Below are 112599 nucleotides of genomic sequence, written 5' to 3'. Positions count from 1 at the left end.
CGTTCGAATACGAGGGCCGCGAAGTTGTGGCCCGCTTCTGCCGGTCTCTCTTCCGTGCGGGCCGCAGGTTCGACCTCGTGGCGACCCGCGCCAATGGTCAGCCGGCATTCGGCGCCTATCTGCGCACGCCCACCGGCGTCAGCCACGGGGTCGGCCTGTATGTCCTCGACCTCAGTGGCGACCGCATCTGCGCCATGACCCGCTTCGACAACAGCGTGCTGTCGTGGTTCGGGCTCCCACGGTCGCTGGCGCCCGGCTAGATCGGGATGAGCCCGTGCTTGCGGGCCGTGCGGAACCACAACTGCTTGTCCCGCAACAGCTTCATCGACTTGCGCAGCAGCAGCCTGGTCTGGTGCGGGTCGATGACCGCGTCGATGAAGCCGCGTTCGGCGGCGGTCCACGGGATCGCCATGTTGAGGTTGTAGCCCTCGATGAAGTCCTTCTTGATCTGCTGCGCCTCGGGGGTGGTCGGGTCGGGGAACCGCTTCATCAGCAGCTGCGCGGCCCCTTCGGCGCCGATCACCGCGATCCGCGCGGTGGGCCAGGCGAAGTTGAAGTCGGCGGTCAGCTGCCGCGAGCCCATCACCGCGTAGGCGCCGCCGTAGGACTTGCGCACGGTGATCGTCACCTTGGGCACGTCGGCCTCGACCACGGAGTAGAGGAATCGCCCGCCGCGCTTGATGATTCCCCGCTTCTCCTCCTCGGCGCCCGGGAGGAACCCGGGGGTGTCCACCACGAAAACCAGCGGGATGTTGAACGCGTCGCAGAACCGGATGAACCGCGCCGCCTTGTCGGAGGCCTCGTTGTCGATCGACCCGGACATGTACATGGGCTGGTTGGCGATCACGCCCACGGGGTGGCCGTCGACCCGGGCGTAGCCGGTGATGATGGCCGGCCCGTGCTGCGCGGCGACGTCGAGGAAGTCGCCGTCGTCGAAGATCCGCAGCAGGATCTCGTGCATGTCGTAGGCCATGTTGTCCGAGTCGGGCACGATCGAGTCGAGCTCGAGGTCGGTCGGGGTGATCTCCGGCTCCAGGCCGGGGTTGACCACCGGCGGCTTGCCGAAGGTGCTCGACGGCAGGAACGACAGGAAGTCGCGCACGTACTGAAACGCCTCGGCCTCGGAGTTCACCACCTGGTGGATGTTGCCGTAGCGGGCCTGCGCGTCGGAGCCACCCAGCTCGTCGAGGGTGACCTCCTCGCCGGTGACCTCGCGGATCACGTCGGGGCCGGTGACGAAGAAGTAGCCCTGGTCGCGCACCGAGACCAGCAGGTCGTCCTGGATCGGCGAATACACCGCTCCCCCAGCGCATTTGCCGAAGATCAGGGAGATCTGGGGCACCAGGCCGCTCAAAGCCTCGTGCCGGCGGCCCAGCTCGGCGTACCACGCCAGCGAGGTGACCGCGTCCTGGATCCGGGCGCCACCGGAGTCCTGGATGCCGATGATCGGGCACCCGATCATCGCGCACCACTCCATCAACCGGGCGACCTTGCGGCCGAACATCTCGCCGACGGTGCCCTGGAAGACCGTCTGGTCGTGGGAGAACACCCCGACCGGGCGGCCGTCGATCATGGCGTGCCCGGTGACGCACCCGTCGCCGTAGAGCGCGTTCGGGTCGTTCGGCGTCTTGGCCAGCGCCCCGGTCTCCAGGAAGGTGCCCGGGTCGACCAGCGCGTGCACGCGGGCGCGGGCGCTGGGGATGCCCTTCTTGTCGCGCTTGGCGACGGCCTTCTCACCGCCGGGCTCCTGGGCCAGTTCCAGGCGGCGATGGAGCTCGGCCAGCTTCTCGGCGGTGGTGTGCTGGATGGGGGCCGGCGCCATCTCCGTCACTACTTGCCTACCTCACTTGTCTGGGTGCTTTCCGCGTCCACCTTATTCAGCACCTCGGTCAGGTGTGCGCCTACCTTGCCGATGATCGGCTCGTCGATGGCCTGGATGTGCTCGCCGCCGATGGGGACCACCTCCAGGTCCGCCACGTACTCACCCCAGCCGCCGTCGGGCTGGCGGATCGCATAGCGCGGCTCGAACTCGATGACGTCGTCGTGGTAGCGATCGGCCATGTAGAGGGTCACGTGGCCGTCGTAGGGCTCGATCACGACGGTCTCGAGCGCCCGGTTGTCCAGGTACGAGGTCCGCTGGTGCTCGACGATGCCGCCCGGGATCTGCACGCCGCTCTGCTGGACGATGTCGAGGACGAACTTGACCTGCCCCTCGTCGTCGAGCTCTTCGAGCTGCTCGTAGGGGATCGCGGGGATCTCGACGTTGAAGGTGCGCTCCGCGAATCTGGCGTAGCGGTCCCAGCGCTTGCGGGTCTCCTCCTTGGTCTGGGGGATCTCCTCGCCGGGGCGCACCGTGTCGATCATCCCGACGAACCGCACGTCGGCGCCGGCCCGCTTCAGCCCGATCGCGCACGCGTACGCCAGGGCGCCGCCGAGCGACCAGCCGGCCAGGATGAACGGCTTGCCGTCGTTCATCTCCAGCAGCTTGGGCACATACTGGGCGGCCCGCTCCTGGATGGTGCCCTCCACGCGCTCGAGCCCGTACATCGGGGTGCCCGCCGGCAGCCGGTTGAGCAGCGGCTCGTAGACCACGGTCGACCCGCCGGCCGGGTGGAACACGAACACCGGTATCTGCGAGTCGTTCTCCGGGGCCCGGATGGTGCGGACGAAGCCGTCGATCTGACCGGCCTCCAGGTACTGGCGGACCTTTTCGGCCAGCTCCTCAATGGTCTCCGACGTCAGCACGTCCTCGGCGGTGATCGTGCCGTCGGCACGCTCCGAGAGGCGCTGCGCCATCTTGGCCGCGGTGTCCTCGTCGAGCTTGGGCAGCGGGTTGAAGATGCCGCCCGGCGACTTGCCGGTGACGATCGCCCAGGTGGCGAAGGTGACCCGCTCGGCGGCGTCACGCGGGGGCACATCGGAATTGAGCGCCTTGGACACCGCTTCCTGGCTGAGCGCTCCCGCCAGGTTCGCCGTGGCGCCGTTGCCCGAAGGTCCCGACGGATCCGTCGGCGGCGGCGGAATCGGCGCGTCCGACGACGGCGGTGCCGGCTGGGTCTGCGGCTCGGCCTGCGGGTCGGGCGCCGGCGCGGTCACCGAGTCGACCGTCGCGCCGCTGAGCAACCGCGCCTGTTCCTGCGCGATCTCGTCGGCGGTCAGCGTCTTCTGGTGCTCGTGCAGCTGCTCGACCTCGTCGCGGTGCTCTACCGCGTACTGGATCAGCGTCTCGATGTTGTACAGGTTGGCGTCGCGCACCGCGGTCAACTGGATGGGCGGCAGGTCGAAGTCGTATTCGACGCGGTTCTTGATCCGCACCGCCATCAGCGAGTCCAGGCCGAGCTCGATCAGCGGCACCTCCCACGGCAGGTCCTCGGGCTCGTAGCCCATGGCCGCCGAGACGATCAGGCCCAGCCGCTCGCCGATGGTCTCGCCGGAGTCCGGCGACCACCTGCCGACGCTCGACGGCAGGTAGCGGTTGGTCAGGCTGTCCGACAGCGTCTCGGCGTCGGTCTCCTCGGCGGGGGCTTCCGCCACCGGCCCGTCGGTCACCGGGGCCGCAATCGCCGCGCCGGCGCCCACCGCGGTCGGCAGCGCGGCCACGCTCTGGCCGGCCCGCGACACCAGCGCGTCGTAGACCAGGGTGAAGGACTCGTCGATGCGGGCGTGCACCTGAACCGAGGCGCCACCCGGGTGCCGGGTCATGGTCGTCACCAACCGGGCGCCGGCGCCGGGCACCGCACGCTGCTCGGACGCCACCAACTGGGCATCCGAAAGCACCTGTGTCGCGGCCGATCTCACCAACGCGGCCAGGTCGGTCTCGCCGTTGCGCGGCGCGTACTCCCAGACGTGCCGGCCGTCCGGCAGTGCGACGTGGGTGCCGGGCATGATCACCGAGCCGTCGCCGGAGAAGTGCACGTCCAGCCAGTGCTCTTTGCGCTTGAACCTCGTCGGCGGGATGTTCGCGTAGTCCTCGGGGCCTTGCGCGCGGGTGAACAGCGTCCGGATGTCCAGCTCGTGGCCGTGCACGTAGAGCTGGGCCATCGCCGAGATCATCGACTCGACGTCGTCCTGCTTTTTGGCCAGCGTCGGAATCAGTTGGGCGTCATGCAAACCCGCGGCCGCGGTGGTCAAACCGATCTGCATCAGCGCCACCGGGTTGGGCGCCAGCTCCAGGAACGTGGTGTGGCCGCTGTCGACGGCGTTGCGCACGCCGTGGGTGAAGTAGACCGAATGCCGCATTCCCTTGACCCAGTAAGCGACGTCGTGGATCGGCTCGCCGCCGGGCTTGATGTAGCTGCCCTCGTGCACCGTCGAGAAGATCCCGACGGTGGGGCTCATCGGCTTGATGCCCTGCAGTTCCGCGGAGAACTCACCGAGCAGCGGATCCATCTGCGAGGTGTGGCCGGCGCCCTTGGTCTGCAGCTTTCGAGCGAAGCGACCCTCGGACTCGGCGCGGGCGACGATGGCGTCGATCTGCTCGGGCGGACCGCCGATCACGGTCTGGCTGGGCGCGGCGTAGACGCACACCTCCAGGCCGGGGAAGTCGGCGAACACCGTCTTGAGCTCGTCGGCGGAGTACTCGACGAGCGCCATGAACCGGATGTACTCGCCGAACAGCATGGCCTCGCCCTCACCCATCAGGTGCGAGCGCGAGGCGATCACGCGGGCGGCGTCGCGCAGCGACAGCCCGCCGGCGAAGTACGCCGACGCGGGCTCACCCAGCGACTGACCCACCACCGCAGCGGGTTTCGCGCCGTGATGCTTGAGCAGCTCGCCCAGCGCGATCTGGATGGCGAAGATGACGACGTTGGAGGTTTCGATGCCGTACTCGTGGGAGTCGTCGAGGATCAGCTCGAGCACCGAGTAGCCGCGCTCGTCCTGAATCAGCGCGTCGACCTTCTCGATCCACTCGGCGAAGACCGCGTTGCGCAGGTACAGGTTTTTGCCCATCTTGCGGTGCTGCGCACCGAAACCGGCCATCGCCCAGACCGGGCCGCTGGTCACCGGGCCGTCGACGCTGAACACGTTCGGCCGCTGCTTGCCCTCGGCGACCGCCCGCAGGCCCTTGACGGCCTCCTCGTGATCGTGGGCCAGCACCACCGCGCGCGAGCGGCCGTGGTTGCGCCGCGACAGCGCCCGGCCGATCGATTCCAGCGACGACGCCTGCCCCTCCGGGCTTTCCATCCAGTCCGCGAGCTCGGCGGCCGCGGCCTTCTTGCGCGAGGTCAAAAAGCCCGACACCGCGAGCGGGATCAGCGGCCTGGTCGGCTCCGCCTCCTCTTGCGCGGCAAGCTCTTCCAGCGCGATCGCCTTGAGGCGCAGCGCCTCTTCGGTCACGCCCGGCAGCTCGTAGTCTTCCTCTTCGTCCGGCGCCTCGGCGTCGGGGATGATGTTGCCGAAGTCATCGAACCGCAGCGAGTGGGCCTCGAGCGTGGGGGCCTCGGCGGCTGCGGCGGCCTCTGCTTGGGGGGCGGGCTCGGGCTCGCGCTCCACCACGTCGCGCGGCAAGACCTCGCGCACCACCAGGTGCGCGTTGGCCCCGCCGAAGCCAAAGCTGGACACCCCGGCCAGCGCGTAACCGCCGTAGCGCGGCCAATCAGTCGCGCTGTCAACGACTTTCAGGCGCATGCCGTCGAAGTCGATGTAGGGGCTGGGGCCGGCGAAGTTGATCGACGGCGGCAGCTTGTCGTGCTGCAGCGCCAGCACCACCTTGGCCAGGCTCGCCGCGCCGGCGGCCGACTCCAGGTGTCCCACATTGGTTTTCACCGCACCCAGCAGCGCAGGGCGGTCGGCGGGGCGGCCGCGGCCGACGATGCGGCCCAGCGCCTCGGCCTCGATCGGGTCACCCAGGACGGTGCCGGTGCCGTGCGCCTCGATGTAGTCCACGGTGCGCGGGTCGATCCCGGCGTCCTTGTAGGCCCGTCGCAACACCTCGGCCTGGGCGTCCTGGTTGGGGGCGATCAAGCCGTTGGAGCGGCCGTCGTGGTTGACCGCGCTGCCGGCGATCACGGCCAGGATCTGGTCGCCGTCGCGGCGGGCATCGTCGACCCGCTTGAGCACGAACATGCCGCCACCCTCGGAGCGGGTGTAGCCGTCGGCGTCCGACGAGAACGACTTGATCCGGCCGTCGGGGGAAAGCACCTGACCGATCTCGTCGAAACCGAGTGTGACCAACGGCGTCAGCAGCGCGTTGACGCCACCGGCGACCGCGACGTCGCACTCGCCGTTGCGCAGCGCCTGCACCGCCTGGTGCGTCGCCACCAGCGAGCTCGAGCAGGCGGTGTCCAGCGCGACCGACGGGCCGCGGAAGTCGTAGAAGTAGGACACCCGGTTGGCGATGATCGAGCTGGCGGTGCCGGTGATCGCGTACGGGTGGGCGACGGTCGGGTCGGAGACCGCCAGGAATTGGTAGTCGTTGTTGGAGAAGCCGACGTACACGCCGACGGCCTCGCCGCGCAGGCTCGACGCCGGGATGCGAGCGTGCTCGAGCGCCTCCCAGGTCAGCTCCAGCGCCATCCGCTGCTGCGGGTCGATGTTGTCGGCCTCGGTCTTGGCGACCGCGAAGAACTCCGAGTCGAAGCCCTTGATGTCCTTCAGGTAGCCGCCGCGGGTGCGGGCGGCGCCGACGCGCGCCGCGATGCGCGGTTCGTCGAGGAACTCCGACCAGCGGCCCTCGGGCAGGTCGGTGATGGCGTCGCGGCCCTCCATGAGCGCTTGCCAGGTTTCGTCGGGGCTGTTCATGTCGCCGGGTAGCCGGGTGGACAGCCCCACGATCGCGATGTCGACGCGCTCGGCCGGGCCGGTGCGGGTCCAGTCCATAGCGTCGTCGGCGGCGGTGTCTATTTCGGGCTCGCCCTCGACGATGCGGGTGGCCAGCGACTCGATCGTCGGATGCTGGAAGGCCACCGCGACCGACAGCGTGACTCCGGTCATGTCCTCGATGTCGGCGGCCATCGCCACCGCGTCGCGCGACGACAGGCCCAGCTCGACCATCGGCACCGACTCGTCGATGTCGTCCGGTGACCGGCCGACCGCCTTGCCCACCCAATTGCGCAGCCACTGGCGCATCTCGGGGACGGTCATGTCGGTCCCCTTGGCGGCGGGCGGGTGATCGGTGCTTTCGGGGTGCTCGGTGTCAGCCATGGTCCTGTAGCTCAGTCGGTGGAATTGGCGAACGCGGTCGGGGATCCGACGCCGCTTCGCAGACTGCCGTCGAGGTAGGCGGCGCGGCACGCGCGGTGCCCGATCTTGCCGCTGGAGGTCCGCGGGATCGTGCCCGACTGCACCAGCAGCAGGTCGCGGACCGTGACGCCGTGGCGCACGGCGATCGCCGCCCGGATGTCGTCGGCGATGGGCTGGTAGTCCAGCTTGTGCGAGCCCGCGGCCCGCTCGGCGACGATCACCAGCTGCTCGGAGCTGTCATCCGGGTCGTACTTGAGGCCGGTGTGCGGGTTGTCGAACACTTCCTTCGGCAGCTGGTTCGCCGGCACCGAGAAGGCGGCGACGTAGCCGGTGCGCAGCGCCTTGCTGGCTTCCTGCGCCGAGTACTCGAGGTCCTGCGGGTAGTGGTTGCGGCCGTCGATGATGACCAGGTCCTTGATGCGGCCCGCGATATAGAGGTGGCCCTTGTAGTAGGTGCCGTAGTCGCCGGTCTTGACCCACATGCCGTCGTCGGGGGCGCCCTCGGCGTGCGACTGGCTGATCCGCGACTTGAGGATGTTGCGGAAGATGTCGTTGGTCTCCTGCTCGCGGCCCCAGTAGCCGGTGCCCAGGTTGTTGCCGTGCAGCCAGATCTCGCCGATCTGACCGTCCGGCAGCTCGCTCGCCGTCTCGGGATCGACGATGACGGCCCACTCGTCGACACCGATGGTGCCGGCCGAGACCTGCGGAACGGCCTTCGGCGAATCGGCGGGCACCTCGACGAAGCGCTGCTTGTTCAGCTCGTCACGGTCGACGTGGATGACCGTGGGCGCCTGGTCCATCGGCGTGGTGGAGACGAACAGCGTCGCCTCGGCCAGGCCGTAGGACGGCTTGATCGCGGTCTCCCGCAGACCGTAGGGCGAAAACGCCTCGTAGAACTTGCGCATCGACGCCGGGGACACCGGTTCGCTGCCGTTGAGGATCGCCTTGACGTTGCTCAGGTCCAGCGGCGGCTCACCCTCCTTGGGCACCCCGCGTACCGCCGCGTGCTCGAAGGCGAAGTTCGGGGCGACGGTGAAGACCTCGCTGTCGGGAGCGTCCTCGGGCTTGCGCGCCATCTCGCGGATCCACCGGCCCGGCCGGCGTACGAAGGCGGCCGGCGTCATGAAGGTGAAGTTGTGGCCGAGCACCGGCGACAGCAGCGCCGTGATCAGCCCCATGTCGTGGAAGAACGGCAACCAGCTCAGCCCGCGGTCGCCCTCCTTGCCCTCCAGGCCGTTGAGCACCTGCAGCACGTTGGTGGGCAGGTTGAGGTGGGTGATCTGCACGCCCGTCGGGGTCCGGGTGGAGCCGGACGTGTACTGCAGGTAGGCGATGGTGTTCTCGTCGGCCTCGGGCGGCTCCCAGGTGGACGCGACCTCGTTGGGGACCGCGTCGACGGCGATGACGCGGGGCCGCTCCTTGGCCGAACGGGCGCGGATGAACTTGCGGACGCCTTCGGCGGCGTCGGTGGTGGTCAGGATCGTCGAGGGGGAGCAGTCGTCGAGGACGGCGTGCAGGCGGCCGACGTGACCCGGCTCGGCCGGGTCGAACAGCGGCACCGCGATCCGGCCGGCGTACAGCGCGCCGAAGAACGCGATGAGGTAGTCGAGGTTCTGCGGGCACAGCACGGCGATGCGGTCGCCCGGCTGGGTGACCTGCTGCAGGCGGGCGCCCACGGCCCGGTTGCGGGCGCTGAAGTCGCTCCACACGATGTCGCGGTACTCGCCGTCGCGTTCGGTGGAGAAGTCGACAAACCGGTAGGCGAGCTTGTCGCCACGCACCCGCGCCCACTTCTCAACGTGCTTGACCAAGTTCGTGTTGTCGGGGAACTTGATCTTTCCATTCACGATGAACGGGTTGTGGTACGCCATGCCGCTCTCCTGTCACACCTGTATCTAGGTCGGCTCCGCCGACGTTTGTTATCTCGGTCGGCTCCGCCGACGTCTCGGTCCTAGCTCTGGCCGGCTACCGCCGACCGTTACATGTCTACGCGCGGGCCAGAACGGCGGTCACGTGCCAGTCCCAGCCGGCATCGACCCCGACCCGGGTCCGCGACAAAGTCTGGTAGCTCTTAAATTCCTCTTAATGTTACGGGCCTGCCCACGGCAGACCAAATCACAAGGTACCGCTGATAGCCACCGGCAACCGCTACCTAAAGCCTGTGTCCCACCGCCCCGGTCATCCGTGTTTCGGTTGTGGCGCATTTGCAATCAGCCCGTGAGCCCAGTTCAACGTCCAGTCGGTCGCCGGGGCCCCGTCGACGCTCCAGCACTGGGTCGTCGCGTACAACGCGTGGACCGGTTGGGCGGCCCCGCCGGCCAACGTGTTCAGCGTGCTCGGCAGGTTGGCGATGCTGAAGGCCTCTTCCGGTGCGGCGCAGATGAGGTCGCCCGGGGCGCAGATCTCGTTGGTCCTGCCGTTGAGGTCACCGAAGCCGCCCGGGCGGGCGCCGGTCATGGTGAGACCCAGCCCGGACAAGATCGGCACCTCGTGCAGCGTGACCTCGGCGCCCTGGCCCGGCGGGTTGGGCCCGATGTCATTACCCACCCCGAGCTGACGACGCCCGTCGGCGATCAACGTCACACCCAGCACCAGGTCTTCGTCGACGGGCCCGCGGCCGTTGCCGATATCGCTGGCGATGTCGCCCATGATCACCGCGCCCTGCGAAAAGCCCATCAGCACATAGCTGGTCAGCGGGCACTTGGTGTTCATGTCGGTCATCGCCGCCACGGTGGCGCGGGTGCCTTCGGCGCGGCTGGCGTTGTAGGACATCTGCGTGTCGCCGCTCAGCGGATTGTGGAACTGAGCGGTGTACGGGGTGGTGTACGCCTGCACCCGCGACGCGGGGAAGTCCTGGGTGAGGCTCGCGGTCACCTTGTGCAGCAACGCGTTCGGGAACTGCAGCGGGTTGGCGGGGTCGTCCTGGGGGGCGGACTCCCACGTGCCGGGAACGTTGACCAGCAGCACGTCGGGACACGAGGCGTCCTGGGATGCGGGTCGCGGCTTGTGCGGGTGCGATGTCGTCGACGACGGCGGCAAGACCCCGGGCGGCACCGCGCTGGGCTGCGACTCGCGCCCGCGCAGCACGGTGACGACGGCCACGATGACCAACAGGACGACACCGGCGACCGAAAGGGCGGCAACCCAGGCGAGGGTGCGGCGACGCTTACGCCGGGCGCTGTTAGCCATGTTCTCCTGCCAGCAGAGTCGGTGGATTCGCAGCTCGGATCCGGGCAAGCGGCCCTCGCGACCCCTGCTGCACTCCTACACGGTACCGGCTCTGCGGCTAGGCGAATCCGGGCCGCGACCCGCCGCGGCTGCTAGCGGATGGCGCCGACGATGTCGCCCGACATGGCCCCCAGTTGCCCCGACCACGAGCCCCAGCCGTTGTCGCCGCCGCCCGGGAAGTCGAAGTGGCCGTTGTGCCCGCCGTTGCTGCGGTACTGCTGGTAGAACTCCCGGGAACTGCCCATCGCCGCGGACGCCTGGCCGATCATGGCCGCGTCGTCGCCGCCCATATTGGTCGGGCTGTAGACCCAGACCCGCGTGTTGTTCTGCGCCAGCAGCGCCGAGTGCACGTACGGGTCGTGCCACTTCCACCGGCCCAGCTGCGGCGCACCCCACATGCCGTTGCCGTCCACGCCGCCGAACTGCTGCAGCCCGGCCAGGATCGCGCCGTTGTAGTTGGTGCTCGACGGGTACAGGAAGCCCGACAGCGAGCCGGCGAAGCCGAAGCGGTCGGGGTGGAAGGCGGCCAGCGCCATCGCGCCGTAGCCGCCCTGGGAGGCGCCGACGGCGGCGTGGCCACCGGGCGCGAGGCCCTTGTTGGCGGCCAGCCAATCGGGCAGCTCGCTGGACAGGAACGTGTCCCACTGCTTGCTGCCGTCCTGCTCCCAGTTGGTGTACATGCTCCACGCGCCGCCGGCCGGGGCCACCACCGAGATGCCCTTGCCGCTCAGCGTGTTCATCGCGTTGCCGGCGGTGACCCAGTTGCTCACGTCGGGCGCCGCGTTGAAGGCGTCCAACAGGTACACCGCGTGCGGGCCGCCGGCGAGGAAGGCCACCGGGATGTCCCGGCCCATGGCCGCCGACGGAACCATCAGGCTTTCGTAGCCCGCGGCCCTGGCCTTGCCGACGGCCCCGACCGCCGGTGAGACAAAGGCCAGCCCGACCGCTAGCGCGGCCAGGCAGAACGCCCGAAGAAGCGCTGGCACACCCCGCACGACCGTCATGTCCACCCTCCATCGTCTAGTCGCTGAATGCACATTAGCCAGCGGGCCGGCCCCCGCGCTCGCCGGGTAGTGAAACACGTCACACGTGCCGCGAACGACTAACGGCGGAAACCCCGAAGGGTTCCCGCCGCGAGTCGTGGTGCTTGGCGTGTTTTAGGTGCCCTGGCCGGTTCCGTTACCGGCAGCCGAGGCCGTGGCCGGGCCCGCGCCCGGGGTGGCGCCCAGAACCGACTGCATGTCAGGCTTCATCGCCTGCAGCTGCGCGCCCCAGTAGGGCCAGTCGTGGGTGCCGTTGGCGTCGAAGTTCCAGAACGCGTTGTGGCCACCGGCGGCGTTGTAGGCGTCTTGGAACTTCAGGTTGCTGGTCCGCACGAAGCCCTCGAGGAACTTCGCGGGCAGGTTGTCGCCACCGAGGTCGGACGGCTTGCCGTTACCGCAGTACACCCAGATGCGGGTGTTGTTGGCGACGAGCTTGCCCACCTGAAGCGACGGGTCGTTGCGCGCCCAGGCCGGGTCTTCCTTCGGGCCCCACATGTCGGCGGCCTTGTAGCCACCGGCGTCACCCATGGCCAGACCGATCAGCGACGGGCCCATGCCCTGAGACGGGTCCAGCAGCGCCGACAGCGATCCGGCGTAGACGAACTGCTCGGGGTGGTAGGCGGCCAGGATCAGCGCCGACGATCCGGCCATCGACAGGCCGACGACGGCGCTGCCGGTCGGCTTGACCTGCCTCTGGCTCTGCAGGTACGCGGGGAGCTCGCTGGTCAGGAAGGTCTCCCACTTGTAGGTGGTGCAGCCGGCCTTGCCGCAGGCGGGCTTGTACCAGTCGGAGTAGAAGCTGGACTGGCCACCCACCGGCATGGCGACCGAGATGCCCGACTGGTTGTACCACTCGAACGCCGGGGTATTGATGTCCCAGCCGTTGAAGTCGTCCTGCGCACGCATGCCGTCGAGCAGGTACAGAGCCGGCGAGTTCGCGCCGCCGCTTTGGAACTGAACCTTGATGTCGCGGCCCATCCCGGCGGACGGAACCTGCAGGTACTCCACCGGCAGACCCGGGCGCGAGAAGGCACCGGCGGTCGCCGAGCCCCCGACGGCGCCAATCAGGCCCGTCAGCAGCGCCGCACTGGCGGCCCCCACCACGAGCCGGCGCGGCATACTCGCCACGGCGCCGCGCAATCTGTCGACAAGCGTCATCCTTGCTTCCTCATCCTTCTTGCGGCCTCCCGGCGCATTCGTCCGTTTGGGCGCTTTCCTGATTGGGTCGAACTGCCTGCGCGTACCCACTTGCACGGCTCCTCGTCGAACCGGTCGGCCCGCATCGTCACCGCGCGAAGCGCAGGAGTGCCCGTGTAGTCAACCACACCTTGCCCCATTCGTTCGCATCGAGGCGGGCCCCCGAACCGGCGAGCGGCCCACCTACCCAGCGGTTTTCATGTCAAACACGTGTAGAAAAGGCGAGTATTGCGCATGTGCTTGACCGCCATTGCCAGCTGGTGAGAGGCCAAATGTGATGTTGCTGCCATTTTTTCGTGACGGGCCGGCCGTAATCGTGGTGAAATCTGCCGAAATTTCTTCTGCGCAGCGCTTACTCGCGAGGCGGCGGGGGCGATTGTTCGGGTATCGGAAGCCCGCACCGCGCCAGCTCGTAGAGCGGGACCCGGTCGATGCGGTACTTGGTGAACTGGAAGGAGTGCAGCACGTTGGACAGGAACCGATGCGGGTTCATCGGCGCGCGCACCGAGCCGAGCACCGCCTGGGTGTCGGGGCATTTCAGCGCCGCGACCGCGTCGGCGACCCACTGCGCGTCCAGGTAGCCCGGGATTCCCGGGTACACCTTCACCCAGGGGCCGTCGGCGATCACCCAGTCCGGGAAGAGGTTCTTGTCATGCCCGATGCGGCCGTGCTTGAGCCGCTCGGTGTGTTGCGCCAGTGGATTCGCCAGCCCGATCTGGTCGATGACCCGGACGTCGAGCCCGACGTTCATGCCGACCATGCCGAGGTTGGTGAAAAACACCGCGTGCTGCGGCTTTTGCGGTTTGTCGCCCGGCGCGGGCTGGGCCTGCGGCACCAGGTCCCATTGGATGTAGTTGCCCGACGGCAGCAGCAGCGCGCCGTCGGGGGTGTCGTTCAGGGCCGTCAGGATGGCGGCCATCCGCGGGTAGCCCAGGTAGTCCGCGGCGGTCAGCGGATGTGCGTGACCGGTGGCCTGGGCGTAGAAGCGCCGTTCGTCGACGATGCCGGAGTACGTGACGTGGGTGGCGTCGTCGCCCATGCCGGGTGAATTCGCGGCCCACAGCGACCAGCCGGCCACCCCCAGCCACAGCGCGGCGGCCGCGCCGGCCACCCAGTTACCGGTCTCGCGCGAATAGTCCTGGCCGTCGGGGATGGCGACCGGGACGACGGCCACGGGGGCCAGCAGGCAGAACACGGGCGCCAGCAGCACCCGCGCGTGCATGAAGTCGCCGCCCTGCCGAATCCAGTACAGGGCCTGCAGCAGGCCGCTGATCAGGACCCACGCGACCACCGCCGGCGGGCTGTGCACGGCCCGGGCCACCCGCCCGTAGTCGGGCGCCAGCGCGGGCCGCAGGAACGAGGGCCGGCGCCGGGCTGCGAACAGCAGCACGCCCAGCGGCACGAGCAGGACCACGGGTATCCACACCGCGTACGGGGCGTCGAAGTTCGAGAGGTAGATCATGCCCTGGGACCACTTGTCCCCGGCCGCATCCTTGGCCAGGGCGGTGCCCGGCACCAGCAGGCCGTAGTAGCCCATCCGGAAGATCTCGTAGCCGACCGGCAGGAGACCGCCGGCCGCCACGATCAGCGCGCGGCGCCGCCAGGTCCGGGCGGCGATCATCATCATGATCAGCGCCAGCCCACCCATGAGCGCCAGCTCGGGCCGGACCAGGACGCTGAACCCGGCGACGAACGCCAGCGCGCCGACGAACACGTTCTTGTCCGGGCGGTTGCGAACGGGCTGCGCCCAGCAGACCATCATCCACCACAGCAGCCCGAGGTAGGCCAGCGCCAAACCGCTTTCCAGGCCCGAGGTGGCGAAGTCGCGCGCCGGCGGCAGCGCGATGTACACCAGTGCGCCGGCGGGCAACATGATCGCTTTGCGCCCGCGCAGGCTGGGCGCGTACAGCCGCGCGGCGCCCAGCATCAGCAGCGCCACACCGAGCACCGAAAGCACCAGCGCCAGAGCCAAAGCCACGTACTCCATGCGCAGCGGGCCGCCGACCCAGCTGCCGGCGTACATCAGGTACGTCCAGGCGGTGGAGGTGTTGGCCTCCACCCGCTCGCCCTGGTTGAAGACCGGCCCGTTGCCGGCGAGCAGGTTGCGCACGGTGCGCAACACGATGAGCCCGTCGTCGGCGATCCACCGCCGCTGCCAGGCGCCCCAACCGAACAGGACGGCGACGACCGCGACGCCGATCCACAGGCTGGTCCGCACCATGGTCGTGTATGGGAACACCGGCCAGCCGGGCCGCCTGATCACCGGCCGGCTGCGCATCATGCGCGCCTTGAGCGCCTGCAGCTCGGGGCTAACCGAAGGCAACGGCGGCTCCAATGGTCGCGATCCACGCCACCGCCAGCAGCTGCAACACCCGGTCCCGCAACGCGATGTCTTCGGGCTCCCCGGCCAGACCGCCGTCCACGTCGACCGCGTAGCGCAGGATCGCGATGGTGAACGGGACCATGGAGACCGCGAACCAGGACCCCGAATGGTGGTCGCGCTCGAACGCCCACAAGCCGTAACAGACCACCACCGCGGTGGCGGACATGGTCCAGACGAACCTCAGGTACGTGCTGGTGTAGCTCTCCAGCGACTTGCGGATCTTGGCGCCGGTGCGTTCGGCCAATTGCAGTTCGGCGTAACGCTTGCCGGCCACCATGAACAGCGACGCGAACGCCGCCGAGAGCAAAAACCATTGTGACAGCGGGATTTCGGTGGCCACGCCGCCGGCGATGGCGCGCAGCAGGTACGCCGATGACACGATGCAGATGTCAAGCACCGCTTGGTGTTTGAGTCCGAAGCAGTACGCCAGCTGCATGCCGAGGTAGACGGCCATCACCAAGGCCAGGTTCGGCGTCACCATCCAGGCGATGCCCAGCGAGGCCGCACCCAGCAGCACCGCCAGGGCGTAGGCCAGCCACTCGGGCACGACGCCCGCCGCGATCGGGCGGAACCTCTTGGTGGGGTGTTCGCGGTCGGCCTCGACGTCGCGCACGTCGTTGACCAGATAGATCGACGACGCCGCCAGGCTGAACACCACGAACGCCAACCCGACCTGAGTGAGCATCTGCCCGTAGTCGTATCGAATCCCGCTGCCCAGCCCGGCCACCGGCGCGGCCAGCACCAAGACGTTCTTCACCCACTGGCGCGGGCGGAGCGCCTTGATCACCCCGGCGACCAGGTTGCTGGGCGGCCCGGCCACCACTTCCTCGGTTTCCTCGGTCATGCGTTACCTCTTACAACCTCTTGCACCTGTCCGGCGCGGCGCGCGATCGCCGCGATGACGGCACCCAGGGCGATGCCGCAGGCCACGTCGCTGGGGTAGTGCACGCCCAGCAACATTCGCGACAACGCCATCGGCGGCACCAGGACCGCGGGTAGCGGCAGGCCGGTGGTCCGGCCCATCAGGATGGCGGCGGCGGTGGTGGAAGTGGCATGCGCGGAGGGAAAACTCAACTGGCTGGGCGTGCCGACGTTCACCACGACGGCGGGATCGTGCGGCCGCTTGCGCCGCACGATCCGCTTGACGACCACGGCGGCGGCGTGGGCGACGAAGGCGCCGGCCCCGGCGATCAGCCAGTCCCCGCGCCGCTTCGGCGACAGGACCGCGCCGAGCAGGGCGACGGCCACCCACCCGACGCTGTGCTCGCCGAAGTGGGACAGCGCGCGCGCCACCGATAGCACCCCGGGCCGACCGCCCAGCGCCGCCTGGACGGCGACCAGCGCGGCCACCTCACCGCGCGGGGCCTGCGCAGCAGAGGCCTCAGGCATGTTCCGCAGCTGGCAGCAACGCCGTCTCCCACTTCTGCTTGCTGGACAACACCGGCAGTGCGTCGCGATAGACCCTGCGCATCTCGTCGAACCGGCTGAGCAGCTGACGCTGCCGGCGCAACGATTTGAACAACAGCGAGAACATCTTTCGGCGGTCCCGCTGTCGGTAGACCACGCCGCATCCGTCGGCCGTCGTGACCGTCACGCCGTCGACGGTGCACAAGCGGAACCAGCGCGCGTCCTGGGTCGGCACGTTGTACTCCGGGGTCCGGTGCGCCTCGGTGTCGGCCTTGGTCGCGTTGTGCAGGATCCCGCGGGCCAGCCGGTAACCGATCGACACCGGGTTGACCGGCGGGTTCATCACCCTGCTCTGGTAGCGCGGTTGCGGTAGCTCGCTGGCCGCCGGCAGCACCACCGCGTCCGGGTATTCCTTGCGCAGGCGATGCACCTCCGGCAGCGCGGATTCCAGGATCGAGAAGATGTGCTCGGGCCCGGCGAGGAAGTCGTCGATGGCCCTGTTCTGGATCGCCACCGTCGAATACTCAAGGCAGGCAAGGTGTTTCAGCGTCGCCTTGAGGTGGCTGCGGACCAGCCCGGTGATGTCACCGTCCCAGTGCAGCGCCGCGACCACCAGCCGGTTGCGCAGGTGGAAGTAGGCCTGCCAGTCGATGGCGTCGTCCTTGTCGCTCCAGGCCATGTGCCAGATGGCGGCGCCGGGCAGGGTGACGGTCGGATAGCCGTGCTCGCCGGCGCGCAGGCCGTATTCGGCGTCGTCCCATTTGATGAACAGCGGCAGCGGCTGGCCCAGTTCCTCGGCGACCTGCCGGGGGATCATGCACGTCCACCAGCCGTTGAAGTCGACGTCGATGCGCCGGTGCAGCAGTGCGCTGCGAGGGTTCTTGTCGTTCAACGGAAATTGCGCGAAGTCGTGGTCGTATTCGGCGTGCGGCGCGGCGGTCCACATGAAGTTCGACTGGTCGACGACCTCGCCCATGATGTGCAGGTGGGACGGCTCCTGCAGGTTCAGCATCTGGCCGCCGATGAGCATCGGTGTCTTGGCGAAGCGGTGCAGAGCCAGCACCCGCAGGATCGTGTCCGGCTCGATGCGGATGTCGTCGTCCATGAACAGGATCTGTTGGCAGTCGGTGTTTTTCAGCGCCTCGTACATCACCCGGCTGTAGCCGCCGGAGCCGCCGAGGTTGGGCTGGTCGTGGATGGACAACCGATCGCCCAGGCCGGCGGCCGCCGCCGGGAAGTCCGGGTGTTCGCGCACCTTGCGGGTGCCCTGGTCCGGAACGATCACCGCGCCGATCACCTTGTCCACCAACGGGTCTGCGGTGAGGTCGGCCAGCGCGTTGACGCAGTCGGCGGGGCGGTTGAAGGTGGGGATGCCGACGGCGATGTTGGCCGTGCCCGGGGCCGGCTCGGTCGCATACCAGCCGCCGCTGATCAGGTTGACCTCGGTGTCGGTGGTGATGTCGAACCAGATCCAGCCGCCGTCCTCGAACGGCCGCAGGGCCACCTCGATCTCGACGACGGCCGGCTGCTCGTCGGTGCCGACGAATTGGCGGCCCTCCACCGAGATTCGCACCCCGGTGGCCTTGGTCCGGTAGACGTCGACGCGTCCGGTCCCGGTCAGCTCGACGCGCAACACGACCGAACTGCAGATCGACCAGCGCCGCCAGTAGCTCGCGGGGAACGCGTTGAAGTAGGTGGCGAACGACACCTCGGACTCTTTGCCGATCTCCAGCGAGGTGCGGCTGGTGGCATGCGCACGCCGGGCGTTGGTCGTCGACTCCTCCAGGTACAGCTTGCGCACGTCGAGCGGCTCGCCGGGACGCGGCAGGATGATTCGGGACAACAGGCTTACGGCAGTCATCAGGCGCCACTCCTCCTCATCGCTTCGCTCTGCATCGTCGTAGCACGCATCAGGCGCCACTCCTCCTCATCGCTTCGCTCTGCATCGTCGTGGCACGCATCAGTCGCTCTCCCCCACTAGAGCTTTGCCGTCGCGCAGGTGCGGCGCGAGGACGTTGTCGTACATGTTCAGTGCGCTGGCGATGGCCATGTGCATGTCCAGATACTGGTAGGTGCCCAACCGCCCGCCGAAAAGCACCTTCGCCGAAGCGGTTTCGGACTTCGCCCTGGCCCGGTAGGCGGCCAGCACGGCGCGGTCGGCCTCGGTGTTGATCGGGTAGTAGGGCTCGTCGTCGTCCTCGGCGAACCGCGAATATTCGCGCATGATCACGGTCTTGTCGGCCGGATAGTCGCGCTCGGTGTGGAAGTGCCGGAACTCGTGGATGCGGGTGTAGGGCACGTCGGCGTCGTTGTAGTTCATCACCGGTGTGCCCTGGAAATCCCCGATCGGAAGCACTTCCAGCTCGAAGTCCAGCGTGCGCCAGCCCAGCCGGCCCTCGGCGTAGTCGAAGTAGCGGTCCAGCGGGCCGGTGTAGACGACCGGCGCGTCGGGGCTGTCCGCGCGCAGTTGGTCGCGCACGTCGAACCAGTCGGTGTCCAGCCGGACCTCGATGCGGTCGTCGGCGGCCATGTTCTGCAGCCACGCCGTGTACCCGTCGACCGGCAGGCCCTCGTAGGTGTCGGAAAAGTAGCGGTTGTCGAACGTGTAGCGCACCGGCAGCCGGGTGATGTTCGACGCCGGCAGCTCCTTGGGGTCGGTCTGCCACTGCTTGGCGGTGTAGTTCTTGAGGAAGGCCTCATAGAGCGGCCGGCCGACCAGGGAGATGGCCTTCTCCTCGAAGTTCTGCGCGTCCTCGGTTTTGATCTCGGCGGCCTGCTCGGCGATGAGCTTGCGCGCCTCGTCGGGGGTGAAGTACTTGCCGAAGAACTGCGACACCAGGCCCAGCCCCATCGGGAACTGGTAGGCCTGCCCGTTGTGCATGGCGAAGACCCGGTGCCGGTAGTCGGTGAACTCGGTGAACTGCCGCACGTAGTCCCAGACCCTCTTGTTAGAGGTGTGGAACAGGTGGGCGCCGTACTTGTGCACCTCGATGCCGGTGTGCGGCTCGGCTTCCGAATAGGCGTTGCCACCGATGTGCGGACGGCGGTCCACCACGAGTACACGCTTCTGAAGCTGGGTAGCCACGCGCTCGGCAATGGTCAGTCCGAAGAATCCAGAGCCGACGACGAAAAGATCGAAACGAGCTGTCATCGGTTGCTTAGGGTATCCGACCGCGGGGCCCTAACCCATTTGGCGAGGCCACGGAGAGGGCCGGCCGTTTGACGGGCGCCGCCGCGGGGGCCTTCGCGGCGGCCGGTGGGAGGTCCCGGGCTCGCGATCACAGTCCTGGTCGCAATTGCCTCACGATTCAATATCACCACTCTAGTAACAGGGTCCCCACTCGTACCATCGACTGTGTGTGATTCCAGCCAGATAGGACCGGCGGGACCGCCAACACAACACATAGTCAGATAGAGGAGACTTCCGTGCCGAACCGACGCCGACGCAAGCTCTCGACAGCCATGAGCGCGGTTGCCGCCCTGGCAGTGGCGAGTCCGTGCGCATACTTCCTTGTTTACGAATCGACGGCCGACCACAAGGCGCCCGAGCATCACGAGTTCAAGCAGGCCGCGGTGATGAGCGACCTGCCCGGCGAGCTGATGGGCGCGCTGTCCCAGGGGCTGTCGCAATTCGGGATCAACATGCCTCCGGTTCCCGCCCTGAGCGGGGGCGCGACCACACCCGGTCTCGCCAGTCCCGGCCTGGGCACTCCGGGCCTCGGGACCCCCGGGCTGGGGACGCCGGGCCTGACCAATCCCGGCCTGACGAGCCCCGGTTTGACCAGCCCCGGCCTGACGAGCCCCGGTTTGACCAGCCCCGGGCTGGCGAGCCCGGGCCTCACGAACCCCGGCGCGGCTCCTACGACGCCCGGGCTCACCGCGCCCGGTGCGCTGCCGGCCACCCCGGGCGCGGGGATCGCGACCCCGGGCGCCGGGCTCAACCCCGCGCTGTCCAACCCCGGGCTGACCAGCCCGGCCGGGGTGGCGCCGGGGCTCGGCAGCCCGACCCTGTCGCCGAGCGAGGTACCCATCGACTCCGGGGCCGGCCTGGACCCGGGCGTCGGCGGCACCTACCCGATCCTCGGCGACCCGTCGACGTTCGGTAACGCTTCGCCCATCGGTGGCGGCACCGGCCTGGGCGGTGGCTCCGGATCCGGCGCCAGCGGCGGCCTGGTCAACGACGTCATGCAGGCGGCCAACCAGTTGGGCGCCGGTCAGGCGATCGACCTGCTCAAGGGCTTGGTGATGCCGGCCATCACGCAGGGCATGCAGGGCGGCGGGGCCGCGGGCGCCCTCCCGGGTGCCGCCGCGGGCGCTCTGCCGGGCGCCGCGGGTGCCTTGCCGGGCGCCGCGGGCGCCCTGCCCGGTGCCGCGGCGGGAGCACTCCCGGCCGCCGCGGGTGCCGCCGGTGCGCTTCCGGCGGCCGCGGGCGCGGTGCCGGCACTGCCCCCGGTCTGACCTTTACCCGAACCCTCCACCAGACGGCACCGCAGAATCATCTGCGGTGCCGTCGATTTTGGTCGAGATTCGGCCACGCCCAACCTCGTGTCGTCTCATAGATAACATTAGAAACACACGTAACATCGGCTGGTGTCTCGCAGTCGCGCGCCGACGATGATGCTCACCGCCATCGCGGCGACCGTCGTCATCGTCTCGTGGGTGGGGGACGCGACGCGCGGTCGCGTTGCCGCCGGCCCAGCGCCGGCGCGCGGCACCCAACTCGTCGAGCAACCGCTCATCGGACTGGGCGCCGGAGTCACGGTTCGCGAAATCGGTCAGGACACTCCGTTCTCGTTGGTGGCGCTGACCGGCGACCTGGCCGGCACGTCGACCCGGGTGCGCGCCAGACACCCCGACGGCTCGTGGGGCCCCTGGTATCAGACGGAGTACGAAACCGCGGCGCCCGACCCCGCGGGGGCCGCCCATCCGGCCGGCGTTGCGGAGGGGCCGCGCGGCACGGACCCGGTCTTCGTCGGCACCACGACCACCGTCCAGATCGCGGTGACCCGGCCGCTCGACGCGAAGGCGACCCAGCCGCCCCCGGCGTCCCCGACTGAAGCGAAGGATCTGGGGTACAAACCGGCGTCGAGGGAACAGCCCTTCGGGCAGAACATCTCCGCCGTCCTCATCTCCCCGCCCCAAGCGCCGACCCAAACCCAGTGGACACCTCCGTCCGGGGTGGTGATGCCCGGGCAGGCGCCCCCCATCATCAGCCGCGCGGAATGGGGTGCCGACGAATCGCTGCGATGCGGTAGCCCGCAGTACGACAACGGGATTCGCGCCGCGGTCATCCACCACACCGCGGGCAGTAACGACTATTCGCCGCTGGAATCGGCCGGGATCGTCAAGGCCATTTACACCTACCACAGCAAGACGCTGGGCTGGTGCGACATCGCCTACAACGCGCTGGTCGACAAGTACGGACAGGTGTTCGAGGGCAGCGCAGGCGGGCTCACCAAGGCGGTCGAGGCCTTCCACACCGGCGGGTTCAACCGCAACACCTGGGGCGTGTCGATGATCGGCAACTTCGACGACGTGCCCCCGACACCGATCCAACTGCGCACCGTCGGCCGCCTGCTCGGTTGGCGGCTGGGCATCGACGGCGTCGACCCCAAGGGCACGGTGCAACTGGAGTCGGCCGGCAGCCACTACACCACCTTCCCGGCGGGTTCGGTCGCGACGCTGCCGACCATCTTCACCCACCGTGACGTCGGCAACACCGACTGCCCGGGCAACGCCGCCTACGCGCTGATGGACGAGATACGGGACATCGCAGCGCATTTCAACGACCCACCGGAGGAACTTATCAAGGCGCTGCAGGGCGGCGCGATCTACGATCACTGGCAGGCGATCGGCGGGATGAACAGCGTGCTGGGTGCGCCGACCGCGCCCGAGGACAGCGCGGCCGGTGACGCCCGCTTTGTCACCTTCGCCCGGGGCGCCATGTATTGGTCACCCGAGACCGGCCCCCAGCCGGTCACCGGCGCCATCTACGACGCCTGGGGATCGCAGAGCTACGAGCGCGGCCCACTCGGGTTGCCGACCAGCGCGGAAATACAAGAGCCGCTGCAGATTACGCAGAACTTCCAGCACGGGACGCTGAACTTCGAGCGGCTGACCGGAAACGTCACCGAGGTGGTGGACGGCATCACGACGCCGCTGGCCACCCAATTGCCAAGCGGCCCAACGGTGCCCGCCGAACACTTCTCGCTACCGGCGCACCCCGGCGCCACCTGAGGCGCGTTAAAGCCACCAACGTTCCAGCACCCGCCCCACGCCGTCGTCGTTGTTGGCGGCGGTCACCTCGTCGGCGGCGGCCTGCACGTCGGGATGGGCGTTGCCCATCGCCACGCCATGGCCCGCCCAGCGCAGGATCGGCAGGTCGTTGGGCATGTCGCCGAACGCCACCACCTCCTCACGGGCGATCTGCAGCGGCCTGGCGATCTCGTCCACCCCGGTGGCCTTGCTGATCCCCAGCGGCACGATCTCGACCAGGCCGTTGTCGGTGGAGTAGGTGATGTCGCCCTCGATGCCGACGTGCTTGGCCAGCTCGGCGGCCATGTCGGAGCTACGGGCCCCGGCCCGGCGAATGAGCAGCTTGATCGCCGGGGCGCTGAGCAGGTCCTCGATCGACACCTCGGTGTTGTCGGGGTTGAGCCAGGCATGCTCGTAGCCCGGCGAGCTGATGAACTGCGGGGTCGCCGTGTCGTGGGCGCGTTCGCCGATCCGCTCGACGGCCAGACCCGCGCCGGGTATGACGCGAGTCGCCAGCTCCGCCAACTCGGCCAGGGTGTCGACGGACAGCGTGCGCGTCGACATCACCCGGTCGGTGGCGGAGTCATAGATCACGGCGCCGTTGGCGCACACCGCAATTGGGGCGAAGCCCAGCGCGTCGACGACGGGACGTATCCACCGGGGCGGGCGCCCGGTCGCCACGACGAACTGCGCACCGGAGTCCACCGCGGCGCGAATGGCGTCGCGGGTGCGCGGGGTGATCTTTTCGTCGTCGTCGAACAGGGTGCCGTCGACGTCGCAGGCGATGAGCGTCGGCTTCATCGTCCTCGGGCCCGACCGCTCAATGCAATCCGCTTTGCGTCTGCCCCGGGCGCGTGACGCCGTCGGTCCCGTACTTCTGCATCCGCTCCTGCAATTCCGACAACCGGATGGCCCGGGAATCCTCCTGGGTGGGCGCGCCGCCCCCCAATCGGCGCGGCACCCAGAATTCGTCCTTCGGGTGCGGATATTCCTCCTGCACCCGATACAGCAGGGCATTCATCGCCTCACGCAACACCGCGTTGAGCTGCTCGGGCGTGCCCCGCGGTGGCAGCGGGCGCCCGGCGACCACGGTGATCGGAACCTTGTTGCGCAGCACCTTTTTCGGATGGTCCTTGGGCCAGATCCGGTGGGCGCCCCACACGATCACCGGGACGATCGGCACCTGCGCTTCCAGCGCCATGCGCGCGGCCCCGGTCTTGAATTCCCGCAGCTCGAAACTGCGGCTGATGGTGGCCTCGGGGTGCGTCCCGATCAGCTCGCCCTCGCGCATGCGTTGCACCGCCGCGTCGAAGGCGTCGTGACCCGACCTGCGATCCACCGGGATCAGCCGGGCGTGCTTGATGACGTAGTTGACCGCCTTCACGTCGGCCATCTCGGCCTTGATCATGAAATACGCGCGCCGCCGGCGCTCCCGGACGGCCATCAGCGTGGGAAGCCAGTCCAAGTAACTGGTGTGGTTTTGGGCCAGCAGGGCGCCGCCGCGCTCGGGGATGTTCTCGAGGCCCTCATAGGTGAACTTGGTTCCCTGCATGGCGACCATCGGCGGGACGATCCACTCCGCCAGCCGGTAGAACCCCTCGGGCATGTTGTCTCCTTCGCCTACTGCGACGGGCGGTCGGCCCGGTTGGCCGCCTTCTTGGCCGATCGGGCCGCCGCCTCGTCGGCCTCGATGCGCGCGGCCTCCGCGCGGGTCGGGGCCGTCCCGCCCAGCCGGTGCGGCACCCAGTACGCCCCGGGCTCGTGCGGATAGTCCCGTTGCGCCTCGTGCAGCAACGTCGTCATCGAGTCGCGCAGGGCAGCGTCGGTCTGCGCAATGTCTTCGCGCACCTGCAACGGCGCGCCCACCTGCACGGTGACAGGAATTTTGGCCCGACCCAGTTTACGCGGGTGGTCCTTGGTCCAGATGCGCTGCGCCCCCCACACGATCACCGGGACGATCGGGACGTTCGCCTCCAGCGCCATCCGCGCGGCGCCCGTCTTGAACTCCTTGAGCTCGAAGCTGCGACTGATCGTCGCTTCGGGGTACACGCCCACCAGCTCACCCTCACGGAGCCGCTGCACGGCCACCGCGTAGGCGCCCGCGCCGGCGCCCCGGTCCACCGGGATCGTGCGGGTGTGCTTGATCAGGAAGTTGACCACCCTGACCTGCTGCATCTCCGCCTTGATCATGAACCGCAGGCGCCGCCCCCGGCGGTACACGGCCAGGCCAGCGGGCAAAAAGTCGACGTAGCTGGTGTGGTTGATCGCCACCACGGCCCCACCCCGCTCAGGGATGTGCTGCTCGCCGCGATAGGTGATTTTGGTGCCGGTGGCCGCCACCGCCAGTTGGGCCAGGAGCTCCAGCGCGCGGAAGGTCGGCTCCACCATCGATCACTGCTCCGGCGCCCCTGCGGGGCGCGCCCGGCGCGCCGCCCGGGCGGCCGCCTCCTCGGCTTCCAGCCGGGCCGCTTCCGCCAGCGACGGGGCGCCCCCGCCCAACCGGTGCGGCACCCAGAACTCCCCGGCGGGATGGGCGCCGTAGAGTTCCTGCGCGCGTTCGAGCAGGTGCTGCATCCGGGAATGCAGGAGGCCCTTCAATTCCTCGATGCCCAGCGTCGGCTCGATCGGTTCCCCGACCACGACGACGATCGGCACCTTCGGCCGCCAGAGCTTCTTCGGGTGGTCCTTGGTCCAGATGCGCTGGGCGCCCCAGACGATGTGCGGGACGATCGGCACCCCGGCCTCGACCGCCATGCGGGCCGCGCCCGATTTGAACTCCTTGATCTCGAAGCTGCGGCTGATGGTGGCCTCGGGGTAAACCCCGACCAGCTCACCGTCTTTCAGGTGCCGGACGGCGGCCTCGTAGGAGGCGGCGCCGTCCTGCCGATTCACCGAGATGTGGCGCAGGCTGCGCATGATGGGCCCGGTGACCTTGTGGTCGAAGACCTCCTGCTTGGCCATGAACCGCACCTTGCGGCCCAGGCCCTGCTTGTAGGCGGGCAACCCCGCGAACGTGAAGTCCAAATAGCCGGTGTGGTTGATCGCGATGACCGCACCGCCGCTCGTCGGGAGGTTCTCCACACCCGTGACCGTGATCTTCAGCCCCTGCGCGCGCCATACCAAGCGGGCTAGCTGGATGACAGTCCCGTAAACCGGTTCCACAGCTCATCAGCCTAGTGCTCCGGGCTGCGCGGCGCCCCCGGATGGCGCCTCGCGCTAAGCTCGGGGGCGCAAAAACCGTCACCGCCGGCCGACCCCGACTCGGTCCCCCAGCGCCCCCCGGAAAGGTATTAGTGCAGGTCACCAGCGTAGGCCACGCCGGATTTCTGATCGAGACCCAAGCGGGCAGCATCCTTTGCGACCCCTGGGTCAATCCGGCCTACTTCGCCTCCTGGTTCCCGTTCCCGGACAACAGCACGCTGGACTGGGACAAGCTGGGCGCCTGCGACTACCTGTACGTGTCGCACCTGCACAAGGACCACTTCGACGCGAAGAACCTGGCCGAGCACGTCAACAAGGACGCGACGGTCCTGCTGCCGGACTTTCCCGTGCCTGACCTGCGAAACGCGTTGCAGGAGTTGGGCTTTCACCGATTCTTCGAGACCAGCGATTCGGTGAAGCATCGGATCGACGGTCCCCGTGGCGGTCTGGACGTCATGATCATCGCCCTGCGGGCGCCCGCCGACGGCCCGATCGGCGATTCGGCGCTGCTGGTCTCCGACGGCGCCACAACGGTTTTCAACATGAACGACGCCCGGCCCGTCGACCTGGACGTGCTGGCCGCCGAGTTCGGGCACATCGATGTGCACCTGCTGCAGTACTCCGGGGCGATCTGGTACCCGATGGTCTACGACATGCCGGCGCGCGCCAAGGAGTCCTTCGGCGTCCAGAAGCGGCAACGGCAGATGGACCGCGCCCGCCAGTACCTCGCCCAGGTCGGGGCTACGTGGGTGGTCCCGTCCGCGGGGCCGCCGTGCTTCCTGGATCCCGAGCTGCGCCACCTCAACGACGACCACGCGGATCCGGCCAACATCTTTCCGGACCAGATGGTGTTCCTGGACCAGATGCGCACGCACGGCCACGACGGCGGCCTGCTGATGATGCCCGGGTCGACCGCCGACTTCACCGGGTCCACCCTGAATTCGCTGCGCCACCCGCTGCCCACCGACGAGGTCGAGGCCATCTTCACCACGGGCAAGGCCGACTACATCGCCGCGTACGCCGAGCGGATGGCGCCCGTCGTCGCCGCCGAGCGGGCGAGCTGGGCCCCCGCGGCCGGGGAACCCCTCCTGGAATCGCTGCGCGCGTTGTTCGAGCCGATCATGTCCCAAAGCGACGAGATCTGCGACGGGATCGGCTACCCCGTCGAACTGGTGCTCGGTCCCGAGACGGTGATCCTGGACTTCCCGAAACGCGCCGTGCGGGAACGGATTCCGGACGAGAAAGTCCGCTACGGATTCGAGATCGCACCGGAGCTGGTGCGCACCGTGCTGCGCGACCGCGAACCCGACTGGGTCAACACCATCTTCTTGTCCACCCGCTTTCGGGCGTGGCGGGTCGGCGGCTACAACGAGTACCTCTACACCTTCTTCAAGTGCCTGACCGACGAACGCATCGCCTACGCCGACGGCTGGTTCGCCGAAACCCACGACGACTCGGCGTCGGTCACGCTGGACGGCTGGGAGATCCAGCGCCGCTGTCCCCACCTCAAGGCCGATCTGTCGAAATTCGGTGTGGTAGAAGGGAACACGTTGACCTGCAACCTGCACGGGTGGCAGTGGCGATTGGACGACGGGCGGTGCCTGACCGCGCGGGGCCACCAGCTGCGGAGTCGCCGCGCGTGAACGACTCCCACCGCTCCTACGACTCCTACGACGATGGGCTGGTTCAGCTGGATCGCGCGGCGATCACGTTGCGCCGCTACCACTTTCCGTCGGGCACATCGAAGGTCATCGCGCTCGGCTCGATCCGCGGTTACAAAGCCGAAAGCCTGGGCCTGTTCACGCAGCGGCTCCGAATCTGGGGCAGCTCCGATTTCCGCCGCTGGCTTCCCCTGGACATCCGACGGCCGCTGCGGTCGACGCTGATCACCCTGGACGTACCAGGCACCTGGCCCAGCCCCGCGTTCACGCCGGCGCGTCCCGACGAGTTCACCGCGCTGCTCGACGAACTGCTGGCCGCCCGCGGCTAGCGTCCCCGGCCGGCGAGCGCCCGGCGTCGGGCCGCTGAACGTGCACTGATGGCGAATTCCGGCGTGATTTCTCGCACTGGTTACACGCTGGGTGAGGGTCAGCGCGCATCCAATGCCGCACGCGCCGCGTTGTAGCCGGGGATGAACGTGATGCCGGGTCCGCCGTGGCATCCCGCGCTGCCCAGGTACAGCCCCTCGATCGGGATCGGCTGGCCCAGAAACCCCCTGGGGCCCGGCCGGTTGGGGCCGACCTGATTCGCGTTCAACAGACCGTGGCAGTAGTCGCCGCCCGGGGCGCCGAACATCACCCCCATGTGCTTGGGCGTGAAGGTGGTGTGCCGGATGATGCTGCGTTCGAAATTCGGCGCGAGCCGGGTGATCTTGTCGATCACCCGCTGACCCATTTCGACCTTCGCCTGCCCATAATCCACGTCCCCCTCGATCGGGAAGAACAACGCGAACGCCGACGCGGCGTGCTTGCCCGCCGGAGCGAGGTCCGGGTCGTTCTGCGAGGGGATCTGCAGCACCACCGTGGGATCGGCCGGAACGACCCCGCGCCGCGCGTCCTCCCACTGCTGCTGGACCTCTTCCGGCGTGCAGAACAGGCCGATGGAGGCCTGCATGGCCGGTGCGTTGAGGGCCTCATACGGCGCGGCGAAGGCGGGGGCCTCGTCCAGCGCGAAGTGCATCTGCAGGTAGCTGCCGCGGTGGTCGATGCGCGCGTAGCGCGCCCGGATGTCGGCGGGCAGCGCGGCGGGATCGATCAGGTCGTTGAGCGTGGTGTCCGGGGCGATGCCCGAAACGACGATCGGGGCGTGCAGCGTCTCCCCCGCCTCGGTGCGCACGCCGGTCACCCGCCCGTCCGCGACGAGGATCTCGGTCACCTTGGTGCGCAGCCGAACCTCGCCGCCGTGGCTTTCCAGCACGTCGCACAGGTGCGAGGTGAGCGCGCCGATGCCGCCGCGCAGCTTCTTCATCTGCATCGTGTCGCCCTCGGGAACGCCGAGGCCGAAGGCGAGCGCGGCCGCGCTGCCGGGGGTGGCCGGGCCCCGGTACAGCGTGTTGACGGCCAGCACGGTCATCGAACCGCGCAGCGCGCCGTGTTTCTCGCGGTCGGGCAGGTAGCGGTCCAGCACGTCGGTGACCGAGCCGAACAGCATGTCGTCGATGGCCGCGCGCTCGAATTCGTTTGTGGCGCAGGCATACATCTCGTCGATGCTCTTGGGCGGGGTGCCGGCTTCGAAGCGGCCCAGCGCGCGGGTCGGGCCCTGGCTCCACGCCATCAGCCCCGCCATCCCGTTGACGGCGTCGGCCCCGTGCACCTCGTTGAGGTGGGTGAACAGCTTGACCGGGTCGCTGTATTGAACCAGCGGATCGTCGCCGACCCCGCGCACCGCCACCGACATCACGTCCAGGTCGATCGTCGGCAGGGTGTCCAGGCCCAGCTCGTCGACCACCACCTGTGATGTCGGGAACTGCACCGAGCCGGCGATCTCGAACTGATACCCGTCGAAAAGCTCGACGGTGGAAGCCATCCCGCCGGCGTAGAGCTTGGGATCCAGGCACACCGTCCGCAGCCCGGCCTTGGCCAGCAGCACCGCCGCGGTCAGACCGTTGTGCCCCGCACCGATGACGATCGCGTCATATCCAGTCATGTTCTTGCCCTCCGCAAAGGAGGCTCGCACGGCCCCAAAGTTTTGTCAATTATGACGAAACTTGCCCGGAGGTCGCGGTGAGCCAGGAGTCGGTGATCCCCGCCCGCAGCGACTCCAACGCCGCGTGGCACAGCCGCGCGAGTTCGCCCAAAGACCGCTCGTCGCCGACCATCCAGACCTCCATCGCGCCGAAGACGGCCGCCGCGATGCACCGCGCGGTCACCGCGGTGCGCACCCGCTGGTCGGCCGTCGGCTCCGCGTTACCGCGGCCACGCCGTTGCAGCTGTGCCGCAATGGCGTCGGCGAAGTCGGCCTGGACCTCCCGGATGTGGCGGACGATGCGGCCGGGGTCGAGCTCGTCCTGGCGCAGCGCGGCGATCTTGGTGACGGCGTCGACGTCGTACGGGAACGAGAAGATGGCCGACTGCACCGAGTCGATGATCGGTTCGTCGGCCGGCCTGGCGTCCAGGGCCGCGCGAAACCAGTGCAGCCCCGTGTAATCGGCGAACAACAGGTCGTGCTTCGAGCTGAAGTGGCGATAGAACGTCCTCAGCGACACCCCGGCGTCGGCGGCGATCTGTTCGGCCGACGTGTCCTCGACACCCTGGGCGAGGAAGCGCACCAGGGCGGCCTGGCGCAACGCTTCGCGGGTGCGCTCGCTGCGCGCCGTCTGAGCGGGCCTGACCATTGCAGCAAGATACCAACACTTCGGTTTGGCCATTCGGTTTGTTGTGTCAATATTGACAAAACTTTGCGGCGCGGGTGAGACTGCGCCCATGGTCTCGCTACTCACTCACGCGGTGCTCGGACTGGCGGTCATCGGTTGGATCGTCACGTCGAACTCGAAGGTCTTCGCCCGGCCGGCCAACGGCCCACTGTTTTCGCCGATGGAAATCGTCTACTACGTCGTCGGCATCGCGTCCGTGGCGCTCGGCTGGTATTTCAACATCACGTTCGTGCACGAGTACTCGCAGGGCTCCACCAATCCCCTGTGGGGCGAACACGGGAGCTGGGCCGAATACATCAAGCTGATGTTCACCAACCCCGCCGCGAGCTCGGCCAGCCAGGACTACACGATCGCGAATGTGATTCTGCTGCCGATCTTTACGATCGTGGACGGCTACCGGCGCGGGCTGCGCCACCCCTGGCTGTACTTCGTGTCCAGCCTGTTCACCAGCTTCGCGTTCGCGTTCGCCTTCTACTTCGCGACGATGGAACGGCAGCGCCGGCACGCGCAGGTCACCGGCGAGGCCGCGCCGAAGATCAGCGCCTAGCCCGGTTTGGTGGCCCGCCATCGCTGCCGGCCACGCTTGACCTCGGTGTCGATGTCGGTGAATCCCGCGGCGCGAAGCCGGCCGGGCAGGTCCTTCGGCGCGATGGGGTTGTAGGTGTCGGCAACGTGGATCAGTCGGAACGCCAGCGACGGGACGCCGTCGCTACCGGCGAACACCCCGCCGGGCCGCAGCAGCCTGAACGCCTCGGCGAAGAGCTGATCCTGCAACGCGGCGGTGGGAACGTGGTGCAGCATCGTGAAGCACACCACCGACGTGAAAACGGCTGCGGGCAGGCCGGTTTCGGTGCCGCTCGCCTGGATGATCCGGGCCCGCTCGCCGTAGCGGCGCTGCAGGCGATCGGCCATCGCGCCGTCGAGTTCAACGGCCGTGAGTGATTCCGTGCGATCGAGCAGGGCGCGCAGCGTCGCGCCGTATCCGGGGCCGATTTCCACAGTGCGCGTGCCCAGTTCGACGCCGTGGAGCGCCCACGGCAGCAGCTGATCGGCCACCGCCCTTTCCCATGACGGGGAGCTGCAGCGCCGTCGGTGGATCAGATTCATCGCCATACCGCCCACGCTAGGCCGCGACGGCGGGTGCGTGCTTCCGATATCCTGCCGAGATATGTCGGAAATCAGCCACCACGGACTGGTCACGTCGGCGCAGACGCTGCCGCCGGGCGCGCGGATCGAACGGCACCGCCATCCGCAACACCAGATCGTGTACCCGTCCTCGGGCGCGGTGTCGGTGACCACCCCGGCCGGAACGTGGATCACGCCGGCCAATCGCGCCATCTGGATACCGGCCGGATGCTGGCACGAGCACAAGTTCCACGGCACGACGCAATTTCACGGCGTCGCACTGGATCCCGGCCGCTACCGCCGCGGCCCGCGGGCGCCGGCCGTGCTGGCGGTCAGCCCGCTGATGCGCGAACTGATCATCGCGTGTTCGCAGGCCGACGGCACCGAGACCGCCGAGCATCACCGGATGCTGGCCGTCCTGCACGACCAGGTGCGGGCGACCGGCGTCGCGGAGCCGCTGTGGATCCCCACGCCCGTCGACCCCCGGCTGCGCCGGGCGTGCGCACTGATCGCCGACAACCTGCGCGAGCCGTTGACGCTGCAGCAGATCGGCGATCGGGTCGGCGTCGGACAACGCACGCTGAGCCGATTGTTCAGCGACGAGCTGGCCATGACGTTCCCGCAATGGCGCACCCAGGTCCGGCTGCAGCATGCCCTCGTGTTGCTCGCCGATCGGCGCGATGTCACGTCGGTGGCGGCCGAATGTGGTTGGGCCACGGCGAGTGCGTTCATCGACACCTACCGGCGGGCGTTCGGCCACACCCCGGGGCAGCTGGCCGGCGGGCGCTAGCTACCCACCCGGCTCGAGCACCTCGGCGCCGACGAACGGCACCAGCGCCTCGGGAACCCGCACACTGCCATCGGGCCGCTGGTGGTTCTCCAGGATCGCCACCAGCCAGCGGGTGGTGCCCAGCGTGCCGTTGAGCGTGGCCGCGGTCTGGGGCTTGCCGTTCTCGTCGCGGTAGCGGGTCGACAGCCGGCGCGCCTGGAACGTGGTGCAGTTCGACGTCGACGTCAGCTCGCGATAGGTGCCCTGCGTGGGAACCCACGCCTCGCAGTCGAACTTGCGGGCGGCCGACGAGCCGAGATCGCCTGCGGCCACGTCGATCACCCGATACGGCACCTCGATGCGGGCCAGCATCTCGCGCTGCCAACCCAGCAGCCGCTGGTGTTCGGCCTCGGCGTCGGCGGGCGTGCAGTAGACGAAGCCTTCGACCTTGTCGAACTGATGCACCCGGATGATGCCGCGGGTGTCCTTGCCGTGGCTGCCGGCCTCGCGCCGGAAGCACGACGACCAGCCCGCATAGCGCAGCGGTCCGCCGGACAGGTCGAGGATCTCGTTGGCGTGGTAGCCGGCAAGCGGCACCTCGGACGTGCCGACGAGGTAAAGATCATCGGCGTCGAGGTGATACACCTCTTCTGCGTGGGCGCCGAGGAATCCGGTGCCCGACATCACTTCTGGGCGCACCAGCACCGGCGGGATGATCAGGGTGAAACCGTTGCTGACTGCCAGCTGCGCCGCCAGCTGCAGCAGGCCGAGCTGCAGCAGCGCGCCCTGGCCGGTCAAAAAGTAGAACCGCGAGCCGGACACCTTGGCGCCGCGCTGCATGTCGATCAGGCCCAGCGACTCGCCCAGCTCGAGGTGGTCCTTGGGGTCGTCGAGCGCGGGGGGTTCGCCGACGGTGTCGAGGACGGCGAAGTCGTCCTCCCCGCCGGCCGGGACGCCGTCGATGACGACGTTCGAGATGGCCATGTGCGCCGCGGTGAACGCCGCCTCCGCCTCGGCCTGGGCGGCCTCGGCGGCCTTCACCTGCTCGGCCAGTTCCTTGGCGCGCGCGAGCAACGCGGGCCGCTCGTCGGGCGACGCGGCGCCGACGCTCTTGCTCGCGGACTTCTGGTCTGCGCGCAGCGCGTCGGCGGAGGAGATGGCGGCCCGGCGTGCGGCGTCGGCCGACAGCAGCGTGTCCACCAGCGTCGGGTCTTCACCGCGGCTGAGCTGGGAGCGGCGCACGGCGTCGGGGTCTTCCCGGAGCAGCTTCAGGTCGATCACGGCCCTGACACTACTTTCACCGGCACCGCCCGACCGGCACAGCGTCCCCGCCGGCCCGGCTCAGGACTCACATCAGTAACTTTTGTCACGCGCCTCAGGTCGTCCTGTCAGAATGGACCCGATGTCGCAAGCGCCCGAGAAGCAACGTTCGGAAGGCCCCGCCGTCGAGACGCCCGCCGCCTCGACCGGTGAGCCGTCCGGACAGCAGCCGTCGGCCTTCTTGTGGCCGCGCAGCCTGCAGGCCCGGGCCACCCGGCGGGCGCTGCTGCTGACCGCGCTCGGCGGCCTCTTGATCGCCGGGCTGGTGACCGCGATCCCGGTCAGCACCGAATCCGGGCGACTCCTCGACAGCAGCCCCGTGCGCAGCACCGGGGCCAAGAGCGACGCCGCCCTCAACCGCGCCTCTCGCGGCGAATGCCTGATGTGGCCCGACGCCACGCCGGAGTCGGCGAAGATCGTCAACTGCGGCGACGACCACAAGTTCGAAGTGGCCGAATCCATTGACATGCGGACGTTCCCGGGCTCGGAGTACGGCCCCAACGCCGCGCCCCCGACGCCCGCCCGCATCCAGCAGATCACCCAGGAGCAGTGCGAGGCGTCCGTCCGTAACTACCTCGGACTCAAGTTCGATCCGAACAGCAAGTTCACCGTCAGCCTGCTGTGGCCCGGCGACCGCGCGTGGCGTCAGTCCGGCGATCGCCGCATGCTGTGCGGCCTGCAACTGCCCGCCACGAACAACCAGCAGCAGGCGTTCAAGGGCAAGGTCGCCGACGTCGACCAGTCCAAGATCTGGCCGGCCGGCACCTGCCTGGGCATCGATCCGGCGACCAACCAGCCGACCGATGTGCCGGTGGACTGCACGGCCCCGCACGCGATGGAGGTCACCGGCACGGTCAACCTGGCCGAGAGGTTCCCCGACGCCCTGCCCGCCGAGCCGGACCAGGACAGCTTCATCAAGGATTCGTGCACCAAGATGACCGACGCCTACCTGGCGCCGGTCAAGCTGCGCACCACCACGCTGACCCTGATCTACCCCACGGTGCCGCTGGCGAGCTGGACGGCCGGCAGCCGCGAGGTGGCCTGCAGCATCGGCGCGACGCTGGGCAACGGGGGCTGGGCCACCCTGCTGAACAGCGCCAAGGGTCAGCTGCTGATCAACGGCCAGCCCCCGGTGCCGCCGCCCGACATCCCCGAAGAGCGCCTGACCATGCCGCCGATTCCGCTGCAGGTCCCGGCGCAGGCGCCGTCCAACCAGTCCACCACGGCGCCGGAGATGCCGCCGAACAATCAGCACCTGCCCGGCCAGCAACCCGTGGTGACACAGCCCCAGCAGCCACCGCAACCCCAGCAGGCCCCCCAGCAGCAGCCTCCCGCGCCGCAAGCACCGCCCCCGCCGGCGGACAACGGCGCACCGCCCGCGAACCCGGCACCCGAGGCGCCCCCGCCGCCGCCGGCCCCGCCCGCCGAGCCCCCACCGGGGGGCTAGCCGGGTGCCCGTGCGGATGGACCCGCGGCGCTTCGACGAACTGGTCTCCGACGCGCTCGATCTGATACCGCCCGAGCTGGCCGCCGCGATGGACAACGTCGTCGTGCTGGTCGAGGACCGCCATCCCGAGGACGACGAACTGCTCGGGCTGTACGAAGGAGTGGCGCTGACCGAGCGCGACTCCGACTACGCCGGCGCGCTGCCCGACGCCATCACCATCTACCGCGAGGCGCTGCTGGACGTGTGCGAGTCCGAGGCCGAGGTCGTCGAGGAGGTGGCCATCACGGTGATCCACGAAATCGCGCACCACTTCGGCATCGACGACGACCGGCTGCACGAACTGGGCTGGGCCTGACTGGCGCGGCGTCCCGGATTTGTCCCCCGCGGGTGCTATGAACGCGTTATGAGCACTGACTGCCGCGACTGCCGGGCAGGCTTAGATCACTGTCACGGCACCATCATTCACCACGCGCTGCACCGGTCGGAGTGCACCGAGCCGGACTGCTTCAGCCCGGAACTGTTGCCGCACGCCTTCGTCATCGACTGCGACGCCGTGGGCTGTGCCTGCACCGAAGTGATCGCGCTGGCCGTCTGATCGACGTCTCAACCCATCGGGTCGGTGCTTGACCGCACCGCGTCCGCGACCGGGGTGGCCTCGGCCTCCGGATAAAACGGCGGGGTCAACGTCCCCCAGCGCACGCAACTCCACCGGCCGTCGGTGATCGGGGTCAGGGCCACCGATTGGGCGTTCTCGAGATGGTTGTCGAGCGCGAAGTCGGCCTCCACGCCGGCCAGGACCGCGGCGGCCAGCCGGATCGCGGCGCCGTGGCTGACGACCACGATGTCGCCGTGGAAGTCGTGGTTGTCGAGGTAGCGCAGGCGCAGGTCGGTGAGCACCGGCACGTAGCGGTCCAGCACGTCGTTGCCGGTCTCGCCGCCGGGCAGCGGCACGTCGAGCTCGCCGCGATGCCAGCGGTCGTAGATGGCGTTGAACTCCGCGACCGCCTCGTCGTCGTTGCGGTCTTCGAGCCGGCCGACCTGCACCTCGTGGATGCCGGGCACCTCGATGGCCGACATGGCGAGCTGGTCCGCGATCACCGCCGCGGTCTGCGATGCCCGGGTGGCGACCGAGTGCGCGAGCATCGCCGGGCGGCCCGAGCCGCGGGCGAACGCCCGGGCCTGGTCGCGGCCCAAGGGCGTCAGCTCCGCCCCGGGCGGGCGGGTGTCGAGCCGGCGCTCGACGTTGCCGTAGGACTGGCCGTGGCGCACCAGGATCAAGCGACCGCTCACCGCTGCGACCCCCCGGCAGGGTCTTCGGGCTTTCCGTCGCGGACCCGCGCCAGCCAGCGCAACGCCTCGTCGGCGGACGGCGGCAGGGCCCCGGCGGGCGAACCGGTGGGCCAAGATCCGAGATATCGCACATCGGCACAACGACGGTGCAGCGCCTTGAGTGCCTCGGCCACGGCGTCGTCGTCGATGTGTCCGACGCAATCGGCGAAAAACCGGTAGGTGCCGAGTCCGGTTCTGGTCGGCCGGGATTCGATCCGGGTCAGATCGATGCCGCGGACGGCGAACTCGGCGAGCGCCGCCAGCAGGGCGCCCGGCGCGTTGTCGATGCGCAGCACCACCGAGGTCCGATCGGCTCCGGTGCGGGCCGGCGGGCGGCCCGGCAGTCCGACCAAAACGAAGCGGGTGCGGGCGTTGGGCTCGTCGACCACGCCGTCGGCCAGGGTGTCCAGGCCCCAGTGGGTGGCCGCCAGCGGCGAGGTCACCGCGGCGTCGACCCGCCCCTCGGCGACCTGCTGGGCGGCGTCGGCGTTGGAGTACGCCGGCCGCAGTTCGGCATCGGCCAGGTTCGCGGCCACCCACTGCCGCACCTGTGCCGCGGCCACCCCGAAGGCGGCCAACGTGCGCACGTCGGCGGCGCGGCATCCCCGTTTGACGACGATGCTGAACGCGACGTCCAGCGTCGTCTCGGCGAAGACCTGCAGCGGTGAGCCCATGGCCAAGCTGTCCAGGGTCGGCGTCACCGAACCGTCGATCGAGTTCTCGATCGGGACGCACGCGTAGTCCGCGGCGCCGTCGCGCACCGCGGCCAACGCCGCGGAGGTGCTGTCGAACGGCACCGACTGCACCCCGTCGGAGTGCGGGGCGGGAACCATGCCGGCGGCCGTGATCTGCCGCAGCGCCGCCTCGGTGAAGGTCCCTTCCGGACCGAGGTAAGCGATGCGGGCCACGTCCCAACCCTAGCGGCGCGCCGCACAGAAAACCCTTGCGACGCCAACCCCCGTAAGTTAACTTAGGCTTACCTAAGCATAAGGATGAGAATGGTATTACCGCTGAGCTGCCACGCCCCGACCACCGCCGAACGGATCCGCAGCGCGTGCGTGCGCGCCGGCGGCGCGCTCCTGGCGATCGAGCACGACGACCCGGTCCCCACGCCCGTGCACCACCTGATGGACGACGGCTCCTTCGCGCTGGCGCTGCCCGTCGAACAGCAACGCGGGCGGCCCATCGCGGGATCGCAAGCGCTGCTGGAGCTGACCGATTACGCGCCGCTTCCCCTGCGCGAACCGGTCCGTTCGCTGGTGTGGGTGCGCGGGCGCCTGCAGCAGGTGCCCCCGGCGGAGATCCTCTCCACGCTCGACGTGATCGCCGCCGAATGCCCGAATCCGGCGTTGCTCGGCGTCGACACGCCGAGGTGTGCGCCCCCCGGCGGGCAGGAGCAGCGATACACGCTGCTGCGGCTCGAGATCGCCTCGGTTGTGGTCACCGACGCGACCGGCGCGGAGCCGGTGGCGGTCGACGACCTTCTCGCCGCCCGGCCCGACCCGTTCTGCGCGCTCGAGTCGAGCCTGCTGCGGCACCTGGACGCCGCCCACGGCGACGTCCTGGCGCGGTTGGTGTCCCGCCTGCCGGCTCCCCTGCGCCGCGGGCACGTGCGACCGCTGGGGCTCGACCGCTACGGCGTGCGGTTCCGCGTCGAGGGCACCGACCAGGACCACGACGTCCGGCTTCCGTTCCACAAACCGGTGGACGACATGACCGGCCTGCGCCAGGCCATTCGGGTGCTGATGGGGTGCCCGTTCATCAATGGGCTGCGGGCGCGCGGCTAGCCAGTCCTGATCGCGGTGCGCCGCCGGGCACGTACGTTAGCCAGGTGAACCGCGACCGCGCACCGCAGCGTCGGCGGCCCGCACGGCCTGGCCCGCCCGTCCCGCCGCGCCCCGAGCCGCCGCAGGTGATCCCCCGCGAGGGCGCCCCGCCGCCGTCGCCGACCGCGGAGACCCAACCCTTGCACCGCCCGGCGCCACCGGCTCCGGCGGCCGTCGCCCCGGCGCAGCGACCGCGCCCGCCCCGACCACGCGCGCCCCGCAAGCGGCGCCGCTGGATCCGAACCATGGTGTCGTTCTTGGTCGTGACCGTGCTGCTGATCGGCGCGGGCCTGGTCGCCGGCGCCGTGTGGTTCGACACCAAACTGCACCGCGAGCAGGTGCTCGCCGACTATCCCGAACGCCCCGCGCCCGGCCGCGGCACCAACTGGCTCATCGTTGGCTCGGACAGCCGCCAGAGCCTGAGCGCCGCGCAGCAACAGGACTTGGCCACCGGCGGCGACATCGGGGACGGCCGCACCGACACGATCCTGCTGGTTCACGTGCCGGGCGTCGGGTCCAGCGTTCCGACGGCGCTGGTGTCGATACCCCGCGATTCTTTGGTGCCGATCCCGGATCACGGGAAGGACAAGGTCAACGCGGCGTTCTCGATGGGTGGCGCGCGGTTGCTGGTCCGCACCCTGGAACAGGCGACCGGATTGCGCATCGATCACTATGCCGAGATCGGATTCGGCGGGTTCGCCGCGCTGGTCGACGCGCTCGGCGGGGTGACGGTGTGCCCGACGACCCCGATCGATGACCCGCTGGCCGGCATCGACCTGCCGGCCGGCTGCCAGAGGCTCGACGGCCGGCAGGCACTCGGATACGTCCGGACGCGCGACACCCCGCGGGCCGATCTGGACCGTATGGTCAATCAGCGTCAGTTCGTGGCCGAACTGCTGCATCGCGCCGGCAGCCCGGCGGTGTGGCTCGATCCCCGGCGCTGGTATTCGGTCCCGCGCGCGGCCGCCGACGCCCTGACCGTCGACCAGGACGACCACGCCTGGGACCTGGCCCGGCTGGGCTGGGCGTTGCACGGGCCCACCGCCACCATGACCGTCCCGATCGGGGAGTTCACCAGCGGTGACGCCGGCGCGGTGGTGGTGTGGAACCACGACGCGGCCGGCCGGTTGTTCGACGCGTTGGCCGCCGACGCGCCGCTGCCGCCCACCACGGCGGAGGGCCAGCAGTAGCGGACCGACCTAGATGCTGACCTGGCCGGCGGGATTGCCGCGGAGCCACGCCTTGGTGCGGCCCGGGTGGTGGGTGGCCAGCCACGCCACGCCGACGTCGCGGCAGAAGTCGATGTCGTCGTACTCGTCGACGTTCCAGCAGTAGACCGCCCTGCCCTGGGCGATGGCGCGGTCCGCCAGTTGGGGATATTCCTTCAACGTCAGCAGCGAGGGCCCGACGGCGGTGGCGCCGACGGCGGTGGGCGCGCCGCTGGTCAGGTAGCGCGCCGTTTTGCCCAGCAGCACGGTGGGCAGCAGCGGCGCCGCCCGCCGGATCCGCCAGATCGCGGACGCCGAGAACGACATCACCACGGCGCGGGACCGATCGGCCGAGGCGGGCGCGGCGATGCCGAAACGGTGCAGCAACGCCAGGAGCTTGGTCTCCACCAGCGAGCCGTACCGGACGGGGTGCTTGGTTTCGATGAAGAGCTTCACCGGCCGATGCCAATCCAGCACCAGCGAAACCAGCGCGTCCAGGGTCAGCAGACTGGTGTCGCCGTGCGTGCCGTCCTCGCGCCAGCTGTCGTGCCACGCGCCGTACTCGAGCTCGCGCAGCTGCGCCAGCGTCATCGTGCTGACCAGGCCGGCTCCGGTCGAGGTGCGGTCCAGCCGGCGGTCGTGCACGCACACGAGATGGCCGTCGCGGGTCAACCGCACATCACATTCGACGCCGTCGGCGCCCTCTTTGAGCGCGAGATCGTAGGCGGCCAGCGTGTGTTCGGGACGCGCCGCCGAAGCACCGCGGTGGGCGACGACATACGGATGCCCGGCGAGCACCTCGTCGGCCCACGTCATATCCCTATGCTGCCGGTTCCTGCCCCTCTAACTCAACTGGGCCGGCCGAAGCCGGTGTGGGGGCGCCGTCGTCGGGAACCATGACCCAGCGGTGCGCGGGACGCGCGACGGGTTTGCGATGGAAGCCCTCGAAAATGCGGGTCGCGGCCGCCAGGGTGGCGGCCGCGAGCAGGTAGGCGACGACCATCAGGACGGTGTTGTTGGCGATGCCCTGCGCGTCGGTGGCGAAGCTGGTCACGATGGCAGCGATGGAGACGGCGTAGCTGCAGACCCACGCGATCCACCACTGCAGGACGGGTCCGCGTAGCCGCGCCCAATGGTCTTCGAGCATCGCCAGCTCGATCACGTAGACCGGGGCCCACAAGAGATTGGCCAGCGGCACGACGCAGCCGGCCCACAGTGCCCGCGGCGAGCGCGGCTCCGGCAGCCCGTGATGGGCGAACGCGGCGGCGCGCCGCGCGATCAGCCAACGGATCAGGAGCACGCCCGACGCGATCACCGCCGCGCCCGCGCCCACGCTGGCGAGCACGCCCAGCCAGTCGGCCGCGAGGGCCACCCACGAATTCAGCAGGGTGTTCCGGTTGATGACCAGCAGCACATAGCGGACGACGTAAACCAGGGCGGCGATGCTGAGGACCAGCACGCTCACGAATGAGGTGGTGCGGATGACCTGCCCCGTCGGCCCCGCCGCCGCGGGCGCTGCGCCGGTGGCGGGCGCCTGCTCGACGCGGTCCGCCAAACTCCAACGCGGTATCACCGTGTAGCGCGGCGTGGGCCCGAGGGGGCGCCGGGCGTGTCGGGCCGGCGGCGCGGCGCCGGGACGCACCGCGATCCAGCGATAGCCGGGCGGCAGCCGTGGCGGGGTGCGCTGCCACCCCGGAGACCGCTGGGGTCCGGCCGGGGGCGGGGCGCCCGCGGAGGCCCACCGCGGGTCGGCGGGCGGCGACTGGGGCGCCATGAGGGCGCCGCGGCAGCGGGGACACCACTCGCGTTGCCGGTCGCGCACGTTCCAGCGGGTGCCGCACTGGGAGCACACCTGGATCACCGGACCAGACTAGCGCCGCGACGATGCGCGCAGCGGAACGCGGGGCGCTGAGGAGCGGCGCTCGAGGGGGCATGGGCAACGTAATCGGCCGCCGCGGACTATCCACAGTTTCCACAGGTTTATCCACATAGGCCCCCGGGGTATAGAGAACCATCGCTACTGCCTCTGGCGCCGAACTGTGGTGTAACTGTGGATAACATCGCGGTGTTGCACGCATGTCTTAAACAGTCCAAGCCGCCCGTGTGAGCGAAATGGATTGCCCCACTAAGCATCGGCGCGGCGGCGCCCGCGCCGCCCCGGCTCCCGTCCCGACGTCTTGTAACCACCCACGTCCCGGTCCTCGCTAACCCGCAGCTCAGGGCGCTATTTTTTCAACTTCGCCGCAAAGCGCTATGATCGCGTTCTCGTAAGTGTTTGTGACTCACCTCACTCACCGTGAGGTGAACCGGGGGGTGGAAGGCGATTGATGGCCACGCATTCGTTCGGTCCGGGTTCACCGGCCGCGTCGAAGTCGTATTGCGGCTCGCCCGCGTGGAATCACAGCTACACCATCGCGGCGCTGCGCGCCGGACTGATCGCACTGGCCTTACTGGCCGTGCTCGCGGTCATCGTCTTGTTCTGAACTGACCCCGAGCGGGTATCCGCCCTGCGGCTCAGAGGGGTCATTCTTGCGGTGCGCGCGCTCATGGAGCAGGGTTGATAACGGTCGGCCGCCGCAAGGCGCCCCGTGACTGAGCGTCAAGACGATAATCGAAGAAAGGAACGCCGTGGCTGAATACACCCTGCCCGACTTGGACTGGGACTACGCAGCGTTGGAACCGCACATCTCAGGTCAGATCAACGAGATCCACCACAGTAAGCACCACGCCACCTACGTCAAAGGCGTGAACGACGCTCTGTCCAAGCTCGAAGAGGCCCGTGCCAACGAAGATCACGCTGCGATCTTCCTGAACGAAAAGAACCTGGCCTTTCACCTGGGCGGCCACGTCAACCACTCCATCTGGTGGAAGAACCTGTCGCCGGACGGCGGCGACAAGCCGACCGGCGAATTGGCCGCCGCGATCGACGACGCCTTCGGATCCTTCGACCGGTTCCGCGCGCAGTTCAGCGCGGCCGCCAACGGCCTGCAGGGGTCGGGCTGGGCGGTGCTGGGCTACGACACCCTCGGCAACCGGCTGCTGACCTTCCAGCTCTACGACCAGCAGGCCAACGTGCCGCTGGGCATCATTCCGCTGCTGCAGGTCGACATGTGGGAGCACGCTTTCTACCTGCAGTACAAGAACGTCAAGGCGGACTACGTCAAGGCGTTCTGGAACGTCGTCAACTGGGCCGACGTGCAGAAGCGTTACGCCGCGGCGACCTCGAAAACCCAGGGCCTGATTTTCGGCTGACTTTTATTTCGATCGGCGGGGGCGTCGCGCGGATTGCGCGGCGCCCCAGTCGTTTGTGTGGCCCCGCAGCGGGTCGATCTGAAGATCCGCGACGCTGACCGTGTCGTGTTGCACGGCGCCTAATCCGCAGGCATTCTTAATTATTCGGACTACCAGTGTGGTTATTCCCAACGGAGGCGTCGCGCGGAGGTCGGAGATGGAAACTGGGTCGGATCGACCGATCGGGGTCTCCCCGTTCCATTCTCGTGGGTCCCTGAAGGGGTTCCTGATCTCTGGCCGTTGGCCCGATTCGACGAAAGAATGGGCCCAGCTGCTCATGGTCGCGGTCCGGATCGCGTCGTTGCCCGGGTTGCTCTCCACCACAACGGTGTTCGGCGCCCGCGAAGAACTGCCCGACGAACCCGAACCGGACACGGTCGGCCTGGTGCTGGCCGAGGGCACGGTCTTTGGTGAATCGGCAATCCAGCCAGGCTATTTCGCCGACCATCAGCCCCCCGCGCTACTCATGCTGCATCCGCCGTCGGAAACCACGCCGTCGCTGCCCGAATGCACGGGGGCGGCATCGGGATGCGTCTTGCTGCCCGGGTTGCCCTATCTCGGCCTGGAACACCGGGCGGCCTGGGTGGAGGCAGAAGCCGACGGCACCATCACGTCGATGGTGAGCCGGGTCGGTGTCGATCCGATCAGCCATCCCGACACGGCGATTTTGGCGATGCTGCTCGCCGCCTAGCGAGAACACGGCGGCGCGAATGGCGATTCGCCTTCCCGGCCGCGAGGAGGCGCTTCGCGCCCGCGGGGATCACGCGACCGGACCGCTCTGGCGACCGTCACGTCGGGCGGCGGTCAGCGGTGGACCGGTCGTGGATGAGCGCGACCCCGACGGCGCCCACTAAGTTAACGGCCCCTCGACCATCGGTGTCCACCATGCGGCCGGCGGGTTGCGGCGCGCCCTCGATGGCCAGGTTTCGGGCCCGGCAGCAAATGGCGTACCGGATCGGGCCAGCTTGCCGGTCCGTTGCGGTGCAATCGCCCAGCACGGCGCGGGCCCTCGCAACGGCCCCCACGAGGCGCCCGGCCCGCCACTTCGGGACGGGTGTCCGATTCTGCGGATAACCTGTGAGTTCCATGGATTTTGTGGACACCTCAGCGAATCAGTTAGACGCTCGTCAAGTGGGGAGTTGGTGGGCGTCGGCTGTGCCGCTCGGGAATCCTTCGGGGTTTGCACCTGGTTACCCTTACCAAGCCTCGCTACCATGATCAGCAAATACACCTAGGTAATAGTTCGCTTCTACAGCCCAGTGGAGGTCATATCAATGAGCACGACGTTCGCTGCTCGCCTGAACCGCCTGTTCGACACGGTGTATCCGCCTGGACGCGGTGCGCACACCTCCGCGGAAGTGATCGCGGCGCTCAAGGCGGAGGGCATAACGATGTCGGCTCCCTACTTGTCGCAGTTGCGTTCCGGCAACCGCACCAACCCGTCCTCGGCGACGATGGCCGCCCTGGCCAACTTCTTCCGCATCAAGCCGGCTTACTTCACCGACGACGAGTACTACGAGAAGCTCGACAAGGAATTGTCGTGGCTGGCCACGGCGCGCGACGACAACGTGCGCCGCATCGCGATGCGCACGGCCGAGCTCTCCCCCGAGGCCCAGCGCGAGGTCATGGAGCGCGTCAACGAGCTGCGCCGCGCGGAGCACCTGGACGCCTAGCGGCCTCGGCCAGCCCTGGGGGGCTGGCGCCCGCCCATTCCGATTAGGGTTGGCAAACGGATCGCGAACGCGAGAGCGTTAGACGACGATTGCCAGCGAGATACCGGGAGGCGGCCGGGAATGGCCCTGTTCGGCAAGCGAAAGAGCCGCGCGACGCGTCGCGCTGAAGCCCGCGCCATCAAGGCCCGCGCGAAGCTCGAGGCCAAGCTGGCCGCGAAAAACGAGGTGCGGCGCGCCAAGTCCGCCCAACGGGCGGAGAACAAGGCGCTCAGGGCCCAGATCAAGGCGCAGCGCGACAGTGACCGCAACGCGCTCAAAGTCGCTGAGGCCCAACTCAAGGCGGCGCGGGAGGGCAAGATCTTCTCCCCGACCCGGATCCGCCGCGTGCTGACGGTCTCGCGGCTGCTCGCACCGATCCTCACCCCGGTGATCTACCGGTTGGCCGTCTCGGCGCGCGCGCTGATCGATCAGCGCCGCGCGGACCGGCTCGGAATCCCGCTGGCTCAGATCGGCCAGTTCTCCGGCCCCGGCGCCCAGCTGTCGGCCCGCATCGCGGGGGCCGAGAGGTCGTTGCGGTCGGTGCAGGACAAGAAGCCCAAGGACGCCGAGACGAAGGCGTTCGTGGTCGCCATCACCGAGCGGCTCACCGATCTGTCGGCGGCCGTCACCGCCGCGGAGAATCTGCCCGCCGCGCGTCGCCGGGCCGCCCACGCCGCGATCTCGTCGCAGCTCGAAGGCATCGAGGCCGATCTGATGGCCCGCCTCGGGTTGAGCTGACCGACCCCACGAAAGGCAATCTCCTCCCATGTCAATCCACGGCAGGTGGATCCCGCGCATCCTGTTCGCGGCCGGCGCGGTCGTCGTCCTGGCCCTCGGGTCGGCGCTGCAGTCGCCGACGGCGTCGGCGCACGTCCACGCCAGCAGCGACAATCCGGTGCGCGGCGCCATGGCCCTGGTCACCTTCCAGGTGCCCAACGAATCGAACGTCGGGGCCGCCACCACCGCCTTGACCGTCGCCCTGCCCGGCGTCGCCTCGGCGCGCACCGAAAGCATGCCGGGCTGGACGGCCAGGCTCGACCGCGACGCGGCGTCCGGTGCCGTCCGCTCGGTGACATGGACGGCCGCCCCCGGCGGGGGGATCGCCGCTGACCAATTCGCGCTGTTCCGGTTGTCCGTGAAGTTGCCCGACACCGACACCGTCAGCTTCCCGGCCACGCAGTCCTACGCCGACGGGACCGTCGTGAAGTGGGATCAGGCGCCGCTGCCCGACGGCGGCGAGCCCGAACACCCGGCGCCCATGCTCACCCTTGCCACCGGGCCGGCGGGGTCACACCACCACCATGGGACGCCCGACCAAGCGACCGAACCGGCGCGGCCCCACGCGGCCGACAACACCGCGCGATTGTTGGGCGGCGCCGCTCTGGTGGTCGCCGCGCTGGGCGTCGCGATCGCGTTGATCCGCCGCCGCCCGTGAAACGGCTGGCGTTCGGCGCGTGCGTGAGCGCCATGTTCGCGATGGCCACGCTCACCGCGCCGGTGTCGTCGGCGCACGCCACGCGGATCGCCACCGACCCCGCGGCCAACGCGGTGCTGGCCTCCGGCCCGCAGCGGGTCAGCGCGACCTTCAACGAGCAGTTGCAGACCACGTTCGCCGCGATGACGGTGGTCGGCCCGGACGGCAACGTGTGGTCCGCCGGCGAGCCCACCGTGGCCGGCGCGATGGTCAGCATCGCCCTGCGTCGACTGGGACCGTCCGGCACGTACACGGTGAACTACCGGGTGACCTCCGCGGACGGCCACGTGGTGTCCGGGTCCTGGTCGTTCCAGCTCACGGTGTCCGGCACCGGCACGCCCGGGCCGCCGGTTGCCGGCGGCGGGGGCGGCGGCGGTGACGTCCCCGTCTGGCCGTTCGTGGCGGCCGCGTTGGCGCTCGTCGCCGGCGGCGCCTGGTGGGCGGTGCGGCACAGGCGGTGATCGAGGCGCCGTCACGCGTGCTGGCATGATGGGGTCGAGATCCCTGAGCTAGGGAAACGACGACAGAGGAAGCTCAAGGAGCGGCCGCATGGCAGACCCGCAGGACCCCACCAACAGCGCGCCCGACGGCGCCGGCACTCCGCCGGAGAAGAAACCGCCCGCCAAGGCGGCGAAAAAGACCGCGAAGGCGCCCGCCAAGAAGGCACCTGCGAAAAAGGCGCCCGCCAAAAAGGCGCCCGCCAAGAAAGCGCCCGCGAAGAAGGCGCCGGCCAAGAACGCCGAACCCGCACCCCCGCGGCCGCCCGAGCCGCCGGCCGGCGTGCAGCAGCGGGCCGAAACCAATGGCGACCTCACGGCCGCCGCCAAAGACGCTGCCGCACAGGCGAAGTCCACCGTGGAAGCCGCCAACAACCCGGTCTCTCCCGCCGTCCCGGGCCCCGCGGTGGGCCAATCCCCGGTGCCGCTGATCGTCGCCGTGGCCGTCAGCCTGCTGGCCATCCTGCTCATCCGCCAGCTGCGCCGTCGCTGAGGGCGCGGGCGTTTACATGTCAGAAGTGACGGTGCCATTCCGGCCGACCGCCGACCTGGTCGACAGCATCGGCCCCGACGTGCGCAGCTGCGACACCCAATTCCGCCAGCTCGGCGGGCGCGCCGAGTTCGCCGGCCCGATCAGTACCGTGCGCTGCTTTCAGGACAACGCGCTGCTGAAGTCGGTGCTCTCGGAGCCCGGTGACGGCGGGATATTGGTGATCGACGGCGCCGGCTCGCTGCACACCGCGCTGGTGGGCGACGTCATCGCCGAGCTCGCGCGGTCCAACGGCTGGGCCGGGCTCATCATCAACGGCGCGGTGCGGGACTCCGCCGCGTTGCGGGGCATGGACATCGGCATCAAGGCGCTGGGCACCAATCCGCGCAAGAGCACCAAGACCGGCGCCGGCGAACGCGATGTCGAAATCACCCTGGGCGGTGTGACGTTCGTGCCCGGCGAGATCGCCTACAGCGACGACGACGGGATCGTCGTCGTCGCCACAGACTCCTAAACCGCTACCGGCGCAGGCTTTTTCGCGAACTTCAAGCCCTCGTCGTCGACCTTGCCGCGCCGGATCGTGCGCATGTCGAAGAAGTAGTTCTGCTTGAGCCGCCACGGCGCCCGCGATCCCGACTTGGGCAGCAGGTGCATCGACCGCCGGAAGTAGCCGGGAGTGAAGTCCATGAACGGCAGCTCGTCCACGTCGTTGCCCGGATGCTGCGGCTCCACGAAGTCAAAACCCTTGGCGTCCATGTAGTTCAGCAGTCGGCAGACGAATTCGGAGACCAGGTCGGCCTTCAGCGTCCAGGACGCGTTGGTGTAGCCGAAGGTGATGGCGAAGTTCGGCACGCCGGAGAACATCAGGCCCTTGTAGGTCATCAGCGAGGTCAGGTCGATGTCCTCGCCGTTGCGGGTCGGCTTCACCCCGCCCAGCAACTGCATGTTCAATCCCGTTGCGGTGATGATGATGTCGGCCGCCAACTCCTCACCCGAGGTGAGCTTGATGCCGGTCTTGGTGAACCGGTCGATCGTGTCGGTGACGACGTCGGCCTTGCCGTGCCGGATGGTCCGGAAGAAGTCGCCGTCCGGCGCCAGGCACAGCCGCTCGTCCCAGACGTTATAGCGCGGCCCGAAGTGCTTCTCGACGTCGTAGCCCTGCGGCAGCCGTCGCTGCGCCATGGTCATCAACGTCTTGCGCATGTAGGCCGGGGCCTTGCGGGACAGCTGGTACTGGAAAGTGCTGAACGCGATGGCTTTCCAGCGGTTGGCCATGTGCGCGAGGCGCTCGGGCAGCAGCCGGTTGGCCTTCTCGGCGAAGGGGTCGACGCCGGGCAGCGACCCGATGTAAGTCGGCGAGCGCTGCAGCATCGTGACGTGACCGGCACCGGAGTTCACCAGGGCGGGGATCAGGGTGATCGCGGTCGCGCCGGATCCGATGACGACGATCCGCTTGCCCGCGTAGTCCAGGTCCTCCGGCCAGTGCTGCGGATGCACGATGGTGCCCCCGAAGTCGTCGGAGCCTTCGAAGGTGGGCGAGAACCCCTCGTCGTAGTTGTAGTAACCGGTGCAGGCGAACAGGAACGAACAGGTCATCTCGCTGGTGCGGCCGTCGTTCTCGACCGTCAGCGTCCAGCGGTTGTCGACGTCGGACCAGTCGGCGGCCACCACCCGGTGGTTGTAGCGGATGTGCGGCTCGATCCGGTTCTCGACCGCGGCCTCCCTGATGTAGGCCTTGATCGACGCGCCGTCGGCGATCGACTTCGCCGAACGCCAGGGCTTGAACCGGAAGCCGAGGGTGAACATGTCCGAGTCCGATCGGATGCCCGGGTACTTGAAGAGGTCCCAGGTGCCGCCGAGGTCGGCGCGGCGCTCGAGGATGGCGTAGCTCTTGGTCGGGCAGCGTTCCTGCAGGTGCCAGGCCGCGCTCACACCGGAGATGCCGGCGCCCACGATGAGGACGTCAAGGTGCTCAGTCATACGGCCACGCTATCAACACGGTGTTGAATCGGTCAACACCGTGTCGAAAATCTCGACGCCGTGTAAAGTAGCGGCCGTGACTACCGTCGGTTCCGCCCGCACCCACCGGGGCAGGCGCTCGGCGCGCCCGTCCGGCGACGACCGCGAACTGGCCATTTTGACCACCGCCGAACGGTTGCTGCAGGAACGCCCGCTCGCCGACATCTCCGTCGACGACCTCGCCAAGGGGGCCGGGCTGTCCCGGCCGACGTTCTACTTCTATTTCCCGTCCAAGGACGCGGTGCTGTTCACCCTGTTCGAGCGGGTGATCATGGAGGCAGACTCCGCGCTGGAGTCGCTGGTCGCCAGCCCGCCCGCCGACCTGAAAGCGTTGTGGCGCATCGGGATCAACGTGTTTGTCGAGACCTTCGGCACGCATCGCGCGGTGTCGCTGGCCGCCGATGCCGCGCGCACCAACAAAGACGTCGGCGGGCTGTGGTCACGCTTCATGCAGAAATGGGTCGACCACATCACCACCGTGATCGAAGCCGAGCGCGCGCGCGGCGCCGCGCCGGTGACACTGCCGGCGCGCAACCTGTCCGCGGCACTGAACCTGCTCAACGAAAAGGTCATGCTCAGTGCGTTCGCCGGCGGGCGACCGTCGGTGCCCAGCGAGCAACTGCTCGACACGCTGGTGCACATCTGGGTCAGCAGCGTGTACGGCGAGGCCTGCTGAAACGGGTTTGTCGGCGCCCCGTGCGAACATATGTTCGTGCGGTGTGACCCGTCCATTCTGCACGCGGACCTGGACTCCTTCTACGCGTCCGTCGAACAGCGCGATGACCCGGCCCTGCGCGGGCGCCCGGTGATCGTCGGCGGCGGCGTGGTGCTGGCCGCGAGCTACGAGGCCAAGGCCTACGGCGTGCGCACGGCCATGGGCGGGGCGCAGGCGCGGCGGTTGTGCCCGGCCGCCGTGGTGGTGCCGCCGCGGATGAGCGCCTACAGCCGCGCCAGCGACGCCGTCTTCGAGGTGTTCCGTGATTGCACCCCGATCGTGGAAGCGCTGTCGGTCGACGAGGCCTTCCTCGACGTCGGTGGGCTGCGCCGGGTCAGCGGCACGCCGGTGGCGATCGCCGAGCGGTTGCGCGCCGACGTGCGCGAGCGGGTCGGGCTGCCGATCACCGTCGGGATCGCCCGGACCAAGTTCCTTGCCAAGGTCGCCAGCCAGGAGGCCAAGCCCGACGGGCTGCTGCTGGTGCCCCCCGATCAGGAGTTGACGTTTTTGCGGCCGCTGCCGGTGCGCCGGCTGTGGGGCGTGGGCGCGGTGACCGCCGAGAAGCTGCATGCACACGGCATCGTCACCGTGGCCGACGTCGCCGAGCTCAGCGAGTCGGCGCTGGGCTCGATGGTCGGTGGCGCGATGGGTCGTCAGCTCTATGCGCTGTCGCGCAACATCGACCGCCGGCGGGTCACCGCCGGCGTTGGTCGCCGCTCCGTCGGGGCGCAGCGAGCGCTGGGCCGCTCTGGCAATGCCATGTCGCCTAACGAGATCGACGCCGTGGTGGTGAACTTGATCGACCGCATCACCGGCCGCATGCGCGCCGCCGGGCGGACGGGCCGCACGGTGGTGCTGCGGCTGCGCTTCGACGACTTCTCCAGGGCCACGCGCTCGCACACCCTGCCGTGGGCCACGTCGGCCACGGCGCCCATCCTGGCCGCCGCGCGGCGCCTGGTCGCGGGCGCGGCGCGGCTGATCGCGCAGCGCGGCCTGACGCTGGTCGGGTTCGCGGTATCGGGCATCGACCGCAGCGGCGCCCAGCAGCTGATGCTGCCGTTCGGCGAATCGCGCCGGCGCGCTGCCGGCGACGACATCGACGCCGCCATCGACCGGGTGCGCCGGCGCTATGGCAAGTCGGCGCTCACGCCCGCGGTGCTATTGGGGCGCGATCCGGGCTTCGAGATGCCGCACCTGCCCGACTGACGGGTCGTCGGTGTTTTCACTAATTATTCAATTACTCTTTGCCACATGCCTTTTCGATGATTTGAGGTTGATTTGAATCAGCCTCGCGACCCCGCTTGTGCGGCGGCCCGCTTGTTAGGTTGGCGTAAACCCGACCTCGAAAGTGAGCAACTGAATCCGATGCCGCCGCACCAATCCCGCGACACCGGCCTGCCCCGCGAAGGTCTCCTGCTCGGTTACAGCGCGTTACTCGCCTTATCCGCGGGCTTCGTCAATGCCGTGGCGCTGCTGATCTTGGCGGTGCCCGTCGGCAATCTGACCGGGATCACCACCCAGCTGGGCATGCACACGGCCAACCCGTGGCTGTACGAAGGCCACGTGCTCGGCGCAATCTTTCTGGGCTTCCTGATGGGAGCGGCCATAGCCGGGGCGATCCTCGCACCCACCGATGCCCTTGCGGGCCCACGCCACGCCGCCGTGCTGTACCTCGAGGCAGGCTTGCTCGTGCTCGCCGCGGCCGGGGGAGCGGAGACCGTCGTCAGGGCACAGATCAACGCCCTGGGCGTCGAGCAGACCGCGGTGCAGGCGCTGTTCGCCGCCGCGGCGCTCGGCCTGCAAAACGGGATGACATCGAGCTTTCGCGGGATGGCGATCCGCACCACGCACTTCACCGGAACCATCACCGACCTCGGGCTGATCCTCGGCCGCAGCCGGATACACGGCATCAAGAACTGGAAAACGGCGATACTGGCCGCCACCCTGGTGTTATTCCTCGGCGGCGGCGTGGCCGGGATCATGTTCGGGGCTCAGTTGGGGGGTTACGCGCTGCTCATCCCGGCCGCGATCTGCGCGACCGTCGGCGCCGCCAACCTGCTGCAGGGCACCGTCCGCAGCGCCGCACCGGTTCCCGAGCGCGCCGAACGGGTGCGGGTCTGAGCGGCGTCTCAATTCGACCCGGTCCACTCCAGCAGCCGGCCGGCCGGCCAGGTGTTGACGATCCGGTCGGGGGGAACGCCCGCGTCCAGGGCGCGCTGCGCGCCGTAACCGAGGAAGTCCAGCTGGCCCGGGGCGTGGGCGTCGGTGTCGATGCTGAACACGCAACCGATGTCCAGCGCCAGGTTGAGCAGGCGGGTCGGCGGGTCGCGCCGCTCCGGCCGGGAGTTGATCTCCACCGCGGTGCCGGACTCGCGGCACGCCGTGAACACCGCCTCGGCGTCGAACTTGGATTCCGGCCGGATGCCGCGGTTGCCGGACACCAGCCGGCCGGTGCAGTGGCCGAGCACGTCGGCGTGCGGGTTTTGGACCGCGCGCAGCATGCGCCGGGTCATCGCGGCGGAATCCATCGATAACTTGGAGTGCACGCTGGCCACCACGACGTCGAGGCGTTCCAGCAGTTCGGGTTCCTGGTCCAGGCTGCCGTCGTCGAGGATGTCGACCTCGATCCCGGTGAGGATGCGCATGGGCGCGAACGTCTCCTGCAGCCGGTCGATCACGTCGAGCTGCTTGCGTAACCGCTCCGGCGACAGGCCGTTGGCGATGGTCAGCCGCGGCGAATGGTCGGTCAGCGCGCAGTATTCGTGGCCCAGCGCCGCCGCCGCGGCCATCATCTCCTCGATCGGAGCGGAGCCGTCCGACCAGTTGGAGTGCAGGTGCAGGTCGCCGCGCAGCGCGGTACGAATGTCACCGCCACCGAGATCTTCTGCGGTGGAACGCAATTCGACCAGCAGGTCGGGTTCTCGGCCGGACCACGCCTGGTCGATGACCTTGGCGGTTTTGGGGCCGATTCCCGGCAGCGACTGCCAGCTGTTGGCCTGGCCGTGGCGTTCGCGCGCCGCGTCGTCGAGGCCCTCGATGATGTCGGCCGCGTTGCGGTAGGCCATCACGCGTCTCGGGTCGTGACGGCTCCGGTCCTTGTAGTAGGCGATCTGCCGCAGGGCCGCTACCGGATCCATTACTCCAGTGTGCCCGCCAGACCTCGGCGAGTTACAGCAGTTGGCCGACCACGAACCCGGCGAGCAGCACGCCGAACCCGCCGATTTCCCCGACGATCAGCGCGGCCATCGCCAATTCGGTGCTGCGGTCGGCGTTTTCGAATTGGTTGACGGTGTCGCGCCGTGCCCCGTGGGTGATGTAGGCGGCGATGGCCGCCACGAAGAAGAAGACGACGACGCCGGCGGCCGTCAGGTTCACCCACACCGGCCAGGCGCTCAGTTGTACGAAAACCGCGAGCAGCAGCGTCGCGAACGAATACAGCAGCGCCGCGCGATGCGCGATGTCGACGTAGGGATGCGCGAGATGATTCTCGGAGGTCATCATCCCGCGGTATTTCCAGATCCCGAGAACGAGCGCGAGCAGGAAGATCAGGCCCGCCGCCAGCAGCGTGAGCTTGGTGTCGATTCCCAGGGAGCAACAAGGGCAAGTCATAGCGCGGTCGAGTTTAGTTGCCCTTCATAAACGCCGACTAACGTCGTTGACATGCGATTCGCCTTCAAGACTTCTCCGCAGAACACCACCTGGGCCCAGATGCTGGCCGTCTGGCAGGCCGCAGACGACATCGACGTCTACGAATCCGGGTGGACCTTCGACCACTTCTACCCGATCTTCTCCGACAGCAGCGGGCCCTGTCTGGAGGGGTGGACGACGCTGACGGCGCTGGCACAGGCCACCACGCGATTGCGGCTGGGCACCCTGGTCACCGGGATCCACTACCGCCACCCCGCGGTGCTGGCCAACATGGCGGCCGCCCTCGACATCATCTCCAACGGGCGCCTCGAGCTGGGGATCGGCGCCGGCTGGAACGAGGAGGAATCCGGCGCCTACGGCATCGAGCTGGGCAGCATCAAGGAACGCTTCGACCGCTTCGAGGAAGCCTGCGAGGTGTTGACCAGCCTTTTGACCACGGACTGCTCCGATTTTCAAGGCAGGTTCTATCAGCTCAAGGGTGCCCGCAACGAGCCCAAGGGGCCGCAGCGTCCGCACCCCCCGATCTGCATCGGCGGCAGCGGCGAGAAGCGCACGCTGCGGATCACCGCCCGCTACGCCCAGCACTGGAACTTCGTCGGCGGCCCGCCCGACGTTTTCGCCCACAAGCGTGACGTCCTCGCCGCACACTGCGCGGACATCGGCCGCGATCCGAAGGAGATCACCCTCTCGGCGCACCTGCGCCTCGAGCCGGACCTCGACTACGGGAAGGTCGTCGCGGACGCCGCCGGACTCGCCGCCGAAGGGCTCGACCTCGGGATCGTCTACCTACCCCCGCCACACGACCCCGCCGTGCTGGAACCGCTCGCCGAGGCGATCCGCGATTCGGGATTACTCGACGGATAGCACCGATTTTCGGGCCCCGCCCCTGGCGCTCAGGCGAAAATCCCGCCCGCCGGCCGCGGAGCAAACCCGCCGGGCGCCCGCAGGCGCGGCGGCAGAGTGGTCACGCGCCGAAGAGCAGTAGATCCTGGGCGGTGACCAACCGCTCGTGCTTGGCGGGGAACTCGCGACTTTTTACCGGGTGACGCAACCATGACCAGGCCATTCGCCCCATCCGCGTCCGGGGTACTGGGTGGATATGCACAAAAACCACTCCTGCAATCGGTCCGTCCATCCGGGAAACAGTGTGACCCCCCTGTGAGCGGGCTCACAGGGGATTATTAGACACCCACCGTCTGGCAAACTGCGGAAGACGCGCCGAACGAACCAGCGCGTGTTTCTGGTGTGACTGGTGTTACTACTGAAGCGGTACCGCGGTGGGCTTGATCGGCGCCGGCAGCGCGGTGGAACCCATCATGAACCGGTCCGCCGCCGCGGCGGCCGCCCGGCCCTCAGCAATCGCCCAAACGATCAATGACTGGCCGCGACCCATGTCCCCGGCTACGAAGACGCCCGGAACCGACGTCTCGAAGTCGGCGCCGCGCGCGACGTTGCCGCGCTCGGTGAGCTTGACTCCGAGCTCGGTGAGCAGGCCCTCCTTCTCGGGCCCGACGAATCCCATCGCCAGCAACACCAGGTCGGCCTCGAGTTCGAAATCGGAGCCGTCGACCTTGACGAACTTGCCGCCCTCCATGGTGACCTCGTGCGCCTTGAGCGCCGTGACGCGACCGTCCCGGCCGACGAACTGCTCGGTGTTGACGGAGAACACCCGCTCGCCGCCCTCTTCGTGCGCCGCGGAGACCCGGTACATCAGCGGGTAGGTCGGCCACGGGGTGGACGGGGCGCGCGTCTCCGGTGGGCGCGGCATGATCTCGAACTGGTGCACCTCGGTGGCGCCCTGCCGGTGCACGGTGCCCAGGCAGTCGGCGCCGGTGTCACCGCCGCCGATGATGATGACCTTCTTGCCTTTGGCGGTGAGCGGCGGTTGCCCGTCGGCGTCCACCTCGCCTTCGCCCAGATCACCCAACGCTTGCCGGTTGCCCCAGGGCAGGAATTCCATCGCCTGATGGATGCCGTCCAATTCCCGGCCGGGAACGGGCAGATCGCGCCAGGCGGTCGCACCGCCGGCCAGCACCACCGCGTCGAAGTCGGAGCGCAGCTGCTCGGCGCTGATGTCGACCCCGACGTTGACGCCCGCCCGGAACTCGGTTCCCTCGGCGCGCATCTGGTCCAACCGGCGGTCGAGCACGCGCTTTTCCATCTTGAATTCCGGGATGCCGTAGCGCAGCAAGCCGCCGATGCGGTCGGCCCGCTCGAAGACGGTGACGCTGTGGCCGGCGCGGGTCAGCTGCTGAGCGGCGGCCAGGCCCGCGGGTCCGGAACCGACCACGGCGACCTTTTTCCCGGTCAGCTTCTCCGGCGGAAGCGGCCGCACCCAGCCCTCGTCGAAGGCCTTGTCGATGATCTCCAGCTCGATCTGCTTGATCGTCACCGGATCCTGGTTGATGCCGAGCACACAGGCCGGCTCACACGGCGCCGGGCACAGCCGGCCGGTGAAGTCCGGGAAGTTGTTGGTGGCGTGCAGCCGTTCGATCGCGGCCTGCCACTGGTCCCTGCGGACCAGGTCATTCCACTCCGGAATCAGGTTGCCCAGCGGACAACCGTTGTGACAGAACGGAATACCGCAGTCCATGCAGCGGGTCGCCTGCTCGCGCAGGGTCTCGTTGTCGAAATCCTCGTAGACCTCGCGCCAGTCGCGCAACCGCAGCGGGACCGGCCGGCGCTTCGGCAATTCCCGGTGCGTGTATTTCAGGAAGCCGCTCGGATCAGCCATGGGCGGCCGCCATGATCGCCTTGTCGACATCGGCGCCGTCGCGTTCCGCATCGGCGATGGCCTGCAGCACCCGCTTGAAGTCGCGCGGCATCACCTTGGCGAAATGCCGGCGCTCCTCCGGCCAGTCACCCAGAATGCGCTGACCCACAGCGGAATCGGTGGCATCAACGTGTGCCTGGATCATGCCGTGCAACCACTCGTCGTCATCCTCATCCAAGCTCTCGAGCTCGACCATCTCCGTGTTGAGATTTCCTGGCAATTCGCCGTGCGGGTCGTAGATGTACGCCACCCCGCCGGACATGCCGGCCGCGAAGTTGCGGCCGGTGCGACCGAGGACGACGACCTTGCCGCCGGTCATGTATTCACACCCGTGGTCCCCGACACCCTCGACGACGGCGTGCGCCCCGGAGTTGCGGACCGCGAACCGCTCGCCGACGACACCGCGCAGGTACGCCTCACCGCTGGTCGCGCCGAACAGGATCACGTTGCCGCCGATGATGTTGTCCTCGGCCACGTAGTCCTGCGGGGCGTCGTCCGACGGCCGAACCACGATCCGGCCACCGGACAGACCCTTGCCGACGTAGTCGTTGGCGTCGCCGTAGACGCGCAGGGTGATGCCGCGCGGCACGAACGCGCCGAAGCTGTTGCCCGCCGAGCCGTCGAAGGTGATGTCGATGGTCCCGTCCGGCAACCCTTGACCGCCATAGGCTTTGGTGACCTCGTGGCCGAGCATGGTGCCCACCGTGCGGTTGACGTTGCTGATCGTGGTCGAGAAACGCACCGGCGTACCGGAATCCAGTGCCTCGCGGCTCATCACGATCAACTGCTGGTCGAGCGCCTTGTCCAGGCCGTGGTCCTGACGCGAGGTGCAGTACAGGTCCTGGTTCATAAACGCCGATTCCGGCTCGTGCAGGACCGGGTCCAGGTCGAGCCGGTGCGCCTTCCAGTGGGCGCGCGCCAACGTGGTGTCGAGCGCCTTGACCTGCCCGATCGCCTCGTTGAGGGTGCGGAATCCCAACTGCGCCATGTATTCGCGGACCTCTTCGGCGATGAACATGAAGAAGTTCTCGACGAACTCGGGCTTGCCGGTGAAACGTTCGCGCAGCACCGGGTTCTGGGTGGCCACCCCGACGGGGCAGGTGTCGAGGTGGCAGACCCGCATCATGATGCAGCCGGACACCACCAGCGGCGCGGTGGCGAAGCCAAATTCCTCGGCGCCGAGCAGCGCCGCGATCATCACGTCGCGACCCGTCTTGAGCTGGCCGTCGACCTGGACCACGATCCGGTCGCGTAACCCGTTGAGCAGCAACGTCTGCTGCGTCTCGGCCAGCCCCAGCTCCCACGGCGCCCCGGCGTGCTTCATCGAGGTCATCGGCGTCGCGCCGGTGCCGCCGTCGTGCCCGGAGATCAGGACCACGTCGGCGTGGGCCTTGGACACGCCCGCCGCCACCGTGCCGACGCCGTTCTCGGAGACCAGCTTGACGTGCACGCGCGCCGCCGGGTTGGCGTTCTTCAGGTCGTGGATCAGCTGTGCCAGGTCCTCGATGGAGTAGATGTCGTGGTGCGGCGGCGGTGAGATCAGGCCGACGCCGGGGGTGGAGTGGCGGACTTCGGCCACCCACGGGTACACCTTGTGCCCCGGAAGCTGGCCTCCCTCACCGGGTTTCGCGCCCTGGGCCATCTTGATCTGGATGTCGGTGCAGTTCGTCAGGTAGTGCGAGGTGACACCGAACCGGCCCGAGGCGACCTGTTTGATCGCGCTGCGCCGCCAGGCCCCGTCGGGGTCGCGGTCGAAGCGCTTGACGTCCTCGCCGCCCTCGCCGCTGTTGGACCGGCCGCCCAGCCGGTTCATCGCGATGGCCAGCGTCTCGTGGGCCTCCGCCGAGATCGAGCCGTAGCTCATCGCCCCGGTGGAGAAGCGTTTGACGATTTCGCTTGCGGGCTCGACCTCTTCGAGCGGGATCGGTTCCCGCACACCGGCGCGGAACTTGAGCAGGCCGCGCAGGGACGCCATGCGCTCGCTCTGGTCGTCGACCAGGCGGGTGTAGTCCTTGAACACCTTGTACTGGCCGGTGCGCGTGGCGTGCTGCAGCTTGAAGACGGTCTCGGGGTTGAACAGGTGGTACTCGCCCTCGCGGCGCCACTGGTATTCCCCGCCCACCTCGAGCTCGCGGTGGGCGCGTTCGCCCGGCCGGTCCAGGTAGGCCAGGGCGTGGCGGGCGGCGACGTCGGCGGCGATGTCGTCCAGGGTGATCCCGCCGATGGGACAGCTCAACCCGGTGAAGTATTCGTTGAGCACATCCTCGGAGATGCCGACCGCCTGGAACAACTGCGCACCGGTGTAGGAGGCGAGCGTCGAAATGCCCATCTTGGACATCACTTTCAGCACACCCTTGCCGGCCGCCTTGATGTAGTTGTTCAGCGCCGTCTTGCGGTCGATGCCCTCGATCACGCCCCGGTCGAGCATGTCCTCGATCGACTCGAACGCCAGGTACGGGTTGATCGCCGCGGCGCCGAAGCTGACCAGCGCCGCCATGTGGTGCACCTCGCGGGCGTCACCGGTCTCCACCACCAGACCCACGTGGGTGCGTGTCCGGTCGCGCACCAGGTGGTGGTGCACCCCCGCCACCGCGAGCAGCGACGGAATGGGCGCCATCCGTTCGTCGGATTCGCGGTCGGACAGGATGATCACCCGCGCGCCGTCGGCGATCGCCGCCGATGCCTGCGCGCGCACGTCCTCGAGGGCGGCGGCCAGCCCGGCGCCACCTTCGGCCACCGGGTAAAGGCAGCGAATCACCTTGGAACGCATGCCATGCGGGCGTCCGTTGACCTCGTCGTCCGGGTTGAGGTTGATCAGCTTCGCCAGCTCCCGGTTGCGCAGGATCGGCTGCGGCAGCGCGATCTGGTGACACGAGAGCTCGGTCGGGGTGAGCAGGTCACGCTCGCCGCCGGTGGTGCCCTGCAGGCTGGTCACCACCTCCTCACGGATGGCGTCCAGCGGCGGGTTGGTCACCTGCGCGAACAGCTGCTGGAAGTAGTCGTAGAGCATCCGGGGCCGCTGGGAGAGCACCGCGACCGGGGTGTCGGTGCCCATCGACCCGATCGGCTCGGCGCCGCTGCGCACCATCGGCGCCACCAACAGGTTGAGTTCCTCGTAGGTGTAGCCAAATGTCTGCTGGCGCTTGACCAGTCGGTCATGCGGCATCCGCTTGTAGTGGCCCTGCGGCAGGTCGTCGAGGGGGACCAGGTTCTTGTCCAGCCACTCCTGGTAGGGGTGCTCGGCGGCCAGCTCCGCTTTGATCTCCTCGTCGGAGACGATGCGGCCCTGCGCGGTGTCCACCAGGAACATGCGGCCGGGCTGCAGCCGCATCCGACGCACCACCTTGGCCGGGTCCAGGTCCAGCACGCCGGCCTCGGACGCCATCACCACCAAACCGTCTTCGGTGACCCAGATCCGCGAGGGGCGCAAGCCATTACGGTCGAGCACCGCGCCGATGATCGTGCCGTCGGTGAAGGTGATCGACGCCGGCCCGTCCCACGGCTCCATCAGCGAGGCGTGGTAGCGGTAGAACGCGCGGCGCGCGGGGTCCATCGACTCGTTGCGCTCCCACGCCTCGGGAATCATCATCAGCACGGCGTGGGCCAGGCTGCGCCCGCCGAGGTGCAGCAGCTCGAGCGCCTCGTCGAAGCGCGCGGTGTCGGACGCGCCGGGCGTGCAGATCGGGAACAACTTCTCGACGTCGGCTTCCGAGCCGAACACGTCGGTCTTGATCAACGCCTCGCGGGCCCGCATCCAGTTCTCGTTGCCGGTGACGGTGTTGATCTCACCGTTGTGGGCGACGCGGCGGAACGGATGCGCCAGCGGCCACGACGGAAAAGTGTTGGTGGAGAACCGCGAGTGCACGATTCCCAGGGCGCTGGTCAACCGATTGTCTTGCAGGTCAAGGTAAAACGCCTTGAGCTGCGGGGTGGTCAGCATGCCCTTGTAGACCAGGGTCTGACCCGAAAGGCTCGGGAAGTAAACGGTTTCGCGGCCGGGGCCGTCTTGGCCCGGGCCCTTGGTGCCCAGTTCGTGCTCGGCGCGCTTGCGCACCACGTAGGCCCGGCGCTCCAGCGTCATACCGGACGCCCCCGCCATGAACACCTGCCGGAAGGTGGGCATCGCGTCGCGCGACAGCGCGCCCAGCGACGAGTCGTCGGTGGGGACGTTGCGCCAGCCCAGCACGGTCAGGCCCTCGGCTTCGGCGATCTTCTCCACCGCGGCGCACGCGGTCGCGGCGTCCTTGGACGATTGCGGCAGGAAGGCGATGCCGGTGGCGTAGCTGCCCGCCGGCGGCAACTCGAAGTCCACGACTTCGCGCAGGAAGGCATCGGGAACCTGAAGCATGATGCCGGCACCGTCGCCGCTGCGCGGCTCGGCGCCCTGGGCACCCCGGTGTTCGAGGTTGAGCAGCGCGGTGATTGCCTTATCGACGATGTCGCGGCTGCGGCGGCCGTGCATATCGACGACCATGGCTACCCCGCACGCGTCGTGCTCGAACGCGGGGTTGTATAACCCGACGCGCTTGGGCGTCATATGCACCTGACCCTTCACCTGAACGTTCTGCGCGGCCGTTACCAGCGGCCCCGATGAGATCGCACCCCGGACGTTGCGGGCGAATATCCCTTCGGTCTTGTCTCGATAGGCTGTGCCCCAGGCGGAGATGATCCTGTTCGGGATGTCCGTGCAGCTCTGAACGGTGGCCTGGAACCGGTCTCGACAAGTCGTAAAACGATATGACAATACCCGCCTGACATGCCAACTTCGTCAAGTCTAAACCGTCGGCGGGCACCCTCGTAAATTTCGCGGTTGCCGCTGATCGGCACTCGTGCGGTGCCGGGGTGCGGGCCGGTGATTTCCACCACCGCCGGCCTTCCACCGCGCGCTCGCGGCCTCGATCGACGGGCCGCGATAAGTTTGCTGCTGGCGCTTTGCGGTCCCGGTGGTAACGGCGCCTACGCCGGGGATCGACGTGCTCAGTGCCGCGATCGCGGCGGCGCGCCGATCCCGCAGCGAACCGGGCCGGGTTTGCGGGTTCCCACGCCGCCCGCGTGAGGAGATACTGGACCGGTATTGGTCACGTCCGGCGTCGCGCGCCGGACCGTGGCGCTTATCACGTAACACGGCGCGACGACCGACCGCCCGGCACCTGAGGAGCCCATGAACGAGCGCGACGAATTCCTGCGGGACCGTCTGCAGCCCGCGCGGAAAACCGCGGCGGCCCGCCCGCCTGGCCCCCCTGCGCACGGGCCCCACGCCGCCCCGCGGCCACCGGCCCCGGCCCCCGCCCCGCCCCGGCCGTCCGCTCCGCCGCAGGGCTGGGCACCGGCGCCCCCGTCTCCCGCCGCCGCCCCGTCCTTGCGGCCACCACCCGCCGTGGCGCCGCAGCAACCCGCCCCTGCGCCGCCGCCCTCGCAGGACCTCCCCGACCGCGGTTGGCGACGCGTCCTGCGGATCGCCACCTTCGGCCTGATCACCCTGGGCCCTTCCCCGGCCCAGCGGCAGGAGGCTCAGTTCGAGGCGACCATCCAGACCCGCCTGCACGGCAACTACAAGGTCGGTGTGCTGGGCAAGGGCGGCGTGGGCAAGACCTCGGTGGCCGCCAGTGTCGGCTCGCTGTTCGCCCAACTCCGCCGGCAAGACCACGTCGTGGCGATCGACGCCGACACCGCCTTCGGGCGCCTCAGCAGCCGCATCGATCCGGGATCGACGCGCTCGTTCTGGGAGCTCACCGCCGACAAGAACCTGCGGTCCTTCGACGATGTGGTGGCGCGCCTGGGCCGCAATTCCGCGGGCCTGCACGTGCTCGGCGGCGAACCGGCGTCCGGACCGCGCCGCGTGCTCGATCCCGCGATCTACCGGGAGGCCGCGCTGCGGCTGGATCGCCATTTCACGATCTCGGTCATCGACTGCGGTTCGACGATGGACGCGCCGCTGACCCAGGAGGTGCTGCGCGATCTGGACGCGCTGATCGTGGTGTCCTCGCCCTGGGCCGACGGCGCGTCCGCCGCCGCGCGGACCATGGAATGGCTCGCGGATCAGGGCCTGACGACGCTGCTGCAGCACAGCATCGTGGTGCTCAACGATTCGGACGGCCACGCGGACAAACGCACCCGGGCGTTGCTGGCCCGCGAGTTCACCGATCACGGGCGGCCGGTCATCGAGGTGCCGTTCGACCCGCACCTGCGACCGGGCGGGGTCATCGACGTGGCCCGGGAAATGGCCCCGGCCACGCGGCGCAAGTTCCTCGAGATCACCGCGACCATCGCCGGCTATTTCGCGGCGCGCCCCCACCGCCCGGGCGAGCGCGGGCCGAAAGACCAATAGGCCTAGGCGTTCTCGGCAGCGTTGCCCGCCCGCGCCGACGGGTCGGCGATCGCCTCGATTTTGGTCACGCGCGCGCCGCGGATCGTCAGCACGATAACGGCGAACAATCGACGATCGCTGAAGGCCAGCAACACCGGCGCCCCGACCGGACCGCCGACCAGCGTCACGTCCGGCCACAGGTAGCGCAGCAGGTTGGTCGCCACCGCGTCGGGCCCGTGGTTGACCTGTGGTGGCGGCGCCGGGTCGGCGAGAATCGTGCCCACACCCCAGACCGTCGGATCCAGGACGGCGGCCAGCGCGGCGAGATCGCCGTTGGCGCACGCGGTGATGAACTTCTCCGTGACGAGCTGATGCTCGGCCACGGCCACGTCATTCATATTCGGTTGCGCGGCAACGAATTTGGCCCGCGCCCGCCGCGCCAGCTGGCGGCAGGTGCCGACGGGACGGCCCACGGTTTCCGCGATCGAGTCGAAGGGAACGCCGAACACGTCGTGCAGCACGAAGCTCACCCGCTCACCGGGGCTGAGCCTCCGCAGGACCTCCAACAGCGCGCTGCGGACCTCGTCGTCGAGGGTGATCCGGTCGGCCGGGTCGGACCGGCGTGGTGCCGGCCGCTCCTCGACGTCGCCGGGGCGTTCGTAACGGGCGCGCGCGGAGCGCACCTGGTCGAGGCAGAGCCGGCTCGCGACTACGGTCAGCCAGCCCCGGACATCCTCGATGTCGCCGACCTCGGCGCGTGAGAGCCGCAGGAATGCCTCCTGCGCAACGTCTTCCGCGTCGCCGATGTCGCCCAGCATCTGGTAGGCCAGGTTGACCAGATACGGGCGGTGACGGCGCCAGGCCTCGGCGACCTGGTCGCCCGTTGACTGCGACTGGTTCATGACTCTTCGACGATCCGCCGCCCCGAAAAGTTACAGGTTCTGTCGTGTAACTTTCCCACCTTTTGCCCCGTCCTTGCAGCAGTGCACAAATCCACGAAAGGAACCGTCCCATGACAATCGTCGTCACCGGTGCGACCGGTAACGTCGGGCGCCCGCTCGTCGCGGACCTGCTTGCCGCAGGCGCGCGCGTGCGCGCGATCACCCGACAGCCGGGGCCGGCCGGATTTCCCCCCGAGGTCGAGGTGTTCGCTTCGGCCACCGAGGCGCTGCCGGGCGCGTCGGCGGTCTTCCTGAACTCCCGCGCGCTGCGCGGGCAACTCGAAGAAGTGGTGGCCGAATGCGGGCGCGCCGGCGTCGGGAAACTGGTCGCCCTGTCGGCGATCAACGCCGACGACGACTTGTCCCGCCAGCCGTCCCGATTTCGCGGCGACCGCAACAAGGAGGTCGAACGGCTCGCCGTCGACTCCGGGCTGGCCTGGGTGAGCCTGCGGCCCAGCGTGTTCGCGTCGAACTTCGCCGGCATGTGGTCCGCGCAGCTCCGCGCCGGCGACGTGGTCGCGGGGCCGTACGCCGCGGCGTCGACGGCGCCGATCGTCGAGACGGACATCGCGGCGGTAGGGGCGCGCGCGTTGCTCACCGACGAGCTTGCCGGACAGCGCATTCCGTTGACGGGCCCACAGGCTTTCACCAACTCGGAGCTGGTGCAGGTCATCGGCGCCGTGCTGGGCCGGCCGCTCCAATACCTGGAGGTTCCCACAGACGCTGTGCGGCAACGCTTCCTGGGCTTGGGATTCAGCGCCGGATTCGCCGACGCCTACATCGCCATGCTCGCCGAATCGCTCGACAAGCCCGCGCTGGTCACCCACGACGTCGAGAAGATCCTCGGCCGCCCGGCCCTTCCGTTCGGCCACTGGGTCGCCGAGCACCGCGACGTCTTCACCAACGAGAACCACGGAGCCTGACATGACCGAACCGCGTCCCCCGCGCTACCTCAAGCCCATGAACAAGTTCATGATGGCGGTGCAACGACTGGGCATCCCGACCGGGCCGGCCATGGTGCTCACCGTGCCCGGGCGCAAGACGGGTCAACCGCGCAGCACGCCGATGACGCCGTTCGACTTCCAGGGCGGCCTCTATGTGGTGGCCGGCTATCCCGGGGCCGACTGGGCGGCAAACGCCCGGGCGGCGGGCACCGGCACGTTGCGCCGCGGCCGTCGCTCACGCCGGGTCCGGATCGTCGAACTGTCCGCCGGCGAGGCCCGGCCGGTGCTGCGGGAGTTCCCCGCCAAAGTGCCGGTCGGCGTGGCGTTCGCGAAACGTTCCGGGATGGTGCGCGACGGGACCGCGGACGAATTCGAAGCCCTGGCGGGCCGACTCGCCGTCTTCCGCTTCGAACCGGCGTGACGCGCCGGGTCACCAGACGATGGCGGCCATGTCGCGGTTGTCCGAACACACGCTGCGCACCGCCGCCTCGATATCGTCGGCGGAGATGATCTGCAGGTCCTCGACCGTCACCGGTTGGCCCGCCCGCTTTTGCGCGACCACCCGGGTGTCGCGGAAGCCCTCGGCACGTTCGACGACATTGCGGGCGAACCGGCCGTTCTGCATGGCGTCGATGCCGTGGCGCCCACCGGGAGTGGTGTAGTTGCGGATGGTCGTGGCCGCGTCCAGGAACTTCTCGCGCGCGGCGTCGTCGAGCAGGCTGGCGCGCGGCGTCGCGTAACGGTGCGCGATCTCGACGATCTCCGCCGGTGAGTAGGACTCGAAGCGCAGCTTGCGGTTGAACCGGCCGGCCAAACCCGGGTTCACGGTGAGGAATTGGTCCACCTGGTCTTCGTAGCCCGCGCCGATGAAACAAAAATCGAAGCGGTGCGTTTCCAGCGCGACGAGGAGCTGGTTGACGGCCTCCATGCCGATCATGTCGGGCGTGCCGTCCTGGTGGCGCTCGATCAGGGAGTAGAACTCGTCCATGAAAATGATTCGGCCGAGCGACTTTTCGATCAGTTCGTTGGTCTTGGGTCCCGACTCCCCGATGAAGTGACCGCAGAAATCCGAACGGCGCACCTCCCGGATCTCGGGGTGGCGCACGATCCCCATGCCCGCGTAGATCTTGCCCAGCGCCTCGGCGGTGGTCGTCTTACCGGTACCCGGCGGACCGACCAGCAGCATGTGGTTGGTCTGCCCTTCCACCGGCAGGCCGTGCTCGAGACGCATCATCCGCACCTCGAGCTGGTCTTCCAGCGCCGCGACGGCCTGCTTGACGGCGGCCAGCCCCACCTGCTTGGCCAGCAGCTTGCGCCCCTCGGCCAGCAGCTCGGCCCGCCGGTCGGCGGTGGCGTCGTCGTCGAGTTCGTCGCGGCTCTTGGCCGTCGAGGCGTCCCAACGGTCGGTGCGGCTGTCGATGGTCTCTTCGTCCGTGACCACCAGGTGCAGGTTCGGGTCGGCCAGCGCTTCTTTGGCCGCCGCGGTCAGGACCCCGTTGATGGTGGCCTTGGACAGCCAGATCTGGGCCTTGTCCTCCTCACGCAGCTGGCGGTGCACCATCCCGCGCACGTACGCCAGATCCGCCACGAGCAGCGGAATGTCGGCCGGGCCGATGGACGCGGTCAGCACGTCGGCGTCGAAACGGGACGACGACTGGGTGTGCCCGATCACGTCGACGCGGTCCAGCCAGTCGAGGGCGACCCGGCCCTGCCCGAGGTGGGCGGCGGCGTGCGCGGCCAGCGCGCAGATCGACGCCGTCACCGCCGACATCACGATCGCCTGCGGGGGCAACTCCTCGGCGGCCGCGAGCAGGACGTCGGGCCAGCGTTGTGTCCGGTACATCAGGAAGGTGCGGGCCAGCTGGTGCCACTGGTAGTTGGTCCAGGAGTCCAGCAGGTCGCGGTTGGCCAGCAGCCGGTCGGCCTCGGCGTACTCCCCGGCGATCGTCAACGCGGACGAGAGCGCCAGCCCGACCTGCGATGCGTCGGTGACGGTGATGCCGATGTAGGGGCCCAGCTGAATCTCCGCGGCCAGCGTCTGCCCGATCCGCGTGGTCTCCCGGTGCAGCCATTCGCTGGTGGCATAGAGACGCCGCAACGAGTCCAGGTCGCTGTCGCCGCAGGCGATGCGCCCCAGCCACGCATCGGCCATCGACGCGTCGGCGTCGGTCGCGGCGACGAACTCCGGCAGGGCCGCCGCCCGGCCCTGGCGGCCCATGATCCCCATGGCCCGGTCGAAATGCCTTCGGGCCGTTTGTAAATCACCCATCACATCCCCCATCGCGAGCGCCGCGACCGTGGTCATCGGGGTTGCGGGTAGCCGCCCTTGGCCGGAGCGAGCTGCCGCCGCGTGCGCTCATCAAACTATGCCTCAAACTCGCGTTGCCGAACTTCTACGTGCCGACCGACATGGTGACCGGATCCAGGCTGACGTAGCGGTGCTCGGCGCGGAACATGTCCATCTCGGCAAGCCAATTCTTCCCCGCGGCACTGACATTCACCACCGAGGGCCCTACTTGCTCGATGATCACCTCGAACCCGTGGCGCTGCCCCTCGGAGAGCCTGACGCCCGCGGGCGCGATGGTGATCACCGTCGCCGGCCGGGGGGTGGGCGAGATCGCGGCGTCCCGAATGTCGGTGCCCCCGCCGTCGGAAGCACCGTTGCCGTCCCTGCCCCGCCGCGCGGCGTATTCCACCACACTGACGGTGGTGCGCGGTGCCGGGCGCGAGCCGTTGACGACGCTGATCTCCGGCATCCGCACGCTGACCCAGCGCGCCATGTCACGGGTGTGCACGCAGACTCGTTCCCCGGCGCCCGCGGTGCGGATCACGATCCGCTTGGCGATCGGGTCATCGGCGGCGACGAATACGCGCGACAGTTCACCGGCGTCGGTGACCGGCACCAGCAGCCGGTCGCCGTTGCTGAGTTTCCCGATCAGCACGCCCGAGGGCCCGATCTCGGTGACCAGCTCGGCGGGCAGCGGGCTGCGCCGGATTCCGCGCAGGTGCGGCCGGGGTCCGCACATGTTGGCCGACGCCGCCGCGGCCTGCTCGCCGTTGAGCCGGCGCAGGATCACGCTGGGCGGGGTGGGCGCGGGTGTCGGCGTGCGCACCGTGATGGTCGCGGTGCACTGCCCGTCGGGATACACCGTGATGTTCTGGATGACCTCGTCGGCGCGCAGCGTCCACGCCTGCGACAGGTGGCGCGACGTGATCGCCTCGGGCGGATACGCATAGGTGGTCAGCCAGCCCGCTTCCCCGCGGATGGCTTTCCATCGCTGCGCCGGTCCCGACACCGCGTCCCAGCCGAGCCGGCGATCGAGTTCGATCAAATCGGTGGCGTTGGCCACCTTGGCCCGCAGGCCTTCACAGCGCAGCAGGCCCGCGATGCGCTGCGCAACCGAAATCGCCGCCGCGCCAACGGTCGTGCGCCACACCAACGCGTGCGCGTTGTCGAGCACCGCCAGCCGCATGATCAGCCACGTTTCGCGCCGGCCCGCGTACGGCGGGGTGCCGATCTCGGAGTCGTACACCCGCGGATAGTCGCCGACGGTGCCGTGCCGGGAACCGATGCTGACGACGCTGATCGAGTCGAGCTGCAGGCCGAGGGCCTGGCGCAGCATCGGCACCAGTTCGACGACGTCGAGCACGTTTTCGGTCTCGACGGTCACCGACCCGGTCACCATGGTGGCCCGATGCGCTCTGCCCAGCAGCTGCACCGCGACCACGGCGACGCCGTCCTGCACGCGCACGCCGCCACCGGATCGGTTGTTGGCCACGGTGATTGGGGCCGACCAGTCGATCGGGCGCCGACCGCACCGCCACAGCACGGCCCACGACCACGCCGGCTGGCCCCACCAGCGCACGAACACCAGCGCGATGCCCACCACCACGGCGACCGCGGCGCCGATGTAGCCGGCCAGCAGCCAACTCGCGAGCGCGAGCACGAACACCACCCACACCCCGACGACCCGGCGATTGCTGCCGCGGCTGAACCCGGTGAGGTTGGGCCTCATCGCGCCCTCCGCAACCGCGCGGCGATCGCGAACACGAGCACGCCGGCGGCCACCACCCCCAGAAATCCGATGGCGATGTTGCGCGCCCGGTGGTCCGGCGGTGGGGGCGGCGCCGCCGGGGTGATGACCCGGCTCTGCGCGCCCGGCGGCATCCGGTCACCGGGCGGGATGTTGAAGGTCAACGCGGCGACCGGGTCCACCAGCCCGTAGCCGACCTTGTTGTCGACCCCGGCGGGCGGATTGTGGGCCGACTGCACGATCCGGTTGATCACCTGGTGCGCGGACAGGTCGGGGTACTTCGCGCGCACCAGCGCCGCGACGCCGCTGACGTAGGCCGCCGAGAAGCTGGTTCCCCAGAACGGCATGTTCTTCTCGCCCGGCCTCGACGGCGGGTAGGCGTTGACCGGCCCGCCGCCCTGGGGCGAGAGACCCATGATGTGCGTCCCCGGGGCGGCGACGCCGACCCACGGCCCCGACATGCTCTTGTCCAGGGCGGCGCCGCTGGCATCGACGGCGCCCACCGACAGGACGTAATCGGAGAACCACGACGGCGCCGAGACGACCTTGACCTGATGCCAGTCCCGCGGATCCGACGGGTCCAGCGGGTCGTACATCGGGTTGTTGTTGCAACCGGCTTCCCCGTCGTTGCCGGCCGCCGCCACGATCACCGCGTCCTTCGCTGTGGCCGCGTACCACAGCGCCGCGCCCAGGGCCCGTTGATCGGCCGGGGCCGCCGCGGGCAGGCACGCAGTGACCGAGATGTTGATCACCTTCGCACCCATGTTGGCGGCATGAACCACCGCGCGCGCAACCGAATTCAGCGTGCCGGCCTTGACCTTCTCGTCGGAGTTGGGATCCCCCGGCGGCGGGTTGACCGGTTCGAAGGCCCGCGAGGACTGCCGGATCGAGATGATCGTCGCGTGCGGGGCCACACCCACCACCCCGTCGGGTGCCCCCGGGGGAAGCGGCGGCACCGCGGGTTCTTCCTCGGTCTGCGGATCGGGTGGCCCGTTCGATGCGGCGGTGGCGCCGCCGCCCTCCGGCGGCGGGGGCGGCGGTGGCGGCGGCGGAAGAACCTGGGTGATCGTCACCGGCGGCGGCGGGGGCGGCGGCGCCATCGGGGGCGGCACCTCAACCGGTGGCGGAGGCGCCCCGGCGACCGGTGGCGGCCCGGCCGGCGGCGGGAACGCGGGAGTGGCCGGCATGGGCCGCGGCATCGGCAAAATCCCTTGCGGCGCAGCGCCGATGATCGAGCTGACAATGGTGCCATGGGCGTCGCAGTCCATCAGGCCGTCCTCGCCCATGATGTAGTCGCCACCGGGTACCACCGGCAGCCGCGGGTTCGGCGTCACCCCGGTATCGATCACCGCGACGGGCACCCCGTTGCCGGTGCTGTATTGCCACGCCTTGGCGATGTTGAGCAGGTTGAACCCCGGAGCCAGCTGCGCCACGTCGGGGTTTCGCACGACGATCGGCGACGAACAGCTGTTGGCCCGGCGCATCGGCTGTTCGGGCCGCGGCGGTCCGTCGGGAGGCACCATCCCCGGATCCACCGAGGGCGGTGTGATCGCTTGGGCGGCAGGGATATTGGCGGATAACGCGACCAGGGTCAGGGCGGCGGTCAGCGCCGCAACGGTTCTCAGTGGCGAATCCACGTGAAGAGCCCTCCCAGGGCCGCCGCCGCCGGCAGCAGAACGATGAATGCGAGCACTTCCACCCATTCCACGGTCAACCGGATGAACGGTCTGAACCGCATGGCCGGAACCAAAAGCGCTGCGGCCAAACCCAATCCGGCGAATGTCGCCACCGCCACCACCGGCCACAGCAATCCCGCCATGGCGTCGTGGGCCCCGGCGACGGCGTATTTGACCACCCCCGCGCACACCGCGGCCGACGCCCCGCACACCAGCGCGACGGCCTGGTATTTGGCGGCGAATCCGCGGCCCTGGGTGATGAAGATCCCCAACACCAGGCCGGCGACCACCAGCGCCAACCACGCCCACGGGCGGCCCGGCGTCAACACCCCCCAGACCGCGGCGGGCAGCACGATCGAGACCCCGACGCACAGTCCCACCTGGACCGCGTTGACCAAGCGCGCCGAGGCGGCGATCGCGGCGCCGCGCGCGGTGATGTCGGTGAGTTCGTTGTCCTCGTCCTCGGATTCGTCCTCGCTGACCGGGGACACGGTGTCGACCGGCATCCCCTCGCGCCGCGCGAACAGGTCCCGTCCGGTGATCGACCCGAAGTGCGGCGGCCTGACCCGGGCCACCCACAACGCGATCAGCGGGGTCATCCGGACGAGGACCAGCAATCCGACCAACACGCACACCGCCAGCACCTGCGCCGAGGCGGGGCGGAACATCCGGACGGCGGCAACGACGGCCAGGACGCCGCACACCGTCACGACGGCGGTGACCACCGCGGTCTGCCACCGGTTGCGTGCCGTCACCCCGATGGCGACGGCACCCAGGATCACCACCACGGCGCCGATCAGCCCGTGCGCCGCGCCCAGCACACCCGGCGGCGCGCAGGCGCCGGCGGTGGCCAGCGAGACCACCGCGAGCCAGGCGAACCCGCTGAACAGATCGCGCCGCTCCCGCCATCCGGTTCGCACCACCAGGGTCGCGATGACCAACAGGACGCCGACCCCGCCGGCCACCGCCGCCGGGATCGGGCCGTCGGTGAAGGTCCGTGCCCGCAGCGTCAGGGCCACCACCACCGAGACCGCCATCGCGATGACCGCGACCGCCGTGTGCGCGGCCGTCAGCGGCGTCACCGGCGCGAACATCCGATCCCCGCCGTCGCGGCCCAGCCACTTGCCCATCGCGGCCAGGCCCGTCGACAGGGACTCGTACTGCGGTTCGAACGACTCCCCGTCGACCCTGGGCACCAGCACCAGGGTGTCGCCGTCCTGGACGCCGAGCTCGTCGAGGCTCTTATTGATATCGAGCCGGACCCCATTGATCTTGTGGAGTTCGTAGCTGCCGGCCGGCAACGAAATGCCGTCAAAACCTTTGCGCTTCAGGTCCGCGTCGAACAGCTCGACCATTCCCTCGAAGAATCCCTCCATCGGAATTCCGGCGGGGAAGACTTGGGAACACAGATGCTTCTCGTAAGAAATGTTGACCGCACAACGCGCCGGAAAAGCGACCTTATGCGGCGAGGTCACGGTACCGCCCGCTCAGCGTCTGGAATGTATTTGTCGGCCAGCCCCGCGGTGATTTCAAAGAGGCGCAACCGCGTCTTTTTCTTCAACTCGTGAACCGTATCGATGATGCCGCCTTTGGCAAGATGCGGATCAAACGGCAGCGCCTCGACGGTCGCGCCGACCTTGGTGAACCGCTCGGTCAGGTACGCCAGCGCGTCCTTGTCGGTGATCTGGTCGGTGTGGTTCACGATCACGGTGCTGCGCGAGACCAACTCGTGGTAGCCCTGCGACCGCAGGTAATCCACCGCCCGCAGCACCGGACGCGAGCGGTCCGCGGTGATCCCCGAAACGAACACGAGGGTGTCGGTGTTCTCCAATACCGGCTTCATCACTTCGTGTTCGAGATCGGGGGAGGTGTCGACGATCATCACCGTGTGGGTGCGCCGCAGCCGCGACAGCACCCCGGAGAACATCGCCGGCACCAGCGGCCTGGGTTGGTCCGAGGTCCGGTTGCCGGCCAGCACGTCGAGCCCGATTGCGTTCTGCCCCAGATGTTCTCGGATATCAGCGTAGCCCTGGACATCGGTGTCGTTGATGATCGCGGTGTAGTCGCCCGGCGGGGAGTCGTCGATGCGGTCGGCCAGGGTGCCGAATCCGGGGACGGCGTCGATCGCAATCACGTTCTGCGGGCGGCATTCCCGGAACACGCCACCGAGGCAGGCCGTGAGCGTCGTGACCCCGACGCCACCCTTGCCGGAGACCACGGTGATCACATACTGCCGTCGAATATGCCGGCGGATGCGGTTTTGTAAGTCACGGTAGTGCCGTTCTCGGGGCGATTCACCGAGATTTATTTGTCGAAATGAGATGGCGTAAATGAATTTACGCCATCCTGACCCCGGTGGAATCTTTCGTGGTGCGGCCAGATCGGTAATTCGCATCGTGTCGGATACCGAATCCGGGAAGTTGCTGCCCCCTGACGGATCCCCCCGTCTGAGCGCTCCTTCGTCCGACATATTCGGGTCATTCCAAGGGCTCGTCACGACGAGATGCTAACACGGTTCGCGATACCGCGTTTACCCGTTGAGAAACCACCCATCAAGCGCGACAGGCGTTGTTATTACAAGACTTTGGTTAACTAAGTTACTTCGGCATCCGATAACACCGTCACACCACCCGCCGATACGAGTGCCACTCGTCGCCGGCGGGCAGCCGGCGGATGAGCCGTTGCACCGCTCCGCCGATGTCGCTGCGCGAGCCGGGCGAAAGAATCTGGTACCGGCGCTGCCCCGAGATGACGCTTTCGATGCACACGCGGCCCCCGGGGGTGTCGACGATCGACACCGTCGCATCGCCGACGGCCACGCGCGCCAGTTCGTCGGGCCCGACGCCCGCCTGCAGCGCGACGATGTTCGCGTGCGCCGAGCGCGCGGGATCGGCGGCGGTGAGAACCACCTGCAGCTGGTCGGCGTCGAGGCGCTGTTCGAGCAGGAATGCGCGCAGGCTGGCGGTGTCGCGCACCGAGTTCAGCAATTGCTCGGTGTCCAGGGTGATCGGCCGCAGCGGCGCCGCCTCGGCCACGCCGCACAGCCGCTCGATCTGACCCACCACGAGCTCGCTGGCCGAGGATTCGTTGCTGGCCGTGCCGGCCGGGTACAGACGCACCATCTCACCGTGCCGCTCCAAGACCACCCACCAGGTCGCGAAGCGGTTGATCGACGCGCGCGTGGGCTCGCGACCCGGCACGCCCATCATCACGACCAGACCCAGGTCGCGCCGCAGCAGGACGGTGAGCCATTCGCGGATCATCGGGTCGACGTTGCCGGCCTCATCGAGTGCGCCGGCGGCTATCAGGTCGGCGGCCGCGGGGTGGCCCAGCGCGCGTTCGGGGGTGTCCAGCCGCGGCAGCATCGGCCGCAACCCCAGCTCAGGGCATGTTTGCTCGACACCGGTGATCGCCTGCAACACCCATAGGCCATCGACCGTCGTCGTCAGCATGTCGCCCCGCCCCTAATCAGCGACTCCCTCGAATCGGCGTAGCAGAGACCGAAGGTGGGGCACATACGCTCGGCGCTCTGCCCCACCTTCGCTGGTCCCGGTGGTCGAGCGGGCTCAGAACAGGCCGGCGATGTGCTGGTCGGTGCTGAGCGCGCTGTCGAGCACGTGCGAGGTCGTCTGGCCGTGCTGGCGGATGGTGTCGATGAGGCCCTGCAACCCCGACAGCATCTGCGCCTGCGCCTCGAAGAAGCCCGACGCGCCGTGGCCGGCGAAGAATTCCTGCAGCGCGTGCGTCCGGTTGGAGGTGTCGTCGAAAATGGACTGCAACTGGCCGGCGCGGGAGGCGACGTCGGTGGCGAAGTCGGCTACGGCACCCGGGTTGTAAGTGATCGGGTCGGACATGGTGAATTTCCTTTCAAAAGACCTTTATGAATTGACGAATGGGTGGGCGGGTCAGGAGCCGTGGCCGCCGAATAGGGCGGTAAAGGCGTGCGAGGAATCCGCCTCGTGGCCTTCCATCAGTGCCGCCGCCTTCGTGAGGCCCTCGGCCAGGCGGGTGCCGCCGGTCAACACTTTGTTCAAGTCGTTTTGAACCTCGATGGCCGTCGCGTGCGACGCGGCGACCGCGTCACCGGACCAGGTGGCCGGGTTCATCACATTTTCCTGATTTGCGACGTATCCCTGACCGATCCCGATCGCATGTTCCATGTTTGCCTGAATCGCGTTTGAAGTATCGCGAAGCATTTGCGGGGTCACCTTGATTGTCACGGAATTCTCCTTCTGCGGTTGGCCGCCCCCCGTAAGGGCATGAAGCGAAGTGTATGGCGGCTATTCGGACCTGTCGATTCACCTTTCACCAGGGGGTGTGCTTCAGACTCTGGCGTCGACAACCCGCACGGTCGCCGGCTGTTCGGCTTTGTCACGGGATCCGCGGTCGCCTCCCGCCGCATGCCCCACGGGCATGCCGCCCATCGGGGCGCCGCCCGTCGTCGTGGTCTGCGGTCGCATGGCCTCGGCGCCCAACGCACCGGCCGGGCGCAACCCCACCGGCCGGCCACTGGTGGCGGGCTCGAATGCGCTGACCGGACGGGTGAAAGTGCTCGCGGGGACGCCCGCACTGCCCAGGGACGCGCCCCCGCCGGCCTCCGCCGCCGAAAGCCCGGTGGCCGAGACCGCGGAAACCGCGGGCGTCGCCCCGCCCATGCCCATGGCGCCGGGATTGGCGAACATGCCCATCAGCGGCTGCATCATCTGCATCGGGGCCTGCATCGCCTGCATGGGAGCCTGCATCATCTGCGGGGCCGCCCCCATCATCTGCTGCACGGGCTGCATGAACGTGCCGGCCTGACCCATGAAGTCCTGGGCGCCCGAGGTCGCCTGCCCCGCGCCCTGCGTACCGGTCTGGGCGCCCTGCATGGCGGCGCGCATGCCGTCGCCCGCGCCCATTTGCGCCGCGGACTCCCCCACCGCCGCCGCGGCCTGCGCCGGCGCCGCCGGCGAGGCGCCCATGGTCGCGATCGGCGGCGGAATGGTCAGGCTCGAGGACAAGGCCGTGAGGATCGATCCGTAGCTGGCCCCGACCGCGGAGTTGTTCGGCCACATCGACCCGAAGTACTCGAGCTCCAGCGACGTGATCCGTGGGGTGAGGGCGCCGAGCACCAGCGGGTTGATGCCGTAGTCGGTGGCGGTCTCGGTGCGGTTTTCGATGCATTCGGGCGCGGGCCGCATCGAGCCGTACGCCATCTGATACGCCGAGACCGCCGTCGAAACCACCGCCGGCTTCACGTCGACCCAGCCGGCGAGCCCGTGCAGCGACGCGTTGAGCGCGGTGGCGTTGGCCGCCGAGGCCAACGAACCGGCGCCGGTCCAGCTGGCCGACGTCGCGACGGTGTTGATCGTCGAGGCGATGCTGGAGCCGTGATGGGTGGCCGCCAGCGCGGTCCAGGCTGCCTGGTTGGCCAGATGAGTGACGACGCCCGCGCCGGCCTTGAGCAGCAGGTCGTTTTCCTCAGGCGTACGCGCAGCCCACCCAGGATCGGCCATGCGCACCTCCCCCTTTAAACGTTGCTAGCGACTAAGCGCCAATAGCCAGCGTCAGGCTGCGCATGAGCTCGGTGACCACATAGGTCCCCGAGGCGAGGGTCTGCGTGCCGGAGAACAAGCCGCGTTGGGCGGCGTGCTCGGAAACCACGCCCAGGTAGCTCGCGCCGCACGCGTTCAGCGCCGCCGCGAACATCGCCGAGTCGGGGTCGCCGCCCATCGGCAGCACTCCCAGCAGGACCGGCGACGCCGCCGAGGCCGCGGCCTCGGTCTCCGCGCTGATCGCCGACTCGGCGGCTGCAGACGCCAGCACCGCCTCCGACTGCACCGAAACAACCATGATTCCCTCCGAACCCTCAACGCCAAAGCCACGTGCTCGGGGCCTTCTTGGGGCCTTAGTGTAGTGCGGATTGGTTGATCTTGTATTCACTGCCAATCGGCCGGATGCGTGGCCCCTGATTTCGGTAATTCAGGCTGGTCCCAAGCGCGAAACTGGTGATTTCCCACAAAGAGTCGTTAATAAACCTCAATCGCCACTCGAGACTCGGCAGTCACAAAATCCCCGTCTTTTCTCGCCGGGGCGTCGAGTTTGATGCCGAATGGCAGGTTCCGAACGGCGGCGTAATGGTGTCGGGGATATTTGCGGGAAATGGCGGGCGGGTGAGTGCGCGCCGGCTGTCGAGGTTATCGGAGTAAACATTTCGCGGCGCGTTAAGAACGGCTCCGTCGGTCCAGGCAGGCGGCTAGGCCGGGCCACGCCCGTCGCCGGCGAGCCGCAACAGAAGTCGGGTGCCACCGAGTGGGCTGGTCTGCAATGCCGCTGTGCCGCCGTGCAATTCGGCCTGCTGGGCGACCAGCGCCAGGCCCAGCCCCGATCCCGAACGTGAGGCCGTCGATCCGCGGGCGAAGCGCTCGAACACCGTGGCACGTTCGGATTCCGGGACGCCGGTGCCGTCGTCGTCGATCGCGATCTCCACGCCCTCGCCGGAACTGCTGACGGTCAGCTGGATCTTGCCGGCGTTGCCGTGCTTGACGGCGTTGGCGATCGCGTTGTCGATCACCAGCCGCAGGCCGGTGGGCAGCCCGACCATCAGCACCGTCGGCGAGGGCACCAGGGAGACCTCGACGGCGGGGTAGCTGCGCAGCGCGTCGTGCGCGGCGCGGTCCAGCAGCTCGGTGATGTCGAAGGGGACGAAATCGTCGACGGTGGTCAGTTCGCCCTGCGCCAGCCGCTCCAGCGCCGTGAGCGTCCCTTCGATGCGGCTCTGGGTGCGGATGACGTCGCCGATGACCTCGTGCCGCTGCTCGGGCGGCAGGTCCAGGGTGGACAACACCTCGAGATTGGTGCGCATGGCCGTCAACGGCGTGCGCAGCTCGTGGGAGGCGACCGCCGCGAAGTCGCGCGCCGACTCGAGCGCCGCCTTGGTGCGCTGCTGTTCCTTGCCGATGCGGGCCAGCATCCCCTCCACCGCCTCGGCGATCTCCACCGCCTCGCGCACGCCGCGCACCTGGACCTCGTCCGGGCTGGACTGGGCGTTGATCGCACGGGCCTGCTGGGCCAGCAGCAGGAAGGGATTGACCATGATCAACGAGATCACCCAGCCCACCACGACCGTGCCGCCGATGACGCTGGCGCAGATCAGCAACACCCGCAGGTGCAGTTCGTTGATCCGATGCTGGGCCTCGGCCAGCGGCGCGGCCAACGCTATCGAGGCGGGACCCGCGGTGAAGGTGCGAACGCGGTACTGCACCCCGTTGATGGTCGTGTTGGCGTAGCCGTCGGGCAGTTGGGGCAACACGATGCTGCTGGGCGCCGACACGGTCACCCCGCCGATGCGCGCGGTGCGCACCAGGTTGCCGTCCGGCATGTGCCGATCGGGGGTGGCGGGCGGCGCGGTGTTGAGCAGGCTGCTGATGTCGCCCAGGCTGCTGACCGAATCGAGCCGGCGATCGAGCTGGCTGTACTGGTCGTTGGTGACGCCCACCCACACCCAGGTGCCCAGCAGGACGACCAGCGTCATCACCGAGATGGCGGCGACGATGAGGATGGTGCGCAGCGACAGCACCCGCATCGGCAGCTGTACACGCGGGAAGACGCGGATGTCGGGCTCCTTTGTGGGTTCGTGACGACCAGCCTGAGTACAACCCTCACAGCCGCGGGGGTTCGGCACGTTCAAGCGCGATGGCGTTTCGCAAGAATTTACCGTCAACCGCGCCGCACCCGTGCCCGCCGCCGGCCGGGGACCGGACGCCGTTTGCTCGCCCGCATGGTGAGTGAGTACTCTCTCACCATGCTCACCGGGCCCGGCCGCGGACGTGACCGCCTGCTTTCCGCGGCGTTACGCCTGTTCGCCGCGAAGGGGTACGCGGCCACGTCGGTGGCCGACATCCAGCGCGAATCGGGCCTGGCGCCCGGCTCGGGCGCGCTCTACAAGCACTTCGGTTCCAAACGCGAGTTGCTCGAGGCCGCGGTCGCGCACCGGATCGACAGCATCGTGGCGGCCCGCGAGCAGTACGACGCGGGACAACCGGGCAGCGTCGAGCACGCGGTGCGCACCGCCGGGCAGCTGATCTGGAGCAACCTCAAACACAGCGAGGATCTGCTCAAGGTCATGCTGCGCGAGCCCGACGAGCTCGGCGATCTCGACGAGAAGACGTGGCAGGTCATCACCGACAACGCCTACCAACGCTTCGCCGACGAACTGGCCGCGTCGAATCGCTCCGGGCGCACCAGCATTCCCGACCCCGAAGCGGCCGCGGCGGTCGCGATCGGCTCGCTGTCCTACGCCGCGACCCTGCAAGCGCTCACCGGCCGCCTGCCCGGCAACACCGACGAAGAACGGTATTTCGAGGCGTGGGTCAACCAGACCGTCAGCGTCCTGGCCCAGCACGCGAATCCCCGAAACCCTTTGAACACCAACAATTCAGGAGACCAGCAGTGACGTTTTCACTACAACTGTCCGATGACGTGATCGAAGTCCGCGACTGGGTGCACAAATTCGCGGCCGACGTCGTGCGGCCCGCCGCCGCGGAATGGGACGAGCGCGAGGAAACACCGTGGCCGGTGATCCAGGAGGCCGCGAAGGTGGGGCTGTACTCCCCCGACCTGTTCGCCCAGCAGGCGGCCGAGCCGACGGGCCTGGGCATGCTGACGGTGTTCGAGGAATTGTTCTGGGGCGACGCGGGTATCGCGCTGTCCATCATGGGGACGGGACTCGCCGCGGCGGCGCTGGCGGGCAACGGAACCCCCGAACAGCTGGGCCGCTGGCTGCCCGAGATGTTCGGCACCGCCGACGAACCCAAGCTGGGCGCGTTCTGCTCGTCGGAGCCCGACGCGGGTTCCGACGTCGGCGCCATCCGCACCCGCGCGCGCTACGACGAGGCGACCTCCGAGTGGGTCCTCAACGGCACCAAGACGTGGGCGACCAACGGCGGCATCGCCAACGTGCACATCGTGGTGGCGTCGGTCTACCCAGAGCTCGGCACGCGCGGCCAGGCGACGTTCGTCATCCCGGCGGGCGTCAAGGGCCTGGCGCAGGGCCAGAAATTCAAAAAGCACGGGATCCGCGCCTCCCACACCGCCGAGGTGGTGCTCGACGACGTCCGGCTGCCCGAGGACCACATCCTCGGGGGCCGGGAGAAGTTCGAGGCGCGCATCGCCCGCGTCAAGTCCGGGGCCTCCGCGCGCGGGCAGGCCGCGATGAAGACCTTCGAGCGCACCCGGCCCACCGTCGGCGCGATGGCCGTCGGCGTGGCCCGGGCCGCCTACGAGTACGCGCTCGACTATGCCTGCCAGCGTGAGCAATTCGGCCGCAAGATCGGCGAATTTCAGGCGGTGGCCTTCAAACTGGCGGACATGAAGTGCCGCATCGACGCCGCCCGCCTGCTGGTGTGGCGCGCGGGATGGATGGCCCGCAACAACCAATCCTTCGACTCCGCGGAGGGGTCGATGGCCAAGCTGGTGGCCAGCGAAACCGCGGTCTATGTCACCGACGAGGCGATCCAGATCCTGGGCGGCAACGGGTACACCCGCGACTACCCCGTCGAGCGGATGCACCGCGACGCGAAGATCTTCACGATCTTCGAGGGCACCAGCGAGATCCAGCGCCTGGTGGTCTCCCGGGCGCTGACGGGTTTGCCTATCCGGTGACGATCGCCGCTTGACGCGTCGCGCGGCCCGCGGCCCGCGCCGGCCGGGGAACGCGACATGATGGCGGGATGGCTACCGAGATCCGGGTGCTCGACAGCGAGGACGATCTGATCGCCGCCGCGAACGTGTTTCGCACGGCCATGGTCGGGTTTCCGCCGCTTACGGGGCTCGCCCCCGGCCAGATCACGACGCTGCTCGAGCCGGGCCGGACCGTGGGGGCATTCGCCGACGGTCAACTCGTCGGCACCGCCGATGCCGTGACGAGCCGGTTGACGCTGCCCGGCCCCGTGATCGTGGGTCACGCCGCCGTCACCCATATCGGGGTGCTGCCGTCGTTCACCCGGCGAGGCATCGCCACCGAGCTGATCCGTCACCAGCTGCGCGACTTCGCCGCACGCGGTGAGGTGGTGGCGACGCTGCGGGCCTCGGAGGCGACGATCTATGGGCGCTACGGCTACGGCGTCGCGAGCTCGTCGCAATCCGTCGAGGTCCACACCGCGCGGGCGGGGCTGCGGCGCGACGTCGGGACCGGCGGTCGGGTGCGCCTGCTCGACACCGCGCAGGCGTGGGAGTTGCTGCCGCGCATCTATGCCGAGAACCGTCCCGCCCGCCCGGGCACCATCGACCGCCCACAGTCGTGGTGGCAGGGCGTGCGGCTGCGCGCCGAATCCGACCCGGGGGCCGCGTATGTCGCCGTGCACGGCGAGCCGGGATCCGAATCCGGCTTCGTCCGATACCGCCCGATCGACACCGAGCGGTGGTTCGTCAGCGACCAGCGCACCATCGTGGTGGAGGATTTCTTCGGGCCCACGGCCGAGGCCTATCTGGGGTTGCTGCGCTTTCTGCTCGGACTGGATCTTGTTGACCGCGTGCTGTTTTGGATGCTGCCGCTCGACGATCCGCTGCCCTGGCTGGTTGCCGACCGGCGCGCCGTGCGGGTCACCGCCGTGCACGACGAAACCTGGCTGCGCATCATCGATGTGGCGGCGGCGCTGTCCGCCCGCGGCTACGGTGGCGACGGTGCCGTCACCATCGCGGTCAATGACCCTGCGCTGCCGGCCAATTCGGCACGGTTCGCCATCGCGGCCGACGGCGTCACGGTCACCGACCGGCAACCCGACGTCACCGTCGACGTCGAGGGGCTGGGCGCCGTCCTGTTGGGCGGCACCACGTGGCGCGATCTCGCCGTGGCCGGGCTGGCCCGTGCCGACGATCCCGAAGCGCTAACGGCGGCCGATCGATTGTTCGCCGTGCCCGAGGCGCCCCACGCCGGGTTTTACTTCTGAGGGCGGGGGTGATGCGGATGATCGTCGTCATCGGCGCGGGAATATGTGGCCTCGCGGCGGCCTACGAGCTTTCGCGGCGCGGCCACGACGTCGTCGTGCTGGAGCGCGGGCGGCCATTCGGGGAGCAATCCGCCGGGCTGGCGCGGATATTCCGGGTCGCGCATCGGCGCCCGGCGCTGTGCCGGTTGGCGCTGACGGCGCGAACGGGCTGGCAACGGTGGGAATCCGAGTTCGGCGCGGGGCGACTGCTGGGCTCCGAGGGCTTCATCGCCGCCGGCGTCTGCGACGACGTCGCGGCGGCCATGAGCTCCGCCGGCGCGCAGTTCTCCCGGCTCGGGCGTTCCGAAATCGCGGCACGGATTCCGTTCGCGGTCGTGCCTTGGGAGACAGGAGTTTTCGATCCCCTCGGCGGCAGCCTGCGCATCCGCCGCGCCCTGAGCGCGTTGGCGCGCCGCGTCGCCATCCGCAACGCACACGTGCTGTCGGTGGCAGACGACGGCGCGACGACGCTCGCCGACGGCACCGTGCTGCGCGGCGACCGCGTGCTGATCTGTGCGGGTGCGCACACCCCAGACCTGTTCGGTCCGCTCGGGGTTGACTTCGTTCCGCACACCCGCTTCACCTACCGCGGCGCGGACGCGGTCGGCGCGCCGTGCCTGTCCGCGCCCGAGGGCTACGGATTGCCGCTCGGCAGTACCGGCCGGTGGGCGTTCGGCCAGGAGGTGGCGGACCCCGCGACCGTGCGCACGCTGTTCCCAGCACTTTCGCCGGTGGACCAGGTGGACTGCGTCAGTGTCCGCGCCCCGTGGCTCGATCCGGGCGGCGACGGCTGGACGGTGGCGCAGCGTGGGCGCGTGCTGGCGTTCGTCGGTAGCAATCTCATGAAATTCGGGCCGCTGCTCGGTGAACTGCTGGCGCGGGCCGTGCTGGACGACGAGGTGCCCGCGCAGTTGCTCCTGGACTAGGCGCTAAACCGCAAGGGCGGCAACGTAACCCACGTCACCGACCGAGTGCGTCAGCCGTGCGGCGCCTCGGAGATCTTCGTGTCCGGCTTTCCGAGCGTCTGGCAGTACGTCGTCACCGAGAGCCGCGTCGCCGAGATCTCGACGTTGCTCGGGTCTGCGCCGCTCTTGTCCTTGAGCATCTTGCTGACTTCGTCGTTCTGCTTCTTCTCGTCCTGCGTGGTGAAGTCTTTGCACTTTGTGTCGCCGCCGGTGTTGATGACCTGTGAGGCCGAACACGCGCTGGACAACAAGACGGAGATCGCGATCGTGGCTGCCGCAATGTACTTCATCGTGTGCCTTCCTGGGTGCGAGTAGTGGTATCAGTACACCAAATCCGCTGATTTCAAACCCCTTCACACCGCGAAGTCCGCGCCCGCAGCGGCGGCGCGATCACGTCCACGGGAATAACCACCCGGGTGGCGTCGCGTTCTACGATCGTCGGCCGCGCGTTGGAGGGGGAGAAGACCAGTGATCTCGTCGAGCGTGCGCAGCGGCCGCAACCGCCGAGCGCGTAACGGCCGGGCCGCCACCCGGGCCCTGTTCGTCAGCGTGCTGGCGTTGCTGCTGGCGACGGGATGGGTCGCCAACCACTTCGTCGCGTTGATGCCGGTGATCAGCGGCCGCGAACACCTCAGCACCGCGACCCTCGATGGCATCTTCGGCATCTACGCGCTCGGGCTGCTCCCCGGGTTGCTGATCGGCGGCCGCGCGTCGGACGCGTTGGGCCGGCGGCCAATGGCGCTGGCGGGCGCGGCCGCCACCGTGGCGGGGACGGTGGCGATGCTGCTGTCCCAGCACACCGGCGCGCTGCTGGTGGGCCGCCTCGTCGTCGGGGTCGGTGTGGGCCTTGCCATCAGCTCCGGCACCGCGTGGGCGTCCGACCTGAGGGGCCCGGCCGGCGCCGCGACCGCCGGCGCGGTACTCACCGCCGGCTTCGCCATCGGGCCGTTCGCCGGCGGGGGATTCGCGTGGGCCGGGCAGTCCGGCATCCAGGTGTCGTTCGCCGTCGCCGCCGCGATCGTCGTGCTGGCATCGCTTGCCGTCGCCGTCGCGGCCACACCCGGCGCACACGTGGCCCGGCCGGCGCCGCCCCCCGACGCGGGCCCGACGGGACCGGCGGCACAGGGAGTGTCGCGGGCCCTGAGTTGGGCCATGCCGCTCGCACCGTGGGTATACGCCTCGGCGACACTGGGTTTCGTCACCATCCCCACGCGGTTGCACACCGCGCTGGCGGCCCCGATCGCGGCGGGCACGGCCACCCTGATCGTCAACGGGGTCAGCGGTGTCGTTCAGGTCCTGGCCCGCACGCGCCGGTGGGGGCCACAGACCGGGACCGCCGGCGCGGCTTTGGCCGCGGTCGGCTACGTGGTGGCCGCGACGACGCCACCGGCCCTGACGCCCGCGGTCGGGATACCGCTGTTGTTGATCCTGGGCTGCGCTTCGGGCCTGTGCCTGCGGGAGGGCTTGATCGATCTGGAGGCCGCGGCGCCGCAACACCTGCGGGGCGCTCTGACCGGGGTGTTCTACGTCGTCACGTACATCGGCTTCGCGCTGCCACTGTTGTTGGCGACCGCCGAGCCTGGCGTCTCGGCGGCGATCCTGTCGGCCATGGCGGCGCTGGCGTCGGTGAGCGCGGTCGGCAGGGCGATGCGGCTACGACGAGATAGTCACCGCCAGAACTGATTTGGCTCCACAGCGGCCGTCACACCAGTTCGCGCAGCGTTTCGATGAGCTTGATCCGCTCGGCCGTGGTCGACGCGATGGGCGCCACGTTCAGCGTGGTTACCCCCGCCTCGCGGTAGGCCGCCAGACGTTCCTTGACGAACGCTCGGGAGCCGATCAGGTTGACGTCGCGCACCAGATCGTCGGGCACCACCTTGGCGGCGCCGTCCTTGTCGCCGGCAAGGTAGAGCTCCTGGATCCGGTCGGCCTGCGGGCCGTACCCGTACTTGGTGGCCAGGGTGTGGTAGAAGTTCTTGCCCTTGGCGCCCATCCCGCCGATGTAGAGCGCCAGGTGCGGTTTGACGAATTCCCTTAGCGGCTCGACGTTTTCGCCGATGGCCAGGACGGGTCCGGCGTAGACGTCGAGCTCGCCCAGCGCGGGGTCCCGCTTGGCCCGCCCGGTGGCCAGCGCCTCCCCCCAGACGTCCTGCGCCTTTTCGGGCAGGTAGAAGATCGGTTGCCAACCCTCGGCGATCTCGGCCGCCAGTTCGACGTTCTTCGGCCCCAGCGCGGCTACCAGTATCGGGATGCGTTCACGCACTGGGGAATTGATGAGCTTGAGGGGCTTACCCAGCCCGGTCCCCCGGTCGGGCGGCAGCGGGATCGTGTAGTGCTTGCCCTGGTGGCGCACGGTCTCGCGCCGCCACACCTGGCGGCAGATGTCGATGACTTCACGCGTCCGGCCGATCGGGGCGTCGTAGGGCACACCGTGGAAGCCCTCGATGACCTGCGGGCCGGACGCGCCCAGGCCGAGGGTGAACCGGCCGTCGGAGACGTAATCCAGGCCCGCCGCGGTCATCGCGGTCAGGGTGGGCGTGCGGGTGTAGAGCTGCAGGATGCCCGACGCCAGCCCGACCCGCTGTGTGCTTGCCGCCAGGTAGCCGAGCGCGCTCACCGCGTCGAACGAATACGCCTCGGGGACAAAAACAATATCCAACCCGGCGCGTTCCAGGTCGGCCACTTCGGCGGCCACGTCCTTGAAACCGCCCGCATAATTGACGCTCAAACCAATCCGCATGGTCCCTACTTCTACGCGGTGCCGGATTGATTGGCCAACTCCAGCGCCTCCCGCTGGATGCGGTCGAACTGGGCGCCCATCGCCTCCGACAATGCCGTCGCGCCCGACAGCGGCCGCACCATCACCACGAAGTCGTCGATCAGCCCGTCGTCGTCGAAATGCAAGAAGTCGCAGCCGGTGATCTTCAACCCGGGCGCCCCGACGATCCCGGTCTCGAAAACGAAGGCGTGGTCGCGGCCGCCTGCGTCGTGAATCTCCCGGATGTAGCGGAAGTCCTCGAAGACGCGCAACACACCGCGCAGGATGGCCGCGGTGATCGGCTTGCCGACATACGGCTTGAACGCCACCGGGCTGGTGAACACCACCGTGTCGGCCAGCATCGCCTGGATGGCCTGTTCATCGCGCTCTTCGACGGCCGTGCGGAACGGGTGCATCAGCGACCTCGCATAGTCAACTTGTTGAGTAATGAGGTCGACGCTAAGGCCGCCGTCGGGAATTGTCCAGGGTGCGGTTGGTCACTTTGTTGACTAGTCGCATCGCTGTACGATCGGCCGGTGTCGCTGCGTGACGCGGTGTTGGCGGCCCTCCTCGAGGGCGAGTCGTCGGGATACGACCTGGCCAAGGGTTTCGACGCCTCGGTCGCGAACTTCTGGCCGGCCACCCCGCAGCAGCTGTATCGCGAACTGGATCGACTGGCCGAGCAGGGCCTCATCCGGGCACGGGTCGTGCGTCAAGAACGGCGGCCCAACAAGCGGATGTTCTCGCTGACCGAGGCCGGGCGCGAGGCGATCCGGCAGTTCACCGCGAAGGCGCCGAAACCCTCGGTGATCCGCGACGAGCTGTTGGTCAAGGTCCAGGCCGCCGACGCCGGCGACATGCCGGCTGTGCGCGAGTCCATCCTCGAGCGGATGCAATGGGCGCGGGCCAAACTGCAACGCTACGAACGGTTGCGGGCGCGCATGATGGACGGTCGCACCGAGAAGGAGTACCTGGCCCACACCGACCGGGTCGGCCCCTACCTGACGTTGGTCCGCGGAATCTCGTTCGAGGAGGAGAACATTCGATGGGCCGAGCAAGCCCTGGCTGTCATCGAACGACGCCTGTCGGCGATTCGCGGACCGCGGTGAAGAACTTGGTGCGCATCAACCGGTCGAAGACCGCCGGCAATTCGTGGAAGGGCCGACCATACTCGGTGGCCGCCTTGTCGACCAGGTTCACGGCCGTGACACGCCAATGCCGCTGGGCCAGAAACTCTTTGGTGTCGATGCGCGCATCGTCGTACCACAGCTCGGCCACCGGAGGCTGACCGGTGTCTTGGCTGATCGTGGGGACATTGTCGGCGAATTCGCGCACTTCGCCCGGGGCGGGACCGAGTTCGGCGGCAATATGGCTACCGGTCGCCGACAACTCGTGCAGCCTTTCGAACAGCGCATCCTGGGCCGGCCCGGGCAAATACGGCAGCAGTCCCTCGAGCGCCCACGCCGTCGGCCGGTCGGGGTCGAAGCCGGCCGCGATCAGCGCGCCGGCCCAGTCATCCCGTAAATCCGTGGCGACGGTGATGCGCCTCGTCGAGGGCACGGCGCCCTGCCGGTCGAGGACCTGTTGCTTGAACGCGAGCACCCGAGGCTGATCCACTTCGTAAACCGTGTGGCCCGCGGGCCAGTCCAGCCGGTACGCCCGCGAATCCAATCCGGCCGCCAAGATGACCGCCTGGCGCGTCCCCGATCGGGTGGCATCAGCGAAAAACTCGTCGAAGAATCGCGTCCGCACCCCTACCCACTGCGCGTTGAAGGCCGCGGCACTGCTCATGTCGGCGTTGTCCACGGCCGCAATCAGATTCGGTTCACCGGCGGCGGCGACGAAGCCGGCGGCGAAGTCGTCGTTCGCCAACGGCGGCTGCAGACCCGCGTCGAGGGCCCGCGCCGCACACACCGCCAAGGCGGTGAAGCCGACGCTCGTCACGATATCCCAGGTATCGCCGGCGCTTCGGGCCACAACGGCCTCCCTTCGGTCATCAATCGGGAAGTCAAAGATTCGTTCGCACAGCTAACGATAGCGTACGCCGTGCACCGCCGGGCGCATCGCAGGTGACGAGCGCAGCGTTAGCCTGAGGCATGACCGACTACCGCTCACCGTCGACCGGTCGGGTAGTGCGTGCAGTTCTGTTCGATACGTTCGGAACGGTCGTCGACTGGCGCTCGGGGATCGCCGCCTCGGTACGGCGTTTCGCGCAGCGCCAACACATCGACGTCGACCCCGACGCGTTCGCGCTGGAGTGGCGCAGTCGATACCTGCCCTCCATGTCCGAGATTCGCTCGGGCCGACGGGAATTCGTGTCGCTGGACGTTCTGCATCGAGAGAACCTCGTCGCATCGCTCGCGAAGTTCGGCGTCAGTGCCGACGCGCTGCCCTGCGACGAGGTGCAGGCACTCGCCCGGTCGTGGCGCTGGCTGCCACCGTGGCCGGACAGCGTCGACGGCATCGCGGTCATGAAGCGGCACGTCATCGTCGGGCCCTTGTCCAACGGCAACACCGGGCTGCTGGTCGAGATGGCGAAGTACGCGGGCCTGCCCTGGGATGTGGTCCTGGGTTCCGACGTCAGTCAGGCCTACAAGCCCGACCCGCGGGCCTACCAGACTCCCGCGCGATTGCTGGGCCTGGAGCCCGGTGAGGTGATGCTGGTGGCGGCGCACACCGCCGACCTCGAGGCGGCCCGCGATAGCGGCCTGGCGACCGGTTTCGTCGCGCGCCCGCAGGAGTACGGGCCGGACCCGGTGCCCGCCCCCGCGCCCCCGGGCCCCTGGGACGTCTCAGGCACCTCACTGGTCGAACTGGCGGGCTCACTGTTCGGTGCGCAGGGCCGACCTTGAGTGCCCCGACTTTCGAAGAGGTTGCGCGAAAGCTACTTCCAGGCGAAAACGGGTTGTTCCAGCCCGTCGACCGGGTCGTGGCGGCCTTCCAGTCCCAGCCACCGCAGCTGCAGGAGCACCGCCCCGGTGGGCGCGTGGATCAGGTCGCCCCCCAACGGAATCTGGACAACCGGTCGCGGGCTCTCCGGGATGGCGATGAATCGCGGCGAATCGTCACGTTGCAGTTGGTGCAGGCCCACCCGGTACACCGCGACGACCTCGTCGGGCGATGGGCGCGGATCCAGGCGGCCGCCTCCCCAAATCACCACCGGCGTAATGACATATCCGGACCGGGTCGGGTAATCGTCGAGCAGTCCCAGCACGGTCGCCTCGGGGAGTTCGATGCCGACCTCCTCGCGCAATTCCCGCAGCGCGGCCTCGACGGCGGTCTCGCCCGGGTCGAGGCGGCCACCGGGTAACGCCCACTGCGCGGCGTGCGAAGTGAGTCGAGAAGCCCTGCGGCACAGCAGGAAAGCCGCCCCGCCCGACACGTCGACCATGCGCCCGTCGAGGCCGGCCGCGGGCAGCCCTCGATCGACGTTCCAGTCGTCCACCGGCGCCGGATCCACCCGGTCCTCCCCGACATCGGAGTCGACGAGCACCACCGCCACGGCGGCGTGCCGCTTGGCCGGATCGGCCACGCTTCGACGCTCGTGGCCGGCGAGATTGCTCCGGATCCGCTCGTGTAGTACCTGGTCATAGGGGATGGTCACCGCTCGAGCCTAGGCGGGGTCGTCCGGGCCGCGTGCTTGGTCCCCACCCGTCACCGGTGGTTAACTGCCAGCATGCGACGACAACCCGAGTTGGCCCGACGCTTCTTCGATCGCTACGAGCCGGTGCACGCGGTGACGTATTTCGCGCCCGAGGCCCGGGCGGCGTTGGACGCGTTGGGTTACCGGGGTTTCTGGATGGGCTATTTCGCGGCCCGCTCCGCGCCGCTGGGCATGGTGCCGCGGGAGGTCGTGACCTCGGTCTTCTACAACTTCGCGCCCGAACGGGTTGCCAAGGCGTTGCCGGCGGCGTGGGAGATCGCGGGTCCGGAGGCCGCATTGCGGGCGCGCCAGGAGTCCGCGGTGGCGGCGCTGCGCCGCTACGGCCTCGGGTCGGACGAAAACGTCCGCGTGGCAGCCGAACTCGCCGGGAAGGCGGCACGCCACGCGCCGCTCGATGCCCGCCCGCTGTTCGCCGCTAATCTGGCCCTGCCCTGGCCCGACGATCCCCTGGCCGCGCTGTGGCACGCCACGACGCTGCTGCGCGAACAGCGCGGTGACGGGCACGTGGCGGTGCTGGCGGCGGCGGGCATCTCCGGACGTGAATCCAACGTCTTACACGCCGCGGCGGGCAACGTCGCGCGCGACTACATCGCCCGCACCCGCGATTACGACGAGGCGGCATGGCGCCATCACGAACAGCGCCTCGCCGAGCGCGGGTTGCTACGCGATGACGGGACGCTGACCGCCGCGGGGCGCGAACTGAAGGACCACATCGAGTCGAGCACCGACGCCCTTTGCCTGTCGGTGCTCGACGTGCTCAGCGACGACGAGGTCGAAACGCTGTTTCGGGCGCTGTCCCCCATCACGCGCGCCGTGGTCGCCGCCGGCGATATCCCCGCCGCGACCCCGATGGCGTTACGCCGCGACGAATTGCAGGATGACAACGCACATTTGGTGGACCGATGAGCGCCCGGCGAGTGCCCGGCGGGGTGGTGCACAAGCTGCCCGCCGACCTGCGCGAGTCGTTGCTCGCCAACCCCACGGCCCTGGCCGCCTGGAACGACATCACGCCGCTGGCCCGAAACGAGTTCATCTGCTGGGTCGAGGATGCCAAGCAGGAGGCCACCCGGGCGCGCCGCATCCGCCGCACCGAGGAGGAGCTGGAGGAAGGCAAACGCAGGCCGTGCTGCTGGCCGGGCTGCAAACACCGCGAACGCACCGGAAGGTAGGCGCCCTAGCGTCCCAGCGGTTTGTAGAAGACCAGGCCGTTGCCCTTGTTGTCATAGACCACGGCGCGTCGTTCGTGGGCGTCGTCGTAGGGGCCCTTGACGATGCCACCACCGCTGGCCTCGACAGCCTTCGCCGCGGCGTCGACGTCCGCGGTCTTGATGCCGACGACGACCTGGCCGGGGATGGGATGGTCCACGGCGGTTGCCAGCGCCAACGTGACCGGGCCCGCATCCAGGGCCGCGAAGTGCGCCCCGTCGCGAAACTTCAACGGCATGCCCAGGGTCTCGCTGTAGAACCGGATCGACTCGTCCAGGTCGTCGGTGGACAGGATGATCATCTTTGCTTCGTGCTCGGTCATGGCGCCTCCGTGTGGCTGGATCGCTATCAGCCTAGGCGGACGGGCATCCCGGGGAGCGGCTCAGGCGGCGTCGGTCGGAACCGGTTGCCCCTCAAGGTAATCCATCGGCGGCGCCTCCCCATGTCCCGCGCCGCGGTAGGCCACCGCGGTTGCCAGCGCCGAGCCACCTTCGATGGTGCCCACCACAACCACCCGGTCGTTGACGGTGAATTGCGGTGCCGCGACGGCGGGTTGGCTGCCGCGATGGGTGATGACGGTGGTGTCCGGGGTGAAGCGATAGGTCTGGGTGTACCCGTCGGGGCTGCGCATGGTGACCGAGTCCACCGTCACGGCGATCACGGTGCCCTCCTGCTTCACCGGCTGCGAGACGGAAGGCGGACTGACCTCGGCGGTCACGGTTCGTTTGTCGGCGCGAACCCCGTTGAGCACCAACGCCGTCAGGCACGCCGCGCATATCAGGGCAGCACAGACGATCTCGCACACCTTCGCCGCACCGGACAGACGCTGACCTCGATCGGTCGGCGTCTGGGTTTGCTCCAGCGACTCCGGCATGCGGTGTTTGGCGGCCACGATCCGTCCTTCCTGCGGCTTGCGCCGAAGGACATCGACACCCACCGAATCAGGTTGTTGCCGTGGAACTACCCGCCGTGCTATGCCGGTAAACCGGGCGCCCCCCGGGATGGGGGCACAGGACGGGCGTCAGCCTTTGGTCAGGGTGAACTGCGCGACGTCGGTGTAGCCCTCACGGAACAGGTCCGCGCAGCCGGTCAGGTACTTCATGTACCGGTCGTAGACCTCTTCGGACTGAATCTCGATGGCCTCGTCGCGGCGCGCCTCGAGTGCGGCCGCCCAGGTGTCGAGGGTGCGCGCGTAGTGCAGGCGCAGCGGCTGCACCAGCTTCACCCCGAAGCCGGCACGCTGGGCGTGCTCCACGACGCCCTTGGCCTGGGGTAGATCCCCGCCCGGGAAGATCTCGTCCATGATGAATTTCATGAAGCGCAGCTTGGTCATGGTGATGGGCAGCCCGCGCTCGGCGAACTCCTCGTCGCTGGGCTTGATGATTGTGTGCAGCATCATCACGCCGTCCGCCGGAAGAGCCTCATAGGCGGTCTTGAAGAAATCGTCGTAGCGGTCACGCCCGAAGTGCTCGAAGGCGCCGATCGACACGATGCGGTCGACCTTGTCGTCGAACTGCTCCCAGCCCTGCAGCAGCACCCGCTTGGACCGCGCGGACGGATGCGCGTCGAGGCGGCGCTGCACGTGCGCCTGCTGATTGCGGCTCAGCGTGAGCCCGACGACGTTGACGTCATAGCGCTCGAGCGCGCGGACGATCGTGGTGCCCCAGCCGCACCCGACGTCGAGCAACGTCATGCCCGGCTGCAATCCCAGCTTGCCCAGCGAGAGGTCGACCTTGGCGATCTGCGCCTCTTCCAGCGTCATGTCCTCGCGCTCGAAATACGCGCAGCTGTAGGTCCGCGTCGGATCCAGGAAAAGCGCGAAGAACTCGTCGGACAGGTCGTAGTGCGCTTGTACGTCCTCGAAATGCGGTTCCAAGCTGACGGCATCGCCGGGATTTTCGGACAAGGCACAACCTCTGACTTATTCATATCGGGTTCAACGGCGCGATCGAATCGATCGCCGCACGGACGCCCCAGTGTATCCGGCCGGCACACCGTGCCCCTCCGCCGAGTTCCCGACCAGCCTAGTGCCGCCGAAATGGCTCTCAGCCTGCCAGAACACTTACGTCGGCGCAAATTTGCTAATCCCCTGCGGCGCAGAGCAACTCGGGCACGCACATCCAGGCGGTGCCGGCGGGGTCGTTACATCGACCCCGCAAGCGGGTAAGACGAGGCTGGCGTTCTTCAATGATGTCGAACGCGATAACCCAGCCGGCTGACCGGCGTCACAGGGGCGGAGGAGCACCGATGGCCGACATCACCATGTTGATCCTCGCCGACCACGATTGGTTCCGCGAACAGTTCGCCCAGCTGGATTACCTCCAGGCACAGCAGCCGGCCGACCACACCGGGCTCGAACGGGTGTGGCGGCCGCTCGCCGACAAGCTCGACGTGCACGCCTACATCGAGGAAAAGATCTTCTACCCCCAACTGCTCAAACGGGGTGGCGAGGACGCCGAGGGCGAAACCCTCGACGCCATCGGTGACCACAACGACATCCGCGACGGGGTCCGCGACGCCGACGCGGCCGAACTCGGCAGCGAGCAGTGGTGGGCGGCGGTCGGGCGCACCCGCGAGGCCAACGACGATCACATGGGCGAGGAGGAACGCGAAGGGCTCTCGGACTTCCGCCGCAACGCCCCGATCGGCCTTCGCGAAGCGCTCGGGCGCCAATACAGCGAGTTCATGGCCGAGCACCCCACCACCGAGGGGCTGCCCATCACGGACCGGGACCCGCGTCGCTATGTCGAGCAGGTGGAGGCCCCCCGCCCCGAGCCCGCGGACTTCTCGTTGCGCATCGGCAGCCTGAAAGGCCAGTGACGCGCGCCCGTGACCGGGCGAACGTGACAGGGATAACCGCGCGTCGGCTCCGGTGGCGCAGCGATGCCGCCGACGTCAATGCCGGCGACCCGTTCTAGCTGGCGTTTGTCGCACGCGATCGTGGCCGAGCGGGATCGCGGCGATCGCCGCCGGTCGTCCCACGTCAGGCCCGTGAAGCCCACCCCGCCGGTTGTCCCTGAGAAAGTTGTGGGTAAGTCTTGATTCGATGGTTATTCGACGCCGCCGGAGGAAATGGGCACGTAGAGAAATCAGGGTCGCCGACCCCGCGATGCGCCGAACCATCATGGGCACCGCGATCGGGAACTTCATGGAGTGGTACGACTTCGGGGTCTACGGGTACATCGCGACCACGATCGCCCAGGTGTTCTATCCCGGCAAGAACGTCAGCGGAGTCCACCTCATCGCGACCTTCGGAACGCTCGCGGCGGCGTTCGTCGTGCGTCCGCTCGGCGGGTTCATCTTCGGTCCGCTGGGCGACCGGATCGGGCGCCACCGCGTCCTGGTGGTCACCATCCTGATGATGACGGTGAGCACGACCGTGACCGGCCTGCTGCCCACCTACAGCACCATCGGCATCTGGGCGCCGATCCTGCTCGTCCTCGCGCGAATATTCCAGGGCCTGTCGACCGGTGGTGAATACGTCGGCGCCATGACCTATCTCGTCGAGCAGGCCCCCGATCACAAACGCGGCATGATGGTCGGGTTCCTGCCGATGGGCAATCTAGTGGGGTTCGTCCTGGCGGGGTTGCTGGTGACCGGGCTGCAGACCTGGCTGCCCGAGGACGCCATGCTGACCTACGGCTGGCGGATTCCGCTGCTGTTGGGCTTGCCTTTCGGGCTGGTCGCGCTGTTCCTGCGGCTGCGGCTCGAGGAGTCCTCGGCCTACCAGAGCGCCCACGACGACGCGCACGCGGGCGACCAGGGCCGTCAACAGATTCACCGCACCATCGTCGAGCAGTGGCGACCCATGCTGATCTGCGCGGCGCTGGTGCTGACCTCCCAGGTCGCCGACTTCATGCTCACCGGATACCTGCCGACGTACCTGCGGCTGTTCGTGCGCGTGGGCCACACCGCCGGACTCGTCATGATCGTGACCACGTTGGCGATCCTGATGGGCACGGTGGTGCTAGTCGCGGCCTTGTCCGATCGCATCGGCGTCAAACCCATCATGTGGACGGGGTGCGGCCTGCTGATCGTCGCCTCCATCCCGGCGTTCCTGCTCATCCGCTTCGGCGGCATCTACCCGGTGATCTTCATCGGCGTGCTGCTGATCGGCCTGATGGAGCTGTGCTTCGACAGCACCGGGCCGGCCATGCTGCCGGCGCTGTTCCCCACCAACGTGCGCTACGGCGCGCTGGCCATCTCCTACAACATCTCGATTTCACTCGTCGGCGGCATCACGCCGCTGATCGCCCAGGCTCTGGTTTCGGGCACCGGCAACGTGATGGTGCCGGCCTACATGCTGATCTTCGGGGGCGTGGTGGGCGCGATCACGCTCCTGTTCACCCCCGAGGTCGCCGGCAAGCCGTTGCCGGGCTCCGGGCCCGCGGTCGAAACCGAGCGGGAGGCTCGCGCGCTCGCCGACGACGTCCGCTAGCGACCGTCCCGCGGCGGATGGCCGTTTGGGCCGCCACCCGCTGTGGCTATTAGGAGGTAGGCCGTCCCTCCGGTGGGCGGCGCGACGGCAACAGTTGGGGGCGACACGCATGGAACCGATATCACCGACGGATGCGCTGTTCCTCATCGGCGAATCACGCGAACATCCGATGCACGTGGGCGCGCTACAGCTCTTCGAGCCGCCCGAGGATGCCGGCCCGCATTTCGTCCGCGAGTCCTATCAGGCGATGCTCGAATGCACCGACGTGCAACCGGCCTTCAGCAAGCGTCCGGCCTTCTTCGGCGGCGTCACCAACGTCGCGTGGTCCTTCGACAAGGAGGTCGAGCTCGACTACCACCTTCGCCGTTCCGCGCTTCCGGAACCGGGACGGGTGCGAGACCTCCTGGAGCTGGTTTCCCGGCTGCACGGCAGCCTGCTCGACCGGCACCGCCCGATGTGGGAGGCGCATTTGGTCGAGGGCCTGCAGGACGGGCGGTACGCCGTGTACACGAAGTACCACCACTCCCTGATGGACGGCGTCTCGGCGCTTCGCCTGATGCAGCGGGCCTTCACCTCCGATCCCGACGACGACGACGTGCGGGTCCCGTGGAGCATGGCGCCGCGCAAGCGCGGCGGACGCAGAAGTCCGTCCCTGTTCGGGCGGGTGGGCCGCACCGCGGGGTCGGCGCTGGCGCTGGCGCCGTCCACGCTGAAGCTCGCGCGGGCCGCGCTGCTCGAACAACAACTCACGCTCCCGTTCCAGGCGCCGCGGTCGATGTTCAACGTCCGGATCGGCGGTGCGCGGCGGGTGGCGGCCCAGTCCTGGGCGTTGGAGCGCATCAACGCGGTCAAGGCGGCCGCCGGCGTCACGGTCAACGACGTCATTCTCGCCATGTCGGCCGGGGCCCTGCGCGCTTACCTGCTGGATCAGAACGCGCTGCCGGACGCCCCACTGACCGCGATGGTCCCGGTGAATCTGCGCAAGGACGACGACGACCGCGGCGGGAACATGGTCGGTACCTTCCTGTGCAACCTCGCCACCGATCTCGACGATTCGGCGAGACGGCTCGAGGTCATCAGCGCATCCATTCGCGACACCAAAGAGGTGTTCTGGCAGCTGCCGCCGGTTCAGCAGTTGGCCCTGTCCGCCTTCAACATCGGGGGCCTGTTCCTCGGGTTGGTCCCCGGCTACCTTTCCGCGGCCTCGCCGCCGTTCAACATCGTCATCTCGAACGTGTCGACGGGTCGCTCGGAGCAGCTGTACTGGCGCGGGGCCCGCCTGGACGGAAACTATCCGCTGTCCATTCCCCTCGACGGCCAGGCGGTCAACATCACGGTGACCAACAACGCCGACAACCTCGACTTCGGCCTGGTCGGCTGCCGGCGCAGCGTCCCGCACCTGCAGCGGATGCTCGGTCATCTAGAGGAGTCGTTGAAGGACCTGGAGATCGCCACGGGTGCCTGAGATGCCGTGCGCCACAGCCCTTTTCGGATCGGCGGTCAGGGCAGCTTGATCACCGACACGTACATCTCGACGATCGGGCGGAAGAGGTCCACGTCATCGAGTTGACTGCCCAACACCACCGAGTCGCTGGTGGCGACGAGGACCTGGGCGAACGTCGACGCGGGGATCAGCAACGTCCCGCCGAGCCGGTCGATGCCCGCCACGATGAACTTGGCCAGCGCCTCGACGGCCTCTGATCGCTTGGCGGCCACGCGTTCCCGCGCCTCGGGGTTGCGCAGCAGGTACAGCATGAACTCGTGACCCAGCGCGGCGTGCTCCGCCCCCCGATCGCGGCTGAGCTGACTCCAGCGCTTGGCGATCTCGTCGAGTTCGCGCGCACCGACCTGCGTCGCCGGCGCCATCACCTCGGTGAAGTTGACGAAGTACCGGCGCCAGTAGCGGTCGCTGACCGCCAGAAACAGGTCTTCCTTCGTCGAGAAGTGTTTGTAGATGGCGCCTTTCGTGTACCCGGCGGCGTGGGCGATATCGTCGAGCGTCGCGGCGACGAACCCCTTTTCGCCGAAGACTTCCTCGGCGGCGTCGACCAATAGCGAGCGAGTGTGCTCGAGGCGGCGCTCTCGCGTCCAACGCTCAACCATGCGCCAGATTCTGCCAGAGCTTGCGAGAAGCTATTCCGTTTCTCAGATACTCGTGAGTATATTGCTCGGAGCGTGGAATGCCGACCCCGGAGGACACCAGCGTCATGAGCGATCTCGCGAACAGGAACCAGCCGTCGTCCGTCACCGAGCCACTGCCCGGCGCGGGCGAACTCGGCGCGCAGGCCGCGTCGCCGGTGCGACCGATCAAGATTTGGGCCGCCGCCGGTGGCGCGCTGCTGGTGCTCCAGCTCTACGTGTGGATCCGGTGGATCACCGGCCCGTATTTCGAACGGGTGCCGTCGGGGCCGAGCGAGCCGCCGATGTACATGAAGGTGCCGCTGATGGCGAACGCGGTGGTGTTGTGGATCGCGCTGCCGGTCGTCGTGTGGTGGTTCTTCATCAGGCCGTGGCGGCGCGAGCGGCGGATCACGTTGGACGGCATGCTCGTGCTGTCGATGGGCCTGATGTTCTTCCAGGATCCGCTGCTGAACTACTTCAACACGTGGTGCACCTACAACACCTGGCTGTTCAACCGCGGCTCCTGGTCGTCGAACATTCCGGGTTGGGTCTCCCCGGAGGAGCCGGGCCGTCAGGTGTCCGAGCCGTTGTTGACCAACGCTCCGGGTTACGCCTACGGCGTCCTGCTGATCACGATCGTCGGGTGTTGGATCATGCGCAAAATCAAGACGCGCTGGCCGAACCTCAGCAATCTTCGCTTGGTCCTCGTCACCTACGCGCTCGCGTTTGTCTTCGATTTCGTCATGGAGGGTCTGGTCCTGCTACCGATCGGCTTCTACACCTACCCCGGCGCCATCAGGTCCGTGTCGATCAATGCCGACACCTACTACCAATGGCCGGTCTACGAAGGCCTGATGTGGGGTGGTGTGCAGGCCGCGCTGTGCTGTCTGCGCTTCTTCACCGACGATCGCGGCCGCACCGTGGTCGAACGCGGATTGGACCACGTGCGAGGCGGATTCGCCAGACAGCAGTTCACGCGCTTCCTGGCGATCTTCGCCGGCGTCAGCTCGTGCTTCTTTTTCTTCTACAACGTGCCCGCGCAATGGATCGGGATGCACTCCGACCCGTGGCCCCAAGACCACCAGAAGCGTTCGTACTTCAACGGCGGCATCTGCGGCGACGGGACGGACACGCCATGCCCGAATCCCGCTCTGCCCATACCCACCAAGCGTTCCGGGTACGTCGACGTGCACGGCCATCTCGTCCTCCCGCCGGGCGGCCAGCTGCCGGAGGTCGTCCCCTTCGAGCGCGCGCGAGGGCGCTAGGTGCTGACGAATTCCCAGACCACCGTGCGCCCGGCGTCGGAGGCGCCGTTCTATCGGCCCGCCGGCGATGAGGTGGAGGTGTTCCGCGCCGCCGCCCGCCGCGGCCTGCCGGTGCTGCTGAAGGGCCCGACGGGATGTGGGAAGACCCGGTTCGTGGAGGCGATGGCCCACGCGCTCGGCCGCAACCTGATCACCGTCGCGGCGCACGAAGACATGACGTCGGCCGACTTGGTCGGGCGTTTCCTTCTCAAAGGGGGAGAAACGGTCTGGGTGGACGGGCCGTTGACGCGGGCCGTTCGCGAGGGCGCGATCTGCTACCTGGACGAGATCGTCGAGGCGCGCCAGGACACCACGGTGGTCATCCATCCGCTCGCCGATCATCGCCGCGAACTTCTGGTCGACCGCCTGGGAACGACGGTGCCCGCGGCACCGGGATTTCAACTGGTCATTTCCTACAATCCCGGCTACCAGAGCGTGCTGAAGAACATCAAAGAGTCGACCCGGCAGCGATTCGTGGCCATCGAACTCGACTTCCCGCCCGTCGAGGCCGAGACGGAAGTCGTTGCCCACGAAGCGGGAATCGACGATGCGACGGCGCGCGCCCTGGTCACCGTGGGCAACGCGATCCGAAAGCTCGATGGCTCACCGCTGCGCGAAGTGTCATCCACCCGCACGCTGATCCTGGCCGGCAGCCTGGTCGCCGAAGGACTCAGCCTGCGCAGCGCCGTCCAGGCGGCGATCGTGCGGATCCTCTCCGATGACCGGGAGGTCGTCACGGCGCTCGGCGAGCTCGTCGATTCCCTGCTGCCTCCAGGATGATGGAACCCGTTGGCCCGCAACGGTATCGGCTCCTCGCCACCCACCTGGCCGGCCGGGCGGTCGACGTCGCCCAGGCGGCGCCCGGCCAGGACGCCTACACGAACGGCGGCGTCATCTTCGTCCCGGCCGCCGACCCCGCCGGGCAGCAGCGCCGGCAGGTGCTGGTCCAGGCCGCGCTGCTCGGCGCGGGCAGCCTGGATCGGCGGCTGGTGAAGCGGCTGCGGGGCCGGCCGGCGATCGCGCGCCGCTACCTCGCGCTGGAAGGCCACCGGGTGCTCGCCGAACTCGCCCCCACCGTTGCGCTGGCGGCGGCGCTTTGCCCCGACGGTGAGCCCCGCACCGCAACCGCGGACGGGTCCCTCGAAATGGCCAGGGGCACAAGCCGAATCGCGGACCCTCCGGCGTGGTTCGGTGTCATCCGGCCGGCCCAACTCCTGGCGTCGTCCGACAGCGGGGCCGCGCCGGCCACGAATACGAACCTGCGGACGGCGAGCGAGCTCGTCGCCGAGCGGGAGCCCGACGACGAGGACGAGGCCGCCTCCGAGGAAAGCAAGGTCCTCAAGCTGTTCGAGAACCCGCTGTTCAGTTCGCGGGCACTGATGGACTTTCTGCGAAAGCTGTTGGGCGAGGCGCCGTCGCGCGGCGACGACCCGTCGGGCGGGGAGTTTGAGGCGCGCTCGATTCGGCCGGCACGGGCGGTCGGCGCGTCAGCCCGTCCACTTCCGACGCGCATCAATTTCGTCGGCGACCGGCCCGGCGCGGCGCTGGGAATCGGCGGTGCACTGCATCCGGAATGGGACGTCTTCAACAACCGCTATCGGGCGGACTGGTGCCGCGTCATCGATTTTCCGCTCACCGAGCCCACCCACATCTCGGCCGCGCACGTCTCGCACGACGACGAGCTGCGGCGACGATTGGCACGCGTCGGTCTCGGCCCCAAGCTCCTACGTGCGCGCCCCGACGGTGACGAGATCGACATCGAGGCGCTCGTCGATCTCTTCGTCGACCTGCGCTCCGGTTGTTCACCCACGGACGCCGTCTACACCCAGCGCCGCAACGTCGTTCGGAACCTCGGCGTCCTCATCCTGCTCGACGCGTCCGGATCGGCCACCGACGCCGACCAGCGGGGGAACAGGGTCCACGACCACCAGCGGCGCGCGGCGGCAACCGTGGCGATGACCCTGGAGGAACTCGGCGACCGCGTGGCCATCTACGCGTTTCGGTCCCACGGGCGGCACGCCGTGCACCTGCCGGCGATCAAAACGTTCGGACAGCGTTTCGGCGCCCCGCAACGCGCGCGGCTCAATCAGCTTGAGCCGTCGGGGTATACGCGCCTGGGTGCGGCGATCCGCGGCGCGGGGGAGATACTCAACACCGAGTCCGGCACACCCAACCGGCTGCTTCTTGTCCTGTCCGACGGGTGCCCCTACGACGACGGCTACGACGGTCGCTACGCGGAGGCCGACGCGAACAAGGCGCTCGAGGAACTCCGTGGCGACGGCGTGGCCTGCCTGTGCCTGTCCATCGGGAGCGCCACCGCCGCCGAAGAGCTCGAGCGCGTCTTCGGCTCCGCGCGCTACGTCAGCGCCGCGACCCTGGCCGAGGTGAGTCCGCGGATGGACGAGATGTTCCTGACGGCGCTACGCGAGCGCGCCGCACCGGGGCCGGCGTGAGGGGGCGATTGCTACCACGGCACCTACTGTAAGGTCCACGGTAAGACCGCGCATGCCCGATTCGGGGAAGGGTGAGCCATGCCAAGCATTGTTGACACGCGAAATCGGCCACGGCCCGACGTCGATCTGACCGACGGCGCCTTCTACGCGGGCGACTCGCGCCCGGTCTATCGGTGGATGCGCGAGAACGAGCCGGTCTTTCGGGACCGCAACGGGTTGGCCGCCGCGGCGACGTATCAGGCCGTGATCGACGCCGAGCGGGCGCCCGAGCTGTTCTCCAACGCCGGCGGTATCCGGCCGGACCAGGACGCGCCGCCCATGATGATCGCGATGGATGACCCCGCCCACCTGTTGCGGCGCAAACTCGTCAACGCGGGCTTCACCCGGAAACGCGTCAAGGACCGGGAGGCCTCGATCGGCGCGCTGTGCGACGCCCTGATCGACAACGTCTGCGAACGCGGCGAGTGCGACTTCGTCTGGGACCTTGCGGCCCCGCTGCCCATGGCGGTCATCGGCGACATGCTCGGGGTGCTGCCCGAGGAGCGGCAGATGTTTCTGCGCTGGTCTGACGACATGGTCACCATGCTCAGCAGCACGACCGCGCAAGAGGACTTCCAGGTCTCCATCGACGCCTTCGCCGCCTACACCGAATACATGACGAGCATGATCGCGGCGCGCAAGGCCGAGCCGACCGATGACTTGGTCAGCGTGCTGGTGCACGCGGAGGTCGACGGCGAGAAGCTCGCCGACCACGAGATCGTGACCGAGGTGTTGTTGTTGCTCATCGGCGGCGACGAGACCACCCGGCACACGCTGTCCGGCGGCACCGCGCAGATCCTGCGCCACCCGCGACAGCACCGGCAACTGGTCGACGACGTGGCGCTGCTGCCCAACGCGATCGAAGAGATGCTCAGGTGGACCGCGCCGGTCAAGAACATGGCCCGCACCATGACCGCCGATCTCGAGTTCCACGGCACCCAGCTCGCGCGGGGCGAGAAAATCATCCTGCTCTTCGAATCGGCGAACTTCGACGAGGCCGTGTTCGGGGATCCCGAGAGCTTCCGGATCGACCGCTATCCCAACAACCATCTGGCGTTCGGCTTCGGAACCCATTTCTGCCTGGGCAACCAGCTGGCGCGTCTGGAGCTCTCGATGATGCTCGAGCGACTACTCAAACGCCTGCCCGACATGGAGCTGGTGTCTCAGGACCCGCTGCCGCTGCGGCCGGCCAACTTCGTCAGCGGCCTCGAGCGCATGCCGGTCACGTTCACGCCCTCGGCGCCCTCGGGCGGCTGAGCTGGAACCCAGCGTGAAAGTTATTGTTGGACAGCGTTATCCGCGTCGGTTGTGTAGTCCAAGTAGACGCTGGTGCCGTTGGGGCGGGCGTGGATCGTGCAGTGATCGGCGAGGCGGTGCATCAGCGTGATGCCACGCGAGGCGCGGGGATCGGTGGTCAGCCTCGACGAGGGCTTGCGCCAACTTCCGCGATCGCTGACGCATACCCGGATTGACTCGGCGCCGGGATCGTAGCTGGCCTGCAATTTCATTGCGCCGGCCTCGCGACGGGAGCGGTAGGCGTGCTCGACGCAATTGGCCAACGCCTCGTTCACCCCCAGAACGACGTCCTCACGAATGTCCTCCGGCGCGCGCACCTCGTGCCGCAGCCAGTGTTGCAATACATGGCGCCACTTCGCCGCCGTGTCGGGGCGCGCTGTGCCGGCGAGCGTCAAGCGCACCGGCGCGGCTGTCTCCTGCAGTAGCGGACTCATGAGAGCCGGATACCCAGATGCGGTTGCGGCGATAACCTTCTCGCGGTATCGCTTCGGCCACAGACCGGTTTCCATCCAGGATCGCCTGGTCACGGCGCCGGGAGGCGGTCAGCGCCGACGGCGCGGCGTCAGCACCGGCGTCACGAGTTCGCCGGTGTCGAGGTAGCTGTCGAGGTTGCGGATCGCCAGCAGCGCCATCGCCCGGCGGGTCCGGGCCGTGGCGCTGCCGATGTGCGGGAGAAGGACCACGTTGTCCAGGTCGCACAGTTCGGCCGGCACATGCGGCTCGTCGGCGTAGACGTCCAGGCCGGCCCCCGCCAGCCCGCCGCCGACGAGCAGCTCCACCAGCGCGTCCTGATCGACGACGCTGCCCCGGGCGATGTTGATCAGATACCCCTCGGGACCCAAGGCCGCCAGCACGGAGCGGTCGACCAGCTTGTGGGACTCGTGGTCGCCCGTGGTGGCGACGACCAGCACGTCGACCGACTCGGCGAGCTCCACAGCCGACGCGGCGTAGCGGTAGGGCGACCCGTCGATGCGACGCCGGTTGTGATACGCGATGGCGCAATCGAATCCGAGCAGCCGGGTGGCGATCGCCGAACCGATGCGGCCCAGGCCGAGGATGCCCACCTGGAGGCCGCTGACGTCCCTGGCGTACGGGAACCGGCCCTCGCGCGCCCAGCGGCCCGCCCGCACGTAGCGGTCGGCGGCGCCGAAGCGGCGCAGGGTCATCAGCATCAGGCCCAGCGCCGTGTCGGCGACCGTGTCCGACAGCACGTCCGGGGTGTTGCTCACGCCGATGCCCCGGCGCTTCGCCGCCGCCAGGTCGATCAGGTCCACCCCGGCCCCGTCGTTGACGATGGCCTCGAGGTTGGGCAGCGCGGCGATGGTGTCGGCGTCGACGCCCGGCGGTCCCCACGTCAGCAGCACGCGCACGTCGGCTCCGTGCTCGGCCAGGAATCGGGCTCGCGCCGGGCCGTCGGGAAGCTTCGCAATGTCGTAGCGCGCCGCCAGTTCTTCTGCCAGCGTCGGCTCCAGCTCGCCGACCCTCAGCACGCCGCTCAGTTCCTTGGCCGTCACGTCCCCATCATGCGTGAAGCCCGCGCGGTATCCAGCGACGGGCCGCGTGGGAAGCAATCGCGATGCGGGACGGTTGAACCGCGAATGCGCATCGGAGTCGTCTTCCCGCAGACCGAGCTCGGACCGGACCCCGCCGTCGTACGCGCCTACGCCGAGCGCGTCGAAGAACTCGGGTTCGCCCACATCCTGGCCTACGACCATGTCGTCGGCGCCGACACGACCGTGCACCGGGGCTTCGAGGGCCCCTACGACATCGACTCGACGTTTCACGAGCCGTTCGTCATGATGGGCTACCTGGCCGCGGTCACCAGCCTGGAACTCGTCACGGGCGTCATCATTTTGCCGCAGCGGCAGTCGGTGCTGGTGGCCAAGCAGGCCGCCGAGGTCGACCTGCTCACCGGCGGGCGCTTGCGGCTCGGTGTCGGATTGGGCTGGAACGCCGTGGAGTACGAAGCGCTCGGGGAGACGTTCACCAACCGCGGAAAACGTTCCGAAGAACAGGTCGAGCTCATGCGCATGCTGTGGACGCAGCGATCGGTCACCTTCAAGGGCAAGTACCACACCGTGACCGGCGCGGGCCTGGCCCCCCTGCCCACCCAGCGGCCGATCCCGGTGTGGTTCGGGGCGGCCTCCGATCGGGCCTACGAACGCGCCGGTCGCCTCGGCGACGGGTGGTTTCCGATGACCGCGCCGGGCCCCGACCTGGACCACGCGCTCGCGCAGGTGAACCGGGCGGCCGAGGCGGCGGGCCGGGACCCGCGGAGCATCGGCATGGAAGGCCGGGTCAGCTGGACCGGTGACCCCGACAAGCTCGCCGCCGACATCGCCGCGTGGAAAGCCGCCGGGGCCAGCCATCTGTCGGTGAACACCATGAAGGCCGGCTTTGCGCACGTCGACGACCACCTCGCCGCATTGGAACGAGTGGCCGCCGACCTGAGCTAGCGTCCCGCGTCAGGCGCGCGCGTCCGCGGAGAGCTGAGCGACCAGGCTCAGGTGCGCGTTGCGGCGGTGGGGTTTTGACGGCTTGCCCTCGTCCCCAACGGATTCCGTCTCGAACGTTTCGCGGAGATGAACCTCCCCGCCCATGGCGGTATGCCGCCGCTCCCAGTCGCTGATCGCCTGATGGGCCGCATGGTCGAGATAGGTCGTGAGCAGGTGCAGCGTCACCGACGTGCGTTCCGGGATGGACGCCAGGACACCGGTCAGCCTCGGCAACGACAGGAACGTGCACGCCCCCTCGACGACGACGTGCCATCCATCCCCCACGGGCTTGGCCTCGATCCGGGCGCGCACCACCCGCCAACCGGTCACGATGACGGCCAAGGCGAGTCCGATCATGACGCCGTGCAGCAGGTTGAGAAAGACGACGCTGGTGATGGTCACCAGGTAGACGGCGAGATCACCGTTGCGCAAGGCGGTTTCGATGTGCGCCGGTTTGAGCAGTTCGATCCCGATGACGATGAGTAGGCCGGCAAGCGCAGCGGTCGGGATCTTTTCGACCAGCCCGGCGAAGGGCACGGCGAAGAGCAGGATCCAGAACCCGTGCATGATCGTCGAGGCACGCGTTCTCGCACCGACGTTCACGTTGGCCGCACTGCGCACGATGACACCGGCGATGGGCAGCCCACCGATCGCCCCCGATGCGATGTTCGCGGCGCCCTGCCCGATCAGCTCGCGGTTGAAGTCGGTTCGCGGTCCGTTGTGCATGCGATCGATCGATACCGCAGTCAGCAGGCTCTGAACGCTGGTGATCAGGGTGACCGTGATGACGGCGATCACGACGGCGCCCCAATTCCCGTGCGGCAGCGTCGGTAATTGCAGCGCGTCGAGCACCGAGCCGTTCAGCACGATCCGGGATACGTGGAAGGGGAACACCACCGAGATCGCCGTGACCACCACGATGGCGACCAGTGGCCCGGGGATGCCGGCCACCCGCGCCGGAGCCCAGCGCCAGGCGACGAGGATGGCGATCACCAGCAGCCCCAGCACCAGCCCCGGCCGGTGGGCGCCGACGATCTGCGCGGGCAGCCCGGTGACATTGCTCCATGCCGAGCTTTCCGAGGCGCCGCCCAGCAGCACGTGCACTTGCTGTAGCGCAATCGTGATCCCGATGCCGGCCAGCATGGCGTGCACGACGACCGGCGAGATCGCCAGTGCGGCGCGTGCAATTCGGCTGAATCCCAACACAACTTGCAGGATTCCGGCGACGACCGTGATGAAACATGTGATGCCCCAGCCGAACTGATGGACGACATCGGCGACGATGACGGTCAGTCCGGCGGCGGGCCCACTGACCTGCAGCGGCGATCCGCCGATCCATCCTCCGACGATGCCCCCGACGATCGCCGCGATCAAGCCGGCGAGAACGGGCGCATCCGAAGCGATTGCGATCCCGAGGGACAACGGGAGCGCCACCAGGAAAACCACCAGCGATGCGGGCAGGTCGTATTGGGCGATCTCGCGGAACCGGTCAATGCGGGACGATACGCCCTGCTCCACGCCTTGCCGACCCGACGATTCAGCGTGTTGCAAGAGCTTCTCCTGAATTCGTCAATGACGGTGGACTTTTGGGGTATCCATCCGACAACGGCAACCGGAACACTTCGTAAAGCCGTGTGGCCCAGGCGATTCAAATTCACTGAACATCATTGTTCAGCGGGGCGTGCCTGGCCTCTGCGTACGAAAGTAGGTGGGCAACCAAGACCGGTCAACCGGACGGGCCGGGCGCATATCGAATGCAAATGTTTGCGCGGGCCCGTCAGCGGTGCCGCAAATCTCTCATTCCAGAACGAAGACCGGGATCTGTCGTGCCGTCTTGGTTTGGTATTCCGCGTAGGGAGGAAAGGCCTCAACGGCCCGCTGCCACCACTCGTCGCGCTCGGGCCCCTCGAGTTCGCGAGCCGTGAGCGTGGCGACCTTGTCGCCGTCTTGCAGCGTCACCGTCGGGTTCGCCTTGACGTTGGCGTACCACGCGGGATGCTCGGGGGCGCCACCGTGGGACGCGACGATGACGTAGCGGCCGTCCTTCTCGACCCGCATCAGCGGTACATAACGCCGTTTGCCGGACTTCGCCCCCGTGACGGTCAGCAGGACGATGGGCCGGTCGAAGACCTCGACCCCGTCGGTGGTGCCGCGGCCCAGGATTTGTTCGGTCTGCTCGCGGACCCAGCCCCTGGGGCTCAGCTCGATGTGGTCGCCCATAACGACAGTGAACACCACCGCCTGCTCCGGCGGAGCGGGTACAGTCGAGTCGACACTTACATAAGCTAACTAATCAGGCGTTCGTGGCCGAGAGGAGATTGGCGTGGCCCGCACCGAGAACGACACGTGGGATCTGGCGTCCAGCGTCGGAGTCACCGCGACAGCGGTCGCCGCACAGCGCGCGATCGCCTCCCAAGGCCCGGACGCCCTGCTGAACGACCCCTGGGCCGACCCGCTCGTGCGCGCCGTCGGCACCGAGACCTTCATCAAGCTCCTCGACAGCCCGCTCGACCGCAGCGACGATCCGCTGCTGAACCGCCAGGCCGTCAAGGAACAGATCACGGTGCGCACCCGGTTCTTCGACGACTTCTTCCTGCAAGCGACGGGCTCGGGCATCCGGCAAGCCGTCATCCTGGCGTCCGGACTGGACACCAGGGCCTACCGGCTGGCCTGGCCCGCGGGCACGATCGTCTACGAGATCGACCAACCCGAGGTCATCGAGTTCAAGACGCGGACGCTGGCCGGCCTGGGTGCCGCGCCGGGCGCGGAGCGGCGGACGGTTCCGATCGACCTGCGAGACGATTGGCCGGCGGCGCTCGCGGATGCCGGATTCGACGCCGCACAACCGACCGCCTGGAGCGCCGAGGGCCTGCTCGTCTACTTGCCGCCCGAGGCGCAAGACCGCCTGTTCGACAACATCGCCGCCGCGTCGGCGACCGGCAGCCGGATCGCCACAGAACACTTGGACCTGCGCAAGATTCCGTCGGATTGGGCACAGAAGCTGACCGAGCGGTCACGGCGCATCGGGTCCAGCATCAATCTGGCCGAGCTTTTCTACACCGGCGAGCGCAACACCGCGGCCGAATACCTCGCCGCGCGCGGGTGGCAGACCGACATCTGGACCACCGAGCAGGCCTTCGCCGCCCAGGGGTTCGGCGTGCCCAACGATGAGCTGGCCTCGTTCGGCGACGCGTCGGGCTACCTGACCGCGACACTTCGGTAGCGGCCACCACGGGCATCGCCGGGCCGATCCCCGCTATATCAACTTTGTTGACACATATCAGGTTGGTTGATATCAATGGTGGTATGACTCAGCCAACGCAAGAGATGTTCGAAGCTGCTTACCGGGGCGAGGCCCCCGAGATGGGCGAGGGCAACCGGCCGCCATGGAGCATCGGTGAGCCGCAGCCCGAGATCGCGGCCCTCATCGAGGCCGGCAAGTTCCACGGCGACGTGCTCGACGCCGGTTGCGGTGAGGCGGCGGTGTCGCTGTACCTCGCCGAACGCGGTTTCACCACGGTGGGCCTGGACCAGTCGCCCACCGCCATCGAGTTGGCGCGCGAGAAGGCCGCCCGGCGCGGCCTGACCAGCGCCAGCTTCGACGTCGCGGACATCAGTGCCTTCACCGGGTACGACGGCCGCTTCGGAACCATCGTCGACAGCACCCTGTTCCACTCGATGCCCGTCGAGCTGCGCGACGGCTATCAGCAGTCGATCGTGCGGGCCGCCGCGCCCGGAGCGTCGTACTTCGTGCTGGTCTTTGACCGCGCCGCCATGCCGGCCGATGGCCCGGTCAACGCGGTCACCGAAGACGAACTGCGCGACGCGGTCTCCAAGTACTGGGTGATCGACGAGATCCGCCCGGCACGTATCCACGCCAACGTGCCGGAGAGCTTTCTGGAAGGCTTCCAGGCCTTCGCCGGTGCCGACATCCGTGACGAGGGCAACGGCCGCAAGTCCGTAGGGGCCTGGTTACTGTCCGCGCATCTCGGTTAGCGGCGCGACCTACGGGCCGTCCCAGCTCTCCGGCAGCATCGGCAGACGGGCGCCGTCGCCGGGCTGATCGCCGGCCAACGTGATCAGGCCTCCCGCCCGCACGCCGGGCTTGGGCAGCGTCCCGGTGAAACCCTCGATCGCACCAGGGGAGTCCGACGCCAGGGCGCGGACGGGCTGGGACGGGCTCACCGCGCCGGAATCGTCGTCGGCCTCGATGAATTCGTACCGGTAGCCGGGGTCGATGACCGAACGCGGGCGGCGCCGCGACCGTGCCTGCTCCCGTTCCGGTGCGCTCACGCGCGCCGGCGCCGCGGCGCCCTGCGCGGCCGGTAGCTCGGTTCTGGTGCGGCTCTGCGCTTTCGAACCCATGCCGAGGCCGAGGCCGCCCACCATGTAGCCGAAGCCCTCGGCGCCGGTCACCGGAGCGGGGGGCGTGGGGGGCGCCGCGGGCGGCGCGACGGTGGAGACCGTGGTCGCCGGGGCCGACGCCACCGACGTGACCGGCGCCGCCGGTGAGGCCGGGGCCATCGGAGCCATCGCCGGCGCAACCGACACCAGCGGCGGCTGCATCCCCACCACGGCGGGTTGCGGGGCGGCGACGGGCGCCGGGGCCGGCGCAGCCACCCCGGCCAGCCCCGCCAGACCCGCCAGTCCGGCGAGTCCTCCCAGGCTGGTGATGGACAGGCTCAAGCCGACCTGCAACAGCAGCGGCAGCTCCTGGAGGATGAACCGCAGCGTCCTGATCGTCCAGTTGATGATCCGGAAGGTCTGCCAGGCGATGAAATAATTCATCAGCGCCGGGAATGTGGACGGGTTGAGCAGACCTGACGCGTTCTGCTGAAGCCACGCCAGCGCCTGGGCGTTTCCGTTGAAGAAGTTCCCCAGATTCTGCAGATACTCCGACGGGCTCCAGTTCGGCTGTCCCTGGCCGGGGATCTTTTCGCCGTCGGGCCCGAAGAGCATCTCCCAGATCTCTTCGGGTGTGGGCAATTGGAACGACCCCTGCCCGCCGCCGCCGCCTGACCCAGTTCCGGTCCCGCCGCCCGCCCCAGTTCCGGTCCCGGTGCCGGTCCCCGCGCCGGCCCCGGTTCCAGTGCCGGTCCCCTTGCCACCGCCCGACCCGGCGCCGCTGGTCAATTGCACGGCTTCGGTCGTGACCTGATAGGTGCTCATCGTGGTGGCCGCCTGGGTCCACATCCGCGCGTAGTCGGCCTCGTTGAGCGCAATCGGAATCGTATTGACCCCAAAGAAATTCGTTGCCACCAAGGCGGCGTGCATGGCATGGTTGGCGGCCAACTCGGGCAGCGTCGGCATCGCGGCCAGGGCGGCCGTGTAAGCGGTGGCCACCCCCTGATGTTGGGCGGCCGCCTCGGCGCTCAGCGTGCCGGCCAGCTCCAGCCAGGCCAGGTACGGCATGTGCGCGGCGACATACGTTTCCGCGGTCGGGCCATCCCACACCCCGGCCGATCCGGTCAGTACCGCCGTCAATTCCGTTGCCGCCGACTGGTATTGGGAGCTCAGGGCGGCCCAGGTGCCCGCCGCGGCGAGCAGCGGGCCCGGCCCGGGACCACTGCTCAGCAACGTCGAATGCACCTCGGGGGGCAGCGCCATCCATACCGGAGCGGTCATCGTCAGCCGCCTGCCCCCAGGTACGTCGCCGCGTCCGCCGCGTCCTGGGCGGCGTAACCGACGCCCGCGAGGCTCACACCCAGCCCGGCCCGGCCCAACACCTCGACGCCCTTGGCCGCCGCGGCCGTATGCTGGCTGCCCCTGCCGCTGAAAACCGCGGCGGCTCCGAGCGATACCGGATCGGCCGCCGGTGGAACCACCGCCGAGACCACCGGGGCGGCGGCCGCGTGTGCGGCCGCGAGCTGGGCGGTGATGGCCTCCACCGCCGCGCTCGTCGCGGCCAGGCCCTCGGGAAGGACTCGTAGCGTCATAGCGGCCACTCCTCACATCGGTTTCTGCCCATGAACATCGCCGCCACCCAGGCGAGCAGACCGGCTGACAATCCGAAAACCAGATGCCAGCCGGCCTTTTCGAGCAGCCCGCTCGACACCCAGGTCGACACATGACCGCCGGCGCGCAGGCCGAACACCGAACTGGCCAGTGCGACAAGATGAATCGGGGCGGCGGCTGGCGCCAACAACCATCGCCGCACCCGCACCGCCGGCAGCGCGGCGGCGGTGTACAGCAACGCCGCCGCGGCCACATAGCGACTACTCCACAACGGGTCGCCCCACCCGTGCATCGGCAACGTCGCCACCGTGGAGGCCGCCCCGACCACGAGTACCGTCTCGCGCCGGACGGTTACCAGCGCCACCGCCACCAAGAGGGTCAGCCAGACCAATCCACGGTGCCCGGGCAGGCCCAGCGGGATCCGGACATCGGTGGAGGCGACGATCGTGGCGGCGGCAAGCAGGGGGAACACCGCCTCGCGGGCGGCCATGAAGCCGGCCGCGGGGCGTTGCATCACGGTCATCCGGAAAGCATAAATTGCGAGCAGCTACCCTGACCCTCATTTGCGGCGTATTCACAGGATAGGATCCGAAAATGCGCAGCTATACGCCGTCGCTTCGGGCAGTCGCGGTCCTGGCCGTCAGCGCTGGGATCGCGGCGTGCGGCCCCTCCGGGACCGACAACCGGCTCGTCGTCCAGGACAACCACCGCGTCCTCGACCAGTTCACCATCGCGCAGCTGCAGCAGCTCCCCCAGGTGGAGATCACCACGCCGCAATCGCACGGAGCACAGGCCCAGAAGGGGCCCAGCGTGCGCTCGATTCTCAACGCGGCGGGCGCGGCCGACGCCACCCGGGTCCGGGTCGAGGGGCGTGACCCGGCCCAGACGCTGATCGCCGCCGCGCTCGACGATCAGACCATCCTCAGCTTCACCAAACGCAACACGCTCAAGCTGACGGGCGCGCGGCTCAGCCGCGATCAATGGGTTCGCGATGTCACCGCCCTGGTGGTCAACCCATGACCGAAGCTGTCGCGCTCGCCGGTGTGGACCTGCTCGTCGGCATCGACGACACCGACAACGCCTACACACCCGGCACCGGTCGGCGCGCCCGCGCGCTGCTTCGCGAGTTGGCGGCGGCGGGCCTCGGCGCCCCCGCCGGCGCCACCCGTCACCAGCTGCTCGTCGACGACCGGATCCCCTATACGTCCCACAATTCGAGCGCCTGCCTGGCCTGGCGCAGCGCCGACGGCGACCCCCACGGGGCACGAGGCGAAATCATCGAACTCGCCGGGCGATTCCTGGAACGGGTCTGCCCACCCGACGCCGACCCCGGCCTCGCCGTCGTCATTCCGGGGGATCTCGACGACGCAGCGCCACTCATCGAGTTCGGTCGCCGCGCCAAACGAGAGGTGTTGCATCCCAGCGAAGCCCGCGAACTCGGCCCGGCGCTCGGGGTGCATCTGTCGGGACACGGCGGCACCCATGAGGGCATGACCGGCGCGCTGGCGGCGATCGGACTGCACCTGTCCGGCAACGACGGCCTGTTCATCACCCTGCCCGGCATCCGCAAGCTGCCCCATCACGCCACGCTCGACACCGTCCGCACCCTGACACCGATCGATCTCGCCCGCGACGACCTGCACCGCCAGCCGACACCCGGCGAGGTGATCGAACTGGGCGACTGGGTGCGCCCGGTGCTGCTCGACGGACTGGCCGTCCTGCTTCTCGAGCCTCCGCGCGGTCGGGACGGGGGCGGCAGAACCTGGCGAACCGCCCCGCGCGCCGTGGTCAAACGGTATTGAGTGTTTCGACGCGTGCGATTCGGGCGACCCTGACAGGAGCCATCGCAGACGTTCGGAGGAGATCCCGGTGGATCAGGAAGTCAACGCCGACTCGCCCGCTGCGCCCCAGGACGCGCGGAAGACAACCGAGGAACAACGCAAACTGCAGGAACAGCTCGAGCACCAGCACGAAGACCCCAACGCGCCGGGTTTGCACCAGTCGCGGCATGACACCCCCGACGAGAGCACGCGATAGGCTCACCGACAACTGTTGATTACCAAGCGTTTTCGGATCCCGATTATTGTCGATCAGCCTTCGCTGTGCTCGATGCGGGCTCGACGATCGTGGGCGAGCGCCGCGGCCGCCACCCAGGTCAGGGTCAGGCCCCCGAGGGCGGCCGCGGGGATCGCCCACGCGCGCCGGGCCATCAGCGCGTTATTGCACTGGCGCACGTAGTTGTTGCCCGCCGCGTGCGGCGCACCGGCGCTTGCCTTTTGGCCGGGCGGCTTCTTCTCCGCATTGGAGGCCTGGGTCAGATCGGTGGTAAAACCGCTGCCGCATTTGACTTGCCAACCGAACTGGTCGTAGGCCTCGATGAAAACCGGGAACCGGAGCGCGAAAAGTCCGCCGGCCAAGAACACCACCGCCGCGAAGACAATGAGCGGTCCGCGGGTGACCATCCCCCTGAGCCCCTAGGTCATGCACACGTTGGCGAAAAGCAGCACCGGCCAGGACACGATCGAGCCGAGGAACGACACCACCAAATCGACGCCGTGCATGTCGTGCAGATGCGCCGTGTGGGTGCTCGACCAGATCACGCCGACGATCAGGTACGGCGTACCCAGCAGGATGCCCAGTCCCAGCAGTTCGGCGATGCTCAACTGATACTCGAGGAGCTTGCGGAGTCTGGCGAGCATGAGCGTCCCTTTCGCGCGGGCGCCGCCGGAATTGCCGCCGGCCCACACCAAGCGATGAGGACCACCACATTCCGGCGCGCGGACTAGACGCTGAATATGTTAATCTCTATTCGCACGTTTTGGTAGTGCAGGGGAACGGCCGGCGGTGATCGGCATGGCGACTTTACGCGGAGATATGCTGCTGCAACAGCACGTTCAGTACCACCGACTCGTCGGTCGCTGCGCACGCATCACAGCAAGTGCAGCGCGGTTCTTCGGAGTGAATTGTCTTTCAGCGACGTTGTCGGATCTCGCCGACCGCGTCGGGCGACGCGGCCGGCCGCCCCAGCACCGTCACTTCCATCAGGCGACGAACCGTGAGTGTGGCGGACTGACTGGTGTCGGGGTACACGAGTCGCCCGATGTCCACCGCGAGCGCGAACGCGG

108 protein-coding genes and 1 pseudogene (2 of these 109 only partly in view) are annotated in these 112599 nt (G+C 68.7%); 50 read left to right on the top strand and 59 right to left on the bottom strand.

Going from position 1 to position 112599, the window contains the following annotated elements; genetic code table 11:
• Nucleotides 1-260: the final stretch of a sigma-70 family RNA polymerase sigma factor gene (locus P6281_RS01115; RefSeq protein WP_014378855.1), read on the top strand. The gene continues 724 nt to the left of window position 1, outside the view; the window shows 260 of its 984 coding nt (coding positions 725-984); the start codon falls outside the window, past its left edge; the stop codon is at nt 258-260.
• Here P6281_RS01115 and P6281_RS01110 read toward each other — a convergent pair.
• The 11 genes from P6281_RS01110 to glf form a co-directional block, all read right to left on the bottom strand.
• Entirely contained in the window at nt 257-1822 is a 1566-nt protein-coding gene (locus tag P6281_RS01110) for an acyl-CoA carboxylase subunit beta (protein ID WP_014378854.1), read from the bottom strand. The genes P6281_RS01115 and P6281_RS01110 overlap by 4 nt on opposite strands.
• A gap of 8 nt (nt 1823-1830) precedes the next feature.
• Entirely contained in the window at nt 1831-7143 is a 5313-nt protein-coding gene (gene pks13, locus P6281_RS01105) for a polyketide synthase Pks13 (RefSeq protein ID WP_009956781.1), read from the bottom strand.
• Nucleotides 7144-7154: 11 nt separating this feature from the next.
• Nucleotides 7155-9053, bottom strand: a complete 1899-nt coding sequence (fadD32, locus tag P6281_RS01100) for a long-chain-fatty-acid--AMP ligase FadD32 (protein ID WP_009956782.1) — start codon at nt 9051-9053, stop codon at nt 7155-7157.
• 307 nt (nt 9054-9360) lie between these two features.
• A complete protein-coding gene (gene culp6, locus P6281_RS01095; protein WP_009956783.1) occupies nt 9361-10371 on the bottom strand; it encodes a carboxylesterase Culp6 in 1011 nt (336 codons plus the stop codon).
• Between the two features lie 131 nt (nt 10372-10502).
• A complete protein-coding gene (locus P6281_RS01090; RefSeq protein WP_008263024.1) occupies nt 10503-11405 on the bottom strand; it encodes an esterase family protein in 903 nt (300 codons plus the stop codon).
• Nucleotides 11406-11567: 162 nt separating this feature from the next.
• Entirely contained in the window at nt 11568-12611 is a 1044-nt protein-coding gene (gene ag85A / locus P6281_RS01085) for a diacylglycerol acyltransferase/mycolyltransferase Ag85A (RefSeq protein WP_008263023.1), read from the bottom strand.
• Between the two features lie 391 nt (nt 12612-13002).
• Nucleotides 13003-14973 carry a terminal beta-(1->2)-arabinofuranosyltransferase gene (aftB, locus tag P6281_RS01080; RefSeq protein ID WP_269147568.1) on the bottom strand — a complete coding sequence of 657 codons (1971 nt, stop codon included), beginning with the start codon at nt 14971-14973 and terminating at the stop codon, nt 13003-13005.
• Nucleotides 14960-15877, bottom strand: a complete 918-nt coding sequence (locus tag P6281_RS01075; RefSeq protein WP_008263021.1) for a decaprenyl-phosphate phosphoribosyltransferase — start codon at nt 15875-15877, stop codon at nt 14960-14962. The genes aftB and P6281_RS01075 overlap by 14 nt, the downstream gene beginning before the upstream one ends.
• Nucleotides 15874-16422 carry a phosphatase PAP2 family protein gene (locus P6281_RS01070; protein WP_179960096.1) on the bottom strand — a complete coding sequence of 183 codons (549 nt, stop codon included), beginning with the start codon at nt 16420-16422 and terminating at the stop codon, nt 15874-15876. Before P6281_RS01070 ends, P6281_RS01075 begins: the two co-directional genes overlap by 4 nt.
• A complete protein-coding gene (locus tag P6281_RS01065) occupies nt 16415-18301 on the bottom strand; it encodes a glycosyltransferase (protein WP_008263006.1) in 1887 nt (628 codons plus the stop codon). Before P6281_RS01065 ends, P6281_RS01070 begins: the two co-directional genes overlap by 8 nt.
• A gap of 99 nt (nt 18302-18400) precedes the next feature.
• A complete protein-coding gene (gene glf, locus P6281_RS01060; protein ID WP_008263005.1) occupies nt 18401-19591 on the bottom strand; it encodes a UDP-galactopyranose mutase in 1191 nt (396 codons plus the stop codon).
• A 275-nt stretch (nt 19592-19866) separates the two neighbouring features.
• Here glf and P6281_RS01055 point away from each other — a divergent pair, with 275 nt between their 5' ends.
• Both P6281_RS01055 and P6281_RS01050 read left to right on the top strand, forming a co-directional pair.
• Nucleotides 19867-20898 (top strand): PirG, encoded by a 1032-nt coding sequence (locus P6281_RS01055; protein WP_173662725.1) that lies wholly within the window; start codon nt 19867-19869, stop codon nt 20896-20898.
• 132 nt (nt 20899-21030) lie between these two features.
• Nucleotides 21031-22677, top strand: coding sequence for an LGFP repeat-containing protein (locus P6281_RS01050; RefSeq protein ID WP_179293376.1), 1647 nt, complete (start codon nt 21031-21033; stop codon nt 22675-22677).
• 6 nt (nt 22678-22683) lie between these two features.
• On the opposite strand, the gene P6281_RS01045 is transcribed toward P6281_RS01050, so the two are convergent.
• From P6281_RS01045 to P6281_RS01030, 4 genes are read right to left on the bottom strand one after another with little or no spacing between them, the layout of a single operon-like run.
• A complete protein-coding gene (locus P6281_RS01045) occupies nt 22684-23496 on the bottom strand; it encodes a Cof-type HAD-IIB family hydrolase (protein ID WP_008263000.1) in 813 nt (270 codons plus the stop codon).
• A gap of 19 nt (nt 23497-23515) precedes the next feature.
• Nucleotides 23516-24301, bottom strand: coding sequence for a lysophospholipid acyltransferase family protein (locus tag P6281_RS01040; protein ID WP_014378849.1), 786 nt, complete (start codon nt 24299-24301; stop codon nt 23516-23518).
• A 14-nt stretch (nt 24302-24315) separates the two neighbouring features.
• Nucleotides 24316-25083: a lysophospholipid acyltransferase family protein gene (locus P6281_RS01035; RefSeq protein ID WP_014378848.1), complete on the bottom strand. Its 768-nt coding sequence runs from the start codon at nt 25081-25083 to the stop codon at nt 24316-24318.
• A gap of 3 nt (nt 25084-25086) precedes the next feature.
• Complete coding sequence (locus tag P6281_RS01030; protein WP_026071075.1) at nt 25087-25857, bottom strand: lysophospholipid acyltransferase family protein; 771 nt, start codon at nt 25855-25857, stop codon at nt 25087-25089.
• Nucleotides 25858-25988: 131 nt separating this feature from the next.
• Between P6281_RS01030 and P6281_RS01025 the strand changes: the two genes are divergently transcribed.
• Together P6281_RS01025 and P6281_RS01020 are read left to right on the top strand one after the other, a co-directional pair.
• Entirely contained in the window at nt 25989-27539 is a 1551-nt protein-coding gene (locus P6281_RS01025) for an MBL fold metallo-hydrolase (RefSeq protein ID WP_009956951.1), read from the top strand.
• Entirely contained in the window at nt 27536-27886 is a 351-nt protein-coding gene (locus P6281_RS01020; protein ID WP_009956952.1) for a hypothetical protein, read from the top strand. Before P6281_RS01025 ends, P6281_RS01020 begins: the two co-directional genes overlap by 4 nt.
• A gap of 98 nt (nt 27887-27984) precedes the next feature.
• On the opposite strand, the gene P6281_RS01015 is transcribed toward P6281_RS01020, so the two are convergent.
• Both P6281_RS01015 and P6281_RS01010 read right to left on the bottom strand, forming a co-directional pair.
• Nucleotides 27985-29541: a phytoene desaturase family protein gene (locus P6281_RS01015; protein WP_014381612.1), complete on the bottom strand. Its 1557-nt coding sequence runs from the start codon at nt 29539-29541 to the stop codon at nt 27985-27987.
• A 49-nt stretch (nt 29542-29590) separates the two neighbouring features.
• Nucleotides 29591-30229 carry a TetR/AcrR family transcriptional regulator gene (locus P6281_RS01010; protein WP_014381611.1) on the bottom strand — a complete coding sequence of 213 codons (639 nt, stop codon included), beginning with the start codon at nt 30227-30229 and terminating at the stop codon, nt 29591-29593.
• An 88-nt stretch (nt 30230-30317) separates the two neighbouring features.
• Between P6281_RS01010 and P6281_RS01005 the strand changes: the two genes are divergently transcribed.
• Nucleotides 30318-30815: a DUF2834 domain-containing protein gene (locus tag P6281_RS01005; protein WP_008262978.1), complete on the top strand. Its 498-nt coding sequence runs from the start codon at nt 30318-30320 to the stop codon at nt 30813-30815.
• On the opposite strand, the gene P6281_RS01000 is transcribed toward P6281_RS01005, so the two are convergent.
• The gene (locus P6281_RS01000) at nt 30812-31381 is read right to left on the bottom strand and encodes a class I SAM-dependent methyltransferase (RefSeq protein WP_324738576.1); all 570 of its coding nucleotides are present in this window, start codon (nt 31379-31381) and stop codon (nt 30812-30814) included. The genes P6281_RS01005 and P6281_RS01000 overlap by 4 nt on opposite strands.
• Before the next feature lie 55 nt (nt 31382-31436).
• Here P6281_RS01000 and P6281_RS00995 point away from each other — a divergent pair, with 55 nt between their 5' ends.
• The gene (locus P6281_RS00995; RefSeq protein ID WP_014383635.1) at nt 31437-32183 is read left to right on the top strand and encodes an AraC family transcriptional regulator; all 747 of its coding nucleotides are present in this window, start codon (nt 31437-31439) and stop codon (nt 32181-32183) included.
• Here P6281_RS00995 and serS read toward each other — a convergent pair whose 3' ends face one another.
• On the bottom strand, nt 32184-33443 hold the full coding sequence (gene serS, locus P6281_RS00990; protein WP_008262975.1) for a serine--tRNA ligase: 1260 nt from the start codon (nt 33441-33443) through the stop codon (nt 32184-32186). It lies immediately after the preceding gene.
• Between the two features lie 112 nt (nt 33444-33555).
• Here serS and P6281_RS00985 point away from each other — a divergent pair, with 112 nt between their 5' ends.
• The 3 genes and pseudogenes from P6281_RS00985 to P6281_RS00975 all read left to right on the top strand — a co-directional run bounded on the left by P6281_RS00985 (nt 33556) and on the right by P6281_RS00975 (nt 35524).
• Nucleotides 33556-34929, top strand: coding sequence for a septum formation family protein (locus tag P6281_RS00985; RefSeq protein ID WP_008262974.1), 1374 nt, complete (start codon nt 33556-33558; stop codon nt 34927-34929).
• Between the two features lie 4 nt (nt 34930-34933).
• Nucleotides 34934-35336, top strand: a pseudogene (locus P6281_RS00980) (metallopeptidase family protein).
• Nucleotides 35333-35524 carry a hypothetical protein gene (locus tag P6281_RS00975; RefSeq protein ID WP_008262971.1) on the top strand — a complete coding sequence of 64 codons (192 nt, stop codon included), beginning with the start codon at nt 35333-35335 and terminating at the stop codon, nt 35522-35524. The pseudogene P6281_RS00980 and the gene P6281_RS00975 overlap by 4 nt, the downstream one beginning before the upstream one ends.
• Nucleotides 35525-35532: 8 nt before the next feature.
• Here P6281_RS00975 and P6281_RS00970 read toward each other — a convergent pair whose 3' ends face one another.
• Both P6281_RS00970 and pheA read right to left on the bottom strand, forming a co-directional pair.
• Nucleotides 35533-36219, bottom strand: coding sequence for a histidine phosphatase family protein (locus P6281_RS00970; RefSeq protein ID WP_008262970.1), 687 nt, complete (start codon nt 36217-36219; stop codon nt 35533-35535).
• Nucleotides 36216-37166, bottom strand: a complete 951-nt coding sequence (pheA, locus tag P6281_RS00965; protein WP_009956965.1) for a prephenate dehydratase — start codon at nt 37164-37166, stop codon at nt 36216-36218. The genes P6281_RS00970 and pheA overlap by 4 nt, the downstream gene beginning before the upstream one ends.
• A 90-nt stretch (nt 37167-37256) precedes the next feature.
• Here pheA and P6281_RS00960 point away from each other — a divergent pair, with 90 nt between their 5' ends.
• Nucleotides 37257-38045 carry a DUF2470 domain-containing protein gene (locus tag P6281_RS00960; RefSeq protein WP_008262966.1) on the top strand — a complete coding sequence of 263 codons (789 nt, stop codon included), beginning with the start codon at nt 37257-37259 and terminating at the stop codon, nt 38043-38045.
• A 44-nt stretch (nt 38046-38089) separates the two neighbouring features.
• Entirely contained in the window at nt 38090-39274 is a 1185-nt protein-coding gene (locus tag P6281_RS00955; RefSeq protein ID WP_036429748.1) for an LCP family protein, read from the top strand.
• A 9-nt stretch (nt 39275-39283) separates the two neighbouring features.
• Here the strand turns inward: P6281_RS00955 and P6281_RS00950 are convergent, their stop codons facing one another.
• Nucleotides 39284-40108: a glycerophosphodiester phosphodiesterase gene (locus tag P6281_RS00950; RefSeq protein ID WP_008262958.1), complete on the bottom strand. Its 825-nt coding sequence runs from the start codon at nt 40106-40108 to the stop codon at nt 39284-39286.
• 4 nt (nt 40109-40112) lie between these two features.
• Entirely contained in the window at nt 40113-41153 is a 1041-nt protein-coding gene (locus tag P6281_RS00945; RefSeq protein ID WP_042909830.1) for a DUF4328 domain-containing protein, read from the bottom strand.
• A gap of 466 nt (nt 41154-41619) precedes the next feature.
• Here P6281_RS00945 and P6281_RS00940 point away from each other — a divergent pair, with 466 nt between their 5' ends.
• From P6281_RS00940 to rraA, 9 genes are all read left to right on the top strand, one after another.
• The gene (locus tag P6281_RS00940) at nt 41620-41775 is read left to right on the top strand and encodes a hypothetical protein (RefSeq protein ID WP_008262955.1); all 156 of its coding nucleotides are present in this window, start codon (nt 41620-41622) and stop codon (nt 41773-41775) included.
• Nucleotides 41776-41920: 145 nt separating this feature from the next.
• The gene (locus P6281_RS00935; protein WP_007771867.1) at nt 41921-42544 is read left to right on the top strand and encodes a superoxide dismutase; all 624 of its coding nucleotides are present in this window, start codon (nt 41921-41923) and stop codon (nt 42542-42544) included.
• A gap of 196 nt (nt 42545-42740) precedes the next feature.
• Nucleotides 42741-43274, top strand: coding sequence for a hypothetical protein (locus P6281_RS00930; protein ID WP_008262953.1), 534 nt, complete (start codon nt 42741-42743; stop codon nt 43272-43274).
• A 583-nt stretch (nt 43275-43857) separates the two neighbouring features.
• The gene (locus P6281_RS00925; protein WP_008262950.1) at nt 43858-44256 is read left to right on the top strand and encodes a secretion protein EspR; all 399 of its coding nucleotides are present in this window, start codon (nt 43858-43860) and stop codon (nt 44254-44256) included.
• 120 nt (nt 44257-44376) lie between these two features.
• Nucleotides 44377-45033, top strand: a complete 657-nt coding sequence (locus P6281_RS00920) for a DUF6474 family protein (protein WP_014378840.1) — start codon at nt 44377-44379, stop codon at nt 45031-45033.
• 28 nt (nt 45034-45061) lie between these two features.
• On the top strand, nt 45062-45730 hold the full coding sequence (locus tag P6281_RS00915) for a YcnI family copper-binding membrane protein (RefSeq protein ID WP_009955499.1): 669 nt from the start codon (nt 45062-45064) through the stop codon (nt 45728-45730).
• Nucleotides 45727-46230 carry a copper resistance CopC family protein gene (locus P6281_RS00910; RefSeq protein WP_014383629.1) on the top strand — a complete coding sequence of 168 codons (504 nt, stop codon included), beginning with the start codon at nt 45727-45729 and terminating at the stop codon, nt 46228-46230. Before P6281_RS00915 ends, P6281_RS00910 begins: the two co-directional genes overlap by 4 nt.
• A gap of 88 nt (nt 46231-46318) precedes the next feature.
• Nucleotides 46319-46759, top strand: coding sequence for an Rv3852 family protein (locus tag P6281_RS00905; RefSeq protein WP_014383628.1), 441 nt, complete (start codon nt 46319-46321; stop codon nt 46757-46759).
• A 25-nt stretch (nt 46760-46784) separates the two neighbouring features.
• On the top strand, nt 46785-47270 hold the full coding sequence (gene rraA, locus P6281_RS00900; RefSeq protein WP_014383627.1) for a ribonuclease E activity regulator RraA: 486 nt from the start codon (nt 46785-46787) through the stop codon (nt 47268-47270).
• On the opposite strand, the gene P6281_RS00895 is transcribed toward rraA, so the two are convergent.
• Nucleotides 47267-48736 carry a flavin-containing monooxygenase gene (locus P6281_RS00895; RefSeq protein WP_009955494.1) on the bottom strand — a complete coding sequence of 490 codons (1470 nt, stop codon included), beginning with the start codon at nt 48734-48736 and terminating at the stop codon, nt 47267-47269. The genes rraA and P6281_RS00895 overlap by 4 nt on opposite strands.
• A gap of 76 nt (nt 48737-48812) precedes the next feature.
• On the opposite strand from P6281_RS00895, the gene P6281_RS00890 reads away from it, so the two are divergent.
• The 3 genes from P6281_RS00890 (at nt 48813) to P6281_RS00880 (ending at nt 51611) form a co-directional block, all read left to right on the top strand.
• On the top strand, nt 48813-49451 hold the full coding sequence (locus P6281_RS00890; protein WP_008262935.1) for a TetR/AcrR family transcriptional regulator: 639 nt from the start codon (nt 48813-48815) through the stop codon (nt 49449-49451).
• Nucleotides 49452-49481: 30 nt separating this feature from the next.
• Nucleotides 49482-50696, top strand: coding sequence for a DNA polymerase IV (gene dinB, locus P6281_RS00885; RefSeq protein WP_008262934.1), 1215 nt, complete (start codon nt 49482-49484; stop codon nt 50694-50696).
• Between the two features lie 159 nt (nt 50697-50855).
• The gene (locus P6281_RS00880) at nt 50856-51611 is read left to right on the top strand and encodes a YoaK family protein (protein ID WP_008262924.1); all 756 of its coding nucleotides are present in this window, start codon (nt 50856-50858) and stop codon (nt 51609-51611) included.
• Between the two features lie 8 nt (nt 51612-51619).
• On the opposite strand, the gene P6281_RS00875 is transcribed toward P6281_RS00880, so the two are convergent.
• Both P6281_RS00875 and P6281_RS00870 read right to left on the bottom strand, forming a co-directional pair.
• On the bottom strand, nt 51620-52627 hold the full coding sequence (locus P6281_RS00875) for a PHP domain-containing protein (RefSeq protein ID WP_324738575.1): 1008 nt from the start codon (nt 52625-52627) through the stop codon (nt 51620-51622).
• A gap of 31 nt (nt 52628-52658) precedes the next feature.
• On the bottom strand, nt 52659-53099 hold the full coding sequence (locus P6281_RS00870) for a hypothetical protein (RefSeq protein WP_008262917.1): 441 nt from the start codon (nt 53097-53099) through the stop codon (nt 52659-52661).
• Between the two features lie 51 nt (nt 53100-53150).
• Here P6281_RS00870 and P6281_RS00865 point away from each other — a divergent pair, with 51 nt between their 5' ends.
• A complete protein-coding gene (locus P6281_RS00865; protein WP_014383623.1) occupies nt 53151-54002 on the top strand; it encodes an LLM class F420-dependent oxidoreductase in 852 nt (283 codons plus the stop codon).
• A gap of 394 nt (nt 54003-54396) precedes the next feature.
• On the opposite strand, the gene P6281_RS00860 is transcribed toward P6281_RS00865, so the two are convergent.
• Nucleotides 54397-55872, bottom strand: a complete 1476-nt coding sequence (locus P6281_RS00860) for a glutamate synthase subunit beta (protein ID WP_008262914.1) — start codon at nt 55870-55872, stop codon at nt 54397-54399.
• The gene (gltB, locus tag P6281_RS00855; RefSeq protein WP_008262912.1) at nt 55865-60448 is read right to left on the bottom strand and encodes a glutamate synthase large subunit; all 4584 of its coding nucleotides are present in this window, start codon (nt 60446-60448) and stop codon (nt 55865-55867) included. The genes P6281_RS00860 and gltB overlap by 8 nt, the downstream gene beginning before the upstream one ends.
• Before the next feature lie 624 nt (nt 60449-61072).
• On the opposite strand from gltB, the gene P6281_RS00850 reads away from it, so the two are divergent.
• Nucleotides 61073-62239: a MinD/ParA family ATP-binding protein gene (locus P6281_RS00850; protein WP_324738574.1), complete on the top strand. Its 1167-nt coding sequence runs from the start codon at nt 61073-61075 to the stop codon at nt 62237-62239.
• Nucleotides 62240-62241: 2 nt separating this feature from the next.
• Here P6281_RS00850 and sigI read toward each other — a convergent pair whose 3' ends face one another.
• On the bottom strand, nt 62242-63120 hold the full coding sequence (sigI, locus tag P6281_RS00845) for an RNA polymerase sigma factor SigI (RefSeq protein ID WP_014941125.1): 879 nt from the start codon (nt 63118-63120) through the stop codon (nt 62242-62244).
• A 110-nt stretch (nt 63121-63230) separates the two neighbouring features.
• Here sigI and P6281_RS00840 point away from each other — a divergent pair, with 110 nt between their 5' ends.
• Nucleotides 63231-64082, top strand: coding sequence for an NAD(P)H-binding protein (locus P6281_RS00840; RefSeq protein ID WP_008262901.1), 852 nt, complete (start codon nt 63231-63233; stop codon nt 64080-64082).
• Between the two features lies 1 nt (nt 64083).
• Nucleotides 64084-64524: a nitroreductase family deazaflavin-dependent oxidoreductase gene (locus tag P6281_RS00835; RefSeq protein WP_008262900.1), complete on the top strand. Its 441-nt coding sequence runs from the start codon at nt 64084-64086 to the stop codon at nt 64522-64524.
• Nucleotides 64525-64533: 9 nt separating this feature from the next.
• Here P6281_RS00835 and eccA2 read toward each other — a convergent pair whose 3' ends face one another.
• The 11 genes from eccA2 to P6281_RS00780 all read right to left on the bottom strand — a co-directional run bounded on the left by eccA2 (nt 64534) and on the right by P6281_RS00780 (nt 77377).
• Complete coding sequence (eccA2, locus tag P6281_RS00830) at nt 64534-66384, bottom strand: type VII secretion system ESX-2 AAA family ATPase EccA2 (RefSeq protein ID WP_170320649.1); 1851 nt, start codon at nt 66382-66384, stop codon at nt 64534-64536.
• Nucleotides 66385-66496: 112 nt separating this feature from the next.
• Complete coding sequence (eccE, locus tag P6281_RS00825; protein ID WP_324738573.1) at nt 66497-68119, bottom strand: type VII secretion protein EccE; 1623 nt, start codon at nt 68117-68119, stop codon at nt 66497-66499.
• Nucleotides 68116-69774 carry a type VII secretion system ESX-2 serine protease mycosin MycP2 gene (gene mycP2, locus P6281_RS00820; RefSeq protein ID WP_014381603.1) on the bottom strand — a complete coding sequence of 553 codons (1659 nt, stop codon included), beginning with the start codon at nt 69772-69774 and terminating at the stop codon, nt 68116-68118. The genes eccE and mycP2 overlap by 4 nt, the downstream gene beginning before the upstream one ends.
• On the bottom strand, nt 69759-71288 hold the full coding sequence (eccD, locus tag P6281_RS00815) for a type VII secretion integral membrane protein EccD (RefSeq protein ID WP_324738572.1): 1530 nt from the start codon (nt 71286-71288) through the stop codon (nt 69759-69761). Before eccD ends, mycP2 begins: the two co-directional genes overlap by 16 nt.
• A complete protein-coding gene (locus P6281_RS00810; protein WP_008262890.1) occupies nt 71285-72310 on the bottom strand; it encodes a MinD/ParA family ATP-binding protein in 1026 nt (341 codons plus the stop codon). The genes eccD and P6281_RS00810 overlap by 4 nt, the downstream gene beginning before the upstream one ends.
• Nucleotides 72311-72434: 124 nt before the next feature.
• On the bottom strand, nt 72435-73265 hold the full coding sequence (locus P6281_RS00805; RefSeq protein WP_009955255.1) for an ESX secretion-associated protein EspG: 831 nt from the start codon (nt 73263-73265) through the stop codon (nt 72435-72437).
• 114 nt (nt 73266-73379) lie between these two features.
• Nucleotides 73380-73667: a WXG100 family type VII secretion target gene (locus P6281_RS00800; RefSeq protein ID WP_008262888.1), complete on the bottom strand. Its 288-nt coding sequence runs from the start codon at nt 73665-73667 to the stop codon at nt 73380-73382.
• 51 nt (nt 73668-73718) lie between these two features.
• Nucleotides 73719-74033, bottom strand: a complete 315-nt coding sequence (locus P6281_RS00795; RefSeq protein ID WP_008262887.1) for a WXG100 family type VII secretion target — start codon at nt 74031-74033, stop codon at nt 73719-73721.
• 102 nt (nt 74034-74135) lie between these two features.
• Nucleotides 74136-75308: a PPE family protein gene (locus P6281_RS00790; protein ID WP_014381602.1), complete on the bottom strand. Its 1173-nt coding sequence runs from the start codon at nt 75306-75308 to the stop codon at nt 74136-74138.
• A gap of 31 nt (nt 75309-75339) precedes the next feature.
• Entirely contained in the window at nt 75340-75645 is a 306-nt protein-coding gene (locus tag P6281_RS00785; protein WP_008262885.1) for a PE domain-containing protein, read from the bottom strand.
• 403 nt (nt 75646-76048) lie between these two features.
• A complete protein-coding gene (locus P6281_RS00780) occupies nt 76049-77377 on the bottom strand; it encodes a sensor histidine kinase (RefSeq protein ID WP_009956853.1) in 1329 nt (442 codons plus the stop codon).
• Nucleotides 77378-77596: 219 nt separating this feature from the next.
• On the opposite strand from P6281_RS00780, the gene P6281_RS00775 reads away from it, so the two are divergent.
• The 4 genes from P6281_RS00775 (at nt 77597) to P6281_RS00760 (ending at nt 81706) form a co-directional block, all read left to right on the top strand.
• Nucleotides 77597-78247, top strand: coding sequence for a TetR/AcrR family transcriptional regulator (locus P6281_RS00775; protein WP_014383620.1), 651 nt, complete (start codon nt 77597-77599; stop codon nt 78245-78247).
• A complete protein-coding gene (locus tag P6281_RS00770) occupies nt 78244-79455 on the top strand; it encodes an acyl-CoA dehydrogenase family protein (RefSeq protein ID WP_008262881.1) in 1212 nt (403 codons plus the stop codon). Before P6281_RS00775 ends, P6281_RS00770 begins: the two co-directional genes overlap by 4 nt.
• 68 nt (nt 79456-79523) lie before the next feature.
• The gene (locus P6281_RS00765) at nt 79524-80741 is read left to right on the top strand and encodes a GNAT family N-acetyltransferase (RefSeq protein ID WP_014383619.1); all 1218 of its coding nucleotides are present in this window, start codon (nt 79524-79526) and stop codon (nt 80739-80741) included.
• A gap of 17 nt (nt 80742-80758) precedes the next feature.
• Nucleotides 80759-81706 (top strand): NAD(P)/FAD-dependent oxidoreductase, encoded by a 948-nt coding sequence (locus P6281_RS00760; protein ID WP_026071079.1) that lies wholly within the window; start codon nt 80759-80761, stop codon nt 81704-81706.
• Between the two features lie 50 nt (nt 81707-81756).
• Here P6281_RS00760 and P6281_RS00755 read toward each other — a convergent pair whose 3' ends face one another.
• Nucleotides 81757-82035: a hypothetical protein gene (locus P6281_RS00755; RefSeq protein ID WP_008262877.1), complete on the bottom strand. Its 279-nt coding sequence runs from the start codon at nt 82033-82035 to the stop codon at nt 81757-81759.
• A 178-nt stretch (nt 82036-82213) separates the two neighbouring features.
• Here P6281_RS00755 and P6281_RS00750 point away from each other — a divergent pair, with 178 nt between their 5' ends.
• Nucleotides 82214-83428 (top strand): MFS transporter, encoded by a 1215-nt coding sequence (locus P6281_RS00750; protein ID WP_014378823.1) that lies wholly within the window; start codon nt 82214-82216, stop codon nt 83426-83428.
• A gap of 19 nt (nt 83429-83447) precedes the next feature.
• Here P6281_RS00750 and P6281_RS00745 read toward each other — a convergent pair whose 3' ends face one another.
• Nucleotides 83448-84485, bottom strand: coding sequence for an LLM class F420-dependent oxidoreductase (locus tag P6281_RS00745; RefSeq protein ID WP_014378822.1), 1038 nt, complete (start codon nt 84483-84485; stop codon nt 83448-83450).
• A gap of 11 nt (nt 84486-84496) precedes the next feature.
• Complete coding sequence (locus tag P6281_RS00740; RefSeq protein ID WP_014378821.1) at nt 84497-84919, bottom strand: nuclear transport factor 2 family protein; 423 nt, start codon at nt 84917-84919, stop codon at nt 84497-84499.
• Nucleotides 84920-85039: 120 nt separating this feature from the next.
• Between P6281_RS00740 and P6281_RS00735 the strand changes: the two genes are divergently transcribed.
• On the top strand, nt 85040-85612 hold the full coding sequence (locus P6281_RS00735; protein ID WP_009956861.1) for a PadR family transcriptional regulator: 573 nt from the start codon (nt 85040-85042) through the stop codon (nt 85610-85612).
• On the opposite strand, the gene P6281_RS00730 is transcribed toward P6281_RS00735, so the two are convergent.
• Nucleotides 85572-86480, bottom strand: coding sequence for an SAM-dependent methyltransferase (locus P6281_RS00730; protein ID WP_014381601.1), 909 nt, complete (start codon nt 86478-86480; stop codon nt 85572-85574). The genes P6281_RS00735 and P6281_RS00730 overlap by 41 nt on opposite strands.
• 119 nt (nt 86481-86599) lie before the next feature.
• On the opposite strand from P6281_RS00730, the gene P6281_RS00725 reads away from it, so the two are divergent.
• Entirely contained in the window at nt 86600-87355 is a 756-nt protein-coding gene (locus tag P6281_RS00725; protein WP_014378819.1) for a haloacid dehalogenase type II, read from the top strand.
• Between the two features lie 32 nt (nt 87356-87387).
• Here P6281_RS00725 and P6281_RS00720 read toward each other — a convergent pair whose 3' ends face one another.
• The gene (locus P6281_RS00720; protein WP_014378818.1) at nt 87388-88107 is read right to left on the bottom strand and encodes an NUDIX hydrolase; all 720 of its coding nucleotides are present in this window, start codon (nt 88105-88107) and stop codon (nt 87388-87390) included.
• 72 nt (nt 88108-88179) lie between these two features.
• Between P6281_RS00720 and P6281_RS00715 the strand changes: the two genes are divergently transcribed.
• Together P6281_RS00715 and P6281_RS00710 are read left to right on the top strand one after the other, a co-directional pair.
• The gene (locus P6281_RS00715) at nt 88180-89073 is read left to right on the top strand and encodes an SCO6745 family protein (RefSeq protein WP_014383617.1); all 894 of its coding nucleotides are present in this window, start codon (nt 88180-88182) and stop codon (nt 89071-89073) included.
• Nucleotides 89070-89336 (top strand): YdeI/OmpD-associated family protein, encoded by a 267-nt coding sequence (locus P6281_RS00710; RefSeq protein WP_014710794.1) that lies wholly within the window; start codon nt 89070-89072, stop codon nt 89334-89336. Before P6281_RS00715 ends, P6281_RS00710 begins: the two co-directional genes overlap by 4 nt.
• A 5-nt stretch (nt 89337-89341) precedes the next feature.
• On the opposite strand, the gene P6281_RS00705 is transcribed toward P6281_RS00710, so the two are convergent.
• The 3 genes from P6281_RS00705 to P6281_RS00695 form a co-directional block, all read right to left on the bottom strand.
• The gene (locus P6281_RS00705) at nt 89342-89695 is read right to left on the bottom strand and encodes a VOC family protein (protein ID WP_009956869.1); all 354 of its coding nucleotides are present in this window, start codon (nt 89693-89695) and stop codon (nt 89342-89344) included.
• A gap of 60 nt (nt 89696-89755) precedes the next feature.
• On the bottom strand, nt 89756-90310 hold the full coding sequence (locus P6281_RS00700; protein ID WP_009956871.1) for a hypothetical protein: 555 nt from the start codon (nt 90308-90310) through the stop codon (nt 89756-89758).
• Between the two features lie 84 nt (nt 90311-90394).
• Nucleotides 90395-91279 (bottom strand): cyclopropane mycolic acid synthase family methyltransferase, encoded by an 885-nt coding sequence (locus P6281_RS00695; RefSeq protein WP_009956872.1) that lies wholly within the window; start codon nt 91277-91279, stop codon nt 90395-90397.
• A 341-nt stretch (nt 91280-91620) separates the two neighbouring features.
• On the opposite strand from P6281_RS00695, the gene P6281_RS00690 reads away from it, so the two are divergent.
• The 3 genes from P6281_RS00690 (at nt 91621) to P6281_RS00680 (ending at nt 95276) form a co-directional block, all read left to right on the top strand.
• Complete coding sequence (locus P6281_RS00690) at nt 91621-92193, top strand: hemerythrin domain-containing protein (RefSeq protein ID WP_009956873.1); 573 nt, start codon at nt 91621-91623, stop codon at nt 92191-92193.
• 289 nt (nt 92194-92482) lie between these two features.
• On the top strand, nt 92483-93811 hold the full coding sequence (locus P6281_RS00685; RefSeq protein ID WP_009956874.1) for an MFS transporter: 1329 nt from the start codon (nt 92483-92485) through the stop codon (nt 93809-93811).
• A 109-nt stretch (nt 93812-93920) separates the two neighbouring features.
• Nucleotides 93921-95276: a WS/DGAT/MGAT family O-acyltransferase gene (locus P6281_RS00680; protein WP_324738571.1), complete on the top strand. Its 1356-nt coding sequence runs from the start codon at nt 93921-93923 to the stop codon at nt 95274-95276.
• Nucleotides 95277-95311: 35 nt separating this feature from the next.
• On the opposite strand, the gene P6281_RS00675 is transcribed toward P6281_RS00680, so the two are convergent.
• Nucleotides 95312-95914, bottom strand: coding sequence for a TetR/AcrR family transcriptional regulator (locus P6281_RS00675; protein WP_008262849.1), 603 nt, complete (start codon nt 95912-95914; stop codon nt 95312-95314).
• Between the two features lie 104 nt (nt 95915-96018).
• On the opposite strand from P6281_RS00675, the gene P6281_RS00670 reads away from it, so the two are divergent.
• The 4 genes from P6281_RS00670 to P6281_RS00655 all read left to right on the top strand — a co-directional run bounded on the left by P6281_RS00670 (nt 96019) and on the right by P6281_RS00655 (nt 100985).
• Nucleotides 96019-97197 (top strand): spirocyclase AveC family protein, encoded by a 1179-nt coding sequence (locus tag P6281_RS00670; protein WP_157742375.1) that lies wholly within the window; start codon nt 96019-96021, stop codon nt 97195-97197.
• Nucleotides 97198-98016, top strand: a complete 819-nt coding sequence (locus P6281_RS00665; protein ID WP_009956878.1) for a CbbQ/NirQ/NorQ/GpvN family protein — start codon at nt 97198-97200, stop codon at nt 98014-98016. It begins immediately after the preceding gene.
• The gene (locus P6281_RS00660; protein WP_014383615.1) at nt 98013-99689 is read left to right on the top strand and encodes a nitric oxide reductase activation protein NorD; all 1677 of its coding nucleotides are present in this window, start codon (nt 98013-98015) and stop codon (nt 99687-99689) included. The genes P6281_RS00665 and P6281_RS00660 overlap by 4 nt, the downstream gene beginning before the upstream one ends.
• Before the next feature lie 78 nt (nt 99690-99767).
• Nucleotides 99768-100985: a cytochrome P450 gene (locus tag P6281_RS00655; protein ID WP_009956881.1), complete on the top strand. Its 1218-nt coding sequence runs from the start codon at nt 99768-99770 to the stop codon at nt 100983-100985.
• A 20-nt stretch (nt 100986-101005) separates the two neighbouring features.
• Here P6281_RS00655 and P6281_RS00650 read toward each other — a convergent pair whose 3' ends face one another.
• A complete protein-coding gene (locus tag P6281_RS00650) occupies nt 101006-101425 on the bottom strand; it encodes an ATP-binding protein (RefSeq protein WP_014383614.1) in 420 nt (139 codons plus the stop codon).
• A 141-nt stretch (nt 101426-101566) separates the two neighbouring features.
• Complete coding sequence (locus P6281_RS00645; RefSeq protein WP_009956883.1) at nt 101567-102538, bottom strand: 2-hydroxyacid dehydrogenase; 972 nt, start codon at nt 102536-102538, stop codon at nt 101567-101569.
• 84 nt (nt 102539-102622) lie between these two features.
• Here P6281_RS00645 and P6281_RS00640 point away from each other — a divergent pair, with 84 nt between their 5' ends.
• Entirely contained in the window at nt 102623-103480 is an 858-nt protein-coding gene (locus P6281_RS00640) for an LLM class F420-dependent oxidoreductase (protein WP_014383613.1), read from the top strand.
• A 9-nt stretch (nt 103481-103489) separates the two neighbouring features.
• Here P6281_RS00640 and P6281_RS00635 read toward each other — a convergent pair whose 3' ends face one another.
• A complete protein-coding gene (locus tag P6281_RS00635; protein ID WP_014378806.1) occupies nt 103490-105037 on the bottom strand; it encodes a SulP family inorganic anion transporter in 1548 nt (515 codons plus the stop codon).
• A 279-nt stretch (nt 105038-105316) separates the two neighbouring features.
• Complete coding sequence (locus P6281_RS00630) at nt 105317-105739, bottom strand: nitroreductase family deazaflavin-dependent oxidoreductase (RefSeq protein ID WP_014378805.1); 423 nt, start codon at nt 105737-105739, stop codon at nt 105317-105319.
• A gap of 103 nt (nt 105740-105842) precedes the next feature.
• Between P6281_RS00630 and P6281_RS00625 the strand changes: the two genes are divergently transcribed.
• Together P6281_RS00625 and P6281_RS00620 are read left to right on the top strand one after the other, a co-directional pair.
• The gene (locus tag P6281_RS00625; RefSeq protein ID WP_014378804.1) at nt 105843-106742 is read left to right on the top strand and encodes a class I SAM-dependent methyltransferase; all 900 of its coding nucleotides are present in this window, start codon (nt 105843-105845) and stop codon (nt 106740-106742) included.
• Nucleotides 106743-106825: 83 nt separating this feature from the next.
• Nucleotides 106826-107515, top strand: a complete 690-nt coding sequence (locus tag P6281_RS00620; protein ID WP_014378803.1) for a class I SAM-dependent methyltransferase — start codon at nt 106826-106828, stop codon at nt 107513-107515.
• A gap of 9 nt (nt 107516-107524) precedes the next feature.
• On the opposite strand, the gene P6281_RS00615 is transcribed toward P6281_RS00620, so the two are convergent.
• Genes P6281_RS00615 through P6281_RS00605 form a run of 3 tightly spaced genes read right to left on the bottom strand, consistent with a single transcriptional unit; the run spans nt 107525 to nt 109997 of the window.
• Nucleotides 107525-109144 carry a PPE family protein gene (locus P6281_RS00615; protein ID WP_225331989.1) on the bottom strand — a complete coding sequence of 540 codons (1620 nt, stop codon included), beginning with the start codon at nt 109142-109144 and terminating at the stop codon, nt 107525-107527.
• Between the two features lie 2 nt (nt 109145-109146).
• On the bottom strand, nt 109147-109455 hold the full coding sequence (locus P6281_RS00610) for a PE family protein (RefSeq protein WP_009955621.1): 309 nt from the start codon (nt 109453-109455) through the stop codon (nt 109147-109149).
• Nucleotides 109452-109997, bottom strand: coding sequence for a hypothetical protein (locus P6281_RS00605; RefSeq protein WP_009955622.1), 546 nt, complete (start codon nt 109995-109997; stop codon nt 109452-109454). Before P6281_RS00605 ends, P6281_RS00610 begins: the two co-directional genes overlap by 4 nt.
• A gap of 71 nt (nt 109998-110068) precedes the next feature.
• On the opposite strand from P6281_RS00605, the gene P6281_RS00600 reads away from it, so the two are divergent.
• The 3 genes from P6281_RS00600 to P6281_RS00590 all read left to right on the top strand — a co-directional run bounded on the left by P6281_RS00600 (nt 110069) and on the right by P6281_RS00590 (nt 111511).
• Nucleotides 110069-110494, top strand: coding sequence for a hypothetical protein (locus P6281_RS00600; protein ID WP_009955624.1), 426 nt, complete (start codon nt 110069-110071; stop codon nt 110492-110494).
• On the top strand, nt 110491-111276 hold the full coding sequence (locus P6281_RS00595; protein WP_009955625.1) for a hypothetical protein: 786 nt from the start codon (nt 110491-110493) through the stop codon (nt 111274-111276). Before P6281_RS00600 ends, P6281_RS00595 begins: the two co-directional genes overlap by 4 nt.
• Nucleotides 111277-111343: 67 nt before the next feature.
• Nucleotides 111344-111511, top strand: coding sequence for a hypothetical protein (locus P6281_RS00590; RefSeq protein WP_009955626.1), 168 nt, complete (start codon nt 111344-111346; stop codon nt 111509-111511).
• 53 nt (nt 111512-111564) lie between these two features.
• On the opposite strand, the gene P6281_RS00585 is transcribed toward P6281_RS00590, so the two are convergent.
• From P6281_RS00585 to P6281_RS00575, 3 genes are all read right to left on the bottom strand, one after another.
• On the bottom strand, nt 111565-111936 hold the full coding sequence (locus P6281_RS00585; RefSeq protein ID WP_009955627.1) for a hypothetical protein: 372 nt from the start codon (nt 111934-111936) through the stop codon (nt 111565-111567).
• A 12-nt stretch (nt 111937-111948) separates the two neighbouring features.
• Nucleotides 111949-112173 carry a hypothetical protein gene (locus tag P6281_RS00580; protein WP_014710781.1) on the bottom strand — a complete coding sequence of 75 codons (225 nt, stop codon included), beginning with the start codon at nt 112171-112173 and terminating at the stop codon, nt 111949-111951.
• A gap of 271 nt (nt 112174-112444) precedes the next feature.
• Nucleotides 112445-112599, bottom strand: the 3' end of a protein-coding gene (locus P6281_RS00575; RefSeq protein WP_009955629.1) for a TetR/AcrR family transcriptional regulator. The gene runs 1105 nt beyond the window's last position; the window shows 155 of its 1260 coding nt (coding positions 1106-1260); its start codon lies off the right edge, out of view — the gene reads right to left on this strand; its stop codon occupies nt 112445-112447.

Origin of the sequence: Mycobacterium sp. 5-140-3-2 (assembly GCF_035666375.1) — a bacterium.
Classification (GTDB): Bacteria; Actinomycetota; Actinomycetes; order Mycobacteriales; family Mycobacteriaceae; genus Mycobacterium; species Mycobacterium intracellulare.
The sequence above is the reverse complement of the archived record's forward strand: the minus strand, read 5'-3'. Positions and strand labels throughout refer to the sequence as shown.

What these genes read in the sequence shown, in the direction of transcription:
- P6281_RS00950 (WP_008262958.1), bottom strand. Translation starts at nt 40,108, where the DNA reads ATGACGTGGGCCGACGAGGTGCTCGCCGGGCATCCGTATGTCGTCGCC.
- P6281_RS00880 (WP_008262924.1), top strand. Translation starts at nt 50,856, where the DNA reads ATGCCGCCGCACCAATCCCGCGACACCGGCCTGCCCCGCGAAGGTCTC.
- P6281_RS00805 (WP_009955255.1), bottom strand. Translation starts at nt 73,265, where the DNA reads ATGCTGACGACGACGGTCGATGGCCTATGGGTGTTGCAGGCGATCACC.
- P6281_RS00600 (WP_009955624.1), top strand. Translation starts at nt 110,069, where the DNA reads ATGCGCAGCTATACGCCGTCGCTTCGGGCAGTCGCGGTCCTGGCCGTC.
- P6281_RS00755 (WP_008262877.1), bottom strand. Translation starts at nt 82,035, where the DNA reads ATGAAGTACATTGCGGCAGCCACGATCGCGATCTCCGTCTTGTTGTCC.
- P6281_RS00745 (WP_014378822.1), bottom strand. Translation starts at nt 84,485, where the DNA reads ATGCGGATTGGTTTGAGCGTCAATTATGCGGGCGGTTTCAAGGACGTG.
- P6281_RS00605 (WP_009955622.1), bottom strand. Translation starts at nt 109,997, where the DNA reads ATGACCGTGATGCAACGCCCCGCGGCCGGCTTCATGGCCGCCCGCGAG.
- P6281_RS01065 (WP_008263006.1), bottom strand. Translation starts at nt 18,301, where the DNA reads ATGACTGCCGTAAGCCTGTTGTCCCGAATCATCCTGCCGCGTCCCGGC.
- P6281_RS00985 (WP_008262974.1), top strand. Translation starts at nt 33,556, where the DNA reads ATGGACCCGATGTCGCAAGCGCCCGAGAAGCAACGTTCGGAAGGCCCC.
- P6281_RS00660 (WP_014383615.1), top strand. Translation starts at nt 98,013, where the DNA reads ATGATGGAACCCGTTGGCCCGCAACGGTATCGGCTCCTCGCCACCCAC.
- P6281_RS00680 (WP_324738571.1), top strand. Translation starts at nt 93,921, where the DNA reads ATGGAACCGATATCACCGACGGATGCGCTGTTCCTCATCGGCGAATCA.
- P6281_RS00595 (WP_009955625.1), top strand. Translation starts at nt 110,491, where the DNA reads ATGACCGAAGCTGTCGCGCTCGCCGGTGTGGACCTGCTCGTCGGCATC.
- P6281_RS00915 (WP_009955499.1), top strand. Translation starts at nt 45,062, where the DNA reads ATGTCAATCCACGGCAGGTGGATCCCGCGCATCCTGTTCGCGGCCGGC.
- ag85A (WP_008263023.1), bottom strand. Translation starts at nt 12,611, where the DNA reads ATGACGCTTGTCGACAGATTGCGCGGCGCCGTGGCGAGTATGCCGCGC.
- P6281_RS01110 (WP_014378854.1), bottom strand. Translation starts at nt 1,822, where the DNA reads ATGGCGCCGGCCCCCATCCAGCACACCACCGCCGAGAAGCTGGCCGAG.
- P6281_RS00690 (WP_009956873.1), top strand. Translation starts at nt 91,621, where the DNA reads ATGGCCGACATCACCATGTTGATCCTCGCCGACCACGATTGGTTCCGC.
- P6281_RS00865 (WP_014383623.1), top strand. Translation starts at nt 53,151, where the DNA reads ATGCGATTCGCCTTCAAGACTTCTCCGCAGAACACCACCTGGGCCCAG.
- P6281_RS00850 (WP_324738574.1), top strand. Translation starts at nt 61,073, where the DNA reads ATGAACGAGCGCGACGAATTCCTGCGGGACCGTCTGCAGCCCGCGCGG.
- P6281_RS00870 (WP_008262917.1), bottom strand. Translation starts at nt 53,099, where the DNA reads ATGACTTGCCCTTGTTGCTCCCTGGGAATCGACACCAAGCTCACGCTG.
- P6281_RS00800 (WP_008262888.1), bottom strand. Translation starts at nt 73,667, where the DNA reads ATGTCCGACCCGATCACTTACAACCCGGGTGCCGTAGCCGACTTCGCC.
- P6281_RS01075 (WP_008263021.1), bottom strand. Translation starts at nt 15,877, where the DNA reads ATGACCGAGGAAACCGAGGAAGTGGTGGCCGGGCCGCCCAGCAACCTG.
- P6281_RS00670 (WP_157742375.1), top strand. Translation starts at nt 96,019, where the DNA reads ATGAGCGATCTCGCGAACAGGAACCAGCCGTCGTCCGTCACCGAGCCA.
- P6281_RS00620 (WP_014378803.1), top strand. Translation starts at nt 106,826, where the DNA reads ATGACTCAGCCAACGCAAGAGATGTTCGAAGCTGCTTACCGGGGCGAG.
- P6281_RS00585 (WP_009955627.1), bottom strand. Translation starts at nt 111,936, where the DNA reads ATGGTCACCCGCGGACCGCTCATTGTCTTCGCGGCGGTGGTGTTCTTG.
- P6281_RS00615 (WP_225331989.1), bottom strand. Translation starts at nt 109,144, where the DNA reads ATGACCGCTCCGGTATGGATGGCGCTGCCCCCCGAGGTGCATTCGACG.
- P6281_RS00715 (WP_014383617.1), top strand. Translation starts at nt 88,180, where the DNA reads ATGCGACGACAACCCGAGTTGGCCCGACGCTTCTTCGATCGCTACGAG.
- P6281_RS00930 (WP_008262953.1), top strand. Translation starts at nt 42,741, where the DNA reads ATGGAAACTGGGTCGGATCGACCGATCGGGGTCTCCCCGTTCCATTCT.
- pks13 (WP_009956781.1), bottom strand. Translation starts at nt 7,143, where the DNA reads ATGGCTGACACCGAGCACCCCGAAAGCACCGATCACCCGCCCGCCGCC.
- P6281_RS00765 (WP_014383619.1), top strand. Translation starts at nt 79,524, where the DNA reads ATGGCTACCGAGATCCGGGTGCTCGACAGCGAGGACGATCTGATCGCC.
- P6281_RS00725 (WP_014378819.1), top strand. Translation starts at nt 86,600, where the DNA reads ATGACCGACTACCGCTCACCGTCGACCGGTCGGGTAGTGCGTGCAGTT.
- P6281_RS01070 (WP_179960096.1), bottom strand. Translation starts at nt 16,422, where the DNA reads ATGCCTGAGGCCTCTGCTGCGCAGGCCCCGCGCGGTGAGGTGGCCGCG.
- P6281_RS00710 (WP_014710794.1), top strand. Translation starts at nt 89,070, where the DNA reads ATGAGCGCCCGGCGAGTGCCCGGCGGGGTGGTGCACAAGCTGCCCGCC.
- P6281_RS00610 (WP_009955621.1), bottom strand. Translation starts at nt 109,455, where the DNA reads ATGACGCTACGAGTCCTTCCCGAGGGCCTGGCCGCGACGAGCGCGGCG.
- eccA2 (WP_170320649.1), bottom strand. Translation starts at nt 66,384, where the DNA reads ATGGGGGATGTGATGGGTGATTTACAAACGGCCCGAAGGCATTTCGAC.
- P6281_RS00860 (WP_008262914.1), bottom strand. Translation starts at nt 55,872, where the DNA reads ATGGCTGATCCGAGCGGCTTCCTGAAATACACGCACCGGGAATTGCCG.
- P6281_RS00785 (WP_008262885.1), bottom strand. Translation starts at nt 75,645, where the DNA reads ATGGTTGTTTCGGTGCAGTCGGAGGCGGTGCTGGCGTCTGCAGCCGCC.
- P6281_RS00580 (WP_014710781.1), bottom strand. Translation starts at nt 112,173, where the DNA reads ATGCTCGCCAGACTCCGCAAGCTCCTCGAGTATCAGTTGAGCATCGCC.
- P6281_RS00705 (WP_009956869.1), bottom strand. Translation starts at nt 89,695, where the DNA reads ATGACCGAGCACGAAGCAAAGATGATCATCCTGTCCACCGACGACCTG.
- dinB (WP_008262934.1), top strand. Translation starts at nt 49,482, where the DNA reads ATGTTCGTGCGGTGTGACCCGTCCATTCTGCACGCGGACCTGGACTCC.
- P6281_RS00875 (WP_324738575.1), bottom strand. Translation starts at nt 52,627, where the DNA reads ATGGATCCGGTAGCGGCCCTGCGGCAGATCGCCTACTACAAGGACCGG.
- P6281_RS01000 (WP_324738576.1), bottom strand. Translation starts at nt 31,381, where the DNA reads ATGGCGATGAATCTGATCCACCGACGGCGCTGCAGCTCCCCGTCATGG.
- P6281_RS00840 (WP_008262901.1), top strand. Translation starts at nt 63,231, where the DNA reads ATGACAATCGTCGTCACCGGTGCGACCGGTAACGTCGGGCGCCCGCTC.
- P6281_RS00685 (WP_009956874.1), top strand. Translation starts at nt 92,483, where the DNA reads ATGCGCCGAACCATCATGGGCACCGCGATCGGGAACTTCATGGAGTGG.
- glf (WP_008263005.1), bottom strand. Translation starts at nt 19,591, where the DNA reads ATGACAGCTCGTTTCGATCTTTTCGTCGTCGGCTCTGGATTCTTCGGA.
- P6281_RS01040 (WP_014378849.1), bottom strand. Translation starts at nt 24,301, where the DNA reads ATGCCCGAGGGGTTCTACCGGCTGGCGGAGTGGATCGTCCCGCCGATG.
- P6281_RS00675 (WP_008262849.1), bottom strand. Translation starts at nt 95,914, where the DNA reads ATGGTTGAGCGTTGGACGCGAGAGCGCCGCCTCGAGCACACTCGCTCG.
- P6281_RS00835 (WP_008262900.1), top strand. Translation starts at nt 64,084, where the DNA reads ATGACCGAACCGCGTCCCCCGCGCTACCTCAAGCCCATGAACAAGTTC.
- P6281_RS00895 (WP_009955494.1), bottom strand. Translation starts at nt 48,736, where the DNA reads ATGACTGAGCACCTTGACGTCCTCATCGTGGGCGCCGGCATCTCCGGT.
- P6281_RS01005 (WP_008262978.1), top strand. Translation starts at nt 30,318, where the DNA reads ATGGTCTCGCTACTCACTCACGCGGTGCTCGGACTGGCGGTCATCGGT.
- P6281_RS00960 (WP_008262966.1), top strand. Translation starts at nt 37,257, where the DNA reads ATGGTATTACCGCTGAGCTGCCACGCCCCGACCACCGCCGAACGGATC.
- sigI (WP_014941125.1), bottom strand. Translation starts at nt 63,120, where the DNA reads ATGAACCAGTCGCAGTCAACGGGCGACCAGGTCGCCGAGGCCTGGCGC.
- P6281_RS00740 (WP_014378821.1), bottom strand. Translation starts at nt 84,919, where the DNA reads ATGCACCCGTTCCGCACGGCCGTCGAAGAGCGCGATGAACAGGCCATC.
- P6281_RS00995 (WP_014383635.1), top strand. Translation starts at nt 31,437, where the DNA reads ATGTCGGAAATCAGCCACCACGGACTGGTCACGTCGGCGCAGACGCTG.
- P6281_RS00925 (WP_008262950.1), top strand. Translation starts at nt 43,858, where the DNA reads ATGAGCACGACGTTCGCTGCTCGCCTGAACCGCCTGTTCGACACGGTG.
- P6281_RS01015 (WP_014381612.1), bottom strand. Translation starts at nt 29,541, where the DNA reads ATGACTGGATATGACGCGATCGTCATCGGTGCGGGGCACAACGGTCTG.
- fadD32 (WP_009956782.1), bottom strand. Translation starts at nt 9,053, where the DNA reads ATGGCGTACCACAACCCGTTCATCGTGAATGGAAAGATCAAGTTCCCC.
- P6281_RS00920 (WP_014378840.1), top strand. Translation starts at nt 44,377, where the DNA reads ATGGCCCTGTTCGGCAAGCGAAAGAGCCGCGCGACGCGTCGCGCTGAA.
- culp6 (WP_009956783.1), bottom strand. Translation starts at nt 10,371, where the DNA reads ATGGCTAACAGCGCCCGGCGTAAGCGTCGCCGCACCCTCGCCTGGGTT.
- gltB (WP_008262912.1), bottom strand. Translation starts at nt 60,448, where the DNA reads ATGACGCCCAAGCGCGTCGGGTTATACAACCCCGCGTTCGAGCACGAC.
- P6281_RS00775 (WP_014383620.1), top strand. Translation starts at nt 77,597, where the DNA reads ATGCTCACCGGGCCCGGCCGCGGACGTGACCGCCTGCTTTCCGCGGCG.
- P6281_RS00790 (WP_014381602.1), bottom strand. Translation starts at nt 75,308, where the DNA reads ATGGCCGATCCTGGGTGGGCTGCGCGTACGCCTGAGGAAAACGACCTG.
- P6281_RS00760 (WP_026071079.1), top strand. Translation starts at nt 80,759, where the DNA reads ATGATCGTCGTCATCGGCGCGGGAATATGTGGCCTCGCGGCGGCCTAC.
- P6281_RS01035 (WP_014378848.1), bottom strand. Translation starts at nt 25,083, where the DNA reads ATGGTGGAGCCGACCTTCCGCGCGCTGGAGCTCCTGGCCCAACTGGCG.
- eccE (WP_324738573.1), bottom strand. Translation starts at nt 68,119, where the DNA reads ATGAGGCCCAACCTCACCGGGTTCAGCCGCGGCAGCAATCGCCGGGTC.
- P6281_RS00780 (WP_009956853.1), bottom strand. Translation starts at nt 77,377, where the DNA reads ATGCGGGTGCTGTCGCTGCGCACCATCCTCATCGTCGCCGCCATCTCG.
- P6281_RS00975 (WP_008262971.1), top strand. Translation starts at nt 35,333, where the DNA reads ATGAGCACTGACTGCCGCGACTGCCGGGCAGGCTTAGATCACTGTCAC.
- P6281_RS00940 (WP_008262955.1), top strand. Translation starts at nt 41,620, where the DNA reads ATGGCCACGCATTCGTTCGGTCCGGGTTCACCGGCCGCGTCGAAGTCG.
- P6281_RS00655 (WP_009956881.1), top strand. Translation starts at nt 99,768, where the DNA reads ATGCCAAGCATTGTTGACACGCGAAATCGGCCACGGCCCGACGTCGAT.
- P6281_RS00905 (WP_014383628.1), top strand. Translation starts at nt 46,319, where the DNA reads ATGGCAGACCCGCAGGACCCCACCAACAGCGCGCCCGACGGCGCCGGC.
- P6281_RS01010 (WP_014381611.1), bottom strand. Translation starts at nt 30,229, where the DNA reads ATGGTCAGGCCCGCTCAGACGGCGCGCAGCGAGCGCACCCGCGAAGCG.
- P6281_RS00630 (WP_014378805.1), bottom strand. Translation starts at nt 105,739, where the DNA reads ATGGGCGACCACATCGAGCTGAGCCCCAGGGGCTGGGTCCGCGAGCAG.
- P6281_RS00640 (WP_014383613.1), top strand. Translation starts at nt 102,623, where the DNA reads ATGCGCATCGGAGTCGTCTTCCCGCAGACCGAGCTCGGACCGGACCCC.
- P6281_RS01045 (WP_008263000.1), bottom strand. Translation starts at nt 23,496, where the DNA reads ATGAAGCCGACGCTCATCGCCTGCGACGTCGACGGCACCCTGTTCGAC.